Annotated in this window: 104 protein-coding genes and 1 tRNA gene (2 of these 105 only partly in view); 51 read left to right on the forward strand and 54 right to left on the reverse strand. The window is 64.9% G+C overall.

Features of this window, described 5'->3' with window-relative positions; all coding sequences use genetic code 11:
- Together R2N03_RS07335 and R2N03_RS07340 are read left to right on the forward strand one after the other, a co-directional pair.
- A protein-coding gene (locus R2N03_RS07335) for an FAD-dependent oxidoreductase (protein ID WP_316656916.1) crosses the window boundary here: on the forward strand, positions 1-617 show its final stretch. 1,063 nt of this gene lie to the left of the window's left edge; only the last 617 of its 1,680 coding nucleotides appear in the window; its start codon lies beyond the left edge, outside the window; it ends in the stop codon at positions 615-617.
- Between the two features lie 5 nt (positions 618-622).
- Complete coding sequence (locus R2N03_RS07340) at positions 623-829, forward strand: DUF2783 domain-containing protein (RefSeq protein ID WP_316656919.1); 207 nt, start codon at positions 623-625, stop codon at positions 827-829.
- 40 nt (positions 830-869) lie between these two features.
- Here the strand turns inward: R2N03_RS07340 and R2N03_RS07345 are convergent, their stop codons facing one another.
- Both R2N03_RS07345 and R2N03_RS07350 read right to left on the reverse strand, forming a co-directional pair.
- A complete protein-coding gene (locus R2N03_RS07345; protein WP_012430496.1) occupies positions 870-1,919 on the reverse strand; it encodes an aldo/keto reductase in 1,050 nt (349 codons plus the stop codon).
- A 199-nt stretch (positions 1,920-2,118) separates the two neighbouring features.
- Entirely contained in the window at positions 2,119-3,036 is a 918-nt protein-coding gene (locus tag R2N03_RS07350) for a LysR family transcriptional regulator (protein WP_316656922.1), read from the reverse strand.
- A 276-nt stretch (positions 3,037-3,312) separates the two neighbouring features.
- Here R2N03_RS07350 and hmgA point away from each other — a divergent pair, with 276 nt between their 5' ends.
- Positions 3,313-4,659, forward strand: a complete 1,347-nt coding sequence (gene hmgA / locus R2N03_RS07355; RefSeq protein WP_182557772.1) for a homogentisate 1,2-dioxygenase — start codon at positions 3,313-3,315, stop codon at positions 4,657-4,659.
- Positions 4,660-4,965: 306 nt separating this feature from the next.
- Positions 4,966-6,237 (forward strand): fumarylacetoacetase, encoded by a 1,272-nt coding sequence (fahA, locus tag R2N03_RS07360; protein ID WP_316656926.1) that lies wholly within the window; start codon positions 4,966-4,968, stop codon positions 6,235-6,237.
- 39 nt (positions 6,238-6,276) lie between these two features.
- Here fahA and R2N03_RS07365 read toward each other — a convergent pair whose 3' ends face one another.
- The 4 genes from R2N03_RS07365 to R2N03_RS07380 form a co-directional block, all read right to left on the reverse strand.
- Complete coding sequence (locus tag R2N03_RS07365) at positions 6,277-6,915, reverse strand: FMN-binding negative transcriptional regulator (RefSeq protein ID WP_012430501.1); 639 nt, start codon at positions 6,913-6,915, stop codon at positions 6,277-6,279.
- 123 nt (positions 6,916-7,038) lie between these two features.
- Complete coding sequence (locus tag R2N03_RS07370; RefSeq protein WP_012430502.1) at positions 7,039-8,349, reverse strand: ABC transporter ATP-binding protein; 1,311 nt, start codon at positions 8,347-8,349, stop codon at positions 7,039-7,041.
- A gap of 5 nt (positions 8,350-8,354) precedes the next feature.
- Positions 8,355-10,088 carry an ABC transporter permease gene (locus R2N03_RS07375; RefSeq protein WP_316656933.1) on the reverse strand — a complete coding sequence of 578 codons (1,734 nt, stop codon included), beginning with the start codon at positions 10,086-10,088 and terminating at the stop codon, positions 8,355-8,357.
- Positions 10,089-10,225: 137 nt separating this feature from the next.
- Positions 10,226-11,383 carry an acyl-CoA dehydrogenase family protein gene (locus R2N03_RS07380; protein WP_316656935.1) on the reverse strand — a complete coding sequence of 386 codons (1,158 nt, stop codon included), beginning with the start codon at positions 11,381-11,383 and terminating at the stop codon, positions 10,226-10,228.
- Positions 11,384-11,495: 112 nt separating this feature from the next.
- On the opposite strand from R2N03_RS07380, the gene R2N03_RS07385 reads away from it, so the two are divergent.
- Positions 11,496-12,416 carry a LysR family transcriptional regulator gene (locus tag R2N03_RS07385; RefSeq protein WP_012430505.1) on the forward strand — a complete coding sequence of 307 codons (921 nt, stop codon included), beginning with the start codon at positions 11,496-11,498 and terminating at the stop codon, positions 12,414-12,416.
- Here the strand turns inward: R2N03_RS07385 and R2N03_RS07390 are convergent, their stop codons facing one another.
- A complete protein-coding gene (locus tag R2N03_RS07390) occupies positions 12,417-13,334 on the reverse strand; it encodes a LysR family transcriptional regulator (RefSeq protein ID WP_012430506.1) in 918 nt (305 codons plus the stop codon).
- A 120-nt stretch (positions 13,335-13,454) separates the two neighbouring features.
- Here R2N03_RS07390 and metE point away from each other — a divergent pair, with 120 nt between their 5' ends.
- A complete protein-coding gene (metE, locus tag R2N03_RS07395; RefSeq protein WP_316656941.1) occupies positions 13,455-15,785 on the forward strand; it encodes a 5-methyltetrahydropteroyltriglutamate--homocysteine S-methyltransferase in 2,331 nt (776 codons plus the stop codon).
- 116 nt (positions 15,786-15,901) lie between these two features.
- Here the strand turns inward: metE and R2N03_RS07400 are convergent, their stop codons facing one another.
- From R2N03_RS07400 to R2N03_RS07415, 4 genes are all read right to left on the reverse strand, one after another.
- Complete coding sequence (locus R2N03_RS07400; RefSeq protein WP_316656943.1) at positions 15,902-19,003, reverse strand: efflux RND transporter permease subunit; 3,102 nt, start codon at positions 19,001-19,003, stop codon at positions 15,902-15,904.
- Positions 19,000-20,139: an efflux RND transporter periplasmic adaptor subunit gene (locus R2N03_RS07405; protein ID WP_316656944.1), complete on the reverse strand. Its 1,140-nt coding sequence runs from the start codon at positions 20,137-20,139 to the stop codon at positions 19,000-19,002. Before R2N03_RS07405 ends, R2N03_RS07400 begins: the two co-directional genes overlap by 4 nt.
- A complete protein-coding gene (locus R2N03_RS07410) occupies positions 20,136-21,713 on the reverse strand; it encodes an efflux transporter outer membrane subunit (RefSeq protein WP_316656946.1) in 1,578 nt (525 codons plus the stop codon). The genes R2N03_RS07405 and R2N03_RS07410 overlap by 4 nt, the downstream gene beginning before the upstream one ends.
- 132 nt (positions 21,714-21,845) lie before the next feature.
- Complete coding sequence (locus R2N03_RS07415; protein WP_012430511.1) at positions 21,846-22,001, reverse strand: DUF3309 family protein; 156 nt, start codon at positions 21,999-22,001, stop codon at positions 21,846-21,848.
- 186 nt (positions 22,002-22,187) lie between these two features.
- Between R2N03_RS07415 and R2N03_RS07420 the strand changes: the two genes are divergently transcribed.
- A complete protein-coding gene (locus R2N03_RS07420) occupies positions 22,188-23,069 on the forward strand; it encodes a Rossmann-like and DUF2520 domain-containing protein (RefSeq protein WP_012430512.1) in 882 nt (293 codons plus the stop codon).
- An 86-nt stretch (positions 23,070-23,155) separates the two neighbouring features.
- On the forward strand, positions 23,156-24,370 hold the full coding sequence (locus tag R2N03_RS07425) for a CynX/NimT family MFS transporter (RefSeq protein WP_012430513.1): 1,215 nt from the start codon (positions 23,156-23,158) through the stop codon (positions 24,368-24,370).
- Positions 24,371-24,380: 10 nt separating this feature from the next.
- Here R2N03_RS07425 and R2N03_RS07430 read toward each other — a convergent pair whose 3' ends face one another.
- The 5 genes from R2N03_RS07430 to acnB form a co-directional block, all read right to left on the reverse strand.
- Positions 24,381-24,947, reverse strand: a complete 567-nt coding sequence (locus R2N03_RS07430) for a DNA-3-methyladenine glycosylase I (RefSeq protein WP_316656958.1) — start codon at positions 24,945-24,947, stop codon at positions 24,381-24,383.
- Positions 24,948-24,958: 11 nt separating this feature from the next.
- Positions 24,959-25,930 (reverse strand): magnesium and cobalt transport protein CorA, encoded by a 972-nt coding sequence (locus R2N03_RS07435; protein ID WP_316656959.1) that lies wholly within the window; start codon positions 25,928-25,930, stop codon positions 24,959-24,961.
- An 18-nt stretch (positions 25,931-25,948) separates the two neighbouring features.
- A complete protein-coding gene (locus R2N03_RS07440) occupies positions 25,949-26,446 on the reverse strand; it encodes a MarR family winged helix-turn-helix transcriptional regulator (protein WP_012430516.1) in 498 nt (165 codons plus the stop codon).
- A 62-nt stretch (positions 26,447-26,508) separates the two neighbouring features.
- A complete protein-coding gene (locus R2N03_RS07445) occupies positions 26,509-28,101 on the reverse strand; it encodes an MFS transporter (RefSeq protein ID WP_012430517.1) in 1,593 nt (530 codons plus the stop codon).
- A gap of 188 nt (positions 28,102-28,289) precedes the next feature.
- Complete coding sequence (gene acnB, locus R2N03_RS07450) at positions 28,290-30,875, reverse strand: bifunctional aconitate hydratase 2/2-methylisocitrate dehydratase (protein ID WP_316656965.1); 2,586 nt, start codon at positions 30,873-30,875, stop codon at positions 28,290-28,292.
- A 384-nt stretch (positions 30,876-31,259) separates the two neighbouring features.
- On the opposite strand from acnB, the gene R2N03_RS07455 reads away from it, so the two are divergent.
- Positions 31,260-31,541, forward strand: a complete 282-nt coding sequence (locus R2N03_RS07455) for an antibiotic biosynthesis monooxygenase family protein (protein ID WP_316657777.1) — start codon at positions 31,260-31,262, stop codon at positions 31,539-31,541.
- A 113-nt stretch (positions 31,542-31,654) separates the two neighbouring features.
- On the opposite strand, the gene yddG is transcribed toward R2N03_RS07455, so the two are convergent.
- Complete coding sequence (gene yddG / locus R2N03_RS07460) at positions 31,655-32,599, reverse strand: aromatic amino acid DMT transporter YddG (RefSeq protein WP_316656967.1); 945 nt, start codon at positions 32,597-32,599, stop codon at positions 31,655-31,657.
- Between the two features lie 122 nt (positions 32,600-32,721).
- Positions 32,722-33,600, reverse strand: coding sequence for a LysR family transcriptional regulator (locus R2N03_RS07465; protein ID WP_012430521.1), 879 nt, complete (start codon positions 33,598-33,600; stop codon positions 32,722-32,724).
- Between the two features lie 97 nt (positions 33,601-33,697).
- On the opposite strand from R2N03_RS07465, the gene R2N03_RS07470 reads away from it, so the two are divergent.
- The 3 genes from R2N03_RS07470 to R2N03_RS07480 all read left to right on the forward strand — a co-directional run bounded on the left by R2N03_RS07470 (position 33,698) and on the right by R2N03_RS07480 (position 39,078).
- On the forward strand, positions 33,698-35,281 hold the full coding sequence (locus tag R2N03_RS07470) for an NADH-quinone oxidoreductase subunit L (protein WP_012430522.1): 1,584 nt from the start codon (positions 33,698-33,700) through the stop codon (positions 35,279-35,281).
- 20 nt (positions 35,282-35,301) lie between these two features.
- Entirely contained in the window at positions 35,302-37,884 is a 2,583-nt protein-coding gene (locus tag R2N03_RS07475) for a YbcC family protein (RefSeq protein WP_316656972.1), read from the forward strand.
- Positions 37,885-37,950: 66 nt separating this feature from the next.
- Positions 37,951-39,078: an acyltransferase family protein gene (locus R2N03_RS07480; protein WP_316656974.1), complete on the forward strand. Its 1,128-nt coding sequence runs from the start codon at positions 37,951-37,953 to the stop codon at positions 39,076-39,078.
- Between the two features lie 49 nt (positions 39,079-39,127).
- Here the strand turns inward: R2N03_RS07480 and R2N03_RS07485 are convergent, their stop codons facing one another.
- Positions 39,128-39,946, reverse strand: a complete 819-nt coding sequence (locus R2N03_RS07485; RefSeq protein WP_012430525.1) for a class I SAM-dependent methyltransferase — start codon at positions 39,944-39,946, stop codon at positions 39,128-39,130.
- Between the two features lie 33 nt (positions 39,947-39,979).
- Here R2N03_RS07485 and R2N03_RS07490 point away from each other — a divergent pair, with 33 nt between their 5' ends.
- From R2N03_RS07490 to R2N03_RS07500, 3 genes are all read left to right on the forward strand, one after another.
- Positions 39,980-40,444 carry a hypothetical protein gene (locus tag R2N03_RS07490; RefSeq protein ID WP_316656976.1) on the forward strand — a complete coding sequence of 155 codons (465 nt, stop codon included), beginning with the start codon at positions 39,980-39,982 and terminating at the stop codon, positions 40,442-40,444.
- Complete coding sequence (locus R2N03_RS07495) at positions 40,441-40,593, forward strand: alpha/beta fold hydrolase family protein (RefSeq protein ID WP_316656978.1); 153 nt, start codon at positions 40,441-40,443, stop codon at positions 40,591-40,593. Before R2N03_RS07490 ends, R2N03_RS07495 begins: the two co-directional genes overlap by 4 nt.
- Positions 40,594-40,656: 63 nt before the next feature.
- On the forward strand, positions 40,657-41,280 hold the full coding sequence (locus R2N03_RS07500) for a TetR/AcrR family transcriptional regulator (protein ID WP_316656981.1): 624 nt from the start codon (positions 40,657-40,659) through the stop codon (positions 41,278-41,280).
- Here the strand turns inward: R2N03_RS07500 and paaE are convergent.
- From paaE to R2N03_RS07540, 8 genes are all read right to left on the reverse strand, one after another.
- Positions 41,265-42,359 (reverse strand): 1,2-phenylacetyl-CoA epoxidase subunit PaaE, encoded by a 1,095-nt coding sequence (gene paaE / locus R2N03_RS07505; RefSeq protein ID WP_316656983.1) that lies wholly within the window; start codon positions 42,357-42,359, stop codon positions 41,265-41,267. The genes R2N03_RS07500 and paaE overlap by 16 nt on opposite strands.
- 9 nt (positions 42,360-42,368) lie before the next feature.
- Positions 42,369-42,920, reverse strand: coding sequence for a 1,2-phenylacetyl-CoA epoxidase subunit PaaD (gene paaD / locus R2N03_RS07510; RefSeq protein ID WP_316656986.1), 552 nt, complete (start codon positions 42,918-42,920; stop codon positions 42,369-42,371).
- Positions 42,914-43,714 carry a 1,2-phenylacetyl-CoA epoxidase subunit PaaC gene (gene paaC / locus R2N03_RS07515; RefSeq protein ID WP_012430529.1) on the reverse strand — a complete coding sequence of 267 codons (801 nt, stop codon included), beginning with the start codon at positions 43,712-43,714 and terminating at the stop codon, positions 42,914-42,916. Before paaC ends, paaD begins: the two co-directional genes overlap by 7 nt.
- A 9-nt stretch (positions 43,715-43,723) precedes the next feature.
- Positions 43,724-44,011, reverse strand: coding sequence for a 1,2-phenylacetyl-CoA epoxidase subunit PaaB (gene paaB, locus R2N03_RS07520; RefSeq protein WP_012430530.1), 288 nt, complete (start codon positions 44,009-44,011; stop codon positions 43,724-43,726).
- Positions 44,012-44,027: 16 nt separating this feature from the next.
- A complete protein-coding gene (paaA, locus tag R2N03_RS07525; RefSeq protein WP_316656991.1) occupies positions 44,028-45,047 on the reverse strand; it encodes a 1,2-phenylacetyl-CoA epoxidase subunit PaaA in 1,020 nt (339 codons plus the stop codon).
- A gap of 144 nt (positions 45,048-45,191) precedes the next feature.
- Entirely contained in the window at positions 45,192-46,640 is a 1,449-nt protein-coding gene (locus R2N03_RS07530) for a DHA2 family efflux MFS transporter permease subunit (protein ID WP_316656993.1), read from the reverse strand.
- A 99-nt stretch (positions 46,641-46,739) separates the two neighbouring features.
- Entirely contained in the window at positions 46,740-47,171 is a 432-nt protein-coding gene (locus R2N03_RS07535) for a VOC family protein (protein WP_012430533.1), read from the reverse strand.
- A 148-nt stretch (positions 47,172-47,319) separates the two neighbouring features.
- Positions 47,320-47,703, reverse strand: a complete 384-nt coding sequence (locus R2N03_RS07540; protein WP_012430534.1) for a YybH family protein — start codon at positions 47,701-47,703, stop codon at positions 47,320-47,322.
- A 121-nt stretch (positions 47,704-47,824) separates the two neighbouring features.
- Between R2N03_RS07540 and R2N03_RS07545 the strand changes: the two genes are divergently transcribed.
- On the forward strand, positions 47,825-48,469 hold the full coding sequence (locus tag R2N03_RS07545; RefSeq protein ID WP_316656997.1) for a TetR/AcrR family transcriptional regulator: 645 nt from the start codon (positions 47,825-47,827) through the stop codon (positions 48,467-48,469).
- Positions 48,470-48,545: 76 nt separating this feature from the next.
- Positions 48,546-49,067, forward strand: coding sequence for a hypothetical protein (locus R2N03_RS07550; protein WP_012430536.1), 522 nt, complete (start codon positions 48,546-48,548; stop codon positions 49,065-49,067).
- A gap of 54 nt (positions 49,068-49,121) precedes the next feature.
- Here the strand turns inward: R2N03_RS07550 and R2N03_RS07555 are convergent, their stop codons facing one another.
- The gene (locus R2N03_RS07555) at positions 49,122-50,072 is read right to left on the reverse strand and encodes a chemotaxis protein (protein WP_012430537.1); all 951 of its coding nucleotides are present in this window, start codon (positions 50,070-50,072) and stop codon (positions 49,122-49,124) included.
- A 449-nt stretch (positions 50,073-50,521) separates the two neighbouring features.
- On the opposite strand from R2N03_RS07555, the gene R2N03_RS07560 reads away from it, so the two are divergent.
- Positions 50,522-50,598, forward strand: a tRNA-OTHER gene (locus R2N03_RS07560).
- Between the two features lie 74 nt (positions 50,599-50,672).
- Here R2N03_RS07560 and R2N03_RS07565 read toward each other — a convergent pair.
- From R2N03_RS07565 to R2N03_RS07575, 3 genes are all read right to left on the reverse strand, one after another.
- Entirely contained in the window at positions 50,673-51,230 is a 558-nt protein-coding gene (locus R2N03_RS07565) for an RNA polymerase sigma factor (RefSeq protein ID WP_316657000.1), read from the reverse strand.
- Between the two features lie 3 nt (positions 51,231-51,233).
- Complete coding sequence (locus tag R2N03_RS07570; RefSeq protein ID WP_316657002.1) at positions 51,234-51,443, reverse strand: YgaP family membrane protein; 210 nt, start codon at positions 51,441-51,443, stop codon at positions 51,234-51,236.
- A 105-nt stretch (positions 51,444-51,548) separates the two neighbouring features.
- Positions 51,549-51,989: a hypothetical protein gene (locus R2N03_RS07575; RefSeq protein ID WP_012430560.1), complete on the reverse strand. Its 441-nt coding sequence runs from the start codon at positions 51,987-51,989 to the stop codon at positions 51,549-51,551.
- Between the two features lie 272 nt (positions 51,990-52,261).
- On the opposite strand from R2N03_RS07575, the gene R2N03_RS07580 reads away from it, so the two are divergent.
- Together R2N03_RS07580 and R2N03_RS07585 are read left to right on the forward strand one after the other, a co-directional pair.
- Positions 52,262-52,501, forward strand: a complete 240-nt coding sequence (locus R2N03_RS07580) for a hypothetical protein (RefSeq protein ID WP_012430563.1) — start codon at positions 52,262-52,264, stop codon at positions 52,499-52,501.
- A 5-nt stretch (positions 52,502-52,506) separates the two neighbouring features.
- Positions 52,507-53,199, forward strand: a complete 693-nt coding sequence (locus tag R2N03_RS07585) for a DUF6969 family protein (protein ID WP_316657005.1) — start codon at positions 52,507-52,509, stop codon at positions 53,197-53,199.
- Positions 53,200-53,511: 312 nt separating this feature from the next.
- Here the strand turns inward: R2N03_RS07585 and R2N03_RS07590 are convergent, their stop codons facing one another.
- On the reverse strand, positions 53,512-54,390 hold the full coding sequence (locus R2N03_RS07590; RefSeq protein WP_316657009.1) for a LysR family transcriptional regulator: 879 nt from the start codon (positions 54,388-54,390) through the stop codon (positions 53,512-53,514).
- Between the two features lie 86 nt (positions 54,391-54,476).
- Between R2N03_RS07590 and R2N03_RS07595 the strand changes: the two genes are divergently transcribed.
- The 4 genes from R2N03_RS07595 to R2N03_RS07615 all read left to right on the forward strand — a co-directional run bounded on the left by R2N03_RS07595 (position 54,477) and on the right by R2N03_RS07615 (position 59,263).
- On the forward strand, positions 54,477-55,043 hold the full coding sequence (locus R2N03_RS07595) for a DinB family protein (RefSeq protein ID WP_316657012.1): 567 nt from the start codon (positions 54,477-54,479) through the stop codon (positions 55,041-55,043).
- Positions 55,044-55,378: 335 nt separating this feature from the next.
- Positions 55,379-55,747, forward strand: coding sequence for a copper resistance CopC family protein (locus tag R2N03_RS07605; RefSeq protein ID WP_316657778.1), 369 nt, complete (start codon positions 55,379-55,381; stop codon positions 55,745-55,747).
- Positions 55,747-56,691 (forward strand): copper resistance D family protein, encoded by a 945-nt coding sequence (locus tag R2N03_RS07610; RefSeq protein WP_182557837.1) that lies wholly within the window; start codon positions 55,747-55,749, stop codon positions 56,689-56,691. Before R2N03_RS07605 ends, R2N03_RS07610 begins: the two co-directional genes overlap by 1 nt.
- 211 nt (positions 56,692-56,902) lie before the next feature.
- Positions 56,903-59,263 carry a heavy metal translocating P-type ATPase gene (locus R2N03_RS07615; RefSeq protein ID WP_316657017.1) on the forward strand — a complete coding sequence of 787 codons (2,361 nt, stop codon included), beginning with the start codon at positions 56,903-56,905 and terminating at the stop codon, positions 59,261-59,263.
- Positions 59,264-59,617: 354 nt separating this feature from the next.
- Here R2N03_RS07615 and dsbG read toward each other — a convergent pair whose 3' ends face one another.
- Entirely contained in the window at positions 59,618-60,478 is an 861-nt protein-coding gene (gene dsbG, locus R2N03_RS07620) for a thiol:disulfide interchange protein DsbG (RefSeq protein WP_316657019.1), read from the reverse strand.
- A gap of 285 nt (positions 60,479-60,763) precedes the next feature.
- Here dsbG and R2N03_RS07625 point away from each other — a divergent pair, with 285 nt between their 5' ends.
- From R2N03_RS07625 to chrA, 5 genes are all read left to right on the forward strand, one after another.
- Complete coding sequence (locus tag R2N03_RS07625; protein ID WP_041668678.1) at positions 60,764-61,657, forward strand: TetR/AcrR family transcriptional regulator; 894 nt, start codon at positions 60,764-60,766, stop codon at positions 61,655-61,657.
- Positions 61,658-61,984: 327 nt separating this feature from the next.
- Positions 61,985-63,748 (forward strand): EAL domain-containing protein, encoded by a 1,764-nt coding sequence (locus R2N03_RS07630; RefSeq protein WP_182557834.1) that lies wholly within the window; start codon positions 61,985-61,987, stop codon positions 63,746-63,748.
- A 275-nt stretch (positions 63,749-64,023) separates the two neighbouring features.
- The gene (locus tag R2N03_RS07635; protein ID WP_012430573.1) at positions 64,024-65,448 is read left to right on the forward strand and encodes an alkaline phosphatase family protein; all 1,425 of its coding nucleotides are present in this window, start codon (positions 64,024-64,026) and stop codon (positions 65,446-65,448) included.
- A gap of 3 nt (positions 65,449-65,451) precedes the next feature.
- Entirely contained in the window at positions 65,452-66,666 is a 1,215-nt protein-coding gene (locus R2N03_RS07640; protein WP_012430574.1) for an alkaline phosphatase family protein, read from the forward strand.
- A gap of 154 nt (positions 66,667-66,820) precedes the next feature.
- Positions 66,821-68,047, forward strand: a complete 1,227-nt coding sequence (gene chrA, locus R2N03_RS07645) for a chromate efflux transporter (protein WP_316657031.1) — start codon at positions 66,821-66,823, stop codon at positions 68,045-68,047.
- Positions 68,048-68,309: 262 nt separating this feature from the next.
- Here the strand turns inward: chrA and thmT are convergent, their stop codons facing one another.
- Genes thmT through R2N03_RS07725 form a run of 16 tightly spaced genes read right to left on the reverse strand, consistent with a single transcriptional unit; the run spans position 68,310 to position 81,017 of the window.
- Positions 68,310-68,501: a 2-hydroxymuconate tautomerase gene (thmT, locus tag R2N03_RS07650; protein WP_012430576.1), complete on the reverse strand. Its 192-nt coding sequence runs from the start codon at positions 68,499-68,501 to the stop codon at positions 68,310-68,312.
- 44 nt (positions 68,502-68,545) lie between these two features.
- Positions 68,546-69,592, reverse strand: coding sequence for a 4-hydroxy-2-oxovalerate aldolase (dmpG, locus tag R2N03_RS07655; RefSeq protein ID WP_012430577.1), 1,047 nt, complete (start codon positions 69,590-69,592; stop codon positions 68,546-68,548).
- A 13-nt stretch (positions 69,593-69,605) separates the two neighbouring features.
- Positions 69,606-70,541: an acetaldehyde dehydrogenase (acetylating) gene (locus R2N03_RS07660; RefSeq protein WP_316657035.1), complete on the reverse strand. Its 936-nt coding sequence runs from the start codon at positions 70,539-70,541 to the stop codon at positions 69,606-69,608.
- Between the two features lie 37 nt (positions 70,542-70,578).
- Positions 70,579-71,370 carry a 2-oxo-3-hexenedioate decarboxylase gene (dmpH, locus tag R2N03_RS07665; protein ID WP_012430579.1) on the reverse strand — a complete coding sequence of 264 codons (792 nt, stop codon included), beginning with the start codon at positions 71,368-71,370 and terminating at the stop codon, positions 70,579-70,581.
- A 29-nt stretch (positions 71,371-71,399) separates the two neighbouring features.
- On the reverse strand, positions 71,400-72,182 hold the full coding sequence (dmpE, locus tag R2N03_RS07670) for a 2-oxopent-4-enoate hydratase (RefSeq protein ID WP_012430580.1): 783 nt from the start codon (positions 72,180-72,182) through the stop codon (positions 71,400-71,402).
- 25 nt (positions 72,183-72,207) lie between these two features.
- Positions 72,208-73,059, reverse strand: coding sequence for an alpha/beta fold hydrolase (locus tag R2N03_RS07675; RefSeq protein ID WP_316657039.1), 852 nt, complete (start codon positions 73,057-73,059; stop codon positions 72,208-72,210).
- Positions 73,056-74,510 (reverse strand): 2-hydroxymuconic semialdehyde dehydrogenase, encoded by a 1,455-nt coding sequence (locus R2N03_RS07680; protein ID WP_316657040.1) that lies wholly within the window; start codon positions 74,508-74,510, stop codon positions 73,056-73,058. Before R2N03_RS07680 ends, R2N03_RS07675 begins: the two co-directional genes overlap by 4 nt.
- A 49-nt stretch (positions 74,511-74,559) precedes the next feature.
- Positions 74,560-75,012 (reverse strand): GlcG/HbpS family heme-binding protein, encoded by a 453-nt coding sequence (locus R2N03_RS07685; protein WP_012430583.1) that lies wholly within the window; start codon positions 75,010-75,012, stop codon positions 74,560-74,562.
- 58 nt (positions 75,013-75,070) lie between these two features.
- Positions 75,071-76,015, reverse strand: coding sequence for a catechol 2,3-dioxygenase (locus tag R2N03_RS07690; RefSeq protein WP_012430584.1), 945 nt, complete (start codon positions 76,013-76,015; stop codon positions 75,071-75,073).
- Between the two features lie 23 nt (positions 76,016-76,038).
- Positions 76,039-76,404 carry a 2Fe-2S iron-sulfur cluster binding domain-containing protein gene (locus tag R2N03_RS07695; RefSeq protein ID WP_012430585.1) on the reverse strand — a complete coding sequence of 122 codons (366 nt, stop codon included), beginning with the start codon at positions 76,402-76,404 and terminating at the stop codon, positions 76,039-76,041.
- Positions 76,405-76,419: 15 nt separating this feature from the next.
- The gene (locus R2N03_RS07700; RefSeq protein ID WP_012430586.1) at positions 76,420-77,484 is read right to left on the reverse strand and encodes an NADH:ubiquinone reductase (Na(+)-transporting) subunit F; all 1,065 of its coding nucleotides are present in this window, start codon (positions 77,482-77,484) and stop codon (positions 76,420-76,422) included.
- A gap of 3 nt (positions 77,485-77,487) precedes the next feature.
- Positions 77,488-77,853 (reverse strand): phenol hydroxylase subunit P4, encoded by a 366-nt coding sequence (locus R2N03_RS07705; protein ID WP_316657043.1) that lies wholly within the window; start codon positions 77,851-77,853, stop codon positions 77,488-77,490.
- A complete protein-coding gene (locus tag R2N03_RS07710) occupies positions 77,850-79,394 on the reverse strand; it encodes an aromatic/alkene/methane monooxygenase hydroxylase/oxygenase subunit alpha (protein ID WP_316657045.1) in 1,545 nt (514 codons plus the stop codon). The genes R2N03_RS07705 and R2N03_RS07710 overlap by 4 nt, the downstream gene beginning before the upstream one ends.
- Positions 79,395-79,439: 45 nt before the next feature.
- Positions 79,440-79,709, reverse strand: coding sequence for an MmoB/DmpM family protein (locus R2N03_RS07715; RefSeq protein ID WP_012430589.1), 270 nt, complete (start codon positions 79,707-79,709; stop codon positions 79,440-79,442).
- Positions 79,710-79,744: 35 nt separating this feature from the next.
- Positions 79,745-80,752, reverse strand: a complete 1,008-nt coding sequence (locus R2N03_RS07720) for an aromatic/alkene monooxygenase hydroxylase subunit beta (RefSeq protein WP_012430590.1) — start codon at positions 80,750-80,752, stop codon at positions 79,745-79,747.
- A gap of 55 nt (positions 80,753-80,807) precedes the next feature.
- Positions 80,808-81,017, reverse strand: coding sequence for a phenol hydroxylase subunit (locus tag R2N03_RS07725; protein WP_012430591.1), 210 nt, complete (start codon positions 81,015-81,017; stop codon positions 80,808-80,810).
- Positions 81,018-81,731: 714 nt separating this feature from the next.
- Here R2N03_RS07725 and R2N03_RS07730 point away from each other — a divergent pair.
- The 7 genes from R2N03_RS07730 (at position 81,732) to R2N03_RS07760 (ending at position 88,322) form a co-directional block, all read left to right on the forward strand.
- Positions 81,732-83,237: a ferritin family protein gene (locus R2N03_RS07730; protein WP_012430592.1), complete on the forward strand. Its 1,506-nt coding sequence runs from the start codon at positions 81,732-81,734 to the stop codon at positions 83,235-83,237.
- Positions 83,238-83,261: 24 nt separating this feature from the next.
- Entirely contained in the window at positions 83,262-83,522 is a 261-nt protein-coding gene (locus tag R2N03_RS07735) for a toluene-4-monooxygenase system B family protein (RefSeq protein WP_316657050.1), read from the forward strand.
- A gap of 7 nt (positions 83,523-83,529) precedes the next feature.
- Positions 83,530-83,865: a monooxygenase system ferredoxin subunit gene (locus R2N03_RS07740; RefSeq protein WP_012430594.1), complete on the forward strand. Its 336-nt coding sequence runs from the start codon at positions 83,530-83,532 to the stop codon at positions 83,863-83,865.
- A gap of 19 nt (positions 83,866-83,884) precedes the next feature.
- Positions 83,885-84,199 carry an MmoB/DmpM family protein gene (locus R2N03_RS07745; RefSeq protein WP_012430595.1) on the forward strand — a complete coding sequence of 105 codons (315 nt, stop codon included), beginning with the start codon at positions 83,885-83,887 and terminating at the stop codon, positions 84,197-84,199.
- A 12-nt stretch (positions 84,200-84,211) separates the two neighbouring features.
- Positions 84,212-85,201 (forward strand): aromatic/alkene monooxygenase hydroxylase subunit beta, encoded by a 990-nt coding sequence (locus R2N03_RS07750; protein ID WP_316657055.1) that lies wholly within the window; start codon positions 84,212-84,214, stop codon positions 85,199-85,201.
- A 64-nt stretch (positions 85,202-85,265) separates the two neighbouring features.
- Positions 85,266-86,270: a 2Fe-2S iron-sulfur cluster-binding protein gene (locus R2N03_RS07755; RefSeq protein ID WP_316657057.1), complete on the forward strand. Its 1,005-nt coding sequence runs from the start codon at positions 85,266-85,268 to the stop codon at positions 86,268-86,270.
- A gap of 273 nt (positions 86,271-86,543) precedes the next feature.
- Positions 86,544-88,322, forward strand: a complete 1,779-nt coding sequence (locus R2N03_RS07760) for a sigma 54-interacting transcriptional regulator (protein WP_316657059.1) — start codon at positions 86,544-86,546, stop codon at positions 88,320-88,322.
- A gap of 63 nt (positions 88,323-88,385) precedes the next feature.
- On the opposite strand, the gene R2N03_RS07765 is transcribed toward R2N03_RS07760, so the two are convergent.
- Positions 88,386-89,762, reverse strand: coding sequence for an OmpP1/FadL family transporter (locus R2N03_RS07765; protein ID WP_316657061.1), 1,377 nt, complete (start codon positions 89,760-89,762; stop codon positions 88,386-88,388).
- 445 nt (positions 89,763-90,207) lie between these two features.
- Between R2N03_RS07765 and R2N03_RS07770 the strand changes: the two genes are divergently transcribed.
- On the forward strand, positions 90,208-91,902 hold the full coding sequence (locus tag R2N03_RS07770; RefSeq protein ID WP_012430600.1) for a sigma 54-interacting transcriptional regulator: 1,695 nt from the start codon (positions 90,208-90,210) through the stop codon (positions 91,900-91,902).
- Positions 91,899-92,648 carry a GntR family transcriptional regulator gene (locus R2N03_RS07775; protein WP_012430601.1) on the forward strand — a complete coding sequence of 250 codons (750 nt, stop codon included), beginning with the start codon at positions 91,899-91,901 and terminating at the stop codon, positions 92,646-92,648. The genes R2N03_RS07770 and R2N03_RS07775 overlap by 4 nt, the downstream gene beginning before the upstream one ends.
- A gap of 84 nt (positions 92,649-92,732) precedes the next feature.
- On the opposite strand, the gene fdhF is transcribed toward R2N03_RS07775, so the two are convergent.
- Both fdhF and R2N03_RS07785 read right to left on the reverse strand, forming a co-directional pair.
- A complete protein-coding gene (gene fdhF / locus R2N03_RS07780; protein ID WP_316657065.1) occupies positions 92,733-95,393 on the reverse strand; it encodes a formate dehydrogenase subunit alpha in 2,661 nt (886 codons plus the stop codon).
- On the reverse strand, positions 95,381-96,823 hold the full coding sequence (locus R2N03_RS07785) for an NADH-ubiquinone oxidoreductase-F iron-sulfur binding region domain-containing protein (protein ID WP_316657067.1): 1,443 nt from the start codon (positions 96,821-96,823) through the stop codon (positions 95,381-95,383). The genes fdhF and R2N03_RS07785 overlap by 13 nt, the downstream gene beginning before the upstream one ends.
- Before the next feature lie 245 nt (positions 96,824-97,068).
- On the opposite strand from R2N03_RS07785, the gene acsA reads away from it, so the two are divergent.
- From acsA to R2N03_RS07810, 5 genes are read left to right on the forward strand one after another with little or no spacing between them, the layout of a single operon-like run.
- On the forward strand, positions 97,069-98,835 hold the full coding sequence (acsA, locus tag R2N03_RS07790) for an acetate--CoA ligase (protein WP_316657069.1): 1,767 nt from the start codon (positions 97,069-97,071) through the stop codon (positions 98,833-98,835).
- Entirely contained in the window at positions 98,832-99,857 is a 1,026-nt protein-coding gene (gene pdhA, locus R2N03_RS07795) for a pyruvate dehydrogenase (acetyl-transferring) E1 component subunit alpha (RefSeq protein WP_012430605.1), read from the forward strand. Before acsA ends, pdhA begins: the two co-directional genes overlap by 4 nt.
- Positions 99,854-100,837 carry an alpha-ketoacid dehydrogenase subunit beta gene (locus tag R2N03_RS07800; RefSeq protein WP_182557813.1) on the forward strand — a complete coding sequence of 328 codons (984 nt, stop codon included), beginning with the start codon at positions 99,854-99,856 and terminating at the stop codon, positions 100,835-100,837. The genes pdhA and R2N03_RS07800 overlap by 4 nt, the downstream gene beginning before the upstream one ends.
- Before the next feature lie 37 nt (positions 100,838-100,874).
- Positions 100,875-102,002, forward strand: coding sequence for a dihydrolipoamide acetyltransferase family protein (locus R2N03_RS07805; protein WP_316657074.1), 1,128 nt, complete (start codon positions 100,875-100,877; stop codon positions 102,000-102,002).
- Positions 101,999-102,268 carry an acyl carrier protein gene (locus tag R2N03_RS07810; protein WP_316657077.1) on the forward strand — a complete coding sequence of 90 codons (270 nt, stop codon included), beginning with the start codon at positions 101,999-102,001 and terminating at the stop codon, positions 102,266-102,268. The genes R2N03_RS07805 and R2N03_RS07810 overlap by 4 nt, the downstream gene beginning before the upstream one ends.
- Positions 102,269-102,833: 565 nt before the next feature.
- Here R2N03_RS07810 and R2N03_RS07815 read toward each other — a convergent pair.
- Complete coding sequence (locus tag R2N03_RS07815; protein ID WP_316657079.1) at positions 102,834-104,234, reverse strand: PAS domain-containing sensor histidine kinase; 1,401 nt, start codon at positions 104,232-104,234, stop codon at positions 102,834-102,836.
- A 366-nt stretch (positions 104,235-104,600) separates the two neighbouring features.
- On the opposite strand from R2N03_RS07815, the gene R2N03_RS07820 reads away from it, so the two are divergent.
- The 3 genes from R2N03_RS07820 (at position 104,601) to R2N03_RS07830 (ending at position 108,576) form a co-directional block, all read left to right on the forward strand.
- Positions 104,601-104,939 (forward strand): hypothetical protein, encoded by a 339-nt coding sequence (locus R2N03_RS07820; protein ID WP_012430611.1) that lies wholly within the window; start codon positions 104,601-104,603, stop codon positions 104,937-104,939.
- Positions 104,940-105,535: 596 nt separating this feature from the next.
- Positions 105,536-107,173, forward strand: a complete 1,638-nt coding sequence (gene groL, locus R2N03_RS07825; protein WP_012430613.1) for a chaperonin GroEL — start codon at positions 105,536-105,538, stop codon at positions 107,171-107,173.
- Between the two features lie 41 nt (positions 107,174-107,214).
- Complete coding sequence (locus tag R2N03_RS07830) at positions 107,215-108,576, forward strand: nicotinate phosphoribosyltransferase (RefSeq protein WP_316657084.1); 1,362 nt, start codon at positions 107,215-107,217, stop codon at positions 108,574-108,576.
- A gap of 107 nt (positions 108,577-108,683) precedes the next feature.
- Here R2N03_RS07830 and ytfE read toward each other — a convergent pair whose 3' ends face one another.
- Entirely contained in the window at positions 108,684-109,355 is a 672-nt protein-coding gene (gene ytfE, locus R2N03_RS07835; protein WP_012430615.1) for an iron-sulfur cluster repair protein YtfE, read from the reverse strand.
- Positions 109,356-109,519: 164 nt separating this feature from the next.
- Between ytfE and norR the strand changes: the two genes are divergently transcribed.
- From norR to R2N03_RS07860, 5 genes are all read left to right on the forward strand, one after another.
- Positions 109,520-111,055 carry a nitric oxide reductase transcriptional regulator NorR gene (gene norR, locus R2N03_RS07840; RefSeq protein WP_316657087.1) on the forward strand — a complete coding sequence of 512 codons (1,536 nt, stop codon included), beginning with the start codon at positions 109,520-109,522 and terminating at the stop codon, positions 111,053-111,055.
- Between the two features lie 186 nt (positions 111,056-111,241).
- Entirely contained in the window at positions 111,242-113,293 is a 2,052-nt protein-coding gene (locus R2N03_RS07845; RefSeq protein ID WP_316657089.1) for a ribonucleoside triphosphate reductase, read from the forward strand.
- Positions 113,290-113,466, forward strand: coding sequence for an anaerobic ribonucleoside-triphosphate reductase (gene nrdD / locus R2N03_RS07850; protein WP_316657091.1), 177 nt, complete (start codon positions 113,290-113,292; stop codon positions 113,464-113,466). The genes R2N03_RS07845 and nrdD overlap by 4 nt, the downstream gene beginning before the upstream one ends.
- Entirely contained in the window at positions 113,429-114,142 is a 714-nt protein-coding gene (locus R2N03_RS07855; RefSeq protein WP_316657093.1) for an anaerobic ribonucleoside-triphosphate reductase activating protein, read from the forward strand. Before nrdD ends, R2N03_RS07855 begins: the two co-directional genes overlap by 38 nt.
- 4 nt (positions 114,143-114,146) lie before the next feature.
- Positions 114,147-114,516, forward strand: the 5' portion of a protein-coding gene (locus R2N03_RS07860; RefSeq protein ID WP_012430620.1) for a Crp/Fnr family transcriptional regulator. 308 nt of this gene lie beyond the right edge of the window; only the first 370 of its 678 coding nucleotides appear in the window; its start codon is at positions 114,147-114,149; its stop codon lies off the right edge, out of view.

A 114,516-nucleotide genomic window follows, 5' to 3' on the forward strand; every position in this document is an offset into this window, starting at 1 on the left:
AGCGGGAATTCGCCGCCGACGACAACATCCGGCATTCCACGCGCTCGACCGACTTCATCACGCCCAAGAGCGCGGTCAGCCGGCTCTTTCGGGATGCGACGCTGCGTCTGGCAAAGCACTATCCGTTTGCGCGCACGCTGGTCAACAGCGGGCGGCTGTCGACACCGAGCGTGCTGGATGACTCACCACTCCTGACGCCCGATGAATCGCCTTTTGCGGGGGCACTCGTACCGGGCGCCGTTGCACTCGATGCCCCGGTGCGAGGCGCTGACGGCAAACCCGGCTGGCTGCTCAACCACCTGCGCGAAGGCTTTACGGCGCTGCGCTTCTGCAGCACCGGAGACACTGTCGACGCACTGCCCATACCCACGCTGGCTATTTTCCCCGCCGGCGGCCTGGGTGCGGTTGCGCCAGGCGTGACCGGGCTGGAAGACATCGACGGCCTCGTCGCACAGCGCTATGACGCCAGGCCGGGGACGCTGTACCTGATCCGGCCGGACCAGCACGTATGCGCACGCTGGCGCGCAACGGACGCCGCCCAACTGCTGAGCGCGGTTCATCGCGCCACCGGTTTTCCCGCCACAACCCATGCACCACACGCCGCAGCCGCTGCCTGAGCACCATGCCGTTGAACACACAATCCAATCTGGCGCGCCCGGACGATTTCTACGAGGCGCTGATCGACGCGCACCGTGACCTGTCCGATGAGCACAGTGCGATGCTCAATGCGCAGCTCATCCTGCTGCTAGCCAACCATATCGGCGACATGGCGGTGCTACGGGAAGCGCTGGCTGCCGCACGATTGGCACTGCCGTCCCGCGCTGGCTGAGAGGGCGCAGGACAGACCGCCTTCGGCGAGCGCCGGGCGCCTAGCGCGCGTGCCTGGTTGCGGCAAGCTGCCCGCGCCGATACTCACCCTGCCGCTCCAGCATCCAGCCCGGATACTCAGCAGGAAGCCGGCTGACGCCATCGAGCTGCGCCAGTTCGTCCGCCGTCAGCACCACCTGCGTGGCGGCGATGTTGTCGTCGAGCTGTTCGATCTTCTTGGCACCCACGATGACGGTGCTCACGGCACGCTGATGCAGCAGCCACGCGAGCGCGATCTGCGCGACCGATACTCCGCGTGCGTCGGCCATGACACGCATGGCGTCCACGCAGTGGTAAGCGCGCTCGCGGTCCACTGGCGGAAAGTCAAATGCGGTGCGGCGGCTGCCTTGCTCGCCCTGCCGCTCGCGCGTGTACTTGCCGCTGAGCAGCCCGCCAGCCAGCGGGCTCCACACCATCAGGCCAAGCCCTTCGCTCTGCAGCATCGGCACCAGCTCACGCTCGAGATCGCGCCCGGCAATCGTGTAATAGGCCTGCAGGCTTTCAAAGCGCGCGCAGCCCAGCCGCTCGGCAATGCCGAGCGCCTTGACGATCTGCCAGGCGGCCCAATTGGATACCCCGACATAGCGCACATGGCCGTGCTGCACGAGCGTGTCGAGTGCGCGCACGGTTTCTTCAATCGGCGTCGCCGGGTCGAAGCCGTGGATCTGGTAAAGATCGACGTGGTCGAGCTGCAGGCGCTTCAGACTCGCCTTGATCCCATCCATGATATGGAAACGGGATGCGCCGCGTGCATTGGCGCCCTCACCCGTCTGGCCGAATACCTTGGTGGCAACGACCACGCTGTCGCGAGGCACCTTGAGGTTCTTGAGTGCCTGCCCCGTCATCTGCTCGGACACGCCGTTCGAATACACATCGGCCGTGTCGATGAAATTGATGCCGGCATCGAGCGCACGGCCGATCAGCCGTTCCGCATCGGCCTGCTGCAGGTCGCCGATATGCTGCCAGATGCCATCGGTGCCGCCAAAAGTCATTGTGCCCAGGCACAGTTCCGATACGAACAGGCCCGTCCGTCCCAACAGGTTGTAGCGCATGAGTTCGACTCCGGTACGTGGTGATTGGATGCTGAGCGCGCAAGCTCAGATACGCAAAGCAGCGGAGAGGATAGGACGGATCCGCAAACCTTGCAGGGCGACCAACCGGGCCGCATGGTGTCGATGACCGCACGGGAGAACCGATTGCGGCGGCCGATGCGCAACGGCTGGCCTAGGCCGTCATCGGCCTCGGCGGAGTTCAGGCTTCCCGCTCTGCAAAGCGCTGCGCGACCACGTTGCGCAGCCACTGGTTGCCGGCGTCCTGATGGAAACGCCGGTGCCAGAACACATTCGTTTGCAGCGCGGGCAGCTTGAGCGGCGGGGCCACGAACTCCAACCCAAACGGCGGCGCCGCGCGCTCGGCCAGCTTGCGCGGCACCGTCACCACCAGATCGGTCGTGCTGACGATGTACGGCACCGCCACGAAGTGCGGCACCGAAAAGCGCGCCGACTGCGTGATGCCCGCCTTGTCGAGCAGCGGCCCGATGGCGTTGTAGGGGCTGGCCGAACTTGCCACCACCAGGTGTGACGCTGCGCGAAAGCGCTCCAGCGTCAGCTTGCCCTCGGACAGCGCATGGCCGCGCCGGAACATGGTCACGTAATCCTGCCGGAACAGGCGGCGCTGGAAGAGGCTCTCGCCGGAAAGATCATCGAAGGCGCCGATGGCGAGGTCGATGGCACCGGCCTCCATCTCGGCCTTCATGTCGAACCCGCCCGCACGCTGGGTGTCGAGGCGCACGCCGGGTGCCTGCTCTGCACAGAGCTGCGCCAGCACCGGCATGAAATACACCTCGCCGACATCGCTCATGGCAATGGTGAAGGTGCGCGTGGAAGTGGCCGCATCAAAGTGCGTGCGCTGGCCGAAGGCGCGTTGCAGCGTGTCGAGCGCGGTGGCCACCGGTTCAGCCAATTGCTCGGCAAGTGCCGTCGGCATCATGCCGCGCGGGGTGCGGACAAAGAGTTCGTCGTCGAAGGTCTGGCGCAGGCGCGACAGCGCGTTGCTCACCGCCGGTTGCGACAGGCCCAGCCGCTCGGCCACGATGGAAATGCGCTTTTCGCGCAGGATTTCCTGAAACAGCACCAGCAGGTTCAGGTCGACATCCCGCAGGTTCAGCATGGCGGCGCCTCGACATTCACAGTATCAATAGCATGCATTCTCGCATTGATATTCCAAATTTTCACCCGATCCGGACAATACGCGCATACCAAAAATCCAGAACAGAGCGGCAACGCCGCCACCGGAGACCACCATGCGCCCTGCTCCCGCTGCTCATGAAGCGCCATCCACGCCCATCGACCTTGCCCACTGGACAACCGGCAAGCCCGCTTGATGGCCCGGTAACGACTACGCTTTCCCTGAAGACGCTCCTGACTTTTCTCCAAGGACTTCACCATGAACATGCTCGCCCCGACGGCCAAGAACGCATTCACCCCCGCGTCGCTGGACCGGCCCGCTTACCAGAGCGGCTTCGGCAACGAGTTCTCCACCGAAGCCCTGCCCGGTGCGCTGCCGCACGGCCAGAACTCCCCGCAGAAGGCGCCGTATGGCCTGTATGCGGAACAGATTTCCGGCACGGCGTTCACCGCCCCGCGCGCGCACAACCGCCGCTCGTGGCTGTATCGCATTCGCCCCGGCGCCGTGCATCTGCCGTTCGAGGCCATGGCGCAGGGCCGCTTCCACAGCCACTTCAACGAGGTGCCGCCCTCGCCCAACCAGTTGCGCTGGGACCCGCTGCCCGCCCCGGCGGCCGGCACCGATTTCATCGACGGCATCGTCACCTTCGCCGGCAACGGCGGGCCCGACGCGCAAACCGGCTGCGGCATCCACCTGTACGCAGCCAACGCGTCGATGACCGACCGCTTCTTCTACAACGCCGACGGCGAGCTGCTGATCGTCCCGCAGCAAGGCCGACTGCGCCTGCTGACGGAGATGGGCGTGGTTGATGTCGAGCCGCTGGAGATTGTCGTCGTCCCGCGCGGCGTGCGCTTCCGTGTCGAATTGCCCGACGGCGACGCGCGCGGCTACATCTGCGAGAACTTCGGCGCGCTCTTCCGCCTGCCGGACCTGGGCGTCATCGGCTCGAACGGCCTGGCCAACCCGCGCGACTTCCTCACACCGCACGCGTGGTACGAAGACCGCGAGGGCGCCTTCGAACTCGTCGCGAAATTCCAGGGCAGCCTGTGGACCGCGAAGATCGGCCACTCGCCGCTGGACGTCGTAGCCTGGCACGGCAATCTCGCGCCGTACAAGTACGACCTGCGCCTGTTCAACACCATCGGCTCGATCAGCTACGACCATCCGGACCCATCGATCTTCCTGGTGCTGCAAAGCCCGTCCGCCACGCCGGGTGTGGACTCGATCGACTTCGTGATCTTCCCGCCCCGCTGGCTGGCCGCCGAAAACACATTCCGCCCGCCCTGGTTCCACCGCAACGTCGCAAGCGAATTCATGGGCCTGATCCAGGGCGTGTACGACGCCAAGGCCGAAGGCTTCGTGCCAGGCGGCGCCAGCCTGCACAACTGCATGAGCGGTCACGGCCCCGATGCCGACACCTTCGAGAAAGCCAGCAACAGCGACACCACCAAGCCGCACAAGGTCGACGCCACGATGGCCTTCATGTTCGAAACGCCAGCGGTGATCCGCCCCACGCGCTTCGCTGCGGAATCGGCGCAACTTCAAGCCAAGTACTTCGAATGCTGGCAAGGCCTGAAGAAACATTTCGACCCGAGCAAGCGCTAACCGAATCCACCTTGACGCCAAGGCAAGCGCCGCGAAGGTTTGGCCGTTGATGCCCTAGATGGCGCCTTGAATTTCTGTAAGCGGGCGGAAAAAAGAAGGAGGCCTGTTTGAGCGAAGCGAGTTTGCCTCCTTCCCCGCACGGTCACATAAATTCAAGGGGATGTCGCCATCTCGGGCGCGCCTTTCTTTGCTTACTTTCTTTGGCAAGACAAAGAAAGTAAGTCGCCCCCGGCAGGGGGTGAAACAAGGGATGCACCAGCAACGTCAAGCAATAACCGACTCAACAAACAAACCATCGCCCCCATCATGACCACCCGCCAACTAAGCTGGCTAGGATCCGCCAACACCCCCGACACCCATTTCCCCCTGGAAAACCTGCCCTTCGGCATCTTCTCCACCAAGGAAAACCCGTCGCCACGTGCGGGCGTCGCGCTGGGCGATCAAGTCATCGATCTCGGCGTGCTGGATGACGCCGGCCTGCTGCCCGCATCCACACGCGGCACGTTCCGCACCGGCAAGCTCAACAGTTTCATCGCCCTCGGCAAGCCCGTCTGGGCGGAAACGCGCAAGAAGCTGCAAGCGCTGTTCAGCGTGGCCGACACCCACGTACGCGACAACGCCACGCTGCACGCGCGCGCGCTGGTGCCGCAGGCGCATGCGGTGATGCATCTGCCCATCGACATCCCGGGCTATACCGATTTCTATTCATCGAAGGAACACGCCACCAACGTCGGCCGCATGTTCCGCGACCCCGAGAACGCGCTGCTGCCCAACTGGCTGGAAATCCCGATCGGCTACAACGGCCGCGCCAGCTCCGTGGTGGTGAGCGGCACACCGCTGCACCGCCCGATGGGCCAGATCAAGCTGCCCGACCAGCCTCGTCCGATCTTCACGGCCTGCCGCAAGCTGGACTACGAACTCGAGATGGCCTTTGTGGTCGGCAAGCCGAGCGCGCTGGGTGAGCCGGTTTCCGTCGACGCGGCACCGGATCATATGTTCGGCGTCGTGCTCCTCAACGACTGGAGCGCGCGCGACATCCAGCAATGGGAATACGTGCCGCTCGGCCCGTTCAACTCGAAGGGGTTCGGTACATCGATCTCGCCATGGATCGTGACGATGGACGCGCTGGAGCCGTTCCGCGTGGCCAACCCGGCGCAATCGCCTGAGCCGCTGGAATACCTGCGCCAGAGCCACCCCAACGCTTACGACATCGCCCTCGAAACCGCGCTGCGCCCCCACGGCGGCGAACGCACCACCATCGCCCGCACCAACTTCCGCGCGATGTACTGGACGATGGCGCAACAGCTTGCACACCACACCGTATCCGGCTGCAACGTGCGCGTGGGCGACCTGATGGGCTCCGGCACCATCAGCGGCACGACGCCGGATTCGTACGGCAGCCTGCTGGAGCTGACGCTCAACGGCAAGCAGCCGCTTGATCTCGGCAACGGCACCACGCGCGCGTTCCTGGAGGACGGCGACGAAGTCATCATGACCGGCTGGTGCCAGGGCGATGGCTATCGTGTGGGCTTTGGGGAAGTGCGCGGCGAAATCCTGCCGACGCGCGGCGTGAACTAACGCGTCTCGGGGCGGCGGACCGTCGGTCCGCCGCATGCGTCATTCCGCCTTGTCCTGCGCAACATCCAGCATGGCGTCACCGATCACGTTTTCACCGGCTGCCTTGAGCGCCTCCCCCGCACCGCGTACATCGCGTGCTTCGCGGTTCTGGCCGAGCTTGAGCTTGCCTTCCAGCCGTGTGATCTCGATCTCGATGCCAACGATCATCTTGAGCAGATCGTCGACGTAGTCGGCGGGGGCATCCGACATCTTCCACGGCACCGGCTGCGAGGCCTCGTGCGTGCGCGTGAGGCGGGCGACCACGCCTCGGACGAAGCGCTCGTCATCGCGAATGGTGATGCGCCCATGCGCATGCACTACGCGGTAGTTCCATGTGGGCACATGCTTGTGATGCGCCTGCTTGCTCGGATACCACGTCGGCGAGATATACGCATCGCCCGCGCGGAAAATCACCAACACCTCATCGCCGTCGGCCACGTCCTGCCATACGGGGTTGGCTCGCGCCACGTGGGCGTGCAGCATGCCCCGGGGGCCTTCTTCCGGCAGCAGCAGAAACGGAATGTGATTCGCGTCGAGGCCGTTCTTGCCGTGCGTGACGAGCGAGCCGAACGGGTTCTGCGCGATCAACAGGAGGAGCGCGTCGGTGCGCGACGCTTCGAAGTGGGTGGGAACGTACATGGCAACTCCAGGCCGTGACATTGGGCAGGTGAGGCAGACGCCCATTGTGGCGCGAACACCGTCCCGGATATAGAGCCAGCGCGATCCCGTTTGCGGGAACCATGGCGCCGCATGACCGGCGAGCTACTGCGGCGCGGGCTCGGCCGGACCGCTGAACATGCGCGTGCGGTCGTCGTAATTGAAGAGCCCGGTGTAACGTCCCCAGTCGATCGCGGTACGCAGGGTGACCTCTGCATCGGCCTGGTTCAGGTGGTCCTGCAACTCCAGCGCAAAGCGCGCTCGTGGCGCACGGTGCCCTTCGCGCTCGTCGAGGACTTCGCGGATGCGCATGGCCAGTGGAACGAACCGCTGCAAATGTTCCCGGAACAGGCGCTTGCGCTCGTCATCCCCACTTTGCGCGAAGACACGGCCGGCAGTGGTGAGCTTGAGGGTGCCGCCATGCAACTCGGCAAATTCGAGAATGTGAAGCGCGGTGGCGATCGGGAACAGGTCGTGAAGCCGCAGCGTGAGGGCTCCGGCAATCTTCGGAAGCGTTACGTGACCCGCGTTGGACGGCGCGGCCAGGGCCTCGATCAGCTCATCGATCTGGTGGCCCGATACCCCCGGCAAACGCATGGCCAGGCCGCTATGCGCGCGGGTATCGGGCACTTCGGTCAGGCGCGCCGTCAGGATCGAGTAGATGTCATTGACGATCGACTGGAATGCAGCATCCAACCGGTTGCGCGGCTGCGGCAGAGGCACGCAGATCTCGGCCACGATGTGCCCTGGATTGGCGCCCAGAACGAGGATGCGGTCGCACATCAGCACGGCCTCCTCGATGTTGTGGGTGACCATCAGCACCGCCCGCGTCGACAACTGCCGCTGCGCCCACAGGTCGAGGAAATCGGTGCGCAACGTTTCGGCGGTGAGCACATCCAGCGCAGAGAACGGTTCGTCCATCAGCAGCAGGGTCGGCTCGCTGACGAGCGCGCGCGCGAAGCCGACCCGTTGGCGCATCCCCCCCGAGAGCTCGCGCGGAAACGCCGATTCGAAGCCGTCGAGGCCGGTCAGCTCGATGGCGGCCATCGCGCGCCGGCGCGCCTCGTCGAGCGGCAGACTCAGCGCGTCCAGCCCGAGCTCGACGTTGTCGAGCACCGTCAGCCACGGGTAAAGCGCGAACGTCTGGAAGACGACGGCAATGCCCTCCGCGGGCCCGTCAAGCGGCTGGCCGCGATAGCGCACGCACCCCGAAGTCGGCTTGACGAGGCCCGCAGCAATGCGCAGCAGCGTCGATTTTCCCGAGCCGGAACGGCCCAGCAGCCCGAGGATCTCGCCGTCGTGCACGGCAAGATCGATCTTGCCGAGCACCGTCAGCGGCTCGCCGGAAGGCTTGGCGAACGACTTGCAGACCTCGCACAGCTCGATCACCGGGGCGGAAGATTGAGGCTTCGACATGGCGGTCAGTCCAGGCGCATGCGACGTTCCGCATATGCATACAGTGGCCGCCACAGCAGGCGGTTGGTGGCAATCACCATCAACGACATGGCCGCGATGCCCAACGCGATGCGGGGGTAATCGCCGGCAGCAGTCTGCTGGGCGACGTACGCACCCAATCCTTGCGCCTGCAGATGCACGGCACCCCAGCTGACGGCTTCGGCGACGATGCTGGCGTTCCAGGCACCACCGGAGGCCGTGATGACCCCTGTCACGTAGTAGGGCAGGATGCCCGGCAGCATCACCTTGCGCCACCAGTTCGGGGCGCGGATGCGGAAGCTGGTCGCAGTCTCGCGCAGGTCGCTCGGGAACGCCGCCGCCCCTGCGATCACGTTGAACAGGATGTACCACTGGGTCCCAAGGATCATGAGCAGGCTGAGCCAGACATCGACTGAACCGTGGAAACGCACGATCAGGAACACCACCACGGGAAACAGCAGATTGGCGGGAAACGCCGCCAGGAACTGCGCCAGCGGCTGCACTCGCGCCGTCCAGCGCGGGCTCAATCCGACTGCCACGCCGACGGGTACCCAGACGATCGACGCCAACGCGATCAGCGCCATCACACGCAGCAGCGTGAACGCGCCGCTGCGCGCCACGGTCGCCACGTCTGTCCACGCCAATGTTCGTCCGGCAAGGCGGTAGAGGGCCAGCATCGCGTACGCCGCGCCGGCGGCGCAAAGACCGAGCCAGAGCGCATCACCCAGTCGCCGCGGCATGGCGCCTTTCCATCGCATCGCGGGCAGGGGCCAACGCAGCTGGGCCCGTGCAGCCTGATGCAGCGCGATACCAACCGGCGCCATCATCCGTTGCACCCACGCGGAACGGTGAAACAGATCGAGCAGCCAGCTCCTCGGGGGCATCTGGCTCGCCGTCTGCTCGAAGCGGAACTTGTCGGCCCACGCCACCATGGGCCGGAAGAGCAACTGGTCATACAGCACGATTGCCACGGCCATTGCAAGGATCGCCCAACCCACCGCGCCCAGATCACGCTGCGCGATCGCACGGGCAACGTAGGCGCCGACACCCGGTAGCGCGACCCGCACATCGCCCACCGAGATCGCCTCCGATGCGACCACGAAGAACCATCCGCCCGACATGGACATCATCATGTTCCATACCAGGCCCGGCATGGCGAATGGCACCTCAAGCCGCCAGAAGCGCTGCCAGGACGAGGCGCGAAAGCCCCGGCTGGCCTCGTCCAGGTCGGCGGGGATGGTACGCAGGGCCTGGTAAAAGCTGAACGCCATGTTCCACGCCTGACTGGTGAAGATGGCGAAGACGGCCGCCAGCTCCGCCCCCAGCACATTGCCCGGGAACAGCGCCATGAAAAACACCACGGTGAACGACAGGTAGCCCAGGATCGGCACCGACTGCAGGACATCCAGCAGCGGAATCAGCACCATCTCGGCGCGCCGGCTCTTGGCGGCCAGCGTTGCGTAGGTGAACGTAAACAGCAGGGACAAGGCCAGGGCCGCGAACATGCGCGTTACCGTGCGCAGCACATATGCGGGCAGCGCAAGCGGCGAGAGGGAGATTTCCGGCTGACTGGCTGCCACCAGCGGCCCCACCATCTGCCGAGCACCACTGCCGAGCAGCAGCACCATGCCCAGGACAAGCAGCATGGCCAGCAGATCCCTCCAACGCGGAACATGCGGCAGCCATTGGCCACCGCCTGGCACCTCGGCATGGTGCTCCATGGTCTTCCCCTTCGGGCGCGCGGGCGGCGCGGGCCGCCTTGTCCATGGTCGAGTATGGTGGACGAAGCGGCACGGCGGCCGTTGATGCAAATCAACGGCCAGGGGTTCGTCATGCAACCGTCATTGAACCGCGACGCTCAATCGCGCAACAGGTTCTTGGCGATGATGAGTTGCTGGATCTGCGTGGTGCCTTCGTACAAGCGCAGCAGGCGCACATCGCGATAGAAGCGCTCGGCCTTGTACTCGGCAATGTAGCCCGCGCCACCGTGAATCTGCACCGCGCGATCGGCCACGCGGCCGACCATCTCCGTACAGAACATCTTGGTGCACGACGCCAGCATGCTGACTTCGTGGTCCTGTTTACCGACGGGCTTGGCGTCGTAGCGGCGCGCGCAGTCGCGCACCATCGACATGCCCGCGTACAGCTCCGCCTGGCTGTCGGCCAGCATGGCCTGGATCAACTGAAAGTCTGCGATGGGCTGGCCGAACTGCTTGCGTTCCTTGGCATACGCCACCGCATCAGCAATCAGCCGGTGCGCCATGCCGCACGCCAGCGCCGAGATGTGCAGGCGGCCGCGGTCCAGCACCTTCATCGCCGTCTTGAAGCCCTGCCCCGCCACGCCGCCAATGATGTTGGCCGCCGGCACGCGCACGTTGTCGAGCATCACATCGCATGTTTTGGTGCCGCGCTGCCCCATCTTCCTGTCGGGCTTGCCGAGCGTGATGCCCGGCGTATCGGCTGGCACGATAAAGGCCGAGATACCGCCCGCGCCCTCGCCGCCCGTGCGCGCCATCAGCGTGAATGCCCCGGCGCGCGGCGCGTTGGTGATGAAACGCTTGGTGCCGTTGATGACGTAGTGATCGCCGTCCAGCGTGGCGCGCGTTTGCAGCGATGCGGCATCTGACCCCGCATTCGGCTCCGTCAACGCAAACGAGATGATCAGCTCGCCGCTGGCAATGCGCGGCAGGTAATCGGCCTTCTGCGCATCGGTGCCGTCCATCAGGATGCCCTGCGAGCCGATGCCAACGTTGGTGCCGAACACCGAGCGGAACGCAAACGCCGTGTGGCCGAGGTCGTACACCACCTCGCATTCCTGGGCCATCGACAGGCCAATGCCGCCATGCTCCTCCGGGATCGACAGGCCGAAGAGGCCCATGTCCTTCATGTCGGCGACGATGTCGGCGGGCACGTCGTCTTCGTCTTCGAGGATGTTTTCGGCCGGCATGAGCCGGTCCTGGATGAAGCGCTGCACCGATTGCTGCAGCAGACCGAACGATTCGTCGTCGAGCGCCATGTCGCTTGCTCCTGTGGGATGTTCGGGTCGATGTTACCGGGTTGCTGCGTTTTGACAATCCAGACCTGTATCAACAGAATGTCGAATCGGCTTCATCAATTCACGTACTGGAATGGATCTCAACGCACTCAAGCTGTTCGTGGAAATCGTCGATGCGGGCAACCTGTCCGCGGCGGCGCGCCGCCTGCAGACCACCCGCTCCAATGTGAGCCACCGGCTCAAGGCGTTCGAGCGGGCGCTGGGCGTGCAGTTGCTGCGCCGGACCACCCGCCGGGTCGAACCCACCGAAGTGGGGGCCGGCATCTACGAGCACGGGCGCAGCATCCTGCGCGAGATGGCAGCCGCCGATGCGCTTGTCTCGTCGCTCGGCAAATCACTGCAAGGCAGCGTGCGGCTATCGGTGCCAACAGGGCTAGGGCACTTGCTGGTGTCGCCGTTGCTGGTGGCGTTCAAGCGCGCGTACCCGGACATCCGCCTTGACGTGCGCTTCGACAACCGCGTGTCTGATCTGATTGGCGAAGACGTCGATGTGGCGCTGCGCATCGTGTCGAACCCGCCGGAATCGCTTGTCGCGACGCTGCTCGATGAGGTGGACTGGGTGCTGTGCGCAGCGCCCGACTACCTGGCGGCGCGCGGCGTGCCCAGCTCCGTTGAAGCGTTGCGCGATCACACCATCGTGAGCGCGCCGGCAGTCGGCCAACCGTTGCGGCTCGCCGCCCAGCTGGGCGATGAGCGCACAGCAGTCACGCTCGACCCTGGCGTGTCTTCCGACAACTACCTGTTCCTGCAAGCCGCCGTGCGTGCCGGAAACGGGCTCGGCATCCTGCCTTACTACGCGGCGGCCGACGACCTGCGCGAGGGATACATCAAGCGCGTGCTGCCGGCCTACCGCTTCAGCGTATTCGGCAGCCGCCTCTACATGCTCGCCATGCCGAGCCGCTATCGCACGCTGGCGACGCGGCATCTGCTGGATTTCCTCAAAGCGGGGCTGCAGGGCAAGCTGCCGCGGTTGCCCCAGAAGGCCAGTGCCTGATTACCCCTCCAGCGGCATCAACCCCTGCAGCTGCGCAAAGCAGATCGACTTGGCGGTCTCGATAAAGTCCTGCGCAAACGGGGCCTGCGCGTAATCGCGCGTCATCGCCGCATAGAGGTCGCTCCACAAGCCCTCCTTTCCGACACGCTTGGCGACGACGTATTCGTAATCAACGTAATTCTTGATGCCCCAGCTCGGCAAGGCCGCCAGCCCGCGGCGGCTCGCCACGAGCTGCAGCACGGCGATGGTGAGCTCGGCCGTGCGGCGATTGAACACGATGCCGGCAGGGGTCAGCACCTGGCGGATCAGGTCGATGCGCTCTTCCGGCACGGGATAGGTGATGAGCGTCTGGTCGGTGAAGTCCTTCGCTTCGAGCCACTTCCTGCTGCGCAGCGGATGGTCGACCGGCAGCACGGCGAGGATCTCGAAGCGAAACAGCGGCGCAAAGACCACCCCGCGGCGCATCTTGGCATCGGAGCCGATCACCACGTCGGCACGCCCGTCCTTGAGCAGCGCCAGCGGGTCCGCATGAAAGCCGGACACGAGGTCCATCTCGACCTCCGGCCAGCGCTGGCGGAAGGCATCCATGACCGGCATGAGCCAGTCGAAACACGTGTGGCATTCGAGCGCGATGCGCAACGTGCCAGCCGCACGGCCCTTGATGCGTTCGAGGTCGCGCTCGGCAGCCTGGATGTCGGCCACCACCTTCTGCGCCAGCTCCAGAAGGCGCTCGCCGGCCTCGCTCAGCTCCACGGTCTGTCCTTTGCGGCGCACGACCGCCAAACCGTAGTGCGATTCCAGCGCGCGCAACTGGTGCGACAGGGCCGACTGCGTCAGATGCAGCCGCTCCGCCGCACGCGAGACGGAGCCGCCATCGGCCAGGGCAATCAGTGTGCGCAGATGTCGGACTTCCAGCATGGGTGTGAAGCGATATATGAATTGAATTCAAATCTATCCAAAATAATATCATTTGATTCATGATACGCCGTCACCCATCATCGCAGGACGCAAACACAAATCAGCTCTCCTGCGACGAACATGACGACCATCCACACCCTCGGCTACCCACGCATCGGCGCACAGCGCGAACTGAAATTCGCCCTCGAATCGTTCTGGAAGGGCGCCTCGTCCGAAGACGACCTGCGCGCCACCGGCAGCGCTTTGCGCGCGCGTCACTGGGCTGCCCAGCGCGATGCTGGCCTCGACTTCGTGACGGTGGGCGACTTCGCCTGGTACGACCAGGTGCAGCAGACCGCTGCGCTGCTCGGCGCCGTCCCGACGCGCTACGGCTTCGATCCGGCACAGCTCACGCTGGCGCAGTCTTTCGTGCTCGCGCGCGGCAACGCCGACCACGCAGCCATGGAAATGACCAAGTGGTTCGACACCAACTACCACTACCTCGTGCCGGAACTGACGCCGGACCTGCTCGATCGGCAATGGGGCCCCGGCACCGAATGGCTGTTCGACGAGGTGCGTGAAGCGCAGGCGCTCGGCCATCGAGTGAAGGTGGTGCTGCTTGGGCCGATCACGTTCCTGCATCTGGCCAAGGCTCGCCATGGCCTCGCCGACAAGCTCGCCCTGCTGCCGCAGGTCCTTCAGGCTTACACGGCCGTGCTACAGCGCCTGGCCGCGCTGAAGGTGGAATGGGTACAGATTGACGAACCCGCGCTGGTGCTCGATCTGCCGCAAGCCTGGGTCGATGCATTTGGCCCCGCTCACCAGGCGCTGGCCGCAGCCAAGGGCCCGAAACGGCTGCTTGCGACGTACTTTGAAGCCGCTTCCCACCACGCTGCGCTGATCCAGTCCCTGCCGGTCGATGGCGTACACCTGGATCTCGTTCGCGCGCCGGATCAGGTCGCCGCCTTCGCGCCATGGTCTGCCGACAAGGTCCTCTCCGTTGGCGTAGTGGACGGCCGCAACATCTGGCGTACGGATCTGACCCGCGTGCTGGCGCACCTCACCCCGCTGGCACAAGCCCTGGGCGACCGCCTGTGGATCGCGCCGAGCTGCTCGCTGCTGCACGTGCCGGTAGACCTGTCGGCTGAAACGAAACTCGACGATGAACTCAAGGGCTGGCTGGCCTTTGCGCGCCAGAAGCTGGACGAACTCGCCGTGATCAAGCGCGCGCTTGTGGAAGGGCCGGCCGCCGTGCAGGGCGAGCTCGATGACAACCGCATCGCGATCGCCTCGCGCACCCAATCACGCCGGGTACACAACGCGGGCGTCAAGAAACGCGTTGCCGCCATCCGCGCAGCAGACGCCGTGCGCGCCGCACCGTATCCCGCCCGTGCCGACGCGCAGCAGGCGCGGCTGAACCTGCCGCTGCTGCCGACCACCACCATCGGCTCGTTCCCGCAAACACCCGAGATCCGCCGGGCGCGCGCACAGCACAAGCGCGGCGACCTGCCGGCGCTGGACTACCTGCAGCGCATGCGCACCGAGATTGCCGACGTCGTACGCCGCCAGGAAGCGCTCGGCCTGGACATGCTCGTGCACGGCGAAGCCGAGCGCAACGACATGGTCGAATACTTCGGCGAGCTGCTGTGGGGTTACGCCTTCACGGCCAACGGCTGGGTGCAGAGCTATGGCTCGCGCTGCGTCAAGCCCCCGGTCATCTACGGCGATGTGTACCGCCCCGAAGCCATGACCGTCGAGTGGTCCAAGTATGCGCAAAGCCTGACCTCGAAGCCGATGAAGGGCATGCTGACTGGTCCGGTCACGATGCTGCAGTGGTCGTTCGTGCGCGACGATCAGCCGCGCGAGCAGACCGCACTGCAGATTGCGCTGGCCCTGCGCGACGAGGTGTGCGACCTGGAGGCCGCGGGCATCGCCGCCATCCAGATCGATGAGCCGGCGTTCCGCGAGGGTCTGCCGCTGCGCGCATCCGATGTGCCGACTTACCTGGAATGGGCGGCACGTGCGTTCCGCGTGTCGGCGTCGGGCGTACGCAACGATACGCAGATCCACACGCACATGTGCTATTCGGAATTCAACGACATCCTGCCGGCCATCGCGTCGATGGATGCCGACGTGATCACCATCGAGACCTCGCGCTCGAACATGGAACTGCTCGATGCGTTTGCCGAGTTTGCGTATCCGAACGAGATCGGTCCGGGCGTATATGATATTCACTCGCCGCGCGTGCCGCGCGTGGATGAAAGGGAATCCCTGCTCGACAAGGCGGCACAGGTCGTGCCGGTGCAGCGCCTGTGGGTGAATCCGGATTGCGGCCTGAAGACGCGTGGCTGGCCGGAGGTGGAGGCTGCGCTGCAAGGCATGGTCGAAGCCACGCACCGTCTTCGCGCGAAGCATGCCAACGCAAAGCGTGCAGGCAGCAAGGCGGCGCACGCCGAGGGCGAGATGGCCTGAACCACAGACGCACGCAAGACAAAACGCCAACCGGCCTGCGTCGGTTGGCGTCGCGCATGGGGTGGTTCAGGCCGTGGTGTCGGGCCGGCCACGGCGCGACTTGGAGGCCACCTGTGCTACGCCTGTCCCGCGCCCTGCTCTGCTTCAGGTTGCACCTTGACCTCGTGGCGGCGGGCGCCGCGTACCTTGCGCAGGGTCCATTCCTTGAGGTCGTCCACCTTCTCGAATACCACCGGCACCACCAGCAGGCTCAGCAACGTCGACGTCAGCAGCCCGCCGATCACGGCCACGGCCATGGGCGCACGGAAGCCCGCGTCGCCCTCCAGGCCGAGTGCCATCGGCACCATGCCGGCCGTCATCGCCACAGTCGTCATGACGATCGGGCGCGCACGCTTGTGGCACGCATCGATGATGGCCTCCGTGCGCGACATGCCCAGATCACGCCGCGCCACGATGGCGTATTCAACCAGCAGGATCGAGTTCTTGGTGACGATGCCCATCAGCATGAGCAGGCCGATCAGCGCCGGCAGCGACAGACTGAAGCCGAACAGCGCCAGCAGGCCAAAGGCCCCACCCACCGAGAGCGGTAAGGCCGCCAGAATCGTCACCGGCTGCGTGAAGTCATGGAACAGCAACACCAGCACCGCGTACACGCACAGCACACCTGCGAGCATGGCGAGGAAGAAACTGCTGAACAGCTCCTGCATGCCCTCGACATCCCCGGAGGCAATGCGGCGCACACCCGGCGGCAGGTTCTTGATGGCCGGCAGGGCCTCCACCGCCATGTTGGTGTCGCCGAGCGCGCGTCCCTCCAGCCCCACGCTGATGGTGACGTTGCGGCTGCGGTCATAGCGATCGATCTGGGCTGGGCCGCTGCCGAGCGTGATATCGGCGATGTTTTCGAGCGGCACTGCGCCATTGCGGCCGGGCACCCGCAACTGGCGGATCGTATCGATCTGGTGGCGCGCCTTCGGGTCCAGCTCGACGCGGATGTACACCTGCCGCTCTGGCAGGTTCAGCTTGGGCAGGTTGACGTCGTAGTCGCCGGCGGTGGCCACGCGCACCGCCTGCCCGATGGCGGCAGCCGTCACGCCTTGCTGGGCAGCCCGCGCAAAATCCGGGCGGATCACGATCTCTGGTCGAAGCAGACTGGCCGACGAGGTGATCGCACCCAGCCCCGGCACCGTACGCAGGTCACGCATCACGTCGCGGGAAGCCTGCTGCAACGTTGCCGGATCATCGCCGGCGAGCACCACCTGCAATTGCTCGCCCGAACCGACAGCGCCGAACGAAATGCGCACACCGGGCACGCCCTCCAGCATCTCGCGCAACTGGCGCTGCACCTCTTGCTGCCGGATACGCCGCTCGTGGCGGTCCGTGAGCGAGATGGTGAGCGTGCCGGTGCGTACCTCACCGCCGCTGGAGCCCGGTACGCCGGCCATCACGCCCGAACCGATGGCGGCGTAGACACGGCGCACGTCCTTGTGCTGCATGACGATCTTACGCACGCGCTCGACGTTGTCACGCGTTTGCGCGATGGTGCTGCCCGGTGGGCTTTCCACCGTCATCTGCAGCTGCGCCCAGTCTTCGGGCGGAAGGAACGTCACAGGAATCAACCCGATGATGGCCACCGATACCGCGAAGAAGACGGCCGCCATGGCGCTCGTCTTCCACGGGTGGATCAGGCACCAGCGCGCCGCGCGGAGGTAGCGCACCATGATCCAGCCGTCGCGGTTCGGCTCGTCCTGGGGCTTGAGCAGGTAGGCTGCCATCATTGGCGTCAGCAAGCGCGCGACCAGTAACGAGGCCAGCACCGCCAGCGACGCCGTCCAGCCAAACTGCTTGAAGAACTTGCCCGAGATGCCCCCCATGAAGGCCGTCGGCAGGAAGACCGCCACCAGCGTGAGCGACGTGGCCACCACGGCGAGGCCGATTTCCTGCGCGGCCTCCAGCGCCGCCTCGTAGGGCGGTTTGCCGTTACGCAGGTGGCGCACGATGTTTTCCACTTCGACGATGGCATCGTCGACCAGGATCCCGACCACCAGCGTGAGCGCCAGCAGCGTGATGCCGTTGAGCGTGAAGCCCAGCATGTTCATGGCTGCAAAGGTCGGGATGATGGATAGCGGCAGCGCCACCGCAGACACGAATGTCGCCCGCCAGTCCCTCAGGAACAGCCACACCACCAGCACCGCCAGGATCGCGCCTTCGTACAGCGCGTGCATTGACGCGGCATAGGCATCCGACACTGGCTTGACCATGTTGTAGACCTCGGTCACGTGCACGTTCGGGCGCTCTGTCCGCAGCCGGGCCAGCGCTTCGCGAACCCCCTTCGCAACCGAGATCTCGCTCGCGCCGCGCGATCGGAACACCTGAAAGCTCACCACCGGCTTGCCGTCGAGCAAGGCCATCTGGCGGGGCTCGGCGGCGGTGTCGCGCACGTCGGCCACATCGGAGAGACGGATGCGCCGGCCGTCGGAGAGCGGAATGTCCATCTGCGCCAGCTCGTGCGCGCTCTTCACAGTGCCCAGCGTGCGCACGGCCTGCTCCTGCCCGCCGATATTGCCGCGCCCGCCCGGCGCTTCCTGCTGCACGCCGCGCACCTGTGCGCTGATGTCGGCCGCCGTGACATTCAACGCCTGCAGGCGCACCGGATCGAGCTGGACGCGCACCTCGCGGTCTACCCCGCCCTGGCGGGTGACCTTGGCCACGCCATGCACCGAGAGCAGGCGCTTGCTGATGGTGTTATCGACAAACCAGGAAAGATCCTCAGCGTCCATGTCGGGCGCATCCACTGCATACGTCAGCACTGGCATGCCTGCAAAGGTCACGCGCGAGATGACCGGCTCCTGCACATCCGAAGGCAACTGCGCGCGAATGCGGCTGACGGCGTCGCGCACATCGTTCACCGCCTCCTGCACATCCTTTTCCAACTCGAACTCCACCATCGTGGTCGAGCTGCCGTCGTTGACGGTGGACGTGATGTGCTTGATCGCACCGATACTGGCAACGCTGTCCTCGATCTTGCGCGTGACCTCGGTCTCCATCTGCGTGGGCGTGGCACCCGGCAAGCTCGCCGTGATCGACACAGCGGGAAAGTCGATGTCCGGAAAGTTCTGGATCGACAGCATCTTGAACGACACCAGCCCCGCTACCGTCATCAGGATGAACAGCAGGATCGGCGGAATCGGCTTGCGGATCGCCCACGCGGAAAAGTTCATGGTCTGGCTCCAGCCGCAGCGGACGCCGACGCCGTGACACCCGCCCCGACCACGCGGACAAGGTCGTCGTCAGTCAGGAAGGCAGCGCCGCTGGCGACCACCGCATCATTCGGGCCGATGCCCTGCACGATCTCGACCTGCCCATCCTGACGTCGGCCGAGCGCGACCTTGGCCTGGCGTACGCGCCCCTGCGGGCCCACCACCATGGCGTAGTCGTAGCCATCGCGCGAGAACACGGCAGTCTCGGGCAGTGTCGTGGCCGGCGCATCGCCCAGCAGCACGTCGCCGGACAGATACATGCCGGCCTTCACGCCCGCCGCGCCTGCCTCCGGCGGCAGATCGACATAGACCAGGCCATTGCGCGTGTTGGCGTCCACGGTTGGGGCGACCTGCCGCACGCGGCCGTCGATAACGCCGCCGTCCATCCGGCGCACCCGGACAGCCTGGCCTGGCCGGATGCGCGCAAGCACATCGCCGTGCATTTCAGCGCGCCACTCCAGCCGGTTCTTGCGGATCAGCTTGAACAGCTCGGTGCCCGACGCCACCACCGCGCCCACGGTGGCCGAACGCGCACTGATCACCCCATCGTCGGGTGCCACGACGCGCGTGTAGCGCAGGCGCAGTTCCTGGCTGTCGAACTGCGCACGCGCCGCGGCAAGCTTGGCGGCAGCCGTCTTGGCCTGGGTGTCGTACTGGATCAGGTCCTGCTGGCTGATGGCGCCGCTCTTGTCGAGCTCATGCGCGCGCCGCGCCTCGCCGGCCGCCTGCGCGGCCGAGGCCTCGGCTTCGGCCAGGCTCGCACGCTGCGCGGCCACGTCGGCTCGCACGGTGTCATCGGACATGCGCGCAAGCAGTTGCCCATGCTTGACCACGTCCCCGACGTTGACCAGCACCTCGGCCAGCTTCAGCCCGTTCACTTCTGCGCCGACGCTGGCCTCCTGCCAGGGCTGGACCGCGCCGCTGGCAGTGGCGATGCGCGGCCAAACCCGCTGCGTGAGATGCACCACGTTGACGACCAGCGCCGGCTTGGCGGCGTGCGGATCCTTCTTGCCGTCGGGCGCTGCCTTGCCGCATGCGCCCAGCATGCCAGCCAGCACGACGGCCAGCGTGGCCTTCCAGATACGTTGTCCTGTCATGAAGCGTTTCCGTTGGGCGCAGGGCGCTGAGCAGCCCGTGCGGGAGCGTTGGAGGGATCTGGTTGGCCGTTCGCACCGGCGGCGTCTTCGCGCCATCCCCCGCCGACAGCCTTGTAGAGGGCAACCCATGCCTGTGCTCGTTCAAGCCTGACGGCGGCAAGCGATTGCGATGCCTGCAACGCGGTGCGCCGCACATCCTCGAGCTGGAGCAGACTGCCGGCACCCAGGCGATAACGCGCACTGGCCGCGTCCAGCACCTTGGCATACTGCGCGTCCGCCTTGGTCGCGGCATCCAGCCTGCGCTCGGCGGCGTCCAGGCGCACGAGCGCGTCTTCCACTTCCTGCACGGCCTGCCGCACCTTGGCCCGATAGCTGGCCAGTGCCTGATCGTAGCGGGCACGCGCGGTTTCCACGCGCGCCGCACCCGCCCCGCCATCAAAGATCGGCAGTGACACCGAGGGCCCGAACGACCAGGACTTGGTCGTCGCAGACTGTCCGCTGAAGCGGAACGCATTGATGCCGATGGAGCCCGCCAGCGTGATCGACGGCAGGCGGCTGGCCACCGCCACGCCAATGTCCGCGCTCGCGCCGGCGACAGCGCGCTCTGCCGATGCCACGTCCGGTCGCTGTGACAATACGCGTGCCGGCACATCTGGCACACCGGCGTCGGGCGGCGCAGGGATCTGCGCGTTTGCTTTGGCGAGCAGCCCGTTCAGCGCGTCATGATCGAATCCGGTCAGCGTGACGAGCTTGTCGATGCCCTGTGCGCACTGCGCGCGCTGGCCTTCCAGCACGTTGATGGCGTCGGCCACGCTCGCCTGCGCCTGGGCGTCGTCGGCCGGCGCGGCAAAACCCGCGCGGAATTTCCGCTCTGTCAGTTGCAGCGTCTCTTGCCGCGAGGCAAGCGTCGCCGCATCAATCCCGACAAGCGCTTCGCATTGGCGCTGCTGCAGATAGGTGCTGGCGACCTCCGCCGCAAGCGACACGCGGGCGTCGTGCCAGTCAGCCTCGCTGGCCGCCAGGCGGGCATCTGCGCCCTCCAGGCTGCGGCGCTTTCCACCGAACAGGTCGATCTCCCACGACGCATCGGCTTGCGCCGCCAGCGTCGTGATGGTGCCCAGCCCCAGCGCAGGGCCCAGCGCAGCGCCGGAGGACAATCCGCCAAAACCCGCTCCAGTGCCGAACTGGCTGCCGCCAAACCCGCCCTGCCGCGTGGCCGAGCCGCTCCCTTTCGATTGCGGCAGCAGCGCGGCCTGGCTGCTGGACACCACCGCGCGGGCTTCGCGCACGCGGCCCACCGCCTGCGCAACGGTGGGGCTGGAGGCGTCGGCTTGCTCTACGAGCTGTGCGAGCACCGGGTCCTGGAACTGCTCCCACCAGCGCGCCAGCGCGAGGCGGCTGCCGTGATGCGGCAGCGTGGCATGCCACCCTCGGGGCGCTTCGGTGCCGCTCAGTTGCGGGGGGCTGTAATCGGGCCCGACCGCGCAGCCGGCCACCAGTGCCGTCAGCGCAGCGAGTACGCACCGGGCAGGATGGGCGACCGCTTGGCCGCGGGCGTGTCGACCTGTCTTCATGGGAAGTGTCTTTCGGGAACGCAGCCGGAATTATGCCCAGTCAAGCGCCCACAAGACACCCGCCCGCTTGCCGTGCACAGCGAGCCCCGGCGGCCGCGTCAGACCAACCTCGATGACGCGCCGGTCCTGGCGTCAGATGTAACCCAACAGCACGAGGATGACGACGATGACGACAATCAGCCCCAGCCCGCCCGTCGGGCCATAGCCCCAGCTGCGGCTGTACGGCCACGAGGGCAACGCGCCGATCAGCAGCAGGATCAGTACGATGATGAGAATAGTGCTCAACATGGGGCCTCCTGGTTTTGCGTCGATATGCCGCAGCGCGCATCGGCGCGACGGTCTGATTCGTCACCTAGCACGCCGCGTTCCCATGCCGGCTCGAAAGCGGCCGTTTCATATGCCTGGCGGTTAATTGCGAATATTCGATACGACTGGGCTTATGATCCGGCCCGTTCTCCTCAGGGATCTTTGGGTATGCCTTCCATTGCGATCGAATCAGCGGCCTCGCTCGGCTGGATCGGTGCCGGGCGCCTGGCGCGCGCGCTAGCCCTGCGGGCCCACGAGGCTGGCGTGCGGACGGTGGCCGTAGCCAGCCGCACAGCGCAACCTGCAGCCTGGCTGGCCGACGCAACAGGTGCCAAGCTGCTGGACCCGCAGGGCGTTGCCGATACGGCGCAGTGGGTATTCATCACCGTGCCGGATGACGCCATTGCGGATGTTGTCGCCGGTGTGCATTGGCGACCGGGCCAGCTCGTGCTCCACTGCAGCGGCGCTGGCGAGCGCGACCTCCTGGAGGCCGCACGCCGGGCCGGCGCATCGACCGCCAGCTTCCACCCTCTCTTCCTCTTCGCGGGCTTGCCGGATGACGCCGAACGGCTGCGTGGGGCGTCGATCGCCATCGATGCCGATGCTCCGCACGATGCGGCGCTCGCCAACTTCGCGCTGCGGCTCGGATGCCCACCACTGAAAGTGCGCGCCGGACAGCGCGCGCTCTATCACGCAGGGGCCAACTACGCAGCCAGTTTTCTGCTGTGCGCGCTGCACGAGGCGGCCACGCTGTGGGAGGCCGCCGGCATCGATCGGCAAGCGGCGGTTGCGGCGATGTGGCCCCTGGTGGAAGGCACGTTGGCTGCCGCCCGGGCGCGCGGCCTCGCTGGCGCGCTGGCAGGCCCCGTGTCGCGCGGGGACGGCGGTGTCATCGATCGGCACCTCCAGGCGCTCGAAGCACTCGGCGGCGACCATGCCACGCTCTATACCGCGCTCACGCGGCGCGCGCTGGCCCTGGCGGCCGAACGTGGCGCGCCGTCGGCAGACGTGCTCGCAGACCTGTCCGGCCGGCTCAGCCCGGCACCGTAACTGCGTTTGCCTGATGCGGATCGCCGGTATGCACCAACGCGGCGCGCACCATACAATCGGCAGCTTGTCCGTTTGCCCGAGCCGCCATGTCCGCTACACCCTCCTCTCCTGCCAGCCCGCACGCTGAGCGTCGCTCGGCTGGTGCGCTGGCGCTTCTCGTCGTGGGCCTCATATTGGTGGGGGTGAACCTGCGGCCCGCACTGTCGAGCCTGTCTCCCGTGCTCAAGCAGGTGGCCGCCGGCACCGGTCTCTCGGGTGCCGCGGCCGGTTTGCTGACGACGTTGCCCGTGGTGTGCCTGGGCGTGTTTGCACCGGCCGCTGCGGTGCTGGCCCGGCGGTTTGGCGCCGAACGCGCCGTGGGCGGCCTGCTGATCGCCCTTGCCGCCGGTATCGCATTGCGCAGTGCGGGCGGCGTGGCACCGCTCTTCATCGGCACCCTGGCGGCGGGTGCCTGCATTGGCGTGACGGGCGTCCTGCTGCCCGGTATCGTCAAGCGCGATTTCGGCCGGCAGGCAGATCTGATGACGGGCGTCTACACCATGGCCCTGTGCTTTGGCGCCGCCGTGGCGGCTGGGGCGAGCGCGCCGCTGTCGGCTTGGCTGGGCGGCTGGCAGCCGGCACTCGCATTCTGGGCCTTGCCGGCGCTGCTCGCGTTTGTCGGCTGGTGGCCCCACATGCGGCACGCGCACGGTAAGGGCGCGGCCATGCGCATTGAACGGGTTTCGCTGTGGAACCAGCCGATCGCATGGCAGGTGACCCTGCACATGGGGCTGCAATCGTCGCTGGCGTACTGCGTGTTCGGCTGGCTGCCCGTGATCCTGCAAGACCGCGGGCTGTCGCCGGTGCAGTCGGGCGTGGTGGTGGCGGTGTCGATTCTCGTGCAGCTCATCACGGCGCTCGGCGGGCCTTTCATTGCGAGGCTCGGCCGAGACCAGCGGCCCGCCGTGCTGTTGATGATGCTGATGTGCTGGGCTGGGCTGCTGGGCTGCCTGTATGCGCCCCTCTCCACGCTCTGGTGGTGGGCCGTGCTCCTGGGCCTGGGCCAGGGCGGCAATTTCAGCGTGGCGCTGTCATTGATCGTGCTGCGCTCGGCCGATGTGCGCGTGGCGGCGAGCCTGTCGGCCATGACGCAGGGCATTGGCTATGTCATGGCCGCTGCTGGGCCCTACCTGATGGGCGTGCTGCATGACCTGACCGGAAGCTGGGCCGTGATGGGTTGGCTGTTCAGCGCGATTGCGCTGGCGTCGATGGCCGTAGGCTCGCTTGCCGGACGCGATCGTACCCTGCACGCCGACGCGTGATCCAGTCCGACTAAGGCGTCTTGGCCTGGCCCGCGCGGAAACATCCCGCCTCGTGGTCGTCCACCATGCCAGTCGCCTGCATGAAGGCGTAGCAGATGGTCGGGCCGACAAACTTGAAACCCCGCCCCACCAGCGCCTTGCTCATCGCCTTGGAGGCATCGGTGGCGCCGGGCGCATCCCGGTAGCTTTCCCAGCGGTTGACGACCGGCTTGCCACCGACGAACCCCCACAGGAAGGCATCGAGCGAGCCTGCTTCGTCTTGCAGCGCCAGCACCTTGCGCGCGTTGATGACCGCACCTTCCACCTTGGCGCGGTTGCGCACGATGCCCGGGTCGGCGAGCAGCTTTTCGATACGCGCCGGCGTGAAGCGGGCCACCCGTGCGGGTTCGAATCCATCGAACACCTCCTGATAGCGCGCCCGCTTGCGAAGGATGGTTTGCCACGACAGGCCGGCCTGCGCGCCTTCGAGCACGAGCATCTCGAACAGATGGCGGTCATCGTGCGAGGGCGTGCCCCATTCTGTGTCGTGATACGCGATCATCAATGGGTCGTCATTGACCCAGCAGCAGCGGGACATGGCAGCGTCTCCTAGATCCACCCCGACTTGCGCAGCTTGCGGTACAGCGCTACGCAGGCCAGCACGGTGCACGTCAGCACGATCGGATAGCCCGCCAGATGCTCCAGCTCCGGCATGTCCTTGAAGTTCATGCCGTAGTTGCTGAAGACCACGGTCGGGATGGCCAGGATGGCGCCCCAGCCCGCCAGTCGCTTGACGATATCGTTCTGCGTGACGGACACCAACGCCACATTCACGGAGATGGCCGTGGTCAGCATCTCGCGAATCACGTCGAGCGCACCCACCACGCGGTGCGCGTGGTCCGCAATGTCGCGGAAATACGCACGCAACTCCTTCGGTACGAAGTCTTCGTGCAGGCGCACGAGCTGCCCGGCGATGTCCTCCACGGGCAATGCGGCATTGCGCAGGCGCAGCAGTTGGCGCTTGAGCGTGTAGAGCCGCTCGATCGACGCGCGGTCAAACGAGTCGCCAAAGATCCGGCTCTCGATCGCCTCGAATTCTTCCTGCAGGCTTTCCAGCACGGGCTGGTAGTTGTCGACCACGAAATCCAGCACTGCATACAGCGCGAAGGGCGCACCCTTGGCCAGCAGTTGCGGCGTCCGTTCGCAACGCTCGCGCACGGGTGCGTACGAGGCCGACGGTCCATGTCGCACCGAGACAAGGAAATCCTTGCCGACGAACAGGTGGGTCTCGCCGAAGATCACGTTGCCGCGCTCGAGTTGCGCGGTGTTCAGCACGATGAAGAGCGAATCGCCGTAGACCTCCAGCTTGGGTCGCTGATGGGCGTTGCGTGCGTCTTCAATCGCGAGGTCGTGCAGGCCGAATTCTTCCTGTACCCGCGCAAGCATCGCGTTGTCTGGCTCGTGCAGGCCCAGCCAGACAAACGAGCCCGGCGAATGCAGCACATCGCTGATGGCATCGACGGACAGGTCACGCTCGCGCTTGCCGCTGCGGTACAGCGCGCTGTTGATCACCATGGGCATGGCGTATCTCCCGGCGCCTCAGCGCGCTTCTGGCTGGCGGGGGGCCTTGGTTTGGGAAGACTTGGCATCGGCCGAGGCAAGGCTCGGAACCTCCGCGATGCGTGTTTCGATTTGCGCCAGTGCCTCGGACAGTGCGCGCACGAGATCATCCGGCAAGCCATCGAGCGTGGCATTGATGAACGCGATGCGGCGGGGCATGCAGTCGAGCACCACGGCAAGGCCGGCATCGGACAACGATACGTTGGTCAGGCGATTGTCGCGTGCGTCGGTGGTGCGTTCGATCCAGCCAAGCTGATCGAGTACCTTGAGCTGGCGGGTGAGCGCGCCGGGGTCCATCTGCAGGCGCTCGGCCAGCTGTTTCTGCGCCATGCCGCCGCCTGCGTGGTCGTGCAGAGCGAGCAGGATACGCCAGCGCGGCATGGGCTGGCCGACATGTGCCTCGAAGGCGGCCATGAACGCACGATAGGTGCGCCCGAACTGGTGCATCACGGCGAAGCGTTCGCGTTCAGAGGTCATCGATCAGGCTAGCTTGAGTTGGCAGGAAACCGCGCATCCTAACCGCTACCGCTGGCTCCCGCCTATTCGGTGTGTTGCACGGGCTCGACATGATGCAACACCACCGGCGGCACACGGCACACGCGCCAGAGAGCCACGAGGGCGACCACGGTTGCGGCGACCAGGCCGATGTGGATGGCGCTGACCAGCACGTGACGGGCCGCCTCGACAAGAGCGGCGCCATCGTGGCCCGCTGCGTGCATCTGTGTGAGCAAGGCAGCTTGCGCGTCATGATCAATGAGAATCTCGGGATCGGCAAGCTGGCGCAGCCATTGCGTCGCACCGTCAGCGCGCAGCGCCTCGCCCACCCCTGCGGCATAGCGCTCGCTCACCAGCGTGCCGACCAGCGCGGTGCCCACCATGCCGCCCACCATGCGCAGCGATTGCAGCAGCGCCGTGGCGATCCCCAGGTGCGCACGCCCCGCCGTCTGCTGTGCAAACACGGTCAGGTTGGGCAACACAAAACCCAGCCCGAGGCCCGCCAGCAGCATCAGCCCCGTCAACACGGCATGCGGCATTGCCTTGGACGACACCGCCATGCCGGCCAGCGCCAACGTCAGCAGCGCAAACCCGGCATATAGCATGGCGTTCGGCTTGGGAATGCGCGTGACGATGCGCCCATTGATGATGCTGCCGAGGGTAATGCAGACCACCAGCGGTGTGATGACCAGCCCTGCCTCCTGCGGCGACATGCCAAACCCGCCCTGGAACAGCAGCGGCGCGTAGAACAGCACCGCAAACATCGAAAAGCCCGAGAGCGTCGCCAGCACGAACAGCGCCGCCAGCGAAGGGTTACGCAGCATGTCGAACGGCAACAGCGGCTGCTCGGCGCGCTGCTCCCACCACCACAAGCCAAAGAATGCCGCGGCCGACAAGGCCAGCCACCCGAACAGTGGCCCCGACACGCCATGGCGCGGCAGCCATTCCACAAAGAGCTGCAACGCACCGAGTGCCACGGTGATCAGCACCGCGCCCTGCCAATCCAGCCGGATGCGGCCGACATGCGCGTTCTGGCGCAAATGCGGTAGAAACCGCCAGGCAAACCATAGCCCCAACGCGCCGAACGGCACGTTCACATAAAACACGGAGCGCCAACCGAACGCCTGCGTCATCCATCCGCCCAGCGTGGGCCCGATGGCATTGGCGATACCGAACGACGCGCTCAGCATGACCTGCCAGCGCAAACGTACGCGCGCATCGGGAAACAGATCGGGAATGCAGGCATACGCCGTGCCGACAAGCATGCCGCCGCCGATGCCCTGCAGCGCGCGCGACCACACCAGAAAGTTCATGCTGCCGGCCATGCCGCACATGACAGACGCCAGCGTGAACACCACGATGGATGCGATCACGAACGGCTTGCGGCCGTAGAAGTCTCCCAGCCGGCCGAAGATCGGCACCGTGACCACCGAGGTCAGCAGGTACGACGTCGCCACCCAGGCATACAACTCAAAACCCTTGAGTTCGGCCACGACCGTCGGCAACGCGGTGCCGACCACGGTCTGGTCGAATGCCACCAGCACCACGACAAAACAGATGCCGATCATCGCAAGCAGCGATTCCTTGAACGGCAAGACCTGGGTATGGGAGTGCGGTAGCGCAGTGTGGACGGCCATGGCGGGGGCGCAACGAGACAAATGATACATCAACGATTGATTCGTCAATGATTAGTGTAATGGAATTCGTGGAGCCTTGCTTGGCGGCACAGCGCCTCGAGGCGCAAAAAAAAAGCGCCGCAGGCGTGTGGCCTCCGGCGCTCCGGGTGTCGCCATGGCGGGCGCGGCCCGCCATGCTCCCCGTCCCATCACATCTGAACAGTGTCGGCCACTTCCTTGAAATCCTGGATCTGGTCGAAGTTCATGTACTGGTAGATCTTGTCGCCGTTCGCGTTAAGCACACCCATGTCGGCCATGTACTCTTCCTTGGTCGGAATCTTGCCCAGACGCGAGCAGATTGCCGCCAGTTCCGCCGAACCCAGATACACATTCGTGTTCTTGCCCAGACGGTTCGGGAAGTTGCGGGTCGACGTCGACATAACCGTCGCACCTTCGCGCACCTGTGCCTGGTTGCCCATGCACAGCGAGCAGCCCGGCATTTCGGTGCGGGCGCCGGCCGTGCCGAACACGCCGTAGTGGCCTTCTTCGGTCAGTTGCTTCTGGTCCATCTTGGTCGGCGGCGCAACCCACAGCTTCACCGGGATGTCGCGCTTGCCTTCCAGCAGCTTCGACGCCGCACGGAAGTGGCCGATGTTGGTCATGCACGAACCAATGAACACTTCGTCGATGGTCGCGCCGGCCACGTCGGACAGCGTCTTCACGTCGTCCGGATCGTTCGGGCAGGCCACGATCGGCTCGTGGATGTCAGCCAGGTCGATCTCGATGACGGCGGCGTACTCGGCGTCAGCATCCGGCGACAGCAGTTGCGGGTCGGCCAGCCACTGCTCCATCGCCTTGATGCGGCGCTGAAGGCTGCGCGCGTCCTGGTAGCCCTGCGCGATCATCCACTTGAGCAGCGTGATGTTGCTGTTCAGGTATTCGATGATCGGTTCCTTGTTCAGGTGCACCGTACAACCGGCGGCCGAACGCTCGGCAGAGGCGTCCGACAGCTCGAACGCTTGCTCGACCTTCAGGTCGGGCAGGCCTTCGATTTCGAGGATGCGGCCCGAGAAGATGTTCTTCTTGCCTTGCTTGGCGACCGTCAGCATGCCTTGCTTGATCGCGTACAGCGGAATCGCGTTGACGAGGTCACGCAGCGTGACGCCCGGCTGCATCTTGCCCTTGAAGCGGACCAGCACCGATTCCGGCATGTCCAGCGGCATCGTGCCGGTGGCAGCCGCGAAGGCGACCAGGCCCGAGCCTGCCGGGAAGCTGATGCCGATCGGGAAGCGCGTGTGCGAGTCGCCGCCGGTGCCGACGGTGTCGGGCAGCAGCATGCGGTTCAGCCACGAGTGGATCACGCCATCGCCCGGGCGCAGCGCGATACCGCCACGCGTGCTGATGAAGTTGGGCAGCGTCTGGTGCGTCTTCACGTCCACCGGCTTCGGATACGCAGCGGTGTGGCAGAACGACTGCATCACGAGGTCGGCCGAGAAGCCCAGGCACGCCAGGTCCTTCAGTTCGTCGCGGGTCATCGGACCGGTGGTGTCTTGCGAGCCGACCGAGGTCATCTTCGGTTCGCAATACGTGCCCGGACGGATGCCCTGGCCTTCCGGCAGGCCGCACGCGCGACCGACCATCTTCTGCGCGAGCGAGAAGCCCTTGCCGCTGTCGGCCGGCTGATGCGGCAGGCGGAACAGCGTCGACGGTGCGAGGCCCAGCGCTTCACGCGCCTTGGCGGTCAGGCCGCGGCCGATGATCAGCGGAATGCGGCCGCCGGCACGCACTTCGTCGAACAGCACGTCCGACTTGACCTGGAATTCGGCGATGACCTTGCCGTCCTTCAGCGCCTTGCCTTCGTACGGGCGCAGTTCGACCACGTCGCCCATATTCATTTGCGACACGTCGAGTTCGATCGGCAGCGCGCCGGCATCTTCCATCGTGTTGTAGAAGATCGGGGCGATCTTGCCGCCGAGGCACACGCCGCCGAAACGCTTGTTCGGGACGAACGGGATGTCTTCGCCCGTGAACCACAGCACCGAATTGGTGGCCGACTTGCGCGAGGAACCGGTGCCGACCACGTCGCCCACGTAGGCGACTAGGTGACCCTTTTCCTTCAGCGATTCAATGAACTTGACCGGGCCGCGCTTGCCGTCTTCTTCCGGCGTGATGCCGGGGCGTGCGTTCTTCAGCATCGCCAGCGCGTGCATCGGGATGTCCGGGCGGGTGGTGGCGTCCGGTGCCGGCGACAGGTCGTCGGTGTTGGTTTCGCCCGTGACCTTGAACACGGTGATGGTCAGGCTTTCCGGCACTTCCGGGCGGCTCGTGAACCATTCGGCGTCAGCCCAGCTCTGCAGCACGGCCTTGGCGTTGGCGTTGCCTTTCTCGGCCAGTTCCTTCACGTCGTGGAACTGGTCGAACATCAGCAGGGTTTTCTTCAGAGCATCGGCCGCCACGGCGCCGACGGCTGCATCGGACAGCAGCTCGATCAGCGGCTGGATGTTGTAGCCGCCCAGCATCGTGCCGAGCAGTTCGGTGGCGCGCTGACGCGAGATCAGGGCGCAGGCCGTCTCGCCCTTGGCCACGGCAGCCAGGAAGCCTGCCTTCACGCGCGCGGCTTCGTCCACGCCGGCCGGCACGCGATGGGTGATCAGGTCGAGCAGCGTCTGCTCTTCGCCCGCGGGCGGATTCACGAGCAGCTCCACCAGTTCGGCAGTCTGCTGGGCCGTCAGCGGCAGGGGAGGAATACCGAGCGCGGCGCGAGCGGCCACGTGAGCACGAAAGTTTTCAAGCATGGGAGACCTGCTGAGATGACGTTACAGGGGAATCTTTTCCGGCATCCCGGGGCTGTCCGGAGCGCCGCTTGGGCGCGATTCTAATCGCAATACCCCACACGGTCAAATGTCTTATATCTTATATAAGAGTCAAGCGATCCATCGGCTCGTCCTATCGTCCGAGCCCCGCGGCGTGGCGTCCCGATCGGACCTGCAAGCCGCTGGACGAACCGGTCTGATAGACGGATGAGACGGCAGCATCGCTAACGGGCACCGCCGGGTATAGTCTCGCCAGGCAATCCAACCTCGATGCCGAAGCCGGCTTCAATCGCATCGGCTGCGGCGTCAGGCGCCGGTATCGCTTTCCCCCTTTCCACATCGAAGGAGTACAACGTGGTATTCGAAATGGCCCACATCGACATTCTCGTCGGCAAGCAGCGCGAGTTTGAAGCCGCCGTCCAGCAAGCCCTGCCGCTGTTTGCCCGTGCAAAAGGCTGCCACGGGGCTGAGCTGCATCACATCGTTGAACGCGACACCAGCTACGTGCTGCTCGTGCGCTGGGAGACCGTGGAAGACCATATGGTCGACTTCCGGCAATCCGAGGATTTCCAGGAATGGCGCAAGCTGGTGGGACCGTTCTTCGCCAAGGCGCCCGAGGTCGTCCACTCGCAGGTAGTTGTGAAGTAAGGCCGAAGCCCTCCCGGGTATGGTGAGCGGGCTGCCGGCATACCGGGACCGCTTGCCCGGCATGGCTGGATCAATGCGCGGTGGCGCCTGGCGGCGGCGGCGCGGTTCGGAACCTACTGCCCCTGGGCTCCCTGCGACGGTTGCGGCGGCTGCGATGCGGAAGGCATCCGCACGCCCTTCCCGCGTGTCGCGAGCCAGCACAGGACCGACCCCGCACAGACCATGGACGCGCCTTTCCAGAAGGCGAAGGAAAGCGGCGTGCGCAACAGCGCGGCCGCCAAGGCCGCAGAAAACACCGGGATGAAATACGACGCCCCTGCCAGCACTGTCACGTTGCCATGCAGGATGCCGACATTCCACGCCGCATAGCCAAAGCCCATGGCAGACGCGGCAAGCGCGAGATAGACGATCGCCTCGTAGCTGAAGTGCATCGTGCCGCCCCCGGTGGCGAAGAACTTGATCCACAGCGCCAGCGCCGTCAGCATGAAGAACAGCGTGACACCGTTCTTGCCCTGCGCAATCCGCGCGGTGACCGTGCAATAGGCTGCCCAGATCACCGCACCGGAGAACGCCAGTCCGTAGCTCAACGGGTTGTCCTTGACGTTCGAGACCATGCCGGCGAAATCCAGACCCTGGTCTCCGCCAAGCACCAGGCAGATCCCGAGAATGGCCATTAGAAAGCCCGGGACGATCAGAAAGTTCGCCCGCTGCCGGTTGAACGCAATGGCCGAGAGCATCGTGAAGGCCGGCCACAGGTAGTTGACCATGCCGACTTCGATGGCCTGCCGGCTGGTGTGGGCAAAACCGATGGACAGCGACAGGCACAGCTCATACGACACGAACAGGAGGCTCCCCCAGACGAGATAGCGCCGGGGAAACGCCTTCAAGCGGATGAACCCCACCGAAAACAGCAGCAACACCGAGGCCGCGCTGTACATCATGGCGGCGCCGCCGACGGCCCCAAGGTTCTGGCTGACGCCACGGATCAAGCCCACGATCGAAGCCCACAACAGAACAGCGGTGAGCCCGATGAGGGTTGCCTTGTTTTTGCTTTGCATGATGCCTGCGCGCACTGGCGCGTCGATCTGAGAGGCGCCGATCTTACCCGCAACGCCCCGCGCAGCCGCATCCCGGGCACAGGCGTTCTCGCCATCCACCACCAAAAAGTGCGGAGAAGCCGCTAATCGGATAGCAAGCGCTCCAGGGCCTCGATGCGGTGCCGCCGCGTGGTCGTGATGGCGTAGAAGCGCTCCTGCAGCTGTGTTGACTGGCCCACCGTCACCAATACGCCCGCACGCAGTTCGTCCTGCACCACCACCTCGGGCAGGACGGTCAGCCAGCCGCTGTCGCGGGCAATCAGACGCAGCATGGCCATGTCGTCCACCTCGGCGCGCAGGTGTGGGGTGACGCCAGCCGACGCGCACAGTGCATCGAACTGACTGCGCAGCGCATGCCGTGGCCCCGGCAGGGCGATGTCAAGTCCTTGCAGATCGTCGGGGATGCGCAGGCTGCGGTTCTTCCAGACGCCGGCGGGGCCCACGAGCGAGATGGACTGGCTGCCGAGAAAACGGCAGTGCAAGGGGCGGTCTGCATTCGATGGCACCGTCTCGTTGGCAAGCACGACGTCCAGCTGATGCTGCAGCAGCCTGGCCAGCAGACCTTCGAGCACGCCCGACTCCAGCGTGAGCACAACGGACGGGTCGGCCAACGCAGGACGGATCCAGTTTTCCTGGTAGTTCCGCGACAACGTCGCGACACTGCCGACCCGAAGCCGCGTCATGCCTTCGCTGCGGCCGACGAGGCGGCCGAGCATTTCCTGCCCGAGCCCGAAGATGTCCTCGGCATACGAGAGCACGAGCTGTCCGGTGTCCGTCAGCACCAGGCGACGCCCTTCCCTCGCGAACAACGGCTCGCCAAGCCGATCCTCCAGCTGACGGATTTGCGCAGAGAGCGCGGACTGCGAGGTATGCAGTTCGGTCGCCACGCGGGTCAGGTGGCCTGCCTTGGCAACGCGCCAGAAGTAGAACAAGTGATGGAAGTTGAGTTGCTCGAGTCTCATCGTTCTTTTTTACAGATCAAATCGTTCGAATCATTGTAATTTACAGAACAAAGGAAGGCACGCAAGATACGCACACATTTGTTCGAGTGCGCCTGCCATGAATCTGCTTCACTCCGCCCTTGCGATTTGCCTTGTCCTGCCGCCCGGCCTGATGCTCCTTGCGGCACTTCTGCCTCATGTTGCTCGACTCGGCATGGCGCGCCTCTGGCAGGGCTTCATCGGGCTATCGATCGCTGGGGCCTGCGTGGCGGCGGTCGGCGTGGCGTTGCGAGGCTTGCCGGACGCTGCCTCGTCTACGCCATTCTCGCCATGGCTGGGCGCCTCGGTGCTGGGTGGGCTGCTGGCCACACTGGTGCAATTGCTCGGCACCTGCATCGGTGCGTTTTCCGCCCGGTATCTGCAAGGGGAATCGGGCCAAAGGCGCTACCTCAGCGCGCTTGCCGGGGTGCTGGCCGCGGTGCACGTGCTCCTGCTGGCGGACCACTGGACCGTGCTGCTCGCGGCCTGGGCCGCCATCGGCATCGCCCTGCAACACCTGCTGTGCTTCTACCCCGACCGCCCCTTCGCCTTGCTGGCCGCGTTCAAGAAGCGCCTCGCAGACCGGCTGGCCGACGCATTGCTGATTGCCGCGGCCGTACTGGCATGGCGCGAGGTCGGCAGCGGCTCGCTCGCGGACTTGTGGGCGCACGTGGGACAGGTCGGAGCGTCTCCGGCGCTGCAAGTCAGCGCGGTGTGCGTGGTCCTGGCGGTGGTGCTGAGAACCGCGCTGCTGCCTGCACACGGCTGGCTGATCCAGGTCATGGAGGCTCCCACGCCGGTGTCGGCAATGCTCCATGCGGGTGTTGTGAACCTGGGCGGCTACGTGCTGATCCGGTTTGCCCCGCTGCTTGAATCGGCCGCTCCCGCCCGCTGGCTGCTGGTCGCGTTCGGGCTGGCGACGGCGGTGGTGGCCGGGCTGGTCATGCTCACGCGCATCAGCATCAAGGTCCGGCTTGCGTGGTCGACGGTCGCACAGATGGGCTTCATGGTGCTCGAGTGCGGGCTCGGCCTGTACTCGCTCGCCGCGCTGCATCTGGTCGGCCATTCGCTGTACAAGGCGCACGCGTTCCTGTCGGCATCGTCGGTGGTGCAGGACACGCGGCTGCGGGAACTGCAGGGCGAGCAACCACCTGCGAAAAGCAGCCTGCTGGCGGCTCCGCTGCTATCCGTGGCAATGGTCCTGCTTGTCCAGGCAGGACTCGGCGGCGCGGCTTGGCCGTGGTGGTGGAGCGTCATCCTGGCGCTGGCCTGGGCGCCGCTGCTTTGGCTTCCCGGGGCAGGCCGCCATTCAGCGCCGATGGTGTTCTCACGCGCGGCGGTAGGTCTGCTGATGGTTGCCGGACTGACCGCATTGGCCATGGGCGCTCACCTCTTGCCCCTGGGCACGCAGGATCGGCCGGACACGCGCAGCGGCATCGTCGCCTTGCTCGGAATGGCGTGTCTGCACGGTTTGCTGGTGGCGGTACAGATGCGCCCGCGGGCGCTCGCCGCCTGGCGGCGCGCATGCTACGCGGGTCTGTACATCGACGAGTTCTATACACGCCTGGCGTTGCGGCTGTGGCCGACGCACTGGACACCCGCCGCACGCAACGGCGCCCATCGCACCGCCGCACGGACGGTTGCCATGGATGCCCAGCCCTGACCCCTGCACAGGAAAACGACATGACGACGACAAGCCTTGGCGCAGACGCCGCACACACGCACGCGATGGTTCCGTCAGCGATCCCGCCTGAGGGTTCCGATGCCGCAGGCCCGGATGACACGTTGATGCAGCAGATGCAAGCCGCGTGCGCACAAGCCTGCCGCGCGATCGCTCCGGCCTGGCCGCTGGACCGCGCCATCGCCGTCAACCCGCATTGGGGCCGCGTGGACATGCCGGTTCGACGGGTGGCCGCGCGGATGGCCGTGCTGGGAGGCATCCAGGTCTTTCCGACGCGCCGCAGCCAGCAGCAGGCATGGGTTGCGGGCCGGATCACACCGGCAGACCTTGCCGATGCGCTCGCGCAATTGCCGGCCGCGAGGGCAGCCGGGCTCACGGAGGCCAAGTGCGTGGAAGCGCTGCGCCGCCACGAGCTGCCACCGCGCCTGCCATTGTTGATCGACGTGCTGGACAACGATCCACAACGTCACACCCGCCTCTCGTGGCGCCAGGCAATCACGCACCAGGTCAGCCAGACCTGTGCCGCCTATTTCGATGTGCACCAGGCCGACTGGCAGCCTGAGCGCGCAGACGGCCTGTACGGCTTCTGGCGCGACACCTTGCAGCACGACCATGGCATTGGCCTGCTGATGGGCCTTCCCGACCTGGGTCGTCGGCTGGATGCGCTGCCGGCAACGCCCCTCGATGCCGAGCACTGGGCGCTCAATCAATTGGGCTTGCCGCAACCTGTGTGGGCCGATTATCTGGAGGCGGTGCTGCTGACGGTGAACGGATGGGCCTCGTGGTGCGCCTATCTCGGCTGGCAGGCTGCCCAGGAAGGACGGGAAGATCCGCATCTGCGCGATCTGCTCGCGATTCGCCTTGCGTGGGGCGCCATCGTGCAGGAGTGCCGGGACGATGCAAGCACGCGCATGGCGTTCGCCGCGCTGCAAGCGGAGTGGCAGCAGGCACCCTCGGCATTGGCCGAGGCCGAAGCGGCACTGCTGGTCGATGAAGTCTGGCAGTTGGCCCTCGAAGCCGGCTACCAGCGCCAACTGGCGCACCGGCTAGCGGGGGCGGGTGCGCTGCCACCGGTACCGCAAGACATCGAGGTGCAGGCCGCGTTCTGCATCGACGTACGCAGCGAACCCCTGCGGCGTGCGCTGGAATGCGTCTGGCCCGCCGTGCAGACCATCGGCTTCGCGGGCTTTTTTGGCCTGCCCGTTGCGTACACACCGCTCGGGACGGCTGCGCGGCGGCCACAGCTTCCGGGCCTTCTGGCGCCAACCATGGAAGTCTCTGATCGTATCGACGCTGCCCAGGGGCCGGACGGCATGCCGGATCCCGCCGCCGAGCGCGCCGCAGAACGGGCAAGGCGTCACCGCCTGGGCGCATCGGCTCAGGTGGACGGGGCCAGCCGCTGGCCAAGCGCGGCATTCTCTTATGTCGAAGTGGCGGGGGTCGGCTATCTCGGCAAGCTCTGGCGCTGGTTGCGCCCCTCCACCGAAGCGCGGTCGCGCGCAGACCTCACCGGCCTGCCCTCGCGATATCGGGCCGTCTGCCGGCCCCACCTGCATGCGGAGAGCGTAGAGACCAAAGCGGCCCTTGCCGCCCGCGTGCTCCGCGCCATGGGGCTGGCAGAACACCTGGCACCGCTGGTGCTCTTCGTGGGACACGGCAGTCAAACGAGCAACAACGCGCATGCAGCGGCACTGGACTGTGGGGCATGCTGCGGCCAAACCGGTGAGGTGAATGCCCGCAGCCTGGCGCTGCTGCTGAATGAGCCGCCGGTGCGCGCCGCGTTGCAGGCGCACGGCATCACGGTTCCTGAGGACACCGTGTTCGCGGCTGCCCTGCACAACACCACCACCGACGAGATCGAAGGCTTCGATCTCGACCGGCTGCCCCCTGCCGCGCGCGCGCGTTGGGACCACCTGCAATCGGTCCTGAAGCATGCTTCCGACCAGGTACGGCGCGAACGGGCACCGTCGTTGGGCCTGGACCCGCGTGCCCCTCATGATGATCTGCTGACCCAACTGCGGCGGCGCGCCAATGATGGTGCACAGACGCGGCCAGAGTGGGGGCTGGCAGGTAACGCCGCGTTCGTCATCGCGCCGCGCCATCGCACACAAGGCGTGGTTCTGGACGGGCGCAGCTTCCTGCACGATTACGATGCCAGCCGCGACCACGACGGCAGCGTGCTGGAGTTGCTGATGACGGCGCCGATGCTCGTGACCCACTGGATCAACTGGCAGTATCACGCGTCGATGTGTGACCCGGTGCATCTGGGCAGCGGCAACAAGCTGCTGCACAACGTGGTGGGCGGCTCCATCGGCGTGTTCGAGGGCAATGGGGGCGATCTGCGTATCGGCCTGTCGCGGCAGTCCCTGCACGATGGGCAGCGTTGGATTCACGAGCCGCTGAGGCTGACTGTCCTGATCGACGCCCCTGAGACAGCAATCGAGCGCGTTGTCGACAAGCACCCCATTGCCCGGCAACTGGTCGACAACGGTTGGCTGCATCTCTGGCGCTTCGGCCCGCAGGATCTGCAGCGCTACGCGGCTGGTCAATGGCGCCCGCTGACATCGCGGCACGCGACTTGCTAGACGCATTGGGTTGCCCATCGCACGACAGCGGCGGAACCTCCGTGGCGCCGTCGCCGTCCACCCTGCGTGAACCGTTCTTCTGCGTCTCTCCAGAGCATCCAGGCGCTGCGCGCCTTTGCCGCACTCTGTGTCGTCGTGTTCCATTCCGGCCTGGCACTCAGCCATCCCGGCATCCCCGCGCTGGCGTGGCTGACCACGCATGTGATCAAGCGTGGATATGTCGGCGTGGACATGTTCTTTGTCATCAGCGGATTCATCATCGCCTGGGTTGCGATCCTGGGGCCAAAGGGGCCCGAGCCGCCCGGCGAATTTCTCATCAAGCGCGTCTTCCGGATGGGCCCGCCGTACTGGTTAATGTCGGTGCTGCATTCAGCGTGGCTCAATCCGGTATCGACAAGTGCGCTGCTGACCTCGCTGGCCTTCATGCCGCTGGCCAATGCCGATGCGCCGTACTTGGGCTACCCCGCGCTCTATGTCGGCTGGTCGCTCAACTACGAAGCCTTCTTCTATGCGCTGTGCGCGCTGGGTCTGTTGCTGTTCGGCCGGCGCGCGCTGTGGCTGGTAGCGCTTGCGCTCTTCACCACGACGATCATCGTGCCGTTCTGGCACAGCGGGGTCGTGCTCCGCGATCCCGCGGCCCTCTACACGTGGGCAAGCCCCGTACAGGCCATGGCGGCCAACCCGCTGGTGCTCGAGTTCCTGCTGGGTGCGGGACTGGCCTGGTTGTATGCAGCGCATCGGCAACGGCTGACCCCGACCATCGCGCGCGGGCTGGCGGCAATCGGCGTGGCGGCATTCATCATCTCGGTGCTCGCGCCGATACCCAAGTTTGATGCGTTGGGGCGCGGCCTGCCCGCAGGGGCGTTACTGGCGGGCCTCGTCGCCATGGAGCACTGCGGCAAACTGCGCGTGCCGCGTACGGCCGTCTGGCTGGGCGAGCTGTCGTTCGCACTCTATCTCGCGCATCCGAGCGTCATCGAAGCCACGCATCGGCTGGCGGGCGTGCTGCCGCCCGAGTGGATCGGTGCGCAGTTGATGCTGTTTGCCGTCAACCTTGCACTCACCCTGGCCATCGCGATGATGCTGCATCGCTACGTCGAACGGCCCTCCATTGCGCTGGGTCGCCGTCTCGTCGAGTGGACGCGCATGCGTCAGCACGCCTGGCGCGCAAGGCCCGGCTTCCAGAAGCCCTGAAGAGAGACTGCGCGATCCGGCCCCTTCCCGCGCGACGCCTCAGGCCGTGTCAGGCCGTGACACTGAAGACGAGCGCCTGGATCTTGCCGTCCACGGGCCCAGCACCGAATTGCGCGGCGAGTGCTTGCGTGCAGAGGTCGGTGGCTTCGGACAGCGCATCGGGGCCGAACGCTTCCAGCTCGTTGCGCAGCGGCGTGCCATGACAGTAGGCAAACGCCGGCGTGCGCGCCGTATCCGCGCGGCTGCGCGCGGTCACGATGTCGCACGTGACCGGGCTTGCGAAACCGTCAAGGCGCAGATCGGCTTCAACGCGCGACGGATCGTGATAGCCATGCGGCGTGCGCGCGAGAAACGCCGGAGGGTGATTGGGAAAGTGCGCCGCCAGCGCAAGCGTCACCACGTGCGCGAACGCGTTTTCCTCGATGCGGTCCCACACGTTGAAGAGCAGCGTTCCACCCGGCTTCAACACGCGACGGGCTTCTGCAAACGCCTTCGCCCGGTCCGGAAAGAACATCGCGCCGAACTGGCAGATCACCATGTCGACGCTGGCATCGTCGACGGGCAGTTGCTGTGCGTCGGCCTGCTGCCACGTCACTGGCCGGTCTGCACCGACGGCGGCAGCCCGTTCGAGCATCGCTGGATTGAGGTCGGTCGCGACAAGGGTGCTCGCCTCGGGCAGGGCACGCGACAGTGCCCGCGTCACGACGCCCGTTCCCGCAGCAACCTCCAGCACGCGCGTGGGCGCCAATGCGGCCGAGCGCGCCGCGAGATCGGCAGCGTATGGCTCGAAGATCAGCGGAACCATCAACGTGTCGTACAGCGCCGGTATCGACCCGCTGAAGACCTTGTCGGTGCCATGTGCTTGCATCATCCACCACCTTTTCCCGAGTGACGGCCGGGCATGAGTGGTTATAGTCCAGATCGGCGCGCCCCGCACGCAGCCAAGCCGACGACATGCAACGCAAGACCGGCGCTTGCAAGACGGCTTCACCTGCCCAGGCAACATCGCGCGGGCGGCATCGTCGCGCAATGGCTCGGCATCCACGTGCCGGAGCGTATCGACCGGCTGGTGCCGTCCAACACCGCCGCGCACCTCGGGCCGACGCAGTATTTCGACAGCGCCATCGCCGGGCTGCGCAAGGCGCCCGACATGCAGGCAACGGCCGAGACCTTCCTGCGCAACTGGTTCCCCGCCTCGATGCTGGAGCTCGACGATCCCGCCGTGGAACCGTTCCGCCGCCCACTGGAGACGACCCCGCGCGAATGCATCATTGGCAGCTGGGCAGCGGCGATGCCGACCTGCGCCGCACGATCACGCTCATTCCCCACCCCACGCTTGTCATTGCGGGCCGACACGACACCGTGACGTCGGCGCGCCACGGCGAGGCACTCGCTGCGGCCATTCCGGGCGCACAGCTTCACATCCTGGACACGGTGCATCCGGCCAACGTGGAGCAGCCGAAAGCATTTGTCGAACGCGTACTGGATGTCCTGGCCGTGCATGTAGCGGCCTGACGCATCGACACGCTGCAACCAGCCCGGCTACCATAGCGGCCATCCCACCGATGTGCCGCTGCCATGTCCCGCGTCAAGAATGAAGACGAATTCGAGCTGCGCCGCGAAAGCGTGCTCGACACCGCTGCCGAGGCCTTTGCGGCCGACAGCTACCCGAGCGTGTCGATGAACCAGCTTGCTGCCGCCTGTGGCGGCTCGAAGTCGCGCCTGTATCACTACTACGAGGGCAAGGAGGCCATCCTGTTCGATCTGCTCGACCGCTACACCAAGCGGCTGGCCGATCTCGTCGAGCGCGCGGAGCGCGACGCGCGCCACGCCAGGCTCTCGGCCCGGGCTACGCTGCACCTGTTGATCCGCACGTTTCTTGCGGAATACGCGACCTCGCGCACGCGACACGTGGCCCTGCTCAATGATGTGAAGTACCTGTCGCCGGATCAGCGCGACATCGTGCTTGCGCGCGAGCGCGATGTGGTGGCGGCCGTGGGACGGCAGCTCGGTGCGGCTTACCCTGACAAGGTGGACGAGGCCAACCGCACGCCCGTCACGATGATGCTGTTCGGCATGATGAACTGGACGTTCACCTGGCTCAAACCCGACGGACCGCTCTCCTATGAGGGTTATGCCGAGATGGTGATCGACATGCTGGAGAACGGCCTTGGCCGGGGAGCCGCTCAGCGATCGTCATAGCTGACGACGACGCGCTGCGTCAGCGGCCTCGCCTGACAAGTCAGCACAAAGCCCTGCTCGATTTCCCAGTCTTCGAGCGTGAAGTTCTTTTCCATCTCGACGCGGCCTTCCAGCACCTTGGCACGGCACGTGCAACACACGCCGCCCTTGCATGCATAAGGCAAATCAAGGCCGGCGCCCAGCGCGCTGTCGAGCACCTTGGCGTCACCCGACATCGGCACCTCGTGCGATTTGCCGTCGAGCACAACGGTCAGGGCGACCTCGCCCGCCACCGCCGCGCGCTGGCGTGGCTTGACCGGACCATCGCCCACCGGCACGCCGAAGCGCTCCGCGTGCACGCGCGCACGCGGCACGCCAGCTTCAACGAGCGCCCGTTCCACGGCATCGATCATCGATGAGGGTCCGCAAATGAAAGCGGCGTCAATGTCCGCGGGCGGGATCAATGTGGCGAGGAATGCGTGCACCTTATCGGCGTCCAGCCTGCCGTTGAACAGCGTCACTTCCTGCGGCTGGCGCGACAGCACGTGATACAGCGCGAAGCGATCGAGATAACGGTCCTTGAGGTCTTCCAGCGCCTCGGCAAAGATGATGCTGTCGACACTGCGGTTGCCATAGACGAGCGTGAAGCGGCTGCCCGGCTCGGCCGCCAGCGTCGTCTTGATGAGCGACAGGATCGGTGTGATGCCGCTGCCGGCGGCAAAGGCTACGTAGTGCCGCGCGCTTTCCGCCGCCAGCGGCACAAAGAAGCGCCCGTCGGGCGGCAGCACATCGAGCGTCTGCCCCACGCGGATGCGATCGTGCAAGTGGTTGGAAAACACGCCCGCGTCGACCCGCTTGACCGCCACGCGCAGCTCGCCGTGCCGGTCGTAGTCCTGCACCGCACAGCAGATGGAATACGAGCGCCGCAGTTCATCGTGGCCCGCCAGTTGGCCGGGTGGCACGCGCAAGGTCAGGAACTGGCCCTGGGTGAAGCGATACGTGTTGCGCAGATCGTCGGGCACATCAAAGCGCACGGAGATCGTATCGGCCGTCTCGCCGCGCACTTCGGCAACACGCAGCGGGTGAAATTGCGGGGTCATGGCGCTCGCTCAGTAAGGCTTGAAGTAGTCGAATGGTTCGCGGCACGCGCGGCAGCGGTACAGCGCCTTGCATGCGGTCGAACCGAAGGCGGAGATCAGTACCGTATCGTGCGACCCGCACTGCGGGCAGGCGACCAGCTCGGCCCGCGCGGGGCGCATCAGCTGGACCGGGCGCCCGGCCTGGGCCGTCTCGCCAGCCACCGCCGCATGCGAGGGTGGCGCGATGCCGAACTCCCGCAGTTTGCGGTGGCCTTCAGCGGTGATCCAATCGGTCGTCCACGCCGGCGAAAGCACGGAGCACACGCGATACGTTCCCACGTCAGCGGCTTGCAGCGTGCGACGTACATCGTCGGCGATCTGGTCCATCGCGGGGCAGCCGGAATACGTCGGCGTGATGGTGATCACGAGCGTGCCGGCATCGTCGATCTGCACGCCGCGCAGGATACCCAGCTCGGCGATCGTCACCACGGGGATCTCCGGGTCGGTCACCGCATCCAACGCGGCGCGGGCGCGGGCAAGGCGCACCTGCGCATCGGCCGCGGTGGCGGTTGCCGCTACCACGATGCCCCCGGGAACTGACGAGCCAGCCCCTGCATCTCGGCCAGCAGGAAACCCATATGCTCGGAATGCACGCCGTGCTTTCCGGTGCTGACGTACGACCCCGGTTCCGGCCAGGCGAGCGTGGCCTCATCCAATGCACTGCGTACCGTGGCGTCCCATCCATGACGCACGTCGGCCGGGCGCACGCCGATGCCCGCCTCGACCACGGCATCCTCCACCGTATCCGTGGCGAAGAACTCATTGGTGTACGGCATCAGCCAATCCAGCGCCGCTTGTGCGCGTGCGTGAGACACCTCCGTGCCATCGCCAAAGCGGACGAGCCAGTCACGCGTGTGCGCCAGGTGGTAACGCATCTCCTTGAGCGACTTGGCCGCAATGGCAGCCAGTTCCGCATCCGCCGAGCGAGTCAACGCCTCCCACATCGGCACCATCAACGCGGCATAGAGGAAGTGGCGGACGATGGTCACGGCGTAGTCGCGCGCGGCCGCGGACGTGGCCACCATCGGCCCCGCATGCGGCAGTTCGAGCAGCGTGTAGTTTCGGAAGGCCTGCTCGGCGCGCCAGTACGCATAGTCGTCTTCGGAGCGCGGCGTGCCGGTGAGCGCGCCTTCAAGCTGCCCCGCATGCGTGTAAAGCAGTCTTGCCTGCCCGATCAGATCCAGGCTCAGATTGGACAGCGCAATGTCTTCTTCCAGCACGGGGCCGTGGCCAGTCCATTCCGCATTGCGCTGTCCGAGGATGAGCGCGTTGTCGGCCAGGCGCAGAACGTATTGCAGATGCGCGTCAGCGGTCATCACAGCGGCTCACATGTGGTTGACTTCATCCGGCAGCCGATAGAACGTCGGATGCCGGTAGATCTTGTCGGCCATCGGGTCGAAGAGCATGGCCTTGTCGTCGGGCTCGCTGGCGGTGATGGCGGCCGAGGGCACGACCCAGATCGAGACGCCCTCCTGACGGCGCGTATAAACGTCGCGCGCCATTTGCAGCGCCTGTCTGGCGTCTGCTGCATGCAGGCTGCCGCAATGTTTGTGCTCAAGGCCCTGCTTGCTGCGGATAAATACTTCCCACAGCGGCCACTCGTGTTGTTGCATGCTCAGCTCCTTCCGCTCAGGCGGCTTGTTCGAGTGCAGCGGCCCGTTCTGCCTGCTTGCGGGCATAGGCGAGCGCGGCTTCACGGACCCACTCGCCTTCTTCGTGTGCGCGCTTGCGGGTGGCCAGGCGCTCGCGATTGCATGGGCCATGGCCATCGAGCACCCGCTTGAATTCCGACCAGTCGAGCGGCGAAAAATCGTAGTGACCGCGCTGCTCATTCCACACCAGGCCAGGGTCCGGCAACGAGACGCCGAGCACGCGCGCCTGTTCGACGATGGCATCGACAAACCGCTGACGCAGATCGTCGTTGGAAATCCGCTTGATGCCCCAGGCCATGGTCTGCGCGCTGTTGGGCGACGCAGTATCGGGAGGGCCAAACATCATCAGCACCGGAAACCACCAGCGATTGACGGCGTCCTGCACCATGTCGCGCTGCGCCTGCGTGCCGCCCATCATGGTCAGCAGCGATTCAAAGCCCTGACGCTGGTGGAACGACTCCTCTTTGCAGATGCGGATCATGGCCCGCGCATAAGGCCCGTATGAACAGCGGCACAGGGGCACCTGGTTCATGATGGCCGCGCCATCGACCAGCCAGCCGATCACGCCCACGTCTGCCCACGACAGCGTCGGGTAATTGAAGATCGACGAATATTTGGCTCGCCCTTCGTGCAAGGCGTCGATCATCTCGTCGCGCGAACTGCCGAGGGTCTCGGCGGCGGAATACAGATACAGCCCGTGGCCCGCCTCGTCCTGCACCTTGGCCAGGAGGATGGCCTTGCGCTTGAGCGACGGCGCGCGGCTGATCCAATTGCCCTCGGGCAGCATGCCGACTACCTCCGAATGGGCGTGCTGCGAGATCTGCCGCAACAACGTCTTGCGGTACGGTGCGGGCATCCAGTCTTGCGGCTCGATCTTCTGATCGGCACCGATGCGGGCATCGAAGCGCGCCTGCCATTCGGCTTCGCCGAGCGGCACGTTCGCCAGCTCCTGTTCGGTGGGCAAACCGCCGGGCTGGTCCAGGCTTTGGGTGTACATACGATCCTCCGGCCGCTTGCGCGGCATGTGCACGGCGCGCCATTCGGGCCATGCGGGGGCTGGATCGATTATAAACCGTCCGACCGGTCGGTCAATAACGGGTTTCACCGCATGCCCAGGGGCGGGCATGCGGAGCGGACGGTGTCAGATTGAAGCCGGGGACGGCGCGTCGCCCTGTGCCGGTCCGTGGGCCCGGGTGCGCACGAACACGGCCGCCAGCACCGACGCAAGCACCGCGGCCCCCGCACCCAGCATGAACGCCAGGTGATAACCGCCATTGAGCGCCGTGACGGCATCGGCATTTGCGCCCGCCAGACTTTCGGTGCGTGCCGCAGCCAGGCTCGCCAGAATGGCCAGGCCCAGCGCACCGCCCATCATGAACGACGTGTTGACCACGCCTGAAGCGAGGCCCGACTCATCCGGCGCCACATCGCTCATGGCAGCCAGCAGCACCGGATTGAACGCTACGCCCGCGCCCAGGCCCAGCAGCACCATGCCCGGCAGCACGTCCAACAGGAAGCCGCCGCCGGCGGGCGCACGCGCGAACAGCGCGAGCCCGAGCGCCGCCATCAGCAACCCGATCGACAGGGGCGCGCGAATCCCGAAGCGCATCACAAGCTTGGCCGACAGCCCCAGCGAGAACACTGCCATGATGATGTTGGCCGGCAGGAACGCCAGCCCCACCTGCATGGCGCTGTAGTGCAGCACACGCTGCATGTAGAGGGCCGAGATGAAGAACCACGCAAACATCGCCGCGGCCCACAGCATGCCGACCACATTTGCCGTCGCCACATTGCGCAGCGCGAACATGCGCAGCGGCATCAGCGGATGCGGGACACGCGATTCGATGATGAGGAACGCCATCATCAGCGCGACGGCCATCGCCAGTTGGCCAAGGGTTGGCGTGGACGTCCAGCCCGCTTCGTTGCCATGCACGATGGCGTAGACCGCCAGCATCAGCGAGGCCGTGACGGTAATGGCACCCGCCACATCGAGCCTGGCGCGAGTGGCCTGCGGTTGCCCCGCCGGCAGCAGCGCCACGCAGGCGGCATAGACCGCGACGCCGATCGGCAGGTTGACCAGGAAGATCCAGTGCCAGCTCAATGCGCTGGTCAGCAACCCACCCAGCAGCACGCCGATGCTGCCGCCACCTGCGCATACGAATCCGTAGATGCCCATCGCCTTGGCGCGATCTGACGGTGAGGTAAACAGATTCATGATGAGCGACAGCGACACCGCCGATACCACCGCACCACCCAGACCCTGCACGGCACGCGCCGTGATCAGCAGCCCCTGCGCATTGGCCAGCCCGCATGCCGCAGACGCCAACGTGAACAACGTGATGCCCGCCAGGAACAGCCTGCGGTGCCCGAACAGGTCACCAAGGCGGCCACCCAGCAGCAGGAAGCCGCCGAATGTGAGCATGTAGGCGTTGACCACCCACACCAGCGACGTTTCGGTAAAGCCCAGATCCGCGCGGATGGACGGCAGCGCGACGTTCACGATGGTCGTATCCAACACGATCATCAGGACGCCCAGACAGAGCACGATGAGGGCAAGCCAGCGCCTGCGTTCGTCGATGCCGTGCATCATGAAAACACCCCTCGTTGGCGAGATGGACGAGACTGGACGGCGTCAGATGAAACGAAAGCGGCCACCTCGCGGCGGCCATTCGTTGCAACCGGGCCGGGCTTACATCGGTTTGGGCGCAATCACCATCCACATCACGCCGAATCGATCGACCACCATGCCGAAGGCGTTGGCGAAGAACGTCTCGGTCATCGGCATCGTCACCTGTCCACCATCGCCCAGCGCCTTGAACGTGCGTTCGGCATCGGCGGTGCCGGGCACCGTCACCGAGAGCCCGAAACCCTTGAAATCGGGCTTGCCGGCACACATGCCGTCGGACGCCATGACTACGGTGTCACCCACGTGAAAGGCCGCGTGCATCACCTTGTCGGCCGGCGGCACCATGCCGCCGCATTGCTCAGCCTTGGGTTCGGCCCCTGCGGGCGCCTCCTTGTAGCGCATCATCGCGTCGACCTTGGCGCCGAGCGTTTTCTTGTAGAACTCCAGCGCTTCTTCACAACGGCCTTCAAAGAACAGATACGGTTGAACTAGCATCACGACTCCTTCGGGTTCGGTCCCGGGGTGGGACGATCAGGCCGCGCGTCACGCCACGCGGTCGGGGGAATGCATCTCGCGGTCGAAACCCAGCAAGCGCGAGCCATGGCTTGCTGGCTCGGGCACGGGCATCGGCACGGAGGCCTGTTCATGCACAACCGGCCAGCGTCCGTCGCGCTTGCAAATGCACACCGTGACGCGCGTTTGCGCATCTTGGCGGGCGCCATCGCGGTAACGCGCGCAGTCGGTTTACGCTGAAGCAATAGGCGACGTCGCTGCCGACCTCAAGGTGCAATTCAACGAACCGGGAATCAGCAGACCCCTCCAGTGCATCGCACCGGTCTTGCCAGTGGCGGCGGTAGGCGTCGGCGCCCTTGACGAAGCGCGGCGGCATCACATCGAAGACAACGACATCGGAGGCGTCATGCCGCATCACCGCATCGATAGCCTTGTTGCGCGCGGCCGACGCCCATGATTCGGTCAACTCGCGCAACCGGTTCTCATCGTCCGGAGTTCTCGTGGCATGCGCCATGTCGGTCTCCTGAACGTGCTTGGTATCTCGTTCGCCAGGACCTAGTGTTATTTTGTGAACACTGTCCACAAAAGATAGCAGACATAATGGACGGCGTCCACATCAAGTTGCCGGAGCGTGCATGACCCAGGAACCCCCTCGCCCACCCGCGCGTTCGACTTATCGCCACGGCGACTTGCGGCGCGCCCTGCTGGATGCGGGCATTGAACTCGCGCGCGCGGGTGGCCCCGATGCCATCGTGCTGCGCGAAGCCACGCGGCGCGCCGGCGTGGTGCCGAATGCCGCATACCGCCACTTCGCCGGCCGGCAGGACCTGCTGCAAGCGGTAAGAGCCGCGGCCCTGGCCGCCCTGGCAAGAGCCATGGAAGCGGAGCTGAATGCGATCGACGCGACGCTGCCCGAGGACGTTCAGGCGCGCGCCTCGCTAAGGGCCATCGGCGTGGGTTATCTGCGCTTTGCGCAAATGGAGACAGGCCTGTTCCGCACTGCCTTTGCCGTGCCCGATGAAGTGGAAAACGATGTCGACCCCGACAAGGCCGGCAACAGCGGATTGAACCCGTTCCAGCTTCTGGGCGCGGCGCTGGACCGCATGACCGCTGCGGGCGTGCTGCCCGCCGAACGCAGGCCCGGCGCCGAGTACCTGGCGTGGTCTGCGGTACATGGGCTGGCCCTGCTCATCATCGATGGGCCATTGCGCGGCCGCCCACCTGAAGAGACCGGCGCCATCGCGTTACGCGTGGTGGAGATGGTCGAAAAGGGCCTGTAGTGCGCAGAACCGGGCATTGGAATATCTTGCCCGGCTGAGGCGTTTACTATCTGGGTAACCTTGTCTGGAGGACACCATGCAGACCCGATTCAGCGGATGGCTCGGCGCGTTGGCAGCCGCATTTGCGCTTGGCGCATGCGCATCGCTGGCTCCCGTGCAGACCGCGCAGAAGATGATCGGCCAGCCGGAAAGCGCCGTGCGCGCAACCTTTGGCGCGCCCACGGAAACCTACCAGCTCGCCGGCGGCACACAGCGCTGGATCTATTCCAAGCAGCCGATGGGGCATGAGGTCTACGCGGCGGATTTCGATGCCAGTGGCAAGCTCACCGGCTTTCGGCAAATGCTCACCGAGCTGGAGATCTATCAGGCACGCCCTGGCGTCTGGACCAAGCATGACGTCGCCGAGCACTTCGGCATGCCCCGTGAGCCGACGCAGTACTACCCGCTCATGAAGCGGGAGGCATGGTCATACCGGATGTACACCAGTGGCTTTCAGCAGGCGCATTTCAACGCCCTGTTCGACGACAACGGCGTGCTGGACCGGACCATGATCGTCGTCGATCCATTGGGTGGCAACGAGCACGACAGCCCGAAATGAAGCACGGCGGCGCATTGCGCGCCGCCGCCATTCGCCGTCCGGGGTAATGCGCGATCAGCCCAGCGCCGAGGCAATCGCCTGTGCGAGTTCGTTGGCTTCGAACTTGGCGACATAGCCATTGGCGCCCACACGGCGTACGTGGTCTTCATTGGCCGAGCCCGACAGCGATGAATGGATCACCACCGGGATCGATTGGAACGCCGGCTCGGACTTGATCTTGCGCGTGAGCGTAAAGCCATCCATCTCGGGCATTTCAAGGTCGGTCAGCACCAGGGCGATCTTGTCGCGCACGGTCTTGCCTTCGCGGGCGGCGTCACGCGCGATCTTCTGCAGCGTGTCCCATGCCTCCTGGCCGCTCTTGGTCATGACATAGGGTGCGCCCATCGCCTCCAGGCCGTTGGCGATCAGGGAGCGGGCAAGCCCCGAATCATCCGCCACCAGCAGTTTGGCGCCGGGCGGAATCTTGACCAGACGCTCGTCGTTGTCCGGCGCCAGATCGGCACGGCGGGTCGGGAACACGTCCACCAGGATCTGCTCGACGTCGATCACCTGCGCCAGACGCGAATTGTCGGCGTTGCCGTCCAGACGAGCCAGGCTGGTGATGTTGCTGCTGCCCACGCTCGCCTCGGCCGGAAAAATCTGGCTCCATTCCAGGCGCACGATCTCATCGACCTCTTCCACCGCAAAGCCCTGCGTGGTGCGCGCGTATTCCGTGATCAGCAGAATGTTGGCGCTGCTGTTCTTGGTGCCGATCACGCTGGCCAAATCGATCACGGGGATGATCTGACCGCGCACGTTCACCGCGCCCAGGATATGGGCGCCTGCATCCGCCACATGGGTGACGGGCGGCATGACCATGATCTCGCGCACCTTGAACACGTTGATGCCGAACATCTCGCGCTGGTTGGAGCGTGCGGATTCACCCAGGCGGAACAGCAACAGTTCGAAGCGGTTGTTGTTGGTCAGATTGGTCCGTTCATCGACTTCGTGCTGCGACATTGTCATCCCCCGTTCTTCCACACGATATGTCGCGGTAAACGGCATGTCGGCGGACAACTTGAAGGGATTTGCGAATGTGATTGCCATGCCCCTGCCCGGCCGCTGTCGCTCGAGACCCATATGGCGGACGAGGCGCCCCCGAGGCACGGCATGATCACCGAGGCGCAGCCTGACTGACACTCCGTATCGCGATGTACCGTCTTGGCGCTTTGCCGACTTTGCTTTCTCGTGGACGACGACTTGTTTGGCAACGGCTCGAAGGCACGCCGCTTCGGCTTCCACGAATACGTGGAGACGCAAGCGATGTTCATGCGCATCTTCGACGATCTGAGGCAGCGCAGAATGATTCCGGGATGACACGTCCGGATGCCTCGGCCACAAAGAACGATGGACCATTCAGGCTAGGGAGATGTCCCGACTCGGGTTTGCTCAGACACTGCCGATACAGTGAGAACGGGACGGTAGCTCATGGGTCGAGCGGTAGCGGACAACCGCTGCAGGCAGGCAGGTTCAACTCCTGTACGTCCCACCATCTGATGATTTATTGAGGATCAACAAAACTGTGCCGTTAAGCATAAAGTGGCCATTCGGACAGGTTATGGTTGTTTACCGTCCCGTTGGCGACTGATACGGCGCGACGTCGGAGCCCAGCATGTATTCGCGCACCAGCTCCCGCGCGCGATGCAACCGACTTTTGACAGCGCCCTGCGGTTCGCCAAGACGCTCGGCGATCTCGGCGATCGTTAGCTCTTCGAAATCGCGCAGCAGCACAACTTCCAGATAGTGCGCGGGCAAGGATTCCAAGGCGTTGGCCAGGTCCACTCGCAGCGCCTCGTCGCTACGCTGGACGAGCAGTTCCTCAGCGGCCTCGTCCGGCAATGGGTCGTGCTTGAACATCATGCGTTCAAGCCTGCGGCATTCGCGCTTGATGACCGTGAACAGCCAGGCAGAGAAAGCAGCAGCGGCCTTAAGACCCTTCACCTTGCGCGAGATGACGAGCAGGGACTCCTGCACGGCATCGTCGACATCGCTGGCCTGGCAATGCTTATACGCATACCGCCGGGCATCCGCCTGACAGACGGCGAGCAGACGCGAGATTGCAGCAGGATCTCCCGTCTGTGCAGCCAGAATCAAGTTGTCCCGTTCGGCCCCGCTTGTAACCATGGCTCAGTGCCCCTTGTGTAGTTTACGACCCACCATTGCACACATGGGGCAAAAGCCGAACAGGCCGGTCATGGCGAGCATGGCGCCGACAATGCCCGCACCGATTGCGAGGCTTGAACCACCCCAATTCATGACGGCATCGCCCAGACACACCAGGCCCACGATGACGCGCAGGACGCGCTCCCAGTTCGGAACGTTCTTCAGATAGAACATGGCGATTTCCTTAGTCTGCGGTTGAGGACGACCCTCGTAAGCTAAGAGGCGCCAACTGGGTGAAACGGTTCGCCGAAGATCTGGGAAACGCGTCAATGGCGGTATTTACTGCGGAGCCGCGACCATGTCGCCGTCCAGCATGAAGATGCGGTCCGTCGGGTTGGCCGCCTTGATATGCAGCGTTCCGGCGCCTTTCAGACCCTTGAAGCTGCCGGTACCCGAAACGACCTCCCAGAAACCGTTGTCGTGGATTTCGGGCTTGCCATCCTTACCAGGCAGAAAGACCGCGCGAACGGTCCACTTGATATAGGCCACATTGCCCTCGCCCTTGCTGGCGACCAGATAGCCGCTCGGGTCACCCGCAACGCCCGGGACGATATCGTGACGTCCATACTCGACGATTTGCGCGCCATCGAGCAATCCCGAGCCGGCGGCGGTGCCCTCGCGCTTGACCATCAGCACAAAATGACCGGAGCCGTCCTTGAAGTCGAGTTTGATTTGCTCTTTGGGCACCATGGTGGCCTTCACGCTCAGCGGATCTGCCATGGCCGTCCCGGCGGCGAGCATGGCGGCGCAGAGAGCGAAGGTGGCGAGCTTGCGAAATGGAACTGGAGTATTGCGCACTGGAAACCTCTTCAGATGAGTTGAGATGACTGGTTCAAAAGCGTGTGGGCACCAACTAAGAGGCTGCCACGTGCAGAAACGATTCGCAGCCCGAAAAAAATCGTGGTGCCGCGAACCCGTTTCCTGTCCCGAGCCCTCTTAGTGATCGAGGAAGCCCTCTGCCGCCTCACACCATTCACAACCAAGGAACCATCATGAAGACATCATTGAAAGTCGCCTCTCTGGCAGCCCTGACCGCTGCTACCCTGGCGTTGCCGGCTGCTGCCCAGGAAATGAAGGGCTCCGCCAAGTGCGCACCCAACACGGAAATGGCCAAATGCGGTGCAGCCAAATGTGCCGGCAAGTGCTCCCCTGGCAAGCACATGAAGAAGGGTAAGCACGGTGCCAACAAATGCGCGCCGAAATGCGCTCCCAAAGGCGCTCCCCAAAGCTGACATCCGTGACACGGGCCCGGAGGTCTACGAGCCCAGTTGGCGACGCGGCCCGCGTCGCCGGCTCGCGCATACTTGACGTCTATGCGGGGCTTGCCCAACGGGGTCAACATCTGCTGGGCAACCTATTGCACGGGCAGCCTCCCAGGCAATGGGCGCATTACCCGGAAGATGACGCCATTGACGCGAACAGCGGCTACCAGTGGTTCTATCACTCACACGCACCGGAAGACCGATCGGGCGCCGCAGAGCACGGACACATCCACGTGTTTGCGCGGCGCAACGTGTGGTCGCGCCGGTTGTACTCAAAGCGGGAACTGGCGTTCGCCGAACTATGCGGTGGTGCCAATCCTCAGGTCAGCACCAGGCACCTACTGGCCATTGGCTTCGATGCCAAGGGACTTCCCCTAAGTCTCTTCACGGTCAATAGCTGGGTAACGGGGGATTTGATGCTCAGCGCTGAAACCACGGCCGAACTGTTGGACCAGATGTCTCTCGATACGGGCAACACAGATGTCGACGCGGTCATCGTATCGTTGGTGCGCCTGTTCAGAACCGAGATCCTGGACTTACTGACGAGGCGAGATGAGGCGCTATTCGGCTTCAAAGGCAGAGACGTGCTTTCCGATGAATCGCTTGAAGTGCTGTCGGAACGGTCAATCGATGTCGATTCGAAGCTTGAACAATTGTGTGGTCCATAGCTCCATTCCACCTCGCGTAGAAAGCACATCTGGATGCCAGACCACGCGATGGCCAATGCAAGTACTGCGCCAAAGCAGTCATTAAAGAACTTGAGAAGGACTTTGCCCGAGAAGCGCGTTGAGACCATGGTCGCTATCCGAATGCCCGCGCCTGGGCCGTTGGTCTGACGTCCGTTCTCGGCTGAAAGTAGACGCCTTAGCGTTGGCCGATCAACGGCTGCTGCAGGTCGGCGCACTTGATCCGTTGGCGGCTGATTTTCGGTCAGGGCAGACTCTGCAGTGAGGCCGTTTTGCCTAAATGCTCACAAGCAATTATGTCGGCTGGCGAATAGCGAACCGCTCCACCAGACAGTCGATCAGTACACGTACCCTGTGTGATAAATGCCGCCCCGGCGGATAAATCGCATATAGGCTCCCTGCCGCCAGGCGGCAATCGGAAAGAACTGGTATCAGCGCACCCTGTGCTATCAACTCGGTTGAAATGAATGCGGGCACGGCGGCAATACCGAGCCCGGCCACGGCGGCCGTGATGACCGCCTCTCCGTTATTCGCCTTCATGCGCGTATTCGGCCGCGCGAGATAGGTCTCGCCATCTGGCGCGGTGTAATGCCAATAGGTTGACTCGGGCGCGTTGGTTGAAACCAACCCATCATGGTGATCGAGGTCCTGCGGCGTGAGCGGTGTGCCGCGTGACGCCAGGTAATCCGGCGACGCGCACGTTACGCGTCGCATATCCGTCAGCTTACGGGCGACCAGCCGCGAATCGCTGAGCGTGCCCGCACGTATTGCGATGTCGAAGCCCTCGTTGACGATGTCGACGAAGCGATCCGAGAGACTCAAATCAAGCGTCAGGCCCGGATGGAGCCTGAGAAATGCGCAGATGTGCGGCATCAGCACCAGATTCGTCAGGCTCACCGGCGCCGACATGTGAATCGTTCCGGACAGATCCGCGCTCGCATCCGTGACCGTGAGTTCCGCCTCGTCGAGTTCCGCAATGATGCGCCGCGCACGCTCGTGAAATGCCCGGCCAGCTTCCGTGACGCTCAAACCAGCGGTAGATCGCACTAGCAGGCGAGCCTTGAGACGATCCTCAAGATCATTCAGCCGCCGACTGACCGCTGACTTGACGATGCCCATCCGCTCCGCAGCCTTCGTGATGCTGCCCGCGTTAACGACCTCCACGAAGGTCATGATCTCATCCAAGCGACTCACTCGTTCTCCTTTGAAGCACATCATGTTGCCAATATGCTGGCTTCTTTCTATTTTCATGCACACCTATGATGGCACTCATCGTTAGCCAAGCCAAGGTGCTCGCCATGAATGAAATCGAACGTTTCGTGTCGCTGTTCGGTCAGCAAGTGACACTCAGCCTCAACGTACTGGAACAAATCCCCGAAGAACTCTGGACGGCCATTCCGGCCGATTCGGACACCAATTATCTCGGCCAGCGCATCAAGCGCATCAATATCGAAGCCCTGGTCGGGCACCTCATGCGGGCGGAGGATTTCTGGACAAAGACGCTAAGCCAGATTCAACCCAATGAGGAAATGGTCCCGCCTGTCGGGGTGCCTATGTTGGATCTAGCCAGCACAGGGATGCCACTGGTGAACCAATATCGCCAGGTGCTCGAGAACAACCTGAACCGGATTCGAGCCATGTCGCCCCAACAACTGTCCACGGTCTTCACCTTCATCGGCCGGACATTCACGGTGCAAGGTTTTTTGTGGGCCATCTATGCGCACCACAGCTACCACTTTGGCCAGATCGATTTGCTGCTGCGGCAGCAGTCGTACTTGCCACCCGAGTTTCTAGAACTGCCGAACCGCGACCAACTCATCGCATAGCCCGCTGGCTCGATCGTCAGCAGCGCTGTTTCATCGCCCCGCCAGTGGTCATGGCATGAGCGCGCTGGAAGTTGCATCGCAAGGTGGGCAAACTGACCATCAAGTACGGCCCTCGGGAGAGCCGGGGCACGGATCGTATGTCGATGGTCTCCCGCGTCAAGGACCCTGCCATGCTTCAGCGCGGGATCGTTCGGCGACAAGCTTGATCTCGTTGCTGAACAGGTCAACGGCACGCTCACTGCCGTCAAGATGCGAAAGCGTCAATAATCGGCATGGGTCGGCGTGACTTGGTCGTGTCGACCCGCCTCCCATGGACCACCTACTTGACGACCAACATGAACGCTCGAATCAAGACATCGCTGATCAGCTTGGCCGCAGCCATGACGATCGCCCCCACGATCGCACTCGCACACGGGAAACTCGAAAGCACCGAGCCTGCTGCGGGCAGTACGGTATCGGCGGTCACCAGCCCACTGCGCATGACCTTTAACGAAGCGCTGGAGCCTGCCTTCAGTACAGCGCACGTGACAGACGTCAAGGGCAGCGCCGTCACCACAGTGAAAGCAACGGTCGATCCTACCAACCCTCGTTCATTGACTGTCAGAGCGCCGAAGCTCGCGGCAGGCACATACTCGGTCGACTGGGCCGTCATGACGCACGACGGACACAAGACAACGGGCCGATATACCTTCACGGTGAAGTGATGAACGAAAGCGCCTTGAACGTCGCGCGCTTCGGATTGACCGCGCTGCAAAACCTCGGCTTTGCAGTGCTTGTCGGCACATTGCTCAGTGACGGCTGGCTCAAGCGCACCTCCTCTGCCTGGCAAGCCGATGTCACCGTGCGGCTTGCGAAAACATTCCGGGTCGCTGCCATCACTACTCTTGCGGTCAGCGCGCTCTACTTCTGGATTCACTGCGCCCAGATGGCGGATGCGCCGCTCTGGGAAGCGTGGCCAGCCGTTCTTTCCATGCTGCAAGCCACGGAGTTCGGCTATGCGTGGGCGGCCTCAGCGGTTTGCATCGTGACGGTCGTGGCGTTGTCTTTCGCCGCGTGGGAAACGCAATCGCACCGCCTGCGCGCGCTCTTGTGGACAGCGCTTGCCGGAGCGGCACTGGCACGCAGCCACGGTGGCCATCCCATCGATGCTGGCGCATTCAGCCTGCCAGTTTGGGTCGATTGGGTCCACCTGCTGGCGATCAGCGCCTGGGTTGGCCTCGTTTATGCTGCCGCGTTTATCGTGATGCCCCGGTGCGTGGGTGAGCGGCCAGCCGACCGGGGCAACGGAGCCAGCTATGTTCAGGCCCTGTCAAACGCGGCCACGTTTGCGCTTGCTGCGCTCGTGGCCACCGGCGCCTACAACGGTTGGAAAAACGTCGGTTCGCCTGCAAACCTGCTGGGTTCGACCTACGGGAAGCTGCTGCTTCTGAAGCTGGCGTTCGTTTTCACAGCGGCGGCGCTCGGCGGACACAACCGCTTGTTCGAGATGCCTGGTCTTCTTGCAGCGCTAAAGCAACCAAGCGCCGCTAATACAGCGGGAACTGGCCGGCGGTTCATAGGCGTGCTACGCATTGAAGCAGTCGTATTGACTGCGGCAATTCTTGTGGCTGCGGTCCTTACCGCCAGCGCGCTACCCGGAACCGAGTAAGCCTCCTTGCAAGCGGCGGCGTACGCCTGACGCGCCGCTTCTACTGCAGACATTGACCTTCCCTCCGTGGAAAGGTCAATCATGTGTCCTGGGTCAAAGAACGAGAGCCTTTCCGTATTGGCAGCAATGCCGTGCCGATAGCATTTCTATAATCGTTGAGCGGCGCTGATTCAGTAGACACGGCGTCTGAAACACAGAGGAGCTGTGCCCGATGGAAAAGCATCGTCCTCTTCACGGTGTGGAACATGGTCACATGCATCATGACAGCCACTCGCACGCGGTCCAGACGTCAGGCGAACGCGCTGAAATAGACCCGGTATGCGGCATGAAGGTCAGTGCCGACGCTAAGTTCAGCGTCGAGCACGAAGGCAAAACCTATCGGTTCTGCAGCGAGAAATGCGAGAGCACGTTCGTTGCGCAGCCGCAGAGATACCTATCACCGATTGAATCGGCACCTGTCGAAACGCAGGAAGGCACCGTCTACACGTGCCCGATGCACCCCCAAATCCGACAGGACCATCCAGGCAACTGCCCCATCTGCGGGATGACGCTTGAGCCGGTGATCCCCGAGTTGAGTGAAGACGAGAACCCGGAGCTTGCCGACTTCCAACGGCGTTTCTGGTGGACGCTGCCGCTGACGGCCGTGGTGTTCATCCTGGCCATGTTCGGACATCGCTACGGCTGGATGGCGCCCTCCGTCCAGAGTTGGGTGGAACTGGTTCTGGCGACGCCGGTTGTCGTGTGGGCGGGGCATCCGTTCTTCAAGCGCTGCATCCAGTCTTTCATTCACCGCAGTCCAAACATGTGGACGCTCATCGGGCTTGGTACCGGCGCCGCGTACATCTATAGCGTCGTTGCGACGGTGGCGCCCGGTGTCTTCCCGGAGACCTTTGCGGCCCACGGTCGCATCGGTGTGTATTTCGAGGCGGCTGCAGTCATCATCTCGCTGACCTTGGTCGGGCAGGTCCTTGAGTTGCGAGCGCGGTCTCAAACTTCCGCTGCCATCAAGTCTCTTCTCGGCCTAGCGCCAAAGACAGCACGCCGCCTCAATGCAGACGGCAGCGAGGAAGACGTTCCTTTGAGCCGCGTGCATGTCGGCGACCGCCTCCGTGTGCGGCCTGGCGAGAAAGTCCCCGTTGACGGTGTCGTCATCGAGGGTACCAGCTCACTCGACGAGTCCATGATTACGGGCGAACCCATTCCCATCACCAAGCGGGTGGGTGACCATGTGATTGGCGCAACGATGAATGCCGCCGGCAGTCTGGTCATCGAATCCGAGAAGGTCGGCTCCCAAACGGTCTTGTCCCAGATTGTGCAGATGGTCGCGCAGGCGCAGCGGTCCAAGGCACCGATGCAGCGGATGGCCGACAAGGTAGCCGGTGTATTCGTGGTTGCGGTGGTGGCGATTGCCGTGCTCACCTTCTTTGCGTGGGGCGTATTCGGGCCGCAGCCGAGTTGGGTCTACGGCCTCATCAACGCTGTGGCGGTACTCATCATTGCCTGTCCTTGCGCCCTTGGCCTTGCGACGCCCATGTCCATCATGGTGGCCAGTGGCAAGGGGGCGACAACCGGCGTGTTGTTCCGCGATGCAGCGGCCATCGAGAACTTGCGCAAGGTCGACACGCTTATCGTCGACAAGACCGGGACGCTGACTGAAGGCAAGCCGGCCTTCGAGCGCAGCATTGGTACCAATGGGTTTTCTGACATTGAGGTCCTGAGGCTCGCAGCCAGCCTCGACCAAGGCAGCGAACACCCGCTTGCCGCCGCGATCGTAGAAGCGGCACGTCAGCAGAACCTGACGCTCGACAAGGCGGAGCACTTCGAATCGAGCACGGGCATCGGCGTGCGCGGAACCGTGGCGGGCAGAAAGCTTGCGCTTGGCAATACCGCACTCATGCAGGCAGAGGGCACTTCGGTGGCCGCAATACGCCAGGCAGGCGACGCACTGCGCGCGCATGGGGCCAGCGTCATCTACCTGGCGGTTGACGGTGCGCTGGCAGGGCTGCTGGCGGTATCCGACCCAGTCAAGGCGACCACGGCAGAGGCGCTCAAAGACCTCAAGGAGAAAGGCATTCGTGTGGTGATGGCGACCGGAGACGGTGTCCTCACAGCCAGGGCCGTCGCAGAGAAACTTGGCATCGCTGAGTTTCATGGCGAGGTCAAACCCGCGGACAAGCTGGCGCTGGTGAGCAAGTTCCAGCGCGAGGGCCGCGTTGTCGCCATGGCGGGCGACGGCATCAACGATGCCCCGGCTCTGGCCAAGGCTGATGTTGGCATTGCGATGGGGACCGGCACCGACGTCGCCATGAACAGCGCCCAGGTCACCTTGGTGAAGGGCGATTTGCGCGGCATCTCCAGGGCTCGCCGTCTGTCGGAAGCGACCATCGCCAACATGAAGCAGAACCTGGGATTCGCCTTCGTCTACAACGCGTTGGGGGTGCCGCTGGCGGCTGGCGTGCTTTACAGCGCCACGGGCCTGCTGTTGTCGCCCATGATTGCAGCACTCGCGATGAGCTTGAGCTCCATATCGGTCGTCTCGAACGCGCTGCGCTTGAGGCGAATCGACATCTGAGCCACGCCACTCGGTGATGGCTGCGCGCTTCAGGTGCTTCGCATCATGCTGGAAAACGCCCTCAGCCTGGGTTCGCCAGACGGTTGTCTTCGCCAGCGTCGTTGACGCCGCAGCAGCATGACCTTGATGAGGTGCAGGCTGGCGATGCGCTTGCCGCCAGCCCGTCCGCTTCAGACGCGGATGCGTGTCTTCGCACCAGCCGCAGGAGAGCCGGTCGACAAGAACGTCGCCGCAGCGACACAGCAGGAGGCGTTCTGAATGATGCCGCCTGGCGCGGCTTCAATGCCCAGCCCAAGCCCAGCGATGCCACTGCCAAGGTCGCGCCACAACCTGTCGGTTTGCCAGCCAGGAAGGTTAACGCGGGCCCAGCACTTCGCTCAGGGAAGACGCCGGCACCCCCTGCTTCATCCGCAGAGCACCATCGGAGTCCCGCCACAGAATGGCAGGCGTGGCCTGAAAACCGAGGGACGCCATCAGTCTCTCGTTCGCGTCGAGCTTTCCCTTGACGGCAGCCGGTATCGTGGCGACCGGCTTCAGCCCGGCGTCGTCCAACGGTTTGGGGTGGCCGCTGGAGAGCACCTTCGCATTGAGGCTCACGTGGCTCTGCTCATAGGCATTGAGCGCTGCTGCAGGATTCTTGTCCGCCAGCAGTGCAGCGGCTTTGCCAGCACTGGTCGGCGTGAGGATCCCGACCATGATGTGACGAAGTTGGACCTTCCCACTGTCAACCCACGGCCGCGCGTCCGCCCAGAACTTGTTGCAGTAAGGGCAATTCGGATCGGTAAACACGTACACCTTGCGCGGCGCACTGTCCCGCCCGTCGGCGATCCAGGTCGCGTGTGCGAGCTCCGCCCATGCGCGTTCTGACATCGGCTTACGCACCGCTTCTTCCAGGGGAGCGCGGGTCAAGTCATTGCCGCTTGCATCAAAGACGGTTCCGGCAATCACGTGCTTGCCGTCCGGCGTGACATAGAGCGCGACGGGCTGCTCTTCCATGAAGCCAGCGTAGCCTGTCAGCCCAGTCGGGGCCGCCATCTTTCCGACGATGGTCACCCCTTTCTTTTCCAGCGCTTGCAGCGCTGCCGGCTTCTCCTGGCTGTAGGCCGCGACAGAAGCCGTCGACAATGCAACGGCGGTCAGCCACGAAACGGGGCCAAGGGAGAAGGTCTTGCGTGAGTGGTTCATAGCTGAGGGCGGGTGAACGTTCGGCTGCATGCTCCTGCCTGCCAGGAGCAATACAATATGCCTAACGATATAGTATTGATAAATATACTATGAATGTGTATATCGTTCAGGCGTCGACCACTCCCGCCCTGCTACCGAATGGCGACAATGCGGGCTGCCGAAACACACGCCTGGACACACTGCTCGCATCCGGCCTACCGGCGCGATGGCGGGTGCAGTGGCTTGCTTCCCCCTACTCACGTCAACGCGCAACATACGGTAGCGTCGCCCGCCTTCGCAGGTCATATCGATCTGCGCCCCCATCGCATCGACCGCATGGGCTTCGAACAAGCTCGCGTAGCGCTTGCCGTTGGCGCGGATGCCTGCCGCAACGCCAGCGTAGAGGTCGGCCCTGGTGAGGGGACGGCCCTTCGGATACGGCCTTTTAACGAACGGCCTGGTCGACAGGGCACCGATTCCCTCACCTGGCTCGACAAGCGCAAGTGCCTCGAGCACGCCATGGCACACGTCGTTGGCACGCAGGCGGGTGCGGAGCAGCCGATTGCGCGCTTGCCCATCGCGCGTGTCACAGGATGGACATCTGGTTTTGGTACGCTCGTTCCACAATTGCGAGCAACCCCAAGCAGCACACCGATGGCCGCACGACCGGTTCAGTTTGAAAGAGAAGACGCCTTACAGCTCGCGCTGCAGACCTTTTGGCGCCATGGTTATGAAGCGACGCCGGTCGCCGCTCTCGCCGACACCATGGGATTGTCCAAATCGTCCCTGTACAACAGCTTCGGCTCGAAGCGAGACCTCCTTCTGGAAGTGATCGCCAAGTACGCTGAAGCAAGATCGGCTGCTATCCGACGGGCAAGCGAATCGCCCGGGCGCCTCGAACGGTTGCAGGAATTATTGGTTGCCGGAACAGCCGACAACGATGACGGCCAAGGTTGTCTCCTCGTGAACATGGCAACGGAACTCGCCGCGCACGACGATGACGTCCGGCAAAGCGTACGGGCCGGGTTCTTCACCATGGCACAGGCGTTCGGACAACTTCTGATTGCCGGAAAACAAGCCGGCGAGTTCGATGAACGTCTCGATGCAACAAAGACTGCACAGCGGCTTCTGAACACGGCGGTCGGTCTCTGTGTGCTGACCAAGGCAGGCTTTTCTGCGCTCGAGCTCAGCCCGGTGATCGAACATCTCCTGGCCGACCTCCGTGCCTGACGCTCAGCACCCATCGTCGCTGCCGCAACGGCCAGGTCCAGCGGCGACCGCATCCACCGGAAGCACACGCCAGTGAACGACGCGGCTCCCGATGACGCTTTCCAGCCCTCGCCTGACCGGCACAGTGTCGCCGGCCCAGGCAGCGGCGCATCGCCTGCCGTGAGGTTGCCCGAGGGCGGCCGCCCCCGCTGGGCCTCCGCTGAAGAACGCCTGCACTGATCCGACCGCCACTTCGGCCTTGTCAACGCCTGAAACGCCATGCGTCCCCAAACCTCTCTTCTCGGACTGCCTCGCCAGGGTAGCGCCCTATCCGTACCGCCTCCGCCCATGTCCATTGCGGACTGCATGGAGAACGGGCTTCTGCACACCGTATTTCAGCCCATCGCAAACCTGCCTTCCGGCGAGTTGCTCGGCTATGAGGCACTGATTCGCGGACCTGCCGGTTCCCCGCTCGAGCGTCCGCAGGCGCTCTTCGAACAGGCGCAGCGCGAGCACTGCGTCATCCAGCTCGAGCGATTCGCGGCAAGGTTGAGCATCGAAACCTTCGGGCAGCTGAAGCTGCCGGGCAAGCTGTTTCTGAACCTGAGCGCGGATGCCATCCGCGAAATCGACCACTGCGAAGACGATGTACGCGCCTTCATGAGTCGCCAGCAATTTGCCTTCTCTAGAATCGTCATCGAACTCACCGAGCAAGCGAGCCCAATGCCCCTGGACTCGCTTGAAGCGTCGCTGCGGCGTATTCGAGAAGCCGGAGCCCAGCTTGCGCTGGATGACTACGGAACGGGAAACGCCAACCTTAGCCTGTGGATTGCCCTGCAACCCGACTACGTCAAGATTGACCGGTCCATTGTCGATGGGGCCGCGCGTTCTGCCTTCCGTCTTGAAGCGCTGCGCTACCTGAAGGGACTCGCGACCGCGAGCCATGCCCTGTTGATTGCCGAGGGCCTCGAGAATCTCGACGACTTACGGGTCTGCCGCGATATCGGCATCGAATGTGCCCAAGGCTTCGTCTTCGGCAGGCCGAGTACCACGCCGGGGCACAGCGTGCAGGGGCCTGCGCTGGAAGCCATCAAGGCCAATGTGATTGCCGTGTTTCCGGAAACGGTCAAAGTCCCGCAACGTGCTTTTTCAGCAAGCCGGTTGTTGATCAAGGCGCCGAGCGTGTCGCCCTCCGCATTGAATAACGACGTGCTGGACGTGTTTACCAGGCACCCCGCGCTCCACGCCGTTGCCGTTGTCGAGCAAGGGCGAACCGTCGGCCTCATCAACAGGCATACCTTCGTGGATGCGTATGCGCACCCGTATCACCGGGAGCTCTATGGCAGGAAGAGTTGCATGGAGTTCGCGAACACCTCTCCCGTGGTCGTGGAAAGAAGCGCGACGATGGAGGCGCTGGCAAATGTGCTGACCGCGCAGGACCAGCGGTATCTCACCCAAGGGTTGGTCATCGTTGAGCAGGGCCAGTATGTTGGCCTGGCGACGGGCGAAGCATTGGTCCGTGCCGTTACGGAAATACGGATTGAAGCGGCACGCTACGCGAATCCGCTCACGTTCCTGCCGGGCAATATTCCCATCGATGCGCATATCAAGCGGCTGCTGGCAAGCCAGGTGCCGTTTCATGCGTGCTATTGCGACCTGAACAGTTTCAAGCCGTTCAATGATCAGTACGGCTATTGGCATGGCGATGAAATGCTGAAACTGGCCGCAGCAACCCTGACACAGGCGTGCGCGCCTCAGAAGGACTTTCTGGGGCACGTGGGCGGGGACGACTTCCTGATTCTTTTCCAAAGCGACGATTGGGAGCGCCGGATCCGCGAGGCGATGACGCAATTCGATGCCAGGGCTGTCCAGCTATACACACCCGCGGATATCGCGGCGGGCGGCATCCGGAGCGAGGACCGCCACGGCGATCTGCGTTTCTACGGCTTCGTATCGATTGCGGTCGGCGTGGTCCCCATCCAGGCAGGCGCCGCCGTCGATGGCGACACCATCGCAACCTTGGCCGCGGCTGCAAAGCGCGAGGCCAAGCGATCCGCCGAGAACTTCTTCATCTGGCGCGACGACGCGCTGGACCCTGCACGCAATGCCTGATGGGCACTGCAGCCGGTGGGCGCGGGACGTCTGCCACTGCCTGCGATAGCCAGCTCATCCGTCTTCAAGCGCGGCGACGGACACGCCGTTGCGCTCACGCGTCTCATCCGCGAACCGGTCCTGGCGCCATGTGCCGCACGCGCCGCATTCAGACTGTTTGAATAAGAGCCACGCCTCTACTTCGCAAACCTGTCACGGAAGCGTCCAGGGTGCGCTGCTACTGTCCGCGCGATCCAAAGACACCCTCTGGACCGTTCATCCGCAGGAGAAGCAGCGTGACTCAGAAAACTTCAACGGCGCGTTTCCGCACGCGCCGCCGATTGCTTGGCGCAGCCGCCGCCACGCTGGCAGGTGCGGGCCTGTCGGCGTGCGGAGGTGGCGGCGATGGCAGCGTCGCAGGCGACCCGTCCAGCTCGTCAGCCGTCGGAAACCCGCCCGCGCCAGCGCAACTGGTGCCGCCAATCTTGCCCACCCCGGCACAGTCCGGCATCGACCATGTCGTGCTGGTGGTGATGGAAAACCGATCGTTCGACCACTATCTGGGCTGGCTGCCCGGCGCTGACGGAAAGCAGGCTGGACTCCAGTTCATCGACGCGTTTGGCAACCTGCAGAATTCCTTCCGCCTGGCGACCGACCCGAAATATGGCTTCCAGGGCTGCGGCTTTGCCGATCCGGATCACAGCTACGAGGGCGCGCGCACCCAGCTCGACGGCGGGAAGATGGACGGATGGCTGCTCACGGCTGACACCAACAAGACGCCTGGCGACCTGTTCCCCATCGGCTACTACCAGGCCGAGGATCTGTCTTTCTTCGGATCCGCCGCTCGCGATTGGACGGTATGCGACAGCTACCACTGCGGCATTCTGGCGGAGACGTATCCGAACCGGTTCTACCTGATGTGTGGCGAGACCGACCGGCTGCACAACTCCAATGCAACCTGTTCACTGCCGACCATCTTCGATCGCTTTGCCGAGAAGGGCGTATCGGCCAACTATTACTTCAGCGACGTGCCGTTCACGGCGCTGTTTGGTACCAAGTATCTCAATACCTCCAAACCGTTCGCGACGTTTCTGACGGACGCCGCCGCCGGCACCCTGCCTGCGTTCTCATACGTCGATCCGCGCTTTACCGGGGAGAACCCGCAAGGCATATCGGCCGATGATCATCCGAACTCGGATATCCGCAACGGGCAGGTCTTTCTCAATCAGATCTATGACGCCGTACGTAATGGACCGGGTTGGCAAAAGACGCTGCTGATCATCACCTATGACGAGTGGGGCGGCTTCTTCGACCACGTGCCGCCGTTCAAGCGCCCGGTCTCTGCCGCAGAGACACAGTTGGGCAACGATGGCTACCTCGGCTTCCGTGTGCCGATGGTGCTGATCGGGCCGCGGGTCAAGCGCGGGCACGTCAGCCATTGGCCGCTCGACCCAAGCTCAATCCATCAGTTGCTGACCTGGCGCTTCGGACTGAATGCCCTTGGCGCGCGTGGCGGGCTGCCGGACACCAATTCGATCGCCTACGCGCTCGATTTCGTCGCTCAGCCGAACCTGGCGGCGCCGGCCTACCCGGTGCCACAAGGCCCGTTCGGGGGCGTGTGCTCTGGCTCCATCACCGGCAGCGTCCCCGGCATCAGCGGCGTTCCTGGCATCAGTTCGCTTCGCACGATTGCCACGTCGTTGGGTTTTCCTCTTCCTTGAATCATGGCCATCATGCGAATCTCCAAATTGAACTGGCTGACCAGCGGCTTCCTCGCTGCCTTCCTTGCCTGCCTGCTGACGGGCTGCGGCGGGGCGAGCGATGCGACCAACGCAACCGGCGGGTCGTCGGCCGCAGTGTCGCCGGCTCCAGCCTCGCCACCCGCGCAGGCCCCGGTGACGCCAACCGCAAGCCGGATCGGCCATGTGTTCGTGATCGTGCTGGAGAACAAGGGCTATACCCAGACTTTCGGCTCTGGCAGCCAGGCGCCTTACCTCGCAAACACGCTGGCAAGCCAGGGCGCGTTGCTGACGCAGTACTACGGTACCGGCCACAACAGCAACGATAACTACCTGACCATGATCAGCGGCCAGGCACCCAATGCGCAGACACAGGCCGACTGCCAGTACTACACCGACTGGCTAGGCACCATGAGCCCCGATGCCAACGGGCAGGTGACTGGAACCGGCTGCGTCTACCCCGCCGCCATCGGTACGATCGCCAGCCAACTGGACGCCAAGGGATTGGCCTGGCGCGGCTATATGGAAGACATGGGCAACGATCTCACGCGCGACGGCCGACCGACCTGCTCCCACCCCGCGCTCAATGGCAAGGACGGCACGCAGTCCGCCACCGCGACGGACGGATACGCGACGCGCCACAACCCGTTCATGTATTTCCACTCGGTGATCGACAACCAGTCGTACTGTGACAGCCATGTGGTACGGCTCGATTCGCTGGCCACCGATCTGAACAGCGTTGCAACCACGCCCGCGTTCTCCTTCATCGTGCCGAACCTGTGCAACGATGGTCACGACGAGCCCACCTGCGCGGACGGCAAGAGCGCAGGCGGACTGCCGGCGGTCAACCGGTTCCTGCAAGCCTGGGTGCCGCAGATCATCAACTCACCGGCGTTCCAGTCCGATGGCCTGCTGATCATCACCTTCGACGAGGCGGATACGAATGACACCTCGGCCTGCTGCGGTGAGCCGACCGGGCCAAACTCGGTGGCGCCGGGCCTGACCGGCCCTGGCGGTGGCCGCGTCGGCGCGGTGGTGCTCTCGCCCTTCGTCAAGCCGGGCACGATCAGCAATACGCCCTACAACCACTATGCCCTGCTCAAGAGCATCGAGGATGTTTTCGGGGTGTCCCATCTCGGCTACGCCGGCATGAGCGGCCTGCAGGGTTTTGGCAGCGACGTGTACACGGCAGCGCCTTGATGTTTCGATCGGGCCTGCCCGGGCCTGCACTCGCCGGCGGTCGGCTGGACTGCGATGTCATCGTTTCAGAAGTCGTGTCAGCTGCGCGGCGGGGCCCCATGTGGCCCTGCCGGAATTTCACGCATACTTCGGGCTCAACAGTTGCACGCAGCCCATGGACAACAGCCTGCATTCGCCTCGCCTCCGGTACGCAAGCAGCCCCCTTGCCGTACTCGCCGTCTTCCTGAAGCTCGGCTTGACGTCATTCGGCGGACCGGTCGCGCACATCGGGTACTTTCGACGCGAATTCGTCGAGCGCCGGCGCTGGCTCGACGATGCGGCGTTCACCGATCTGGTGGGCCTGTGCCAGTTCCTGCCGGGCCCGGCCAGCAGTCAGGTCGGCTTCTCGATTGGCCTCCTGCGGGCGGGGTGGCTCGGCGGGTTCGCGGCCTGGTGCGGATTCACGCTGCCGTCCGTGCTGCTGCTCATCGCCTATGCCGCGATCTCGCCAGCGCTGGGCGGGCCGCTTGGTGCGGGACTCGTCCATGGGTTGAAGCTCGTTGCAGTCGGCATCGTTGCGCAGGCCGTCTGGGACATGGCTCGCAAGCTCTGCCCGGATCTTCGGCGCGCAGGGATTGGCTTGGCTGTTGTCGTGCTCTTGGGCTTGCTGAGCTCCGCCTACGCGCAACTGATCGCGATTGCGCTCGGCGCGATTCTGGGCCTCGTGCTGTGCCGGGGCGTGGTCCTGCCCGGCACACCGGGTGCCACCGCGCACCATGGCCAGTTCCTGGTATCGCGCTACGCTGGCGTCATCGCCCTCGCGCTCTTCTGCGGGTTGCTGTTCGGGCTTCCCTTCCTGTCGCATGCCGGTCCGGGTGCGGCGATTCGTGTGTTCGATGCGTTCTATCGCTCCGGTGCCCTGGTGTTTGGTGGCGGGCACGTCGTGCTCCCCCTGCTGCAGGCGCAAACGGTCGCAACAGGCTGGATCTCTTCAAACGCCTTTCTCTCCGGATACGGGGCCGCGCAGGCGGTGCCCGGCCCGTTGTTCACCTTTGCCGCGTTTCTCGGTTGGCTGACACCCGGGATGCCGAGCCATTGGGCGGGCGCGGCGCTCGCTACCGTGGGCATCTTTCTGCCCGGCCTGCTGCTCGTCGTGGCTGCATTGCCTTACTGGCAAGCCTTGCGCACACGTCGATCGATGGTGGCGTTGCTCGCGGGCGTCAATGCGGCCGTCGTCGGCGTGCTGGCCAGCGCCCTGTATTCACCGGTCTGGACGAGCGCAGTCAAGGGGCAGCTTGATTTTGCGATCGCCGCCGTTGCGTTCTTCCTGCTGGTTCGGTGGAAACTGCCGCCGATCGTGGTCGTTGCCCTCTGCGCGATTGCGGGGGTGGCCTGCGCATAGCGCTTGCCGAGCGTCGCGCGAGCGCCCTCGCAACGCCTCGCGCCGATCACTGGAAATGATTCTTCCATTCGCGCAGGGCGGCAAATGCCTGCCAGCAGCGAGTCCGCGGGCCACACGCACCCGACAGGCGCGCTCTCGGCCCCCGCAAAGCAACGCGCAGGCGCGCAACGCCGAGGGGAGCGCCGTTGCAGCGTCCCCACCACGGACGGTTTTCGAAACCGACGGCGCCCGCCCCAACGCTGGGACGGGCGCGCATGACGCACTACCGGCCGAGGTCCTTCGCCGAGACGCCTGCGATACCCCAGTTCTCCTTGGGAACGTCGTGAATCCAGACACGAACATTCTCTTTCGGAGCGCCGGTCGCCTCGACAAGCGCGGCGGTGACTTTTTCAATGACGGCACGTCTTTGCTCGACCGTGCGGCCCTCGATCATGTAGATCTGTGCAAATGGCATGGTGTTCTCCTGGATACCTGCAAATCAACGGAATGCGCCTGCGCTCAGGCCGCCTGTTCAGGCAACAGGCCGCGCTGGCGGGCCATGGTAAGCGCGGTGTCCTCGATCATGTCTTCCTGACCACCCACCATGCCGCGCCGGCCGAGTTCGACCAGCAGATCACGCGCGGGCACACCGTATTTCTTCTCGGCGCGCTTGGCAAACAGCAGGAAGCTGCCGTAGACGCCCGCATAGCCCAGCGTGAGTGCGTCCCGGTCAATGCGGATGGGGAAGTCCATGATGGGCACCACCAAATCCTCCGCCACATCCTGGATCTTCCACACATCCACGCCGGTACGGATGCCCATGCGGTCGCACACCGCCACCAGCACCTCCATCGGCGTATTGCCCGCACCGGCCCCGAGCCCCGCGGCCGCTGCATCGATGCGCGTGGCACCACACTCGATGGCCGCAATGGAATTGGCGATCCCCATGGCCAGGTTGTGATGGCCGTGGAAACCCAGTTCGGTCTCAGGCTTTAGCGCTTCACGCACGGCAGACAGACGCACCTTCACATCGTCCGGCAGCATGTAACCCGCAGAGTCCGTGATGTAGATGCAGTTGGCACCGTAGCTCTCCATCAGCTTGGCTTGCTTGACGAGCCCCTCAGGGCTGTTCATGTGCGCCATCATCAGAAAGCCCACCGTGTCCATGTCGAGCTTGCGCGCGTAGCTGATGTGCTGCTCCGAGACATCGGCCTCGGTACAGTGCGTGGCCACGCGAATCGTATGCACGCCCAGCTCACGCGCCATCTTGAGATGATCGACGGTACCGATGCCGGGCAGCAGCAGCGCCGACACCTTGGCTTGCTTCATCAGCGGAATGACGGCGCCCAGGTATTCCTCGTCGCTGTGCGCGGGAAATCCATAGTTGAGCGAGGAACCACCCAGCCCATCGCCGTGGGTGACTTCGATCAGGGGCACGCCGGCCGCGTCCAGGCCCTGCGCAATCGTGCGCATCTGGTCGAGCGTCATCAGGTGGCGCTTGGGGTGCATGCCGTCACGCAACGTCATGTCATGCACGGTAATGCTCTTGCCTTGCAGCGTAGTCATGTGAAGGTCCTCGTCAGGCGGTTTCAGTGGCAGACGCGGCCGTGCCGGCGCGCAGGTTCAGTTCGCCCTTGATCATCTCCTCGGCAAACATCTCGGCCGTGCGCGCGGCTGCGGCGGTCATGATGTCGAGGTTGCCGGCGTACTTGGGCAGGTAATCGCCCAGGCCCTCGACCTCCAGGAACACGCTCACGCGGTTGCCGTCGAACACCGGGCCGTTGACGAGCTTGTAGCCCGGCACGTACTTCTGCACCTCTTTGATCATCGCGTGGATCGACGCGGTGATTGCCGCCTGATCCGGCTCGGTTTCCGTCAGGCAATGCACGGTGTCGCGCATGATCAGCGGCGGCTCAGCCGGGTTGATGACGATGATGGCCTTGCCCTTCTTCGCTCCGCCCACACGCTCGACCGCACCGGCCGTGGTACGCGTGAATTCATCAATGTTCTTGCGGGTGCCCGGCCCCACCGACCGGCTCGACACCGTGGCAACGATCTCGCCATACGCCACGGGCTGCACGCGGCTGACTGCCGCCACCATCGGGATGGTCGCTTGCCCGCCGCAGGTCACCATGTTGACGTTCATCTCTGCGCGGCCCAGATGCTCCTTGAGGTTGACCGGCGGCACGCAGTACGGGCCGATGGCCGCAGGTGTGAGGTCGATCATCAGCACGCCCAGCGCGTTGAGCTTGCGTGAGTTCTCGGCATGAACGTAGGCGCTGGTGGCATCGAAGGCAATCTGCACGCCATCGGCCAACACGTGGGGCAGCAGACCGTCCACGCCTTCGGCGGTGGTCTTGATGCCCATCTCGCGCGCACGCCTGAGGCCGTCGGATTCGGGGTCGATGCCCACCATCCATACCGGTTCCAGCACGGGGCTGCGCTGCAGCTTGGCCAGCAGATCGGTGCCGATGTTGCCGGGGCCGATCAGGGCGCATTTGATCTTCTGGGTCATGGTTGCGGTCTCCAATACGCAATGTTCAACTTGGCATTCAATTCACGAAGCGCATCGACACGTTGCCCAGGTCCTGGAAACGCACGCATACGCTGTCGCCCTCGGCCACCGCAATGGCTTCGGTCACGCCGCCGGTCATGATGAAGGTGCCAGCCGGGATCTCCTGGCCGCGCGCGCCCAGATGGTTGGCCATCATGGCCACGGCCGCTGCCGGGTGCCCCAGCACCGCTGCACCTGCCGCCATGGCGACAGCGCGGCCATTCTTCTCGAGCACCACGCCCAACGTACGCAGATCCAGTTCCTCCAGATTGCGGGAACGGCCACCCACCACGAAGCGCGCGGCCGACGTGTTGTCGGCAATCACGCTCTTGAGGTCGAATTTGAAATCGCGGTAACGGCTGTCAATGATCTCGACAGCCGGAATCACGAAGTCGATGGCTGCCAGGACATTGCCGACATGGCAACCCGGACCACGCAGCGGCGCCTTGGTGACGATGCAGATCTCGGCTTCCACCTTGGGGTGGATCAGCTCCGACATGCGAATTTCACTGCCCTCCGCACGCGCCATGTCCTCGCTCACGAAGCCGAAGACCGGCGTTTCAACGCCCATCTGCTTCATCTTCGCGAAGGAGGTCAGCCCCGCCTTCAGGCCGACGGTCTTCAGCCCTCGCGCTTCCTTGCGCCGACGGATCTCATCCTGGATGTCGTAGGCATCGGCCCAGTCCATGTCGGGGTATTCGTCGGTGATCTTGGTGATGTCGCGCACGTCCAGTTGCGCGGATTCCACATGCGCGGCCAGCGCTTCAATGGTTTGGCGATTCAGTGCCATGGTGTGTGTCTCCTCGAGGTTGCGTCGGGTCAGATGAAACGCACCGAGGTGCCACCGAGGCCGCCCACGCTGCAGTGAAGGCTATCGCCGGCCTTGACCGGCACGAGCGGCGATTGCGAGCCGGACAGAATCACATCGCCGGCCTTGAGCGCGATGCCGAGCCGCCCCAGCGTATTCGCCAGCCACGCCACCGCATTGACAGGCGAGCCTTGCACCGAGGCGCCGCAGGAGGTGCTTACGATCTCGCCGTTCTTCTCCAGCACCATGCCGGCCAGCGCCAGATCGAGATCCCTCGGGCTGCGGCGCGTGCCGCCCAGCGTGAAGACGCCGCACGAGGCGTTGTCGGCCACGGTGTCCTGGATCTTGATCTTCCAGTCGCGGATGCGCGAATCGACGATCTCGAAACACGGCATCACACAATCGGTTGCACGCAGCACGTCGGCCGCCGTCACGCCAGGGCCGCACAGGTCGCGCGAGAGCACGAAGGCCACCTCGGCCTCGGCCTTGGGCGCGATCATCTTGCTGGTGTCGACTGCCTCGCCTTCGTTGAACACCATGCCCGAGAGCAGATGGCCGAAGTCGGGTTGGTTGACACCGAGCATGTCCATCACGACCTGGCTGGTCACGCCGATCTTCTTGCCGATCACGGTTTCGCCAGCTTCGATGCGGCGGCCGATCATGCGCAACTGGATCTGGTAGGCATCGTCGATGGTGATGCCGGGTTCGCGGTCGGTCAGCGGCTCCACCGGGGTGCGTGAGCGCAACGATTCGTACAGCGCGTCGCCGTAGTGTTGGATCTTGAGAGCGTCCATATGAAGGTCTGCGTAAGAGATGGGTTCAGGCGACCGCGCCGGCGTCGGCCTCGGCCAGGAAGTTGTTCACCAACTGGGCAAAGCGCGCGCTGTGCTCGATCTGTGTCCAGTGGCCGCAGTGGCCGAAAACGTGCAGTTGGCTGTTGGGAATCCAGTCGGCCAGCGTGAACGAGTTGGATACGGGGATCACCTGATCCTCGCGCCCGTGCAACACCAGTGTTTCGTGCGGCAGCGCGCGGATGTCGGCTTCGGCGCTCGCCATGGCATCCACCCAGCGCTGCCGAGGCGCGGGGAACATGGCGGCATAGGACTCCTGCACACCCGGCACGATGGTGGCCTCGTAGCGCAGTTGCGCCAGTTCGTCGGTCACACGGCCGCGGTCGTAGGCAAACACGTCGAGCAGACCGCGCATGGCCTGGAGCGACGGCGTATAGCCCCACACGGCATCCAGCGCCGGCGTGATGGCAAACGGAACACCCACCGCGCCCATCAGCACCAGCCGCCGCACACGCTCGGGCGCGCGAATGGCGAGCGCGATTGCCAGGCCGCCGCCGAAGGAATTGCCGACCAGATCGACCTGCGGCAAGTCCAGTGCATCCAGCAGGTCGATGGCCTGCTGCACCCACACCTCCATGTTGTAGGTCTGACCGGCGGGGCGGTCACTCTGTCCGAAGCCCAGCATGTCGGGCGCGATCACGCGGCGCTGGCGGGCCAGCGCAGGCATCACCGGCCGCCAGTTGGCCCACGCGCTCACACCCGGGCCGGACCCATGGATCAGCAGCACCGGTGCGCCCTGCCCGATATCGTGAACATAGGTTTGCACCGTACCCGTGCGGACATAACGGGCATCCGCGCCTTCGAGGTTGATCGTGCTCATAGCTTCACCATCACGTTGCGCAGCTCGGTATAGAACTCCAGCGAATGCACACCGCCCTCGCGGCCAATGCCGGAAGCCTTGGCGCCGCCGAATGCCGTGCGCAGGTCGCGCAGGAACCAGCTGTTGATCCAGCACAGCCCCACCTCAACGGCGCGCGCCATGCGGTGCGCCGTGCCCAGGTTCTGCGTCCACACCGTGGTGGCCAGGCCGTAGTCCGTGGCGTTCGCCAGCGCGATGGCCTCTTCCTCGGTATCGAACGGGGCAATGTGGCAGCAAGGGCCGAAGATTTCTTCTCGGATGACGCGGGCGCTCTCGGGCAAGCCGGTCCAGATGGTCGGCTGCACCCAATGGCCCTCGGCCAGCGCGGCAGGCATGTCGGGTGCCCCGCCGCCGGTGACCACCGTGGCGCCCTCGGCTCGCGCCAGTTCGTAGTACGACATGACCTTGGCCTTGTGCTCGGCAGAGATCAACGGGCCCAGTCCCACGCCCGGCTCGCCCGAAGGGCCGATCTTCAACGCCTCGGCCTTCTCTTTCAGTGCTTGCACAAACTTGTCGAAGATCGGCCGCTGCACGTAGACACGCTCGGTGCCCAGGCAGACCTGCCCACAGTTCTCGAACGCACTGCGCGTGATGCCAGCCACTGCCTTGTCGAAGTCGGCATCGGCAAACACGATGCCCGCGTTCTTGCCGCCCAGCTCGAAGCTCACCGGCCGCACGCCCTTGGCGGCTGCCGCCATGATGGCCTCGCCCGTGCGCGTCTCACCCGTGAAGGTGATGCCGTTGACGCCGGGATGTCGCGTGAGGAACTCACCGGCTGACCCGGGCCCGAAGCCGTGCACGACGTTGTAGACACCCTTGGGAATACCCACATGCGCCATCACCTCGCCCAGCAGCGTGGCGGTGGCCGGTGTCTCTTCCGACGGTTTGACGATGACGGTGTTGCCGCAGGCCAGCGCAGGACCCACCTTCCACGTCATCAGCAGCAACGGCAGGTTCCACGGGCACACCACCGCCACCACGCCCAGCGGTGAGCGCAGCGCGTAGCTGACGGCCGTACCGCCATCGGGCGTGGCCATCTCGAAGCTCTCGGTGGGCACGTTCTTCACGATGTCGGCAAACACCTTGAAGTTGGCCGCGCCGCGCGGAATGTCGATGTGCGCCGCCAAGCTGCGCGGCTTGCCGGTATCGGCCAGCTCGGCTTCAAGAAAATCGTCGAAACGCCGGTTGATCTCGTCTGCCACCGCGTGCAGCAACTCGACGCGCTTGACCACGGTCATGCGGCCCCAGTCGCCATCCAAGGCGGACCGAGCGGCGGCCACGGCGGCATCCACCTCGGCCTGCCCCGCCTCGTGAACCAGACCGATCACACGGTTGTCCACCGGCGCACGGTTCTCGAACGTCTTGCGGGTGGCGACAAATTCGCCATTGATGAAATTGAGGAATTGCTTCACGGTTGGATTCCCGAAACAAACGGTTCTTCTTTTGATTGAGGAGAGCTCTTCACGACAGGCCGATCGCGTGCAGCCCTGCGCGGGCACACGCCTCGTCCTGCTCAGCCGAGCCGCCAGACACGCCAATGCCGCCGATGCGCTCGCCCGCCGCGATGATCGGCAGGCCACCGCCAAACATCACGAGCCGCGGACGCTCCGCCAGCCCAATACGCAGCATGTCGTCGCCGGCCAGCAAGGCACCCCACTGCGCGGTGGGAAAACCGAAGCTGGCCGCCGTGTAGGCCTTGTCGATGGCAATGTCGATCGAGTGCAGAAAGGCGCCCGACATGCGTGCGAAAGCCACGAGCGCGCCGCCGCCATCGACCACGGCCACGTTGATGCGCAGCCCCTGCGCCTGCGCCGACTCCACCGCCGCCGCAACGGCAGCCTGGGCCGCGGGGAGCGTGATCTGGCTGCGTGCTTCGCTGAGGAAGGTGGCGTCGTGTGCAGTACGTGTGGACATGGCAAGACGGGACGTGGAGATGACGGGTCAGGCGGCTCGGGAAACAGGCTCGGACGGATCAGGTGTACACATCGGTGAACGACGGCACCGCTTCGCCGGTGTGGTAGAAGATGCCGGTCCACAGCTTGTCTTCACTCCACGTGGTGACGGGACGATCCGGCTGCGCGAGGTAGCCCAGGCCGGCGAATGTCTCGTTGCGGTTGCCGCTGGGGTCGAAGAAGTAGATCGTCTCGCCGCGCGTGATGCCGTGACGCGTGGGTGCCACGTCGATCTTCGTCTGGTTCTTGGCCATGACATCCGCGGCCTTCAGCACGTCGTGCCACGAGTCCAGGAAGAAGGCAATGTGGTGCAGGCCGCTGCGCGGACCACCGACGAATGCGATGTCGTGCGGCGTGGTGCTGCGGGCCAGCCATGCAGCCGCCTGTACGCAACCGTCCGGGCCGACGACCACCTGCTCCGTCAGGAAGAAGCCCAGCACCTCCTGCATGAAGCGCGTGTTATCGGCAACCGTGTTGACGCCGGCTTCCGGGTTCAACTCGCACATCAGCAGGGCATGATCCAGCCAGTGCACGCCAGCGCCCTTGAGGTTGTCGGGCCACGGGTCGGGGTTGCGGCTGCCCACCTCGGTGCCGACCACCTCCTTCATCGCATAGAGCCGCATCTCGTGACCGCTCGGCAGATTGAACTGCAGCATGCGGCCGGTGGCTGGCAGCGAGCCTTCGGGCAGCATCACCGTCTTCAGGCCCCACGCTTCGATCTTGGCCTGCAGCTCGTCGAGGTCGGCGTCCTTCTCGACCTTGTAGGCGAGGTGGTTGAGGCCGGCCTGATCCGACGGCGTGAGGATGAGCGAATACTTGTCCCACTCGTCCCAGCACTTGAAGTAGACGTTGCCGGCGTTGTCCTGCATCGTCACCTTCATGCCGAGCACGTTTTCGTAGTGCCGCACGGCGGCGGCCATGTCCATCACCTTCAGGCTGGCATGCCCGATTCGTAGAACACCCATGCTTGTCTCCTGGTTGATCAAACTCACTGCGGTTTTGTGTCGGACTGCGCCCCCGCAGATGCGGCGAAGCCTCTGGAAAACGGCTTTTCAAACTTGCCCAGCACCGCCAGCCGAACGGCGGTCAGCGGCGCTTCACGACAGGCCAATGTCACGCCCTGCGCTTCTTCGTCGGCGCTGACGTGGGCACGGCTGAGCGGCCCCAGGCGCGCGGTGCTGCCATCCAGCACGCGCACCTTGCACACGCCGCAGCCGCCGTTGACGCAGCCCACGGGAATGCCCTTGCGCCCCAGGCGCAACATGCCCGTCAGCAAGCTTTCGGTGGTCGCGCATGCGTAGTGCTCCTGGGTCTGTTCCACGCATACGTCCACCTTGGGTCGGGTATCCAGCATCGCGTGGCTCTCCTTTCAAACCCGCTTGAACAGCGGGCTGCGCTGCGCATTGGCATCGGCGGCCGAGAGGAATTTCTCGGTGTAGATGTCGTCCTCGAACAGCCGGCCCTGCATGAGCGCGCCGATGGCAGCCTCCACCATCGGCGGCGGCCCGCACAGATACGCCTTGTGCCCCGCAAACTGCCCGTTGAAATGCGCCTTGGCGGCATCGTGCGCAAAGCCGCGCGCACCGTCCCAGGCGCTTCCCTCGGGCTCGTTCGACAGCACCGGCACGTAGCTGAAGTTCGGGTGACGATCCGCCAGCGCGACAAACTCCGCGTGGCCATACAGCTCTTCGCGGCTGCGCTGGCCATTGACGAGCGTGATGGGCAACGTGCAGCCCTGCTCCAGCAGATCGAGGATCATCGAGCGCGGGCTCGACAGGCCCGACCCGCCAGCAACGAACAACATGGGCTTGGCGGCCGACTGCCGCACGAAGAACCGGCCGTACGGGCCCGTCACGTGCAGCGTGTCACCCACCGCAAGCTGCTCGTGCAGCACGCCGGTGCCGGCGCCGCCGGGTACGCGGCGTACCTGCAGCTCGATCTCACCGCACCGGTCCACCTCGCTCGGCGCATTGGCGATCGAAAAGGCCCGCCGTTGCCCCAGCCCCGGGATCTCCACCATCACGTACTGGCCGGCCTGGAAATCGATCGGCTGATCGAGCTTCAGGCGCAGCCCCTTGATGGTGGGCGTGAGCGTGTCGATGCGCGTGACCGTGCCCACAAAGTCCCGCACGGGAATGACGCGCGCATCCGGCTCGTCGTCCACATCGGCTTCGATGCAGACATCGCTGAGCGCCGTGGCACAGCACGCCAGCGTCTTGCCCTCTTCGCGCTCGATATCCATGAGCGCGAAGGGGTTGGCTGCACCGTGATCCACTTCGCCGCTGGTGACCTGCACCTTGCACGTACCGCACAGTCCGTGGCCGCACGCATGCGGGATGTACACCCCCGAGCGCAACGCGGCGTCGAGCAGGGTCTGGCCCTCGGCCACGTCCAGCGTGGCGCCGAGGGGCTCGATGGTGAGTTGATTGCACATGGCTTAACTGCACGAACCCTTGATGCCGGTGAGACCCGGCGTGCGAAAACGGATCACGTCCTTGTGGCCCAGGCCGTTCTCGGCCAGCGACTTGGCCGCATCGGGCGTCCAGGGCTGACCGGACTTGAACCACTGCGCCGCATTCCAGTCGATACGCTCGAAGTCCGGATGCTCGGCGTAGATGCCAGGCAGCACCTGGGTCATCAGCGCGCCGAACGGCATGTCGGGCGGCAGCGGCAGGCAGACCGGCGCGCAGAACATCAGGTGGTCTTCCCACCCGATGTAGAGCAGCGGCGCGGGAAAGTTCTCGCGCACATCCTTCATCGGAAACTTGTAGGGCGCGGCTTTCGGGTTGGTCACGACGCTCATGCTGATTCTCCTGTCCAGGCGGCGAAGTTCTTCTGGTCTTCCGAGCCTTCGAAGTCGAAGTTGTCCCGTCCGATGTTCATCTCGTAGTACTTGAGCACGGCCATCAACGGATCGAAGCCTTCGGCTGTCGGGTCGGTACCCTCCGGGAAGCAATGGCCCTGATAGATCTGGTGCACCGGCAGCCAGCTCTGCACATACTTCTCGGGTTCATCGTCGAAGATGTGTTTGCAGTGGTCCGAGCAGAAGTGGTACTTGTTGCCGAAGTAGTCGCTCTCGCGATAGGCGATCTTGGTGGCGTCGCCCGGTTCGGTGAAGAACATCGGCACCTGGCAGGTCGTGCACAGCATCGGCAGCGTCTTGTTATAGAAGCGGCGTCCTTCCTCGGCCCGCTCGCGCCAGAATTCAAAGCGCGGGCGATACAGCGTGTCGAAGGACTCCGGGTACTTCTCCGAGAGCCATTGCATCTCTTCGTCGCTCGGAACCCACGTGTGGAACGGTGCGGCCGCGCCGTAGTTGTAGAACGTGGCCCATGCCTGGTGGCTGATGTGGTCCTTGCCTTCGCAGGCGTCCTTCCAGCCCGCCGGCTCACGGATGCCATAGCGCGCCAGATCCTTGAACAGCGCGCCGCCGTTGCCCTCGGCGTACATCTCCCAGGCCTCCTTCCAGCTCATCACGCGCTTGGGCAGCATGTAGTCCTGCATCATCGCGACGATGGTCAGCAGCCGGTAACCGCGCCAGAACCACTTGTCGATCCAGCGCTGAACGATGGGAACGTTGTCGGGGTCCTGCTCCAGCATGAACTTGATGCACTCGATGCCCAGCGTCATGTGGCGCGACTCATCGGACTGCGCAGAGAAGCCGAAGGTGACGGTGCTCATGTCGCCGTTGTGCGCGGCGCCGGACATGAACGGCACGAACAGCAGGTTGGTCAGCACGTACTCGAACGAGAAGCTGACCGCCGTCAGGAACTCGAAGGGGCCGGCCGTGCACGCGTCTTCGAAGAACGACTTCGGCACCGACAGGTACCAGACACGATCGAACCAATGGTTCGGGCTGTGCATGCCGTTGAAGTACTTGTTGTAGTGCGAGATCGCATGCGTCTCGGTCTGGTAGTGACGCAGTTCGTCGATGGACTGCATCTGCGCGGCCACGCGCGCACCTTCGCCCGTGAACTGGCGCCCCACGTGGGCGAACCCACGGTGCGCGTTGTATTCCAGCGGCGTGACGCCCTGGATGAACAGCTTGAGCGCGTTGACGTAGCGCGCATCGCTGATGCCGAGCTGGCCGTTGTTCTGCGCGAAAGCCTCAATCACGGCGTAGAGCTTCTTCTCCTTCTCGCCCTGGTACTTCCAGTACGCATCCATGGTCAGGCGGAACGGGTCTTGCCACTTGTCCCAGTCGTGGATCTTGATGCCCTCGTAGGTGTCGTAAGGGAAGACCTTGTCCATGGGTTGGTAGGTGGTTTCCCAGCCCAGGCCACGGGTCATGGCGGCGTAGCGTTCCTTCAGGCCAAGCTTCTTCTTGGCAACACGGGTATCCATCGGGTGTCTCCTCTCGTATGTGTAGGTGTGCGAGGTCTTGCGTGTTCAGTGCTGCCAGCTCAGCGTCAGCTGATCGTCGTCTTCATCGATGTGGCCCGAGAGCGTGACGAGGTTGACGTGCAGTTGCTGAAGGTCAAAGGGCCGGCCGGTTTGCTCTTCGATGGTTTCGCGGCGGATGGTCAGGCGCCCCGGAGCGTCGATCTTGACCAGGCCCGTGGGGTACGTGACAACGGCTTCCGGGTTGTCGGTGACGATGGCCTCAATGACGGGGCGCGACTCCTCGTTGGCCTGGAAGGCAATAAAGACTTGAGACATGGGTTTCCTCTGCAAGCAATCGGAAGACGTGGAGTTCAGAGCGACAGGCCGAGCTTGGTGGCGCGCGCATCCAGCGCGGCGCGCACTTCGCCCAACGCCGCGGCGCCGTGCTCGCCCAACGCCATCTCGGCAACCGGCGCCAACGCAGCCTGGGCGCGGTCCGCCCACTGCGAGAACCACTGCGAAAGCAACGCGCGGTTACCGGCAGCTTCGGGCTCCGCCGCGTTCGCCATGGTCTTGATGACCGCGTCGATCCAGCGCGCGGTTTCGTCGTGCCACTCGGGCATGAAGCTGGTCAGGATGGCCACGGCCGTCCCGCCTTGCAGCGCGAGGTGGTCATCGACGAAGTGACCGTAGATGAGCGGATACAGCAGGCCGTCGAGTGCAAGGTTCTGCGCCACGAACAGCTCGACCGGGTCCTGCACCACGAAGCTGTCTTCGACGTAGCGACGCAAGCCTTGCCAGCGCGGATCTTCCAGCCAGGCGAGCTTGCCGGCCTCCAGCACGGCCGGCTCATCCAGCGTCAGGGCCAGGCGGGTGATCAGCTGCGCGATCCCAAGATCGTCCATGGCATGGAACATCGCGGGTGCGGTGAAGGCCGTGCCGTAGCCATACGCGCAGATCGACGCGTTGTTCATATTGGCGCCCCAGGCCACGTGGCGCAGTGGCAGCAGCACCTGCAGCGCGCGGTCGCGCAGCGCATCGCCCATCGCAGATGCCAGCCCGCGCGACTCGACAAACTGGAAGTTCGCTTCCACCGCCTCCTGCTGGCGGGCGCGGGTCATGGTCCAGGTGGCGTAATAGAACTGACGCGGGTCCTTCAGGGCTTGCCAGTCGGCGAGGCGGATGCGGCTGCGGCCCGCGTCGTACAACTCGTGCGCGGGGTCCCACGTCGGGCGATAGTGAAAGTTCGCCATGGACTGCGCGCCGTACGTCGCCTCCTGGTAACGCGTGGCGGCCTTGCCCTCACCGATGAGGCGGGCAACGTGGGCGAAGGTCTGCCGCAGCGGCGTGATCTCGCGGGCCTGCAGGTCGATATTCATGCGGGTTGTCTCCTGGGTGTTTTATTGGATGAGGCGATGGACGGTCTGCGCCGTCTCAGGAACCGAGCCTCGTCACCTGGTGGCGCTCACAGAACGCGGTGAATGCCGGCTCTGGCAGCAACAGGTCGACACTCAGTTCGGGCCAGCCGATGGCGAACTCGAAGCTCACCAGCCCATCGGTGCGCCGCTCGATGCGACTCACGTACTTGCGCGTGAGGTCGACGACGGGCATCTCGTTGGAGGGCTGGGAAAGTTGAATGGTCATGGGCGTATCCGCTGTTGAGGTCGGGTTTGCCACCGGAGCAGAGCGATCGCCCGGTGACGGCTCCTCTTTTGCAGAAGGTGTGCCAGCCGCTCGCTCCCACCCCAAAAATCTCGATATTTCTAGGGAAAACCCCGACAGAAAGGCCGTTTTTATGCGGTGCCCAGCACGTGGAAAGCACGGCAAGCGCCCCGGATTTCTGTTGATCAGGCAGGCTAATTGATGATTTGATGCAGCCGCCCAGGGCTGCTTTCATCAAATCGTCGAACCCTCACAGGTATTTGGATGCCGACGATCTGGCGCGCGATCTGCCACCCGATGTCGTCATGGCGGGCTCTGCGCTCCGCTGCTGAGGACGCATTCGGCTCCAGACAGCCACCTCTCGGGCGCGCGGGTCGTGATCGATCCGAAGAGGAAACACGATTCTCGAGATTCTTACCAATTGATGAAATCAACCGGCCCGATGCCGGTGGCCTGATCTGATCAAAAACTGAAATCGCGGGACCGCTTGACGCTTCTGCACTGCACACAAGCGGCGCACAGGTGTGTCGGAGGCGTGCGTCGCCACAGGCGTCTTTGAATTTTGCGTTGCACCAAGCCGGCAGACGCGCAGCGGTTGGCACCGGCCTTGCAATGGAGGACCGCCCCAGCGCGGACGCGATCCCGCTGGAGCCGCCAAGCAAAAAGCACTACAGACCCCACCAAGGAGACATCACCATGGCGTTACTGGAACGCGCCGCGTGGTACGACATCGCACGCACGACCAACTGGACCCCGAGCTACGTCACCGAGTCCGAGCTGTTTCCCGACATCATGACCGGCGCGCAGGGCGTACCGATGGAGACTTGGGAAACCTACGACGAACCCTACAAGACGTCGTATCCCGAATACGTCAGCATTCAACGCGAGAAGGATGCCGGAGCGTACTCGGTCAAGGCCGCGCTGGAGCGCAGCCGCATGTTCGAAGACGCCGACCCGGGCTGGCTGTCGATCCTGAAGGCGCACTACGGCGCCATTGCGCTCGGCGAATACGCAGCGATGAGCGCGGAGGCACGCATGGCCCGCTTCGGCCGCGCGCCGGGCATGCGCAACATGGCCACCTTCGGCATGCTCGATGAGAACCGGCACGGCCAGCTGCAGTTGTATTTCCCGCACGACTATTGCGCCAAGGACCGTCAGTTCGATTGGGCCCATAAGGCTTATCACACCAACGAATGGGGCGCGATCGCGGCACGCAGCACGTTCGACGATCTGTTCATGTCGCGCAGCGCGATCGACATTGCGATCATGCTCACGTTCGCGTTCGAGACGGGCTTTACCAACATGCAGTTCCTCGGTCTCGCGGCCGACGCTGCAGAGGCGGGTGATTTCACCTTTGCCAGCCTGATCTCAAGCATCCAGACCGACGAGTCGCGGCATGCACAGATCGGTGGTCCGGCTCTGCAGATCCTGATCGCAAGCGGCCGCAAGGAACAGGCGCAGAAACTCGTCGACATCGCCATTGCGCGGGCCTGGCGGCTGTTCTCGCTGCTCACCGGCACCTCGATGGATTACGCAACGCCGCTGCACCATCGCAAGGAGTCGTTCAAGGAGTTCATGACTGAGTGGATCGTCGGGCAGTTTGAACGCACCTTGATCGACCTGGGCCTGGACCTGCCCTGGTACTGGGATCAGATGATCAACGAGTTCGACTACCAGCATCACGCCTATCAGATGGGCATCTGGTTCTGGCGTCCGACGATCTGGTGGAACCCCGCTGCCGGCATCACGCCCGATTGCCGCGACTGGCTCGAAGAGAAATACCCCGGCTGGAACGACACGTTCGGCAAGGCCTGGGACGTCATCATCGACAACCTGCTGGCCGGCAAGCCCGAGCTGACCGTGCCCGAGACACTGCCCATCGTCTGCAACATGAGCCAGCTGCCGATCTGCGCAGTTCCGGGCAACGGCTGGAACGTGAAGGACTACCCGCTCGACTACAAGGGCCGCACGTACCACTTCAATTCCGAGATCGACCGCTGGGTCTTCCAGCAGGACCCGCTGCGCTATCGCGACCACCTCACGCTGGTCGACCGATTCCTCGCCGGCCAGATCCAGCCGCCCAACCTGATGGGCGCGCTTCAGTACATGAACCTGGCGCCTGGCGAGTGCGGCGACGACGCCCATCACTACGCGTGGGTCGAGGCGTACCGCAATCAGCGCTACCAGAAGAAAGCCGCTTGAGGCGGCACGCAAACGGAGGACGACATGGCACTTTTTCCTGTGATTTCCAACTTTCAGTACGACTTCGTGCTGCAACTCGTCGCGGTGGATACGGAAAACACCATCGACGAGGTGGCCGCAGCAGCGGCACACCACTCGGTGGGACGCCGCGTGGCACCGCAGCCCGGCAAGGTCGTCAGGGTGCGGCGCCAGGGCGGCGAGCAGTTCTACCCGCGCAACGCCAGGCTGGCCGACACCGACATCAAGCCGATGGAAGCGCTCGAATTCATTTTTTGCGATGCATGAGGCTGCGATGAACTTCCAGAAAGTCTGCTCGCTCGACGAGCTTTGGGAAGGCGACATGACCGAGGTCGAAGTCGCCGGCCATGTGATCGTGCTGGTGCGCCCCGAAGGGGGCGAACCGCGTGCGTTCCAGGGAATCTGCCCGCACCAGGACATCCCGCTGGCCGAGGGCAAGTTCGACGGTCGGGTGCTGATGTGCCGCGCACACCAGTGGACCTTCGATGCCAACACCGGCAAGGGCATCAACCCCGGCGGCTGCCGGCTTGCCGAATACGCCTTGAAAGTCGAAGGCGACGACATCCTCGTCGCAGTCGAGGGCGTTGAGCCTCTCTTCGCCAATTGCTGACACCGCCCAGGAACCCACCATGAGTATCGACAACACCGCCGAGGCCTACCGCAACAATCGCGTCGGTCCGGTGCTGCGCGCGAGCAGCATCACTGCCGGCGTCATTGAAGCCGCACAGGAAGACAACCCGGGCAAGAGCATCCGCATCGACGACAAGCTCGCCTATGTGCGTATCGACACCGACGGCGAACTGATCCTGCGCCGCGCCACGCTCGAAGAGGCACTGGGGCGACCGTTCAAGATGTCCGAGCTTGAAGTCAACCTCAGCTCGTTTGCCGGCCGCATCGAAACGACGGACGACTACGTCCGCTTCTACTACGAAAAAACGCTGTAATCGGAGACACGCATGACAACGCAAGCTGAAGTCCTCAAGCCGCTCAAGACCTGGAGCCATCTGGCCGCGCGGCGACGCAAGCCCAGCGAGTACGAAATCGTCTCGACCAACCTGCACTACACCACCGACAACCCGGATGCGCCGTTCGAACTCGACCCGAATTTCGAGATGGCGCAGTGGTTCAAGCGCAACCGCAACGCATCGCCCCTGACCCACCCCGACTGGAACGCGTTCCGCGATCCGGATGAACTGGTCTACCGCACGTACAACATGCTGCAGGACGGGCAGGAGACCTATGTGTTCGGGCTGCTCGATCAGTTTTCCGAGCGCGGGCACGACGCCATGCTCGAACGCACCTGGGCCGGCACGCTGGCACGCCTGTACACGCCCGTGCGCTACCTGTTCCACACGCTGCAGATGGGCTCGGCCTATCTGACGCAACTGGCGCCCGCCTCGACCATCTCGAACTGCGCGGCGTACCAGACGGCCGATTCGCTGCGCTGGCTGACACACACCGCGTACCGCACCAAGGAGCTGTCGCAGACCTTCAGCGACCTCGGCTTCGGCACCGATGAACGCCGCTACTGGGAGCAGGACCCGGCCTGGCAAGGCTGGCGCAAGCTGGTCGAACACGCGCTGGTGGCGTGGGACTGGGCCGAGTGCTTCGTTGCCCTGAGCCTTGTGGTACGGCCGGCAGTGGAGGAAGCCGTCTTGCGCAGCCTCGGCGAAGCCGCCCGGCATAACGGCGACACCTTGCTGGGCCTGCTGACAGACGCGCAACTCGCCGATGCGCAACGCCATCGGCGCTGGGCCGGCGCATTGGTGCGCATGGCGCTGGAGCAACCCGGAAACCGCGAAGTCATCACCGGTTGGCTCGCCAAGTGGGAGCCCCTGGCGGATGAAGCCATCGTGGCCTACTGCGCGGCCCTGCCCGACGCGCCTGCGGCCCAGGCACGCGCAACCGCTGCCGTGCGCGAGTTCCGGCACAGCCTCGGCCTGTGAAGCCCGACAGCCCAGGCGACATCATTCAACCCAATCCATGGCCAACGACACATTGGAACCGGCGATGAAACACCAGATCACCATCGAAGGCGGCTCGGCATTTTCAGTCGCCGCAGACGAAGACACCTTGCTGCGAGGTGCGCTGCGCGCCGGCATCGCCCTGCCCCATGAATGCAGCGTGGGCGGCTGCGGCGCATGCCGCTTCGACCTGCTCTCGGGGCTCGTGGAATCCATCTGGCCGGAGGCGCCTGGGCTGTCCGAACGCGACCGCAAGCGCGGCAAACACCTCGCCTGCCAATCGCGCCCGCTGGGCGATTGCACGATCCGCGTGCGCTGCGACGACACTTACCGCCCGGTGGTGTCGCCCGGCCGCTGGGCCGCCGTGCTGCAGGCCAGGCGGGAGCTGACGCCCGACATGAGCGAATTCACGTTCGCAGTACACGCGCCCGCTGAGTTTCGCCCGGGGCAGTACGCGCTGCTGTATCCGCCGCACGCGCCTGGCGCGCGCGCCTATTCCATGTCCAACCTGCCCAACGCAGACGGCATCTGGCAGTTTGTGATCCGGCGCGTTCCGGGCGGGGCCGGCAGCAACGCGCTGTTCGACCAGGTCGAGATCGGGCAGACCGTCACCCTCGACGGGCCCTATGGCCACGCCCACCTGCGCGACGACAACGCGCGCGACATCGTGTGCATCGCTGGCGGCTCCGGACTGGCTCCGATGCTGTCCGTCGCCCGCGGAGCGCTCGCGCAGGAGGGCGCGCGACGCGTGCACTTCTTCTACGGCGGGCGCTCGCAACCCGACCTCGGCGCCATGGCGGCCCTGGATGACCTGGTGGGCGACAACCGCCTCGCGCTCTCGGTCGTGCTGTCCGCGCCCGGCCCGGAACTCGGCTGGCAGGGCCCGACCGGCTTCGTGCATGCCGAGGTCGAACGGGTGCTGGTGGCGCCGCTGGACCGCTTCGAGTTCTATTTCGCCGGCCCGCCGCCCATGATCGAAGCCGTGCAGGCATTGCTGATGCACACGCATCGGGTGCCGTTTGAACAGATGCATTTCGACCGCTTCGTCTAAGCCTGAAGCGCCACCAAGAATCGCGAGCCCAGCAACGCGACGGACACAGCACAGCACAGCACAGCACAGCACAGCATCGACGATGACACTCGCAGATCGGCCATGTCGCGTACTTTCACCAATCCCGTTATCTGGAAGCTGAGGTTAAGCTCATTCGATCGAACCTCATATGACATCCGCGGACCGGCCGACGACCTTGATCGGACCGTTCCGCGCGATCGCCACCCGCGCACAGACGCGAAGGCAACCCTTCTGGCCGCGATCGAGGAGACCATGGCAAAACGGCATCCGCGAAAACCCAAGCCCGACGCGACGGCACCTGCACGCCCGCATCGCGACACGAAACACGCGGGCGCCACCGAGATCCGCGTCCCGGCCATCCACGACCTCGCCAAACGCTTGCGCTTCGCGCCGCAGCAGGGCCGGATCTGGCTGGACGACCAGCGCATGATGCTCATGCACATCAGCTCGCTCGGCGCGCTGCGGCAGGAGCTGATCGAAAGCCTGGGCAAGGAAACGGCTCGCGGGCTGATCACCCGCATCGGCTATCAGGCCGGCACGCACGATGCCGCCATGTCGCGCAAGGTGCGCGCCGGCTTCAGCAGCTACGACGATTTCCTGGCGGGTCCGCAACTCGTGTCGCTCGAGGGCATGGTCCATTGCGAGCCGGTCGCACTGGATATCGACGTGCAGCGTGGCCGCTATTTTGGTGACTTCTACCTGATCGACAGTTCCGAGGCGGAGGCCCACATCGCCAGCTACGGCATCGGCAACGAGGCGGTGTGCTGGATGCTGATCGGCTATGCGTGCGGATACACCAGCGCCTTCATGGGCCGCCCCATCCTCTGGCGCGAGATCGAATGTCGCGGCATGGGGCATGCGAAATGCCGCGTGGTGGGCAAACCCGTTGAAGAATGGGAAGACGCCGAGGACGACCTGCGCTTCCTGCAGATCGGCGATTTCGTCAAATGGGCGCCGCAACCCGAGGCCCCGCTGCCGGCCACGAGCCGGATCGCCGCGCGGCTGTCGAGCGCACCGGAAAACAGCTTCGGCGTGGTGGGAATCTCCGCCGGTTTCAACACCGTCTGCCATATGGTCAACAAGGTGGCCCCCACCGAAGCGACCGTGCTGTTCCTGGGCGAAAGCGGCGTCGGCAAGGAGGTCTTCGCCAACAATCTGCATCGCCTGAGCAAGCGCGCAGATGGGCCATTCGTCGCCGTCAACTGCGCGTCGATTCCCGAGCACCTGATGGAATCGGAATTGTTTGGCGTGGAGCGCGGCGGTTTCACGGGCGCAACCACGTCACGGCCCGGGCGCTTCGAGCGCGCCGACGGCGGCACGCTCTTCCTCGACGAGATCGGCACGCTCAGCCTGACGGCACAGGGCAAGCTCTTGCGCGCCCTGCAGCAGGGCGAAATCGAGCGCGTGGGCGATACCCGCACGCGCAAGGTGAACGTGCGGGTGATTGCCGCGACGAACGTGAACCTGCGCGAAGCCGCCAAGGCGGGCCAGTTTCGCGAAGACCTGTTCTTCCGGCTGAACGTGTTTCCGATCCAGGTCCCGCCGCTGCGCGAGCGGCGCGACGACATCCCGTTGATGATGAACTGGTTCCTGCAGCGCATGGCCAAGAAGCACGACAAGCAGATCACCGGCTTTCGCGAACGGGCCGTCGACGCGCTGTTCGCCTACGACTGGCCGGGCAATGTGCGCGAGCTGGAGAACATGATCGAACGCGCGGTGATCCTGGCCGAAGATGGCGGCGCACTGGACCTGTGTCATCTGTTCACCAGCGGTGAGGAGATCGATACCGCCTCGTTCATCCTGAAGCGCAGCGGCAATATCGGCCAGAGCAGTGAGGCGGTGGAAGACGTGGCCTCTTCCACCACAGCCATTCCACGTCCGGGCCTGGCCGAGACCGAGGTGGCGATGCTGCGTGCCGCGGTGATCGAGGCCAACGGCAATCTGTCGCGCGCGGCACGGGTGCTCGGCATCAGCCGCCCGACGCTGGCCTACCGGCTGCGCAAGTATCAGATTCCAGTCGACGGAAGCTGAGACACGACAGCCCGGGCGACAGGCTCCGTCGCCCAGGCTGCCGTGCCCTCGTCCCTACAAGCCCTAGAAGCGCTTCTGATAGGCGATCACGGCGTTCACTTGCGAGTGCGTCACGCTGATCGGCACCGCCGTATTGGGCTGGCTTGCATTGTCCAACGTCTTGCGCAGCGCCACCGACAGCGCAAAGTCGATCACATCGTTCTTGCCGATTGCATAGGAAACGCCGCCGGTCAGGCTCGTCGTGGGCGTGGCGGGCACCACGGCCAAAAGCATGTTGCCGGGGATCGCCTCCTGCGCGTAATGGAACCCGCCACGGAACGTCCACTTTGCGTTGTAGCGATACTCGGCGCCGATCCCGAACACGCTGATGTCGCGGTAGTTCTGCGGCAGCGACAGATCCAGATTGGCCCCCGAGCCCGACTGCACGAATCCGACGGTCATGTCCTTCATCACGCTGGACCAGAACACGCGCTGGTAGTCAGCTGACACCGACAGTTGATCGTTGAATTGATGACTGATGCCGACCGTCAGCTGCGCGGGCATCTGGAAGTTTCGAACCGTCACGTCGCCCTTGAGCGGGATGTTGCCGGCGACCGAACTGACGGCGGAAAGCGTGGCCTGACCCGTGAGGTCACCCACGTGCGTCTTCGCCTGATACGCCGCCCCGATGCGGGTATCGGGCGTCACCTGATACGTCAGACCCAGCCGGCCGCCGATACCCCAGGCCTGCGCGCCGCCTCCAACGGGCGCATTGCGCGAGAAGTCGATATAGCCGCCTGAGAGCCCGGGCACGCCCAGCAAGGTCGGGACAAGCGTCCCAGACACGCGTCCCTGGCCGGCCAGCGTGCCGATCTGCGAGACATCGAGCAGCGTCCCCAGGTTGAGCGAGGTCCAGACTGCGTCAACCGAAGCGCCCACCGTCAGCTTGTCGGTGACGTGGTATGCGGCCGAGAACGGCACGCGCAGCACCAGCAGCCTGGAGAACTGATCCAGGCCGGTGTCCACGCCATTGGATGTGCGCGAAAGAAAGCTGCTGCCACCGTATTGCGTCCCCAGCCCGCCTTCCGCGAAGATGCCGGCGCCAAAGGCGTAACGCCCCTGCCGGTAGACGAATGCGGTCTGCGGTGCAAAGTACGGGCCGTTGTTGTTGCCATGATTGCCCGAACTCGCGGTCTCGCCGGTTGCCGTGTTCGTGACCTTGATGTCGGTCGACACAACATCGAGGCCGAGGCTGAAGTGGCGGCCCTCGCCCATCAGGCCAAGTGTCGCGGGATTCTCCATCATGGCTGCCGGCCCGATATCGAAGGCCGCGCCCGTTCCGCCCATGGCGCGCGAGACCGGACCAAAGCCCTCCAGATTGAACACGTCGGTCGCCCTGGCGTGGGTTCCACAGATCGCAACGCAGATGGCCGTGGCCGCGCGAACGTAGTTGCCTTTCACGGGTGTCTCCTTGTCTATTTGTACATGCGAGATAACAAGACGACGACGTTGCCCGAGCGCATCGAACGCACGCTGCTGACAAGCCGCCGGAATCGCGACCGGCAAGGCATTGCAGCGCGGTCGCGGGTGTCGGTTTGCAGAAGGCGTGCCAGTTGCAAAGTTCCCACCCAATAATCTCGATATTTCAAGGGAAAACCATGACGTTTCCTCCTGCCTTGCAGCGGGATGCATGGACGGCAGGTGCGGTTTCCTGCCCGGTTCCGGCCGTCCTCTCAGGCTGCTTCACCATCTGGTGCAGCGCTTTCGACGACATCCTTAACCAATTGATCAAGGCGCGCGCACGGGCCAGCGCGTGCGCGGTGCGGGGCGCTTGCTGTCTATCGACTTATCCTTGAGAATATCGAGATTCCAGCCCATCCCGCCCTCACCAAGGAGGCCGCGCGCAGTGGAAGCCAAGCTCAACTACCCCTCGGACGCCGACCTGCGGCGCCTGCTGCGTTTCGACCCCGAGAGCGGCACCATCTGGCTGGGCGAGCGACGCATGCTGTTGCTGCATACCGCCGCGCTGAGCGGTCTGCGGCAGGACCTGATCAACTCGGTGGGCCCGGTCCATGCGCGCCGCTTGCTGACCCGCATGGGCTACGCCTCTGGCCGCCGCGACGCCGAATTCGCACGCAAGACCCGCGGCGCGCTCTCACTCGATGCCGCCTTCATGGTCGGCCCGCAGTTGCACATGCTCGAAGGGGCGGTGCGTGTCACGCCCATACAACTGGACTTCGACCCGGCGAGCGGACGCTTCCATGGCGAGTTCCGCTGGGACAACTCATGGGAAGCACACGCCCACCGCCAGGCATTTGGCCTTGTAGACGAACCTGCCTGCTGGATCCAGCTCGGCTATGCCAGTGGCTATACCAGCGCGTTCATGGGCCGCCTCATCCTCTTCAAGGAAACCCACTGTGCTGCCTGCGGCGCCGATCACTGCGAGATCGTCGGCAAGCCGATCGACGAATGGCCCGACGGCGACGAGCAGCGGCAGTACTTTGAAGATGAGTCTCTGCTCGACACGATTGCAGCGCTCAACGAACAGGTGCAGGCGCTCAAGACCACGATCGAATCGACCTGCGAGCCCAATGTGGCCGCCGGCATGCTGGTCGGCCGGTCGCCCGCGTTCCAGCGCGCCCACGAACTGCTCAACCGTGCGGCCGCCACGCAGGTCACGGTGCTGCTCACCGGCGAGACCGGCGTGGGCAAGGAGCGCTTTGCGCGCGCCCTGCATCAGGGGTCGGCCCGCGCGGCCGGCCCCTTCGTGGCCGTCAACTGCGCGGCGCTGCCCGCCGACCTGATCGAAGCCGAGCTGTTTGGCGTCGAACGCGGCGCCTACACGGGCGCCCATGCGGCGCGCAGCGGCCGCTTCGAGCGGGCGGATGGCGGCACGCTGTTTCTCGATGAAGTGGGCGACCTGCCGCTGCCTGCTCAGGCCAAGTTGCTACGCGTGCTGCAAGAAGGGGAAATCGAACGCCTGGGCGCGGAAACCACGCGCAAGGTCAACGTGCGTCTTGTGGCCGCCACCAACGTCGACCTGGAAGCCGCGGTGGCCCAGGGGCGGTTTCGTCGGGACCTGCTGTATCGGCTGAACGTCTATCCGATCTGCATTCCGCCGCTGCGTGAACGCACGACCGATATCGAGCCGCTGGCCAATCACCTGCTGGCCCGATTCACGGCCTTGCACCAGAAGCGCCTGGCAGGCTTTGGCGAGCGCGCCATGCAGGCGCTCGTGCACCACGACTGGCCCGGCAACGTGCGCGAGCTGGAGAACCTGGTGGAGCGCGGCGTCATCCTCGCCCCGCAGGGCGAGAACATCGAGATCGAACACCTCTTTCCGAACCAGCCCACGGGTGTGCAATCCCAGTTGAGCGCGCAGGGCCGTCTGGCGCCGGTGCGCCTGGAAAGCGAGCAGGCGCTGTGCACACGCATCCTGGACAGCGGCCTGAGCCTGGAAGCGCTGGAAACGCAATTGCTCGACCTGGCCGTCGAGCGTGCCAAGGGCAACCTTTCCGGCGCCGCACGCCAGCTTGGCCTGACCCGGCCGCAACTGGCCTACCGCCTCAAGCGCCATCTAGACAGGGGCAGTGAAGAATGAAACGCGCCATACAAGCCGGCGTGTCCGGCACGCACCTCGGCAGCGCGGCCACCGCTGCGCCTGCCGAACCCGAAATCCCCCGTACCCTGTGCGAGCGCGCTTACCTCGACCTGCGACAGGACATCGTGCAAGGGCGCCTTGCTCCGGGCGAGCGCCTGCGCGTGGAGCATCTGAAGGATCACTACAGCGTCGGGGCCGGCACGTTGCGTGAAGCGCTGGCGCTGCTCGTCTCGGATGCGCTCGTCACGGTGGAGGGGCAGCGGGGGTATCGGGTGACCGACATTTCGCTGGCGGACCTGCAGGATCTGACCGACACGCGAGTGATGCTGGAAACCGAGGCCATCCGTTTGTCCATCCGCCATGGAGACGCCGAATGGGAGGCCCATCTGCGCGCCGCCTTCGATGCGCTGAGCGACGCGGAAGCCCGAGGCCCGTCTGCCAACCCCGAGCATTGGGAACGTGCCAACCGGCATTTCCACCAGGCACTCATCGCCGCGCACCGCTCACCGTGGAGCAAGTACCTGCTGGAACTGCTCTACCGCCACGGCGAGCGTTATCGGCACGTGGCCATCCGCCTGGGCAGCGCGCAGCCAAGCAGCCGCAACGTGCATGAGGAACATACGCTGATCTTCGAGGCCGCCCTGGCCCGGCAGGAAGCGCGTGCCGCATTGGCGCTGGAAGCGCATATCCGGCTCACGCACGAATTGCTCGTCAAGCTGGGGCTCGGCATGACAGCAGAAGCATGACGATCGTCCACCGTAGCTGACAGCCCGGCCTCGCCACGTGCCCATGCGCAGACGCAAACCGGTTTGCGCGGCGGCAGGGAGCTTTCAACCCGCCACCTTCTCGACCCGCACCGCGGTCACCTTGAATTCCGGAGCGTGCACCAGCCGGTCTCGCACGGGCGATGTCAATGCGTTGATCCGCAGGTCGGGCCGGTGAAAGCTGCAGAAGAGCTGGCCGGCCTGCATGGCGTCGGTGATATGCAGCGGCAGCGCCGCAGAACCATGACGGCTGGAGACGCGCACCATCTCGCCTTCGACGAGCCCAAGGCGTGCCGCGTCGGCCGGCGCCATATCCAGCGTGTCCGACGGCCGCAGCGCTGCGTTGGGCGTGCGGCAACTCATCGTGCCCGCATTGAATTGATCGAGCACGCGGCCCGTCGTCAACAGCAGCGGGTAGGCATCGTCGGTTTGCTCCGGGGTCGGCACATAGGGCACCGGCACCAACGTGGCCGTCTTGCTGCCGACAAACGCGTCCCGGTGCAGCACGGCTGTCCCGGGGTGACTTTGGTCAAGGCATGGCCAGTGCAGGTCTTCGTGCTCCAGACGCGCATACGTCAGGCCAGCGCCATCAGGCCACAGCGCGCGAACTTCATCCCAGATCTGCTGCGGCCCCTCGAACGCGAACCCCTTGGGCTTGCCCATGCGCGCGGCAAGCGCCTGGATGATCCACCAGTCGGGACGTGCCTGCCCGGGGGCCGTCGTGGCCGCACGGACGCGCTGCACGCGCCGGTCCGAGTTCATGAAGGTGCCCTCTTTCTCGAATGAAGACGCCGCGGGCAGGAACACCGTACCGAAGGCCTCGGCGGTCTGGTTGACGAACAAGTCCTGCACGATCACCAGGTCTAGCGCGGCAAGCGCGGCGGCCGTGGCGTTCGCGTTGGCCAGCGACAGATAGATGTCGTAGCCCATGACCCACAAGGCCTTCAGGCGCCCTGCCTGAGCCGCATCCATCATTTCGAGTACGTCCAGGCCGCGCGTTGCGGGCAGCCGGGTCCCCCATGCCTGCTCGAAACGCGCACCAGCCTGCGCGATGGACTGCGCACCGGTCAGCACGGAAGGGTCGCACCCCATCTGTGCCGCGCCTTGTACGTTGTTCTGGCCACGCAGCGGGTTGATACCAGCGCCCGGCTTGCCGAGGTTGCCCGTGAGCAGGGCGAGGTTGACGAGCGCCATCACCCCTTCGCTGCCCTGCAGATGCTCGGTCACCCCCAGGCCATGAAAGCACATGGCTGGCCGGCTCTGCGCATAGATTCGCGCGGCTGCGCGGATCGCCGCCGCCGGCACGCCGCAGAGGTCAGCCACGCGCTCCGGTGAAAACGCGGCGACGTGCGCGGCAAACGCCTCGAAGCCATCGACGCGTTCGGCGAGGAATGCGCGGTCCACCCAGCCTTCCTCGATCATGGCCGCGGCCAATGCATTGAACAGCGGCACGTTACAGCCCATGCGCACCGGCAGATGGACATCGGCCAGCGCGGCCAGCTCGGTGCGGCGCGGATCGATCACCACCAGGCGCGCCCCCTTGAGCACGGCCTGCTTGATACGTGCGCCGACCACGGGGTGGTTCTCGGTCGGGTTCGCTCCGCAGACCAGGAATGCGCTCGCGCGCTCGATGTCGTCGAAGCTGTTGGTGGCCGCGCCGATACCGAGCATCGTCTTGAGTGCCCTGGCGCTGGGCGTGTGGCACACCCGGGCGCAGCAGTCGATGTTATGCGTGCCGAGCACCACGCGGGCAAACTTCTGCGCCAGGTAGTTCTCTTCGTTGGTGGCGCGCGACGACGCCAGCACACCGACCGCATCGGGCCCATGACGCATGACGATGGCCTGCAATTGTGTTGCCGCAAAGTCGAGCGCCTCGCCCCATCCCACGGGCTGCCACCGCCCATCCCGCCGCAGCATCGGTTGGGTCACGCGATCCGGGGCGTGGTTGTACTCGAATGCATAGCGCCCCTTGACGCATAGATGTCCGCGATTGACCGGACGATCGGCGGGGCGCACCGTCACCACCCGGCCGTTGGCCACGCCGACATCCATCTGGCAACCCACGCCGCAATACGCGCAGGTTGTGCGCGTCCAGGCGGTGGCCCTGGAGACCTGACGCTTGTCGAACAGGGCGCCGCTCGCGCAGGTGTCCACGCAGGCGCCGCAACTCACGCAGCCTGCCTCGCGCAGCGTCGGGCCTCGGCCAACCGCAATGCGGGAGGCATCGTTACGGCCGATCGCCTCCCAGATGAACTGCCCCTGCACCTCTTCGCAAATGCGCACGCAGCGCTGGCAGTAGACGCAGCGGTCCATGCTGACGCCCAGGTAAGGGTGACTGTCATCCCGGAAGAGCCCGTCTTCGCGCTTGCCGCCCGGCGGTACGCCGTAGTCGGTCAGCAATCGGTGAAACGGGTGACGCGGGTCTGCCGCGTATGCCGACCTCGGATAGCGGGCAGCAATCAGTTCGAGATTCGTGCGGCACAGCGCCTGCAGTGTGCTGCTGTGCGTCTGGACGGACATGCCTTCCGCCACTTCGGTGGTACAGCTTGCAACGGGGTTCGCGTAGCCATCCACGTGTACAACGCAGAGACGGCATCCACCGAACGGCATCAGGCGCTTGTCATGGCACAGGTTTGGTACCGCGCTGCCGGCTGCCGACAGCGCGTCGATCAGCAACGTGCCTTCAGCCGTCTCCCATGGCGCCCCGTCGATCGTCAATCGGACCATGCACGCGACTCCTGCGGATAGTGGCGCTGTACCGACCGGACAAACTCAGCCAGCCCGCGCCCGTGCCCGCACAGGCTCGTCGCCGCCAATGCATCGATCAGGCGGTTGAAGCGGCTGCCGTCGATCGGCATGCCGCCTGCCGCCGCCTGCGCCATGGCAGCCAGCATCGGTGTGCCCAGATGGCAGGGGGTGCATTTGCCGCAGGACTCGCGCGCGCCAAAGCGCAAGACCTCGGCGACGATGCGCGCGATCGGCGTATCGTCCCCGAAGGCAATGACTCCGCCATGCCCGACCGCGCAATCGATGGCCTGCATGTCTTCGTAGCCCAGCCGCGTGTGCAACAGCGCGGGCGGCACGATGCCGGCGAGCGGACCGCCGACCATCAGCCCGATCAGCCTGCCACGCCGCAAGCCCTGGCCGAGCTGATCAACAATGTCGGCAAGCGTGATGCCGAACTCCACCTCGTAGAGCCCCGGGCGGCGAAACAGCGAGTTCAGGGAGAGCAGTTTGGTGCCCCTGCTCCCGGAGAAGCCGAGGGCGGCGTACGCGGCGGCGCCATGTTTCACGATCCACGGGATGGCGCACAGCGTCTCCACGTTGTGGACGAGCGTGGGGGCGCCGAACAGCCCGTGCCGGGTGATCTGCGGCGGGCGCGGGCGGACTTCCGGACGGTGCCCCTCCAGCGCGTTCAGCAGTGAGGTCTCTTCGCCGCAGATGTAGGCGCCCTGCCCGACCACCAGCTCCAGCTCGAAGGCAGGCGCCAGCCAGCCTGCGGCCCGTGCCTGCTCCAGCGCACGCGACAGGACCTGCGCGGCCACCGGATACTCCTTGCGAAGGTAGAGATAACCGTGGCGCGCGCCCACGGCGTGCGCGGCAATCGCGGCCGCCTCGATCACCAGGAACGGGTCGTCCTCCAGCAGGAAGCGATCGGAGAACGCGCCCGGGTCGCCTTCGTCTGCGTTGACCACCACGTACTTCGTCGCAGCCGCCTCATTGGCAACGGCTTGCCATTTCACGCCTGCGGGAAAGCCCGCCCCGCCCCGTCCGCGAAGGCGGGACGCGTTCACCAACGCCACCAGCGCATGGGGTGCCATCTGCCGGGCCAACGCCAGCGCATCACCGCCCCCCCCTTCCAGATAGGCCGCCAGATGGCGGACGCCGCCGCGCAGCACGTTGCCCAACAGCACGGGATGGCTCGCGTGCTCGCCAATGTGCGGACGGTTGTCATGCGCGCCATCGCTGGGAGCGGCATAGCATTTGCCCAGACAGTAGAGTGCGGGCACCTGCGTTGCCGCGGCCTGCCAACGCTGCGGCCGATCGGCGCGCGCGGCAAAGCACGCCAGGCCGGTACAGGCGCACTCGCTGATCGCCGTGTGCTCGAGATGATAGAAGCCGCGTGTGGCAGCGTGCCGTTGCCGAGGGTTCGCCATGTGGGTCCCCATATGCCTGCCGGGCGACTGCCCCGCCGTTTGGGATCGCGTGATTCCACCCTACTGTGGCAGCGCAGGAAGGCGTTGCGCAAGATCAAGTCGCGGTATCGCCAGACTGTTGGTGTCGGCATCACATTCGCGGCTGAATGATCCGTCGCACTGCGTTTCGCGCAGTGCAGCACCGCACTCGTCTCCATGCCTTTCTGTTATGCGCCCGGAAGCCTATATTGGCCAGAGGGGGTGCGATGGACACATCACCGATCATCCACAAGACCGCTGCGGACCTGCGGGTCCGGCCCAACCTTGCGGACTACGAAGCCGAGTGCCGCCGTTTTTCGTGGGAGGCCGTCCGCCGCGAGTTGACGGGCGGACCGCCAGGCGTGGTCAATATCGCCTGGCACGCGGTGGACCGGCATGTCGCGGGCGGGGCCGGCAACCAGACCGCGTTCCGCTTCCTGGCGATCGGCGCACCCTGCCACGCGGTCAGCTACGCGCAGTTGTCCGCGCAGACCAACCGCTTCTGCAATGTGTTGCGGGCGCTGGGCATCGGCAAGGGCGATCGGCTCTTCATCCTCGCCGGGCGCATTCCCGAGCTGTATGTCGGCCTGCTCGGTGCCCTCAAGAATGGCACCGTGGTCTCGCCGCTGTTTTCAGCCTTCGGCCCTGAGCCGATCGCCACACGCATCCAACTCGGCGACGGTACGGTGCTGCTGACCACCGATGCGCTCTATGCGCGCAAGGTTGCCAAGTGGCGCGACCGCATGCCGACCCTCAAGCATGTGCTGCTGGTGGCCGAAGACGGCGGCGTGACATCCGTGCCCGGCACGCTCGACCTGGGTTCGCTGCTGTGCGAGGCTTCGGACGCCTGCGAGATCACGCCCACCGTCGCGGACGACATGGCACTGCTGCACTTCACCAGCGGCACGACAGGCACACCGAAAGGCGCTGTCCACGTGCACGGCGCGGTCGCCACCCATTGGGCGACAGGCAAGTACGCGCTCGACCTCCACCCCAGCGACATCTACTGGTGCACCGCCGATCCGGGCTGGGTGACGGGCACCTCCTACGGCACCATCGCACCGCTGCTGCACGGCGTGACCTCCATCGTTGACCGGGAAGAGTTTGACGCTGAACGCTGGTACGGCATCCTGCGTGACGAGCGTGTCAGCGTCTGGTACACGGCGCCCACGGCGATCCGCATGCTGATGAAAGCGGGGCCGGACCTGGCCCGGCGATACGCGCTTGCCCCGCTTCGCTTCATCGCCAGCGTGGGCGAGCCGCTGAATCCGGAAGCCGTCTGGTGGGGCAAGGACGTCCTGGGCCTGCCGATCCATGACAACTGGTGGCAGACCGAGACCGGCGGCATCATGATCGCCAACACTCCCGCTTTCGACATCAAGCCGGGCTCGATGGGCAGACCGCTGCCCGGCGTGGAGGCGGCGATCGTGCAACGCCACGAAGACGGCACCGTGGTGGTGGTCGACCAGCCCGATCAGCAAGGCGAGCTTGCGCTCAGGCAAGGCTGGCCTTCGATGTTTCGCGGCTATCTCAACAATGACGAACGCTACCGCAAGAGTTTTGCCGGCGAGTGGTACCTGACCGGCGATCTGGCCAGGCGCGATGCCGACGGCTACTACTGGTTTGTCGGCCGCGCCGACGACGTCATCAAATCCGCCGGCCACCTCATCGGCCCGTTCGAAGTCGAAAGTGCGCTGATGGAACACCCCGCCGTGGCCGAAGCCGGTGTGATCGGCAAACCGGACCCGGTCGTCGGTGAAGTGGTCAAGGCATTCGTGTCGCTCAACCCGGGGTTCACGCCTGGCGATGCCCTGCGCATGGAACTCCTTGCGCACGCCAGAACGCGGCTGGGTGCGGCGGTGGCCCCGAAGGAAATCGCCTTCCTGGAGCTGTTGCCGCGCACGCGCAGCGGCAAGATCATGCGGCGTCTGCTCAAGGCGCGCGAGCTTGGCCTGCCCGAAGGCGATACATCGACACTGGAGGGCGGCGCATGACCGATATCGACCACCCCGCTCCGCAGCCGCCCGCCGGGCCTGTTCCGTACGACCCGGCATTCGCGCAGGCCCTGCTGCGCGACATGGTGCGCATTCGCCGGTTCGAGGAGGCATGCGCTGAGCTTTATGGCGCGGGCAAGATCCGCGGGTTCCTTCACCTGTACATCGGCGAGGAGGCGGTGGGCGTCGGCACGCTGCACGCGCTGTCTGCCAGCGACAACGTCGTCGCGACCTACCGCGAGCATGGCCATGCGCTGGTACGCGGGATGGACATGGGTGTCTTGATGGCCGAGATGTATGGCAAGCGCGAAGGCTGTGCCCGCGGGCGCGGCGGATCGATGCACCTGTTCGATCACGCGCACCGACTCTACGGGGGCAATGCCATTGTGGGCGGCGGCCTGCCGCTTGCGGTCGGTCTGGCGCTGGCGGAGAAGATGCAGCCCAGCGGCCGCGTCACGGCCTGCTTCTTTGGCGATGGCGCAGTGGCCGAAGGTGCATTCCATGAATCGATGAACCTGGCTGCGCTGTGGAAACTGCCGCTGCTGTTCTGCTGCGAAAACAACCTCTACGCCATGGGTACGGCCCTTGAGCGGCATCAGGCGCAGACCGACCTGTGCGCCAAGGCCGCCGCCTATGCCATGGCAGCGCAGTCGGCAAACGGCATGGATATCGTGGCGGTGCACGACGCCGCAAAGGACGCTGTCGCACGCATCCGAAGCGGTGCCGGCCCTGCGTTCCTGGAACTGCGCACCTACCGCTTCCGTGCGCACTCGATGTACGACCCCGACCTGTACCGGCAAGCCGCGGAGGTTGAAGCCTGGAAGGCAATCGGCCCGATCCACACGTTCACTGCGCGCCTGAAGGCCGAGGGCAAGCTGACAGAGGAAGCCTTCCTCGCCCTCGACGCGGAGGCCAATGCAGAAGTGGCGCGGGCGAAGGCCTTTGCAGAGGCAGGCACCTGGGAACCCGTGGACGACCTGCTCAGCGACGTCTACACACCCGCCGGAGCCGTCGCGCCATGAGCCGCATCAGTTATCGTGACGCGTTGCGCGAAGCCCTGCGCGAAGCGCTCCTCAGCGACCCGCGCGTGTTCCTCATGGGCGAGGATGTCGGCCGGTACGGGGGCACCTACGCGGTGTCCAAAGGGCTCCTGGCCGAGTTCGGCCCCGAGCGCATCCGCGACACGCCGCTCTCGGAACTGGGGTTCACGGGGGCGGGCATCGGGGCGGCATTGGGCGGCATGCGCCCCATCGTCGAGGTGATGACCGTCAACTTCAGCCTGCTGGCGCTCGACCAGATCGTGAACACCGCGGCGTTGTACCGGCACATGTCGGGCGGGCAGTTCTCGGTGCCGCTCGTCATCCGGATGGCGACCGGCGCGGGCCGTCAGGTGGCGGCACAACATTCACACAGCTTCGAGGGCTGGTATGCCGGCATCCCCGGGCTCAAGGTGGTGGCGCCCGCCACGGTCGAAGATGCGCGCGGCATGCTGGCGCCGGCGCTGGCCGATCCGGACCCCGTGCTGATCTTCGAGCATGCCGCGCTGTACAACATGGAGGGTGAGTTGCCTGACGCCGTTGCCGATGCGGGCGGCATCGACATCCACTCCGCGCGCATCCGCCGCGAGGGCAAGGATGTAGCGATCATCACCTACGGCGGATCGCTTCACAAAGCACTCCAGGCGGCGCAGACGCTTGCCGCCGAAGGCATTGCGGCCGAAGTGCTTGACCTGCGCACGCTGCGCCCGCTCGACGATGCCACCATCATGGCGTCGGTTGCCAAGTGCCACCGTGCGGTCATCGTGGACGAAGGGTGGCGCAGCGTCAGTCTGGCTTCCGAGATCATGGCCCGCATTGTCGAGCAGGTGTTCTATGCGCTCGATGCGCCGATCGCGCGCGTCTGCGCCGCGGAAGTGCCGATTCCGTACGCCAAGCACATGGAAGACGCCGCGCTGCCGCAGGCCGGCCGCATCGTCGATGCGGTCAGGCAGATGATGTCATGAGCGCGCGCCCAAACCCGGCAACCCTCGGGGAGGCCGCATGATCGCGTTCCGACTGCCCGCGCTGGGGGCCGACATGGACGAGGGCACGCTACTGGAGTGGCAGGTCAAACCCGGCGATACCGTGAAGAAGGGCCAGATCATTGCCGTGGTCGACACCAGCAAGGCTGCCATCGACGTCGAGAGCTGGCACGAAGGCACGGTAGCCGAGCTGCTGGTCACGCCCGGCACGAAGATTCCGGTTGGAACGCCGATGGCAATGTTCCTGGAGCCCGGCGAGGCGCCAGGCGCCGTCACGCGCCAGCCGGACATGCCGGGCGCAGCGCGTCCCCTGCCGCCGCCGCAGACGCGCCGCATGGCTTCACCCGCAGCAAGGCAGGCCGCACGCGAGCGCGGCATCGACATCGACACCATCGCCGGTACCGGCCACGGCGGGGTCATCACGCTGGCCGACGTCGAGCACGCCACGCCAGTTGGCAGCGCGGTCACGGGTGACAGAGCCGCCGACATCCGCAAGACCATTGCCGCCGCCATGACGCGCTCCAAGCGCGAGATACCGCATTACTACGTGGCCGAGACGATCCCGCTGGCGGCCATGCTGGCCTGGCTTGCCCAGGAGAACACGCGGCGCCCCATCACGGAGCGCCTGTTGCCGGCAGCCGTCCTCATCAAGGCGGTTGCGCTGTCGCTCCGGCAATTTCCCGAACTCAACGGCTTCTATCGAAATGGGGCGTTCGAGGCAGCCGAAGCCGTGCACATCGGCGTGGCGATTTCATTGCGGCAAGGCGGGCTGATGGCGCCCGCGCTGCTGGATGCCCACGCCAAGCCACTCACTCAGCTGATGCAGGAACTGACCGACCTGGTCAGGCGCTGCCGGGCGGGCACGTTGAAAAGCTCTGAGATGTCGGCGCCCACCGTCACTGTCACCAACCTCGGTGACCAGGGTGTGGCGCAGGTGTTCGGCATCATCTATCCACCGCAGGTGGCGCTGGTGGGCTTCGGCCGCATCGCCGAGCAGCCATGGGCCGAAGCAGGTGGACTGAAGATCATGCCGGCTGTCACCGCCAGCCTGTCGGCGGATCACCGGGTCTCCGACGGGCATCGGGGCGCCCGCTTTCTCTCCGAACTCAGCGAACGGCTACAACATCCGGAGGCGCTCGACCGATGAATGAAGCCGACATCCGCGTGATCGTACTGACGGCACTCCGCGCCATTGCCCCCGAAATCGACGCTGCCGCCTTACGCCCGGATCGACCCTTGCGCGGGCAGGTCGATCTCGATTCGATGGACTGGCTCCATTTCCTGCTGGCGCTGCACGACAGACTGAAGGTGGAGATTCCGGAATCCGACTATGCGCGCCTGGTAACGCTGAACGATGTGGTGGCTTACCTGGCCCAGGCAAATCCGTCCCCGCCTGCGCCTGCGCCGCCTTAGGCGAACAGCAGGGGCGTTCGCACGTGCAACGCCAGCGCCCGAGCGCCGTGCGCCCTAACGCCGGAACGTTGAAGTCGCCGGCCTGGCGGCTCTGGGAACGCCGCTTGACGCAGGGGCGCCGTCGCATGAGGGCTGCGATGCACGCTGCGCGCTGATCGCCTGCCGTACGCGAGCGCGCATCTCCCGAAACGCATTCAAGAGTGCCACGTGCACGTCAACGTCCGACGCTTCATCAGCAGTGAGCGCGCGTCCTGGAATGTCCACCTCGATATGGACCAGGAAGGGTCCGCGCGCGCTGCGCTCCGGGTTGTCGGATGCGAGACAGATACGGAACCGCCTGATGTCGCACGGAAAGCCGTCCAGCCGGGAAGCGAAGCGGGTGATGGCCGCCTTGATCGCATCGGACTGGGGCAGATTGCTGAACAGAATCTCAACGGGTCGCGTGTCCATAGTTGTCAATGTGGAAGCGGGTTGCCGCTTCATCGGCCGATGGAACAAAACCTGGGTTCGATCTCATAGGCTAGATGCGCGCCCCCAGGCGAGGTTGACCTGGCGCAAGCCCGGGTCATGCATCCAGTTCGTCGATGGAGTGCCGCGGGTTTTCGCCGGACTCGCTGCATAGGCTGTCGAGCGCGTGCGCCATGCGCTTGTGCAGTGGAAACACCACCCTCACCCGAAAGCCGGTGCCATCCTCCTGTTCAGTCTGTGCAGCGCCACCCAGCAGGCGCGCGCGCTCGCGAATACCGATCAGGCCGAGACCGGAGCGCGCGCAAGGCAGCGCCAGCGACGGGCTGTGCACGCCGTTGTCGACGATGCTCATCTCGCACGTGGCACCCGTTTTCCGCAAGCGGATCCTGACCGCTGTTGCGTGTGCGTGCCTGACAACGTTGGTCAACGCTTCCTGAATGATGCGGAACAGCGCATTGGCCGTGCGCCCATCAAAATCAATCGGCTCCACGTCGAGTGTGACCGGAATCTGATAGCGCGCCTCGAAGTCCGTGACCATCCAATGCACAGCCGGCACCAGGCCAAGCTCATCCAGCACCTGTGGGCGGAGGTCCATGCAGATGCGCCGGAGGGAGATCTCTGCTGCGTCAATATTTGCCTGAATGCCAGCCAGACCGTCTTTACATTGAACGTGCCCTGCCCACCGAAGCTGCGCGGACAGCGCTGCACAGTCTTCATGCAGCTTTTTCAACCGACGTCCGAGGCTCTGGTTGAGCCCGTCCGCAATGCGCCGCTGCTCTTCCTCGCGCACGACGAGGATGGAATCCGCAAGGTAGCGAAGCTCCTCCTGCGAGCGGCTCAATGCCTTGGCAGCCTTCAGGCGCTCCGTGATGTCGCGCAGCATGATCGTGTACAGCTTCTTCCCGTCTTCTTCCGAATGCGAGATGGACGCCTCGATCGGGAACTCGTGGCCGTCGGCATGCAGCGCAAACACTTCCCGCTGGCCCGCCATCCTGCGCTCGCTCGAGGGCGTCACGCCGAAGCGCTGCACCAGCTTCCGATGCGCCTCACGAAAACGCTGCGGGATCAATTGTTCAATGGGGGCGCCAAGCACGTCTTCGGCGCGGTATCCAAATAAGCCCTCGGCCCTCGGATTGAACAGGACAATGCGCTGCGACTCGTCGATCGTGATGATCGCCTCCATCGAGGCACGGATGATTCCCTCAAGGCGGTGACGATTGCGCTCCACCCGCTGCGCACTCTGGCATGCCGAAGCAACAAGGCCCCGGATTTCCTCCAGATAATGTGCGTAGCTGTACGACACGGCGCCGACCGGTATCGAGATGAAAATGAAGGCCCACCAACCATTGGCGGAAATAATCCACTGCTCCAACTGCAGATAAGCCCCGAGCAAACCGGCAATCACTGCAGGGGCAAGCATCCAGTCCATTAACGTGATGGCACGCGAGGTCAGGCGTTTCAGACCGGCATCTGGAACAGGATTCGTCCGCTTGCTCATCAGATTCAGAAGGGAAACGGCGGTACATCTGATTAAAGTATGCCGGTCGATCTCGCATTACCAGTACCCACACAGTTAGAGGACACGCAATTCCCATAGACCGGACGCCGTATGCCAGAAATCCAAAGGATGGATGGACATTCTCCTGCCGGATGCCCTTGCTCGCGCCCGCGCACCATTTTTTCTGACGCACCGCGTGCTGTCGGCAACGCTATTTCCGGCATGCGAATTCGCCGCGACTGACCCTCGTCCAAATCGATTGACCGTCATCAACCCGCCGCGAAACCACGGACGAATAATGGGTTTGTGCGCGCTTTTTAAAAGCCCACATGCGATCACCCGAAGCACATTTCGTGGAGCAGAAAAGTGGCGGTATCGTTGGATATCTCGTTTCAGGACGTGCCTTACTCCAAAGACATTGAGGAGGCAGTCATTCAGCAATCCAATCAGCTCGATCACCTCAGCGAAGTCATTGCGCGCTGTCGTGTGTGCGTGATTCGGGGCCAGAAGCCATTGCCGGAACGCAAGACCATCAATGTGCGCATCGACGTCATGACACGTCACCATTCGCATGTCTGCGGCATAGGGTCCGACGCAAACGCCGGCGTCGCGCTTCGAGATGCCTTTGCCCACGTGGTGCGGCTGCTGGACGGCACCGCGCTCCCGGGCAGCGAGCCTGCTGCCGCATTGACGCGATTCGGGTAACGCATGCGTTCTTCAATCCGCGCAGAAAGAGGATGGGTCGACATTCGCACCCGGCGCAGAAAAGACCGGCGCTGGGATTGCGAGTGCAGATTCGTTGCGCCGAATGGCGATTGCTTTTCGTGGACCCCGACGGTCAACACCGAGGGCTATGGCTCCCGGGACGATGCGATCGAGGCTGGGATCGCGCTCGGCAGATCGCTGGCTGCATGGCTTGCCGCTGCGCCGAACGACAGTTGCCATTGACAGCCCCGCTCGGCCGCGCCCGATGGGCGTCTGCGCCGAAAGCCGACACGCCCATCATGGCCAGCAACGCCATTCCCATGTCAGACCCCATGCGATCAATTGCGAAGGTGCGCCACGGCTTCTGTTGATCGGTATCAATCGGCCCGTCCATGCGCGCACGAAGATGAAGATTCAACCTGCGCGGAGACAGCGCGTCTCCTGACGCGCAAGCATGTGGAGTCCCGACCGGGTCGTGTCACCTGGACGGCCGCTGGCCGGGCCATCCACGCAGGGCAGCAGGCCATTGTTTGACGAGGCCGCCGTCCCGGTGCAGCCAGCGCGGCACGGCAGTCCACAGCAAGGGCCAAGCCATCATGACAGCCAAGACACTCGTGTTCCATCAAACCGCCCGCCGGATGATGCTCAACGGCATCGATCTGCTGGCCCGTGCCGTCAAGGTGACCCTGGGGCCAGGCGGACGCAACGTCATCATCGAGCGGCCAGGCATCGGCCCGATGGTGGCCAATTCAGGCGTGGTGGTTGCCCGCGCCATCTCACTGCGCGAACCGTTTGCCGACATGGGCGCAAGATTGCTCTGCGAGGCCGCGGTGCGCACCAGCGAGGTGGCGGGGGATGGCACCACCACGGCCACCACGTTGGCACATGCCATCGTGGCCGAAGGCGTCAAATACGTCGAGGCGGGTCACGACCCGATGCAGCTCAAGCGCGGGATTGAAGCTGCGGGCGCACTCGTGGCGAGCCGCCTGCGCGACATGGCCAAGCCCTGCACCACGGTTGACGAGATGCGGCAGATCGCCACGATCTCGTCCAGCGGAGACCAGACGGTCGGCTCGCTCGTCGCGCAGGCGGTCGAACAGGTGGGCAAGGACGGTGCCATCAGCGTTGAAGATGGCTCCAAGCTCGACGACCAGTTGGAGATCGCCAAGGGCGCGCGCGTCGATCGCGGCTTTCTATCGCCCTTCTTTGCCACCACGGAGAGCCGCGCGGTTGTGCTGGAAAACGCCTGGGTCCTGCTGTGCGATGCCACGATTGCGTCGATCGCGCAGTTGCTGCCGTTGCTCGAAGCGGTGTCCGGCACAGGCAAGCCGCTGCTCGTCATTGCCAACGATGTGGAAGGCGAAGCGCTGGCCACGCTTGTCGTCAATAACCTGCGCGGCGCGCTCAAGAACTGCGCCGTCCGCTCGCCCGGCTTTGGCGACTCGCGCTCCGAGCAGCTGGCCGATCTGGCCGCCTTGACGGGCGCGACCGTCATCTCGCCGCAAACCGGCGTGTCGCTCGAGCATGCGACGCTCGACCAACTGGGGCAGGTGCATCGGGCGGAAACCACCAAGGACGCCACCACGCTCATCGCCGGCGACACCGTCAAGGCCGACGTCGAGCGCCGCATTGCGCTGCTGCGCGCGCAGCTTGACGAAGCCAAGTCGGACTATGACCGCGAACAGCTTCAACACCGGCTTGCCAGGCTGAGTGGCGGCGTTGCGGTCATCAAGGTGGGCGCCGCCACGGAGACTGCGCTGCACGAGCGCAAGAACCGCTTCCAGGATGCCCTGCATGCCACGCGCGCCGCCGTCGAGGAGGGCATTGTGCCCGGCGGCGGCGTCGCCCTGCTGCGCGCCCAGTCCGCGATTGATACCTGGCAAGCGCCCAACGCCGAGCAGGCTGCGGGAGCCCGCATCGTGCACACCGCATTGGCCGCACCCATGCTGCAGATCGCGGCCAATGCCGGGGCCGACGCGCAGGCAGTGGTCCACCAGGTCCTTGCCGGTACCGGTTCGCACGGCTACGACGCAGCCACGGACCGCTACGGAGACATGCTCGAGCTGGGCGTGGTCGATCCTGTCAAGGTCGTGCGCACGGCCTTGCAGAACGCCATCTCGATCGCCGCCCTGCTCCTGACCACAGATTGCATGGTCGCCGAGCTGCGGCTCGAACCCGCGCAAGCAAGTGACGAGACCATCGGTTCGATGCACTTCGACAGCGGATACGCCTAGGAAAGGCGCGCCCCACCCACCGTCACCGATCGAGCGCTCTCATGGCCACCTCTCCCATCTGCACGTCGCCGCTCCTCACCGACCTGTATGAACTCACCATGATGCAGGCGTATCGGGATGCCGGCATGGACGGTATCGCGAGCTTCGAATTCTTTGTCCGCAAGCTCCCGCCCGGGCGGAACTTCCTCATGGCGGCGGGGCTGGAGCAGGTCCTGGATTTCCTGGCCAGCCTGCGCTTCAGTGAGGACGAGGTGGCATCGCTCGCAGCGCTCGGGCGGTTCGACGACGCGTTCCTGCAGTCGCTGCTCGACCTGCGCTTCACGGGCGATGTGCATGCCATGCCGGAGGGCACGCTCTTCTTTCCGGACGAGCCGATCCTGCGCATCGTCGCGCCGCTGCGCGAGGCACAACTGGTGGAGAGCCGCGTCATGAACCTGCTCCATTACGAAACGCTCGTCGCCAGCAAGGCTGCGCGCGTTGCGCTCGCCGCGCAGGGACGGCTGCTGGTGGACTTCGGTCTGCGCCGTGCGCACCGCGCAGAGGCCGGCATGCTGTCGGCTCGCGCCAGCTACCTTGCGAGCTTCTCGGGCACCGCCACGCTGCTCGCGGGCGTGCGCTACGGCATACCGGTGTACGGAACCATGGCCCATGCGTATGTGCAGGCCCATCGCGATGAAGCGCAGGCCTTCGAATCGTTCGCGCGTTCGCAACCCACCAACACCACGCTGCTGATCGATACCTACGACACGGAAGCGGCCGCAAGAAAGGTCGTGGAACTGGCCCGCAAGCTGCGCGGTGACGGCATCACCATCCAGGCCGTCCGGCTGGACAGCGGCGATCTCGATTGGCATGCCAGGCAGGTTCGGCAGATTCTGGATGAGGGCGGCGCCCCGGAAATCAGCATCTTCGCCAGCGGCAATCTGGACGAGTATCGCGTCCGGGATCTCGTCCGGGGTGGTGCCCCCATCCACGGTTTCGGTGTCGGCACCCGCATGAACACGTCGGCCGACGCCCCCTACCTGGATTGCGCCTACAAGCTGACCGAGTATGCGGGCTTGCCACGCCGCAAACGCTCCGAAGGCAAGGCGACGTGGCCCGGCCGCAAGCAGGTGTACCGCCGTTACACCCCCACGGGCAGGATCCTTGGCGATGCGCTGACCATCGAAGGAGACCAGTGCGAGGGCGTGCCGCTGTTGCAGCCCTATGTCCGCGCAGGCGAACGCGTGCAAGCGCTGCCATCACTGGAAGCTGCTCGCGTCCATGCGCAGGCGCAACTGAACGCCCTGCCGCCGCACCTGCGCGCACTGGAGGCCGGTGAGCCCTACCCCGTGCTGGTCCGGCAGGCGCTCGTCGAACTGGCGCGGATGGCAGACGACATTGCTGCCGGCCGCCCGCGCCACTGATCGCATCGGCCTGCACGGCCGCATGTTCGGGCGCCTGCGACGATCCGTCTCCGGCCAACGATTGGAAACGGACCACGGCACGACACAACAGGCAGCAAGACCGTGATTCAACCCGCCCCGGCCGCACCCTCGAAGAGAACGTTGTTCTCCAGATGGATGTGCTCCATCAGGTCTTCCCGGAACGCGCGCAAGCCCAGATAGAGCGCCCGCCACGTGGTGCAGGCCCCGCGCGGCAGGGTGATGTCGTTGGTCAGCGTCATCAGTTGCTGCAAGGCGTCGCCGTGCTGGTCGTGCTCCATGCGCATCACGGCGATGGGGCCACCGGCCCGCGAACCATGGCCACGCGACAGCATCGGAAACAGGATCTGCTCCTCCTTCTGCATGTGGCTCTCCAGTTCCTGCTGCATGCCGTCGAGCAGGTCGGCCAGGCCCACCGGGCAATCCTCCCGGTCGCCATGGACATGCTCAACGCGGCGCGCGAGGCGGATCAGTTCGGGTAGTTGCTCACGGTGGCGATCGTGAAAACGCTCGACGATGTGGTCGATCAGCATGCTGGGCGACACCGTCGTCCAGTCCACGACCTGATCCGGCGTGACCGCTGCGTTCAATGCCTCCAGACGTTCCGCGATCGGCCCAGCGTCGATACCTCTGGCCTGTGCCGCTTCACGCAGGCTGTGCTGGCCGCCGCAGCAGAAATCGAGCTGGTATTCGTGAAAGATGCCGGTGGCGCCCGGAATGTTGCGAGCCAAGTGTCCCAGCGGCTGGTCGAGTAACGCCATGTTGTGCTCCTGTGCAAAGTCAGTGTGGGGTGAAAGCCATGCCCGGATCTTGCGAATTGCATGCCAGATTTTTCGCTCGGCAAATCAATGGGTTGAGATACGCGGGGTAGAATTCACCGTCTCATGATCAAGGTATCTTTCACCCTTTCAGGGTCATTTCAACCATGATTGATCGCCTGCTCTTGACCGACCTGGTTGCCGATCTGCCGCCCGCTGTCCGCATGCAGCGACTGGTGGGCAGCCTGCGCACGCACTTTCGCTGCGGGGCCGTAGCGTTGCTGAAACTCGAGGAAGACCACCTGCGGCCGGTGGCCGTGGATGGCCTGGTGCGCGATGCGCTGGGCCGGCGCTTCGTGGTCGGACAGCACCCGCGGCTGGCCGCCATCCTGGCGCGACATGGCGTGACATGCTTCCACCACGACAGCACCCTGCCCGATCCATACGACGGGCTCATTGACGAACAGGCAGGCGTGCCATTGCCGGTGCACGACTGCATGGGTCTCGGCTTGCAGGTGGAGGGCCGGCCCTGGGGCGTGCTGACGCTGGACGCGCTCAAGGTCGGCACGTTTGACGAGGATGCGCAGGCCGAACTGGGCCGCCTGGCTGTCGTGGTGGAAGCGGCCGCGCGCACCACGCGGCTCGAGGCGGAGATCCGTGCGCTGCGTGCCACGCGCGCTGATTCGCCCGCCGGCGACGCCACCACCGACGCAAGCGAAATCGTTGGCCAGAGCCCTGCCATCCACCAGTTGCTGCACGAGCTGGAAGTGGTGGCCGATTCTGAACTGCCGATCCTCGTGCTGGGCGAAACCGGCGTCGGCAAGGAGCTGTTTGTCCACCGTCTGCATCGCCTGTCGCGCCGGCGCGATCGTCCGCTGGTGCATGTCAATTGCGCGGCGCTGCCGGAGTCGCTGGCAGAGAGCGAACTGTTTGGCCATGTCAAAGGTGCCTTCTCGGGCGCCACGGGAGAGCGCCCCGGTCGCTTTGAGGCGGCGGACGGCGGCACCCTGTTCCTGGACGAGGTCGGTGAACTGCCGCTCACGGTGCAGGCGAAGCTGCTGCGCGCCCTGCAGAACGGCGAGATCCAGCGGCTCGGCGCCGACCGCCCCCGCCACGTCGACGTACGGGTCATTGCAGCGACCAACCGCAACCTGCGCGAGCGCGTGCGCGATGGCGCGTTCCGGGCCGACCTCTATCACCGGCTGTCGGTGTATCCGGTGCCGATTCCGCCGCTGCGCGAACGCGGTAACGACATCCTGCTGCTCGCTGGCCGGTTTCTGGAGCACAACCGGGCGCGTCTCGGCTTGCGCAGCCTGAGGCTCAGCCCGGATGCCGAGCGCGCCCTGCGCAGCTATCCATGGCCCGGAAACGTGCGCGAGCTGGAACACGTGATCAGCCGCGCCGCGCTCAAGGTGCTGAGCCGGGGCGCGCGCCGCGATGACATCGTGACGCTGGGTGCCGAGCTGCTCGACCTCGACACGGAGGTCGCCTCACCCGACACGTCATCGCCCGACGTGCCGCAGGATGTCCGCCCCGGCACGCCCCTGCGCGACGCCGTTGCCGACTTTCAGCGACGCTGCATCGAATCGGCATTGGCCACGCACGATGACAACTGGGCGCGGGCGGCGCGGGCCCTCGGGCTGGATGCAAGCAACCTGCACAAACTGGCAAGACGCCTGGGGCTGAAACCGGCGGACGGTTGATCGAGCAGATCGTCACGCGCTCCGTGTGCCCGTGGTGCACCCATGCTGTCGAAATGGGCTTTGAAGCGCTGCGCGCGTGCGCGATTGACGGGGGTCAACTGATTCGAAAATCGATCCGTCCCGGACCTTCCAACCACAATATCTAGTGCTAGCCTTACCTCCATACCACTATATGTAGGGGGTTTCATGGCTTGCACACAGGTCACCAAACGTGACGGTTCATTGGCTGCCTTTGATGGGCAGAAGATCCACCGCGCCATGGCTGCGGCCGGCCAGGCCACGGGTGAATTCGACACGCAGGAAGCACAACGCCTGAGCCTCTACGTGGTGGATCAGGTGAGCGCGTTGGATTGCCCGGGCATCGAGGCGATCCAGAATCACGTTGAAGAAACCCTGGTCGACGCGGGTTACTGGCGCACGGCGCGCGCCTACATCGTCTATCGCGAACAGCACGCCCGCCTGCGCGCGCTCAGGCACACGCTGGTCGATGTCGAGAGCACGATGGACGAGTACCTCCAGCAGCGTGACTGGCGGGTGAATGCCAACGCCAATCAGGGCTACAGCCTGGGCGGCCTCATCCTGAACGTGGCGGGCAAGGTCACGGCCAACTACTGGCTCTCGCACGTCTACAGCCCCGAGGCCGGAGCCGCGCACCGCGAGGGTGACATCCACATCCACGATCTCGACATGCTGTCGGGCTACTGCGCAGGGTGGTCGTTGCGTCAATTGCTGACCGAGGGCTTCAACGGGGTACCAGGCAAGGTCGAGGCCACGCCGCCGCGCCACATGTCGGCGGCCATCGGGCAGATCGTCAACTTCCTCGGCACGCTGCAGAACGAATGGGCAGGCGCGCAGGCCTTCAGTTCGTTCGATACGTATATGGCGCCCTTCGTGCGCCGCGACGCGATGTCCTACACGGCGGTCCGGCAGGCCATGCAGGAGCTGATCTACAACCTCAACGTACCCAGCCGCTGGGGCACGCAAACACCGTTCACGAATCTCACTTTCGACTGGACCTGTCCGGCCGACCTGCGCGAACAGGTTCCCTACATCGGCGGCGAAGAGATGCCCTTCACCTACGGCGATCTCCAGCCCGAGATGGACATGATCAACCGGGCCTACATCGACGTCATGATGGCCGGCGATGCCAAGGGGCGCGCGTTCACCTTCCCCATCCCGACCTACAACATCACGCCAGATTTCGATTGGGATCACCCGAACACCACGATGCTGTTCGAGATGACAGCGCGGTACGGCCTGCCCTACTTCCAGAACTTCCTCAACTCCGATCTTGAGCCGCACATGGTGCGCTCCATGTGCTGCCGCCTGCAGCTGGATCTGCGGGAGCTGCTCAAGCGCGGCAACGGGTTGTTTGGCTCGGCCGAGCAAACGGGATCGATCGGCGTGGTGACGGTGAACTGCGCGCGCCTGGGCTATCGCTACGCGGGCGATGAGGCGGCGCTGCTGGCGCAGCTCGACACGCTGCTGGCGCTCGGCCGCGACGTGCTGGAGGTCAAGCGCAAGTTCGTGCAGCGCCTGATCGACCAGGGGCTGTATCCGTACACGCGGCGGTACCTGGGCACGTTGCGCAACCACTTCAGCACGCTGGGGGTGAACGGCATCAACGAGATGGTGCGCAACTTCACGCACGACGCCGACGACATCACCACGCCCGCCGGTCATGCCATGGCGATCCGCCTGCTCGATCATGTGCGCCAGCGCATCACCGGGTTCCAGGAAGCCACCGGCCACCTGTACAACCTTGAAGCCACGCCGGCCGAGGGTACGACGTACCGCTTTGCACGCGAAGACCGCAAGCGCTGGCCTGGCATCCTTCAAGCCGGCACTGCGGAGCAGCCGTACTACACCAACTCCAGCCAATTGCCGGTCGGCTACACCGATGACCCCTTCGAGGCGCTGGCCCGCCAGGAAGCGCTGCAGGGCAAGTACACCGGCGGCACGGTGCTGCACCTGTACATGAACGAGGCGATCTCCTCACCGCAGGCCTGCCGGGAACTCGTGCGCCGCGCGCTGGCGAACTTCCGGCTGCCGTACATCACCATCACACCCACGTTTTCGATCTGCCCGAAGCACGGCTATCTCTCAGGCCATCACGCGTTCTGCCCGAAGTGCGATGCCGAACTGCTGGCGCATCAGCCGCACGACAACTGCGGCTGTGCGTCAACCGCGACATCTGCTTCACCTACCCACGTCAACCATGAAGGAGCATCGGTATGAACACACTCACTCAACCCTCCACCTCGGCCTTCCAATTCGATGACAGCCAACGCACCCGCTGCGAAGTCTGGACACGCGTGATGGGCTATCACCGGCCGGTCAGCTCGTTCAACATCGGCAAACAAGGGGAATTCCGTGAACGCCGCTTCTTTGTTGAAGAACGCGCCCGCTGAGCCAACGCAGTGCACGCCGCCGGCCATCGGCGGCGTGACGCCCTTCTCCAGCGTCGACTGGCCTGGGCAACTGGCGGCGGTGGTCTTCATCGCCGGTTGCCCGTGGCGCTGTCATTACTGCCACAACCCGCACCTGCAGACGCGAGCGCGCTCGCTCGACTGGAACGATGTCTACGCGTTCCTGCAGAAGCGTGCGGGCCTGCTGGATGGCGTGGTGTTTTCCGGTGGCGAGCCGCTGAGCGAGCCCCGCCTGCCGGAGCTCATGCGTGCCGTGCGCGCGCTCGGCTTCAAGATCGGCCTGCATACCGGCGGCATCTATCCGGCGCGCATGGCCGAGGCCCTGCCGCTGGTGGACTGGGTAGGCCTCGACATCAAGACCACCGGGCAACGCTATGACGCACTCACGGGCCGGCGCGGCAGCGCAGCGCCGGTCGACACGTGCCTCGACCTGCTGCTGCAAAGCGACTGCGCCTTCGAGTGCCGGACCACCTGGCATCCGAGCTGGCTACCGGAGCCGCAACTCCTTGCGCTGGCGCAAAGCCTGAGCCAACGCGGCGTGAAACACTACGCCATACAAGCCTATCGAAGTGCCCCCGGGACCCTGGCCACAACGCTGCCCAGCGATACCACGCAACGCGCATTGGCTGCCTGCTTCTCTTCTTTTTCCTGCCGGTGACACCATGGCCGAGACTCTCGATATTGGCAACCTGCTCAAGCACACCCGGTTGTTCGAGGACTTTGACGCCGACGACATGGCGGTCCTCGCACGCGATTGCCGCACACAGCGGGTTGCACGTCACGATATTGTTTTCAACCGCGGCGACCATGCCGACGGCTTCTATGTGGTGGCGGTCGGCGCGATCAAACTCGTGCTGCCCGGTCCGCATGGACAGCGCAAGGTCATCGAATTCTTTGGTCCGGGCCAGTGTTTTGGCGAGCCGTTCATGTTCATCAACCGGCCGTATGCAGCCGATGCCCAGGCCATGGAAGACAGCCTGCTCGTCTGGATCGGCAAGCCGGCCATCGACGCTGCGCTCGACGTGCATCCGC

This window comes from Ralstonia condita (genome assembly GCF_958405655.1).
GTDB lineage: Bacteria > Pseudomonadota > Gammaproteobacteria > Burkholderiales > Burkholderiaceae > Ralstonia > Ralstonia condita.

Coding starts and splice junctions, on each gene's coding strand:
- R2N03_RS07630 (WP_182557834.1), top strand. CDS start 61,985: ATGTCCATTGCGGACTGCATGGAGAACGGGCTTCTGCACACCGTATTT.
- R2N03_RS07810 (WP_316657077.1), top strand. CDS start 101,999: ATGAATGAAGCCGACATCCGCGTGATCGTACTGACGGCACTCCGCGCC.
- dsbG (WP_316657019.1), bottom strand. CDS start 60,478: ATGCAGCCGAACGTTCACCCGCCCTCAGCTATGAACCACTCACGCAAG.
- R2N03_RS07805 (WP_316657074.1), top strand. CDS start 100,875: ATGATCGCGTTCCGACTGCCCGCGCTGGGGGCCGACATGGACGAGGGC.
- R2N03_RS07400 (WP_316656943.1), bottom strand. CDS start 19,003: ATGAACTTTTCCGCGTGGGCGATCCGCAAGCCGATTCCGCCGATCCTG.
- R2N03_RS07725 (WP_012430591.1), bottom strand. CDS start 81,017: ATGACCATTCAACTTTCCCAGCCCTCCAACGAGATGCCCGTCGTCGAC.
- R2N03_RS07465 (WP_012430521.1), bottom strand. CDS start 33,600: ATGAGACTCGAGCAACTCAACTTCCATCACTTGTTCTACTTCTGGCGC.
- R2N03_RS07535 (WP_012430533.1), bottom strand. CDS start 47,171: ATGCTAGTTCAACCGTATCTGTTCTTTGAAGGCCGTTGTGAAGAAGCG.
- fahA (WP_316656926.1), top strand. CDS start 4,966: ATGACCACCCGCCAACTAAGCTGGCTAGGATCCGCCAACACCCCCGAC.
- groL (WP_012430613.1), top strand. CDS start 105,536: ATGACAGCCAAGACACTCGTGTTCCATCAAACCGCCCGCCGGATGATG.
- R2N03_RS07800 (WP_182557813.1), top strand. CDS start 99,854: ATGAGCCGCATCAGTTATCGTGACGCGTTGCGCGAAGCCCTGCGCGAA.
- R2N03_RS07605 (WP_316657778.1), top strand. CDS start 55,379: ATGAACGCTCGAATCAAGACATCGCTGATCAGCTTGGCCGCAGCCATG.
- dmpH (WP_012430579.1), bottom strand. CDS start 71,370: ATGGCACTGAATCGCCAAACCATTGAAGCGCTGGCCGCGCATGTGGAA.
- R2N03_RS07340 (WP_316656919.1), top strand. CDS start 623: ATGCCGTTGAACACACAATCCAATCTGGCGCGCCCGGACGATTTCTAC.
- R2N03_RS07545 (WP_316656997.1), top strand. CDS start 47,825: ATGACCCAGGAACCCCCTCGCCCACCCGCGCGTTCGACTTATCGCCAC.
- R2N03_RS07570 (WP_316657002.1), bottom strand. CDS start 51,443: ATGTTCTATCTGAAGAACGTTCCGAACTGGGAGCGCGTCCTGCGCGTC.
- R2N03_RS07530 (WP_316656993.1), bottom strand. CDS start 46,640: ATGATGCACGGCATCGACGAACGCAGGCGCTGGCTTGCCCTCATCGTG.
- R2N03_RS07550 (WP_012430536.1), top strand. CDS start 48,546: ATGCAGACCCGATTCAGCGGATGGCTCGGCGCGTTGGCAGCCGCATTT.
- R2N03_RS07420 (WP_012430512.1), top strand. CDS start 22,188: ATGCCTTCCATTGCGATCGAATCAGCGGCCTCGCTCGGCTGGATCGGT.
- R2N03_RS07440 (WP_012430516.1), bottom strand. CDS start 26,446: ATGACCTCTGAACGCGAACGCTTCGCCGTGATGCACCAGTTCGGGCGC.
- dmpE (WP_012430580.1), bottom strand. CDS start 72,182: ATGGACGCTCTCAAGATCCAACACTACGGCGACGCGCTGTACGAATCG.
- R2N03_RS07345 (WP_012430496.1), bottom strand. CDS start 1,919: ATGCGCTACAACCTGTTGGGACGGACGGGCCTGTTCGTATCGGAACTG.
- R2N03_RS07685 (WP_012430583.1), bottom strand. CDS start 75,012: ATGTCCACACGTACTGCACACGACGCCACCTTCCTCAGCGAAGCACGC.
- R2N03_RS07720 (WP_012430590.1), bottom strand. CDS start 80,752: ATGAATATCGACCTGCAGGCCCGCGAGATCACGCCGCTGCGGCAGACC.
- R2N03_RS07555 (WP_012430537.1), bottom strand. CDS start 50,072: ATGACAATGTCGCAGCACGAAGTCGATGAACGGACCAATCTGACCAAC.
- R2N03_RS07385 (WP_012430505.1), top strand. CDS start 11,496: ATGGATCTCAACGCACTCAAGCTGTTCGTGGAAATCGTCGATGCGGGC.
- R2N03_RS07445 (WP_012430517.1), bottom strand. CDS start 28,101: ATGGCCGTCCACACTGCGCTACCGCACTCCCATACCCAGGTCTTGCCG.
- R2N03_RS07745 (WP_012430595.1), top strand. CDS start 83,885: ATGAGTATCGACAACACCGCCGAGGCCTACCGCAACAATCGCGTCGGT.
- acnB (WP_316656965.1), bottom strand. CDS start 30,875: ATGCTTGAAAACTTTCGTGCTCACGTGGCCGCTCGCGCCGCGCTCGGT.
- R2N03_RS07415 (WP_012430511.1), bottom strand. CDS start 22,001: ATGTTGAGCACTATTCTCATCATCGTACTGATCCTGCTGCTGATCGGC.
- R2N03_RS07490 (WP_316656976.1), top strand. CDS start 39,980: ATGAGTGGTTATAGTCCAGATCGGCGCGCCCCGCACGCAGCCAAGCCG.
- R2N03_RS07660 (WP_316657035.1), bottom strand. CDS start 70,541: ATGACCCAGAAGATCAAATGCGCCCTGATCGGCCCCGGCAACATCGGC.
- R2N03_RS07590 (WP_316657009.1), bottom strand. CDS start 54,390: ATGACCTTCGTGGAGGTCGTTAACGCGGGCAGCATCACGAAGGCTGCG.
- R2N03_RS07700 (WP_012430586.1), bottom strand. CDS start 77,484: ATGTGCAATCAACTCACCATCGAGCCCCTCGGCGCCACGCTGGACGTG.
- R2N03_RS07755 (WP_316657057.1), top strand. CDS start 85,266: ATGAAACACCAGATCACCATCGAAGGCGGCTCGGCATTTTCAGTCGCC.
- R2N03_RS07565 (WP_316657000.1), bottom strand. CDS start 51,230: ATGGTTACAAGCGGGGCCGAACGGGACAACTTGATTCTGGCTGCACAG.
- R2N03_RS07365 (WP_012430501.1), bottom strand. CDS start 6,915: ATGTACGTTCCCACCCACTTCGAAGCGTCGCGCACCGACGCGCTCCTC.
- dmpG (WP_012430577.1), bottom strand. CDS start 69,592: ATGACTACGCTGCAAGGCAAGAGCATTACCGTGCATGACATGACGTTG.
- R2N03_RS07615 (WP_316657017.1), top strand. CDS start 56,903: ATGGAAAAGCATCGTCCTCTTCACGGTGTGGAACATGGTCACATGCAT.
- R2N03_RS07425 (WP_012430513.1), top strand. CDS start 23,156: ATGTCCGCTACACCCTCCTCTCCTGCCAGCCCGCACGCTGAGCGTCGC.
- R2N03_RS07750 (WP_316657055.1), top strand. CDS start 84,212: ATGACAACGCAAGCTGAAGTCCTCAAGCCGCTCAAGACCTGGAGCCAT.
- R2N03_RS07485 (WP_012430525.1), bottom strand. CDS start 39,946: ATGCAAGCACATGGCACCGACAAGGTCTTCAGCGGGTCGATACCGGCG.
- nrdD (WP_316657091.1), top strand. CDS start 113,290: ATGAACACACTCACTCAACCCTCCACCTCGGCCTTCCAATTCGATGAC.
- R2N03_RS07405 (WP_316656944.1), bottom strand. CDS start 20,139: ATGACAGGACAACGTATCTGGAAGGCCACGCTGGCCGTCGTGCTGGCT.
- R2N03_RS07430 (WP_316656958.1), bottom strand. CDS start 24,947: ATGTCCCGCTGCTGCTGGGTCAATGACGACCCATTGATGATCGCGTAT.
- acsA (WP_316657069.1), top strand. CDS start 97,069: ATGGACACATCACCGATCATCCACAAGACCGCTGCGGACCTGCGGGTC.
- thmT (WP_012430576.1), bottom strand. CDS start 68,501: ATGCCATTTGCACAGATCTACATGATCGAGGGCCGCACGGTCGAGCAA.
- R2N03_RS07390 (WP_012430506.1), bottom strand. CDS start 13,334: ATGCTGGAAGTCCGACATCTGCGCACACTGATTGCCCTGGCCGATGGC.
- R2N03_RS07540 (WP_012430534.1), bottom strand. CDS start 47,703: ATGGCGCATGCCACGAGAACTCCGGACGATGAGAACCGGTTGCGCGAG.
- norR (WP_316657087.1), top strand. CDS start 109,520: ATGATTGATCGCCTGCTCTTGACCGACCTGGTTGCCGATCTGCCGCCC.
- R2N03_RS07730 (WP_012430592.1), top strand. CDS start 81,732: ATGGCGTTACTGGAACGCGCCGCGTGGTACGACATCGCACGCACGACC.
- R2N03_RS07375 (WP_316656933.1), bottom strand. CDS start 10,088: ATGGAGCACCATGCCGAGGTGCCAGGCGGTGGCCAATGGCTGCCGCAT.
- R2N03_RS07735 (WP_316657050.1), top strand. CDS start 83,262: ATGGCACTTTTTCCTGTGATTTCCAACTTTCAGTACGACTTCGTGCTG.
- R2N03_RS07580 (WP_012430563.1), top strand. CDS start 52,262: ATGAAGACATCATTGAAAGTCGCCTCTCTGGCAGCCCTGACCGCTGCT.
- paaA (WP_316656991.1), bottom strand. CDS start 45,047: ATGTACACCCAAAGCCTGGACCAGCCCGGCGGTTTGCCCACCGAACAG.
- ytfE (WP_012430615.1), bottom strand. CDS start 109,355: ATGGCGTTACTCGACCAGCCGCTGGGACACTTGGCTCGCAACATTCCG.
- R2N03_RS07435 (WP_316656959.1), bottom strand. CDS start 25,930: ATGCCCATGGTGATCAACAGCGCGCTGTACCGCAGCGGCAAGCGCGAG.
- R2N03_RS07845 (WP_316657089.1), top strand. CDS start 111,242: ATGGCTTGCACACAGGTCACCAAACGTGACGGTTCATTGGCTGCCTTT.
- R2N03_RS07785 (WP_316657067.1), bottom strand. CDS start 96,823: ATGGCGAACCCTCGGCAACGGCACGCTGCCACACGCGGCTTCTATCAT.
- R2N03_RS07595 (WP_316657012.1), top strand. CDS start 54,477: ATGATGGCACTCATCGTTAGCCAAGCCAAGGTGCTCGCCATGAATGAA.
- R2N03_RS07500 (WP_316656981.1), top strand. CDS start 40,657: ATGTCCCGCGTCAAGAATGAAGACGAATTCGAGCTGCGCCGCGAAAGC.
- R2N03_RS07740 (WP_012430594.1), top strand. CDS start 83,530: ATGAACTTCCAGAAAGTCTGCTCGCTCGACGAGCTTTGGGAAGGCGAC.
- pdhA (WP_012430605.1), top strand. CDS start 98,832: ATGACCGATATCGACCACCCCGCTCCGCAGCCGCCCGCCGGGCCTGTT.
- R2N03_RS07410 (WP_316656946.1), bottom strand. CDS start 21,713: ATGAAGACAGGTCGACACGCCCGCGGCCAAGCGGTCGCCCATCCTGCC.
- yddG (WP_316656967.1), bottom strand. CDS start 32,599: ATGCAAAGCAAAAACAAGGCAACCCTCATCGGGCTCACCGCTGTTCTG.
- R2N03_RS07455 (WP_316657777.1), top strand. CDS start 31,260: ATGGCCCACATCGACATTCTCGTCGGCAAGCAGCGCGAGTTTGAAGCC.
- R2N03_RS07475 (WP_316656972.1), top strand. CDS start 35,302: ATGACGACGACAAGCCTTGGCGCAGACGCCGCACACACGCACGCGATG.
- R2N03_RS07575 (WP_012430560.1), bottom strand. CDS start 51,989: ATGGCAGATCCGCTGAGCGTGAAGGCCACCATGGTGCCCAAAGAGCAA.
- R2N03_RS07695 (WP_012430585.1), bottom strand. CDS start 76,404: ATGCTGGATACCCGACCCAAGGTGGACGTATGCGTGGAACAGACCCAG.
- R2N03_RS07710 (WP_316657045.1), bottom strand. CDS start 79,394: ATGGATACCCGTGTTGCCAAGAAGAAGCTTGGCCTGAAGGAACGCTAC.
- R2N03_RS07370 (WP_012430502.1), bottom strand. CDS start 8,349: ATGTCGAAGCCTCAATCTTCCGCCCCGGTGATCGAGCTGTGCGAGGTC.
- R2N03_RS07705 (WP_316657043.1), bottom strand. CDS start 77,853: ATGAGCGTCGTGACCAACCCGAAAGCCGCGCCCTACAAGTTTCCGATG.
- paaB (WP_012430530.1), bottom strand. CDS start 44,011: ATGCAACAACACGAGTGGCCGCTGTGGGAAGTATTTATCCGCAGCAAG.
- fdhF (WP_316657065.1), bottom strand. CDS start 95,393: ATGGTCCGATTGACGATCGACGGGGCGCCATGGGAGACGGCTGAAGGC.
- paaC (WP_012430529.1), bottom strand. CDS start 43,714: ATGACCGCTGACGCGCATCTGCAATACGTTCTGCGCCTGGCCGACAAC.
- R2N03_RS07760 (WP_316657059.1), top strand. CDS start 86,544: ATGGCAAAACGGCATCCGCGAAAACCCAAGCCCGACGCGACGGCACCT.
- chrA (WP_316657031.1), top strand. CDS start 66,821: ATGGACAACAGCCTGCATTCGCCTCGCCTCCGGTACGCAAGCAGCCCC.
- R2N03_RS07675 (WP_316657039.1), bottom strand. CDS start 73,059: ATGAGCACGATCAACCTCGAAGGCGCGGATGCCCGTTATGTCCGCACG.
- R2N03_RS07715 (WP_012430589.1), bottom strand. CDS start 79,709: ATGTCTCAAGTCTTTATTGCCTTCCAGGCCAACGAGGAGTCGCGCCCC.
- R2N03_RS07690 (WP_012430584.1), bottom strand. CDS start 76,015: ATGGGTGTTCTACGAATCGGGCATGCCAGCCTGAAGGTGATGGACATG.
- R2N03_RS07350 (WP_316656922.1), bottom strand. CDS start 3,036: ATGCTGAACCTGCGGGATGTCGACCTGAACCTGCTGGTGCTGTTTCAG.
- hmgA (WP_182557772.1), top strand. CDS start 3,313: ATGAACATGCTCGCCCCGACGGCCAAGAACGCATTCACCCCCGCGTCG.
- R2N03_RS07815 (WP_316657079.1), bottom strand. CDS start 104,234: ATGAGCAAGCGGACGAATCCTGTTCCAGATGCCGGTCTGAAACGCCTG.
- R2N03_RS07610 (WP_182557837.1), top strand. CDS start 55,747: ATGAACGAAAGCGCCTTGAACGTCGCGCGCTTCGGATTGACCGCGCTG.
- R2N03_RS07775 (WP_012430601.1), top strand. CDS start 91,899: ATGAAACGCGCCATACAAGCCGGCGTGTCCGGCACGCACCTCGGCAGC.
- R2N03_RS07470 (WP_012430522.1), top strand. CDS start 33,698: ATGAATCTGCTTCACTCCGCCCTTGCGATTTGCCTTGTCCTGCCGCCC.
- R2N03_RS07640 (WP_012430574.1), top strand. CDS start 65,452: ATGGCCATCATGCGAATCTCCAAATTGAACTGGCTGACCAGCGGCTTC.
- R2N03_RS07380 (WP_316656935.1), bottom strand. CDS start 11,383: ATGGCGCTCGACGACGAATCGTTCGGTCTGCTGCAGCAATCGGTGCAG.
- R2N03_RS07830 (WP_316657084.1), top strand. CDS start 107,215: ATGGCCACCTCTCCCATCTGCACGTCGCCGCTCCTCACCGACCTGTAT.
- metE (WP_316656941.1), top strand. CDS start 13,455: ATGACGACCATCCACACCCTCGGCTACCCACGCATCGGCGCACAGCGC.
- R2N03_RS07625 (WP_041668678.1), top strand. CDS start 60,764: ATGGGCTTCGAACAAGCTCGCGTAGCGCTTGCCGTTGGCGCGGATGCC.
- paaE (WP_316656983.1), bottom strand. CDS start 42,359: ATGACCCCGCAATTTCACCCGCTGCGTGTTGCCGAAGTGCGCGGCGAG.